Raw genomic sequence first — 115,343 nt, forward strand, 5'->3', positions numbered from 1 at the left:
GAAATTCGTAGGACCGGTCCGAGAATATGGCAAGAGCGATCTGAATAACTGGAGCGCTGTGTTGCATGTCACATACAACCAGAACAAGTTTTTGTTCACAGGGGATGCGGAAAAAGCTTCGGAGAGTGACATGGTAAAAGCCAAGCAGACACTTCTTGCAGATGTTATTAAAGTTGGACATCATGGGGCGAAAACCTCATCCAATGCAGATTTCCTCAAAATGGTGAAACCGAAATATGCGGTTATCAGTGTCGGCAAGAATGCCTATGGCCATCCGACTGCCGAAGTGTTGAACCGATATAAGCCCTACAAATCTCTTGTTTATCGGACCGATCAAAAGGGCAATATCATCTTCACTTCGACAGGAACCAAAATAACTGTCGCGACGGTAAAATGACGATGAAACCGATAAAAGGAATCATCGATCGGTTTGAAGAGGATATCGCAGTAGTGGAGATTGATGGGATTACCCAAGACTTCAAAAAGAGCATCTTCCCTGAATCAGCTGAACCGGGCGACTTTGTCGAGATCAACGGAGATCAGGTGATTATCCTTAAAGAAGAAACCGAGAAGAGAAGAAAAGAGATTGAAGAGTTGATGGAAGAACTTTGGGAAGACTAATCTAAACTTCGTTTATAAATAAAAAACTGGGCTCTCAAAAGAGAACTCAGTTTTTTTACTTTTATTGAATATAGACTAAAACTTTAAAACCTTGCTGTTTTGCTCTGAATTAAATTCTTTGCTTTTCTCTCAAAATAAGCATGTAGCCTATACTCTACTATTTCATCCGTCCAGTTATAGAGTAATTCCAATTCTTCATTCACAGGTGCTAAGCTAAAAGAAAAAGAATCTTTACCGTTAAAAACAACCAAATTTTCTTTTGCACTGTCGCTCCATTTAGTCATCGGCATATCGGCTATCAAGAATGCCATTTTCTTTTCATCGTAGTTGCGTAGCCCTTTGCCTTTGGTATCGCTGAAATCCGCTTTGAAGCGGTATTCTTTTTCCATTAAGAATGAATGGAAGAACGGGGCCGCTTCAATCGATGAAACTGGCTTAAACCAATCCCTCGGCCCCCGGGAAAGCATGTATTTTAACAGCACCATTTTGTAACTTTTGTTCATACCGGTTTTTTCAACTTCCAAAAACCAATTTTTGTATTTATACCAAATCCCCTCTTCATCGGGAGTTAACTCATCTGCATATGCCAGCATTCCGAAATAGCTGCCAAACTCCTGTTTGACGGTTTTAGACGTTGCATTGGCCTGCAAGTGAAATTCCAAATACGTTGGACGGCGGCCGAGTTCTTTCTTCAGCTCGTGATAAGTCATAACCAGCAATTCTTTGCGCGGCGCTCTCTTTTTGCGCATCTCTTCCAGCAGATTGACTACTTGCAGATCAAGGTTGAAGCCGCACATTGCCGGCACCAAGGGATGGATGGCTTTGTTTTCCTTGCCTTCTCCTCCTTGATCAAAAACTGCAAGCTTCAAGTCTGCGTTACGGTAGTTGCCTATAAAGTCGATGATAACGCAATGGGATTTCCCTTCCGAGATGCGCAGGCCGCGGCCGATCTGCTGGGTATAGACCGCCAGTGATTCGGTTGGCCGAATGAAAAGAAGCGTATCCACTTTCGGAATGTCCACGCCTTCATTGAACAGATCTACTGTAAAAATCACTTCAAGAGCTCCAGAATCCAGCCGCACTCTCGCCCCTCTTCTATCTTCAGAAGGCGATCCCCCATGCAAAGCCATTGAGCTAATTCCCTGCTCCCTGAAGAAAGCATCCATATACTGCGTTTGCTTTACAGAAGAACAGAAGACGATAGTGCGCGTCTGCTTGTGCTGTTGCCAGGCATCCAGAATTTTTTGCGCAAAATCTTTCCGCAGCTGCACCTGCATCAATTCTAGCTCGCTATAGCGCGTGCCCCGCCACGGAATCGAAGAATAATCTGTATCGTCATAAACGCCGAAATAATTGAAAGGCGACAGCCAATTGCGCTCAATAGCGTCTAGGAAATGAATGGAAATTGCGACGTTGCCATCGCATAGAGCATAGACGTCCTTATTGTCCATCCGGTCAGGCGTCGCCGTAATGCCCAATAAGAATTGCGGTTCGAAATGATCCAGCAGCCGCTCATACGTCGGCGCTGCCGCGTGATGGAATTCATCCACGACAATCAAATCGAATTCATCTTTGGCGAAGCGATCCAAGTGATACTGGCTGCCCAAGGTGTAAATAGAAGCGAAGATAAAATCTGCTTCGGTTTCTTTTCGGGAAGCATTATAAAAAGTACTCGTCCGGTCTGGATGAACGTGCTTAAAGGACTGTTCCGCCTGGTAAAGGATTTCTTCCCGGTGCGCCACGAACAGCACCCGCTTGAATTTCTCCGCAAAGAATGCGGCCAAATATGTTTTTCCAAGCCCAGTGGCCAATACAACCATTGCCCGGCTATAATCTTCGACCATCACGGTCTCCAATGCCGCCAGCGCTTCCTGCTGGGCTGGGCGCGGTGTGATATCGGTTATGTAAGGAGCCGGTGTTCCCAGCACTACCTCGGCGGGTATTGTATCAAACGTCATCTCTACTTCTTCTGCTTCCGACCAAACCGGACTGATCGGCCGCTTGAGATTCGCTTCTTTATGTAGGGCTTCATATTCTGCCAAAGTTTCCTGGTTCAGTGAGATGGTCTGCTCCGCATAGAAATGTTCATTAAAGCGGATCACCGCTTCCTCGAACACTTCAGCGTCCACTGACGCTGGCACAATCAAGTTCCATTCCACTCCTGTTGTCAGCGCGGAGGCAGAAAGGTTGGAGGATCCGACAATCAGATGGGAGTTCTGAGTCCCTCGGAACAAATAGGATTTCGGATGGAACGACGTCCCGCCGCTTTTCCAGATACGCACTTCAGCATCCGGAACCTGTTCCAACAACATTCGCAACGCTTCCGGCTGGGTGACGAACAAGTAGTCACCGATAAGCAATTTAACCGGCACTCCTCTTTCTATGGCTTGCTTGAGGATCGGGAGAATTATTCGGACCCCTGATTTCATGGCAAAAGCCGTAATCCAATGAATCTCGACTGCGTCTTTTGCAAGCCTCTCCAAATGAGTGCCCAATTGTCTTGTAACAAATTCCAGTTTAGTCATCTTCAACCTCAATCAAAAAGATACGCTGCTCGAAACCACCACGTTTTTCCACTTTTGATTTCCGCACTTCTTCAAGTTTTTCAACAGAAGAACCGTGAATCCTCACCGCAGCATGGAGCAGTTCCAAAATGTCCGCAAGTTCTTCTACCGATTCTTCGTTAGTTTTTGCTTCGTTGTATTCTTGAAGTTCTTCAGTTAGTTTCTTTTTCAACTCAACTATGTATTCATCTTCGGACAAAATACGTGTGGAAAACCCTGTTCCGGTTTTGGTAATTACGTTGGGTATTAAATCGCGTACTAGTTTATTGTAGATTGGCATTAGAATGCTCCCTTTTATTATAAATTTTATCCTCACTTATTGTTATTTCACTCTTTTTCTTTTTTATATAACGAAGACATATCACCATTCATTCCCGGATAAGCATATAAAGATTTGCAGTAATTTATCGTATCAAACTTTTTTAAGTACTTCTTTGCAAAGTTTGGAGAAAGAAATATTACTCCATCTATTTCTTCAAAATCTAGAATACTTTCATAATCTATCACTGCAATTTGATCTGCCTTGTTTTTTTTTAAATCATTAACCCACATACATGTATCAATGTTTCTTCCTAAAACAACGTCAATAATCATTAGTTTGCTCCTTAATAATATTTGTTTAATTAAGTCTGTACCTCAATACAGAATTATTTAAAAGTATTAAATCAATGATTAATATTCCTTTAAACCTTGATTTCAATATGCAATTCTTACAAAATAATAAACTTAATAACTTTTCGTTTTCAGTCAGGTCTCGAATTATTTCCCAAGTATTTTAGGTGTTCCTCTTTTTTGGGTATATATAAATTATTTGAAAGAAATATTTCTTTCAATTCTTTTTAGTTTAAATCCAGTTGTTGCTTCCCTTTACTTATTATGATTTATTCTTTATGAAAGCGAGGTTATTATTTGTGGAGTTTAAAAATGTTTCAACCACTCGTTCGAATAATATGAAGGCAATTAGATCAGTCTCCAAATTAGAGGATGAAGTTTCAAAAGCTTTATGGAAAAGCGGAATTCGCTATAGAAGGAACGTGAAAAGCCTGTTAGGTAATCCAGATTTTGCAATTAAAAAATATAAAATTGTTATTTTTATTGATTCTTGCTTTTGGCATGCATGTCCAATTCATGGAAATAAACCAAAAAACAATAAAGATTATTGGGAAAAAAAATTGGCTAAAAATGTTGAAAGAGATAATTTTGTAAATGGTTTTTATAATAATAAACAATGGAATATTTTAAGGATATGGGAACATGATTTAAAAAATGACTTTGGCACTACATTAGAATCTATCGTAGATTTCATAACACAAATTAAAATAAGCCAGGCGCTAAAGAATCACTAAAATATATTATAGACTTATTTTTTTGAAAATTGTACCATTAATAAAGGAAGTAAAAACTAATAGGGAGTGATATTTTGGAAAAAATTCACGGCGAATTACTTTTTAAGTTTGAACGTCTTAAAGGTGAAGTCTTAATTGGGAAAAAAAGAATTAAAGGAATGGCAAAAGGAGAAACCTTACCAGCTGATGAATTTGTCTCTGGTCCTCATATTTTGCATGATTTAATTCGTGGATTTTATAAACCAAAAGGAAAAGCATATCTTCTCTCGTATCAAGCAACTGAACTTAGTGAGAATTATGGGAGACAGATAGAATGGGATGTTCCTGAAGAAACTTTCTCTTATATAAATATGCTTCCCCCAAGCAAAGAAAAAGATAATAGAAAGAAAAGTGATATTGCAGCTGCCAGATATAATTTAGAACATAAAATCCCCATAGGAATTTTATTTCGGCAAGATAAAGGAATAAATAAGATCTTGGGACTAGGATTAATTATTGAAGAAAATGAAAATGGAGTATTTAAAGTGAAACCTTTTAAATATACAGATTTAATATAACTAAAATCCTACTGTGCATGAAATATATTTAAAATTGGGTAGAAGAATGTCAGATTTTCGATAAAATATAGGAAGAATATAAAAACGAGACAAATGGCAAATTCAAATACCATTTCGTCTCGTTTTCAAATTCCACTAATTCCAAAAACAGTATTAAGTCTAATAAATCTAGTCATTTTAGATTTTCCTATATTTTTATTTTCCTGATGTTGCTAAGGTAAGAGTTTCCCTTTTCAACTGATTTTTTACAGAAAAAAGAATCTCAATTCCCATTGAAGTTAATATACTTTCTGCTATATTTCTTGCTAACAAAGGAGGAACTGCATTCCCAACTTGTTGATATTGCTGGTCTTTACTGCCTTTGAATATGTAGGAATCTTGAAAAGATTGGAGTCGAGCAGCTTCTCTTATGCTCAATGCTCTATCTTCACAAGGATGTACCCACATTGATTTTCTTACATTAATTACAGTATCCGATGGATTAGTGTAAGTAAGTCTTCTATAAATTGTATTTTGAGTTCTGGAATGATCGCTATAAGATGTTTTAAGAGATTCATCTAGGTCATGAAAGTTCTGGCCTTCTTTTAAAACTTTAAAACGGTTTCTAGCAACTTCTGTACTTTCAGTCATTACATGGTTATAAATAATTGGTTCATCCAAATTATTAAGATAATAGTTTAGCTGATTATTAAGGTTTACTTTCTTATTTCTAATTATTTTGGAATTCTTTATGTCGGTTTCAGGTATTTCACTCTCTAAATCTGCAATTGCATCATAGATTGAATAGTATTCTTCTTTTTTTGAAAAAATTGGTTCTGGTATTTTCACTGCTGGCGTTCTAAGATTTTCTTTTTTTATTCCTATCAGTACCAGTCTTCGTCTAATTTGTGGTACCCCGTATTCTGCAGCATTAAATATATGCTGATCCTCGTTAATGGCATATCCTAAGCTCTTTAACTTAGAAACTAAGAATTCAAATACATTGTAAGTGAATAGCTCCAAACTTATTTCTTCTTCTTCTACATAAAGCTCTTTAAAAATAACTTTACTTTGAAAAATTTCCTGAAATTTTCTAAGCAACTTTTGATTTTCTATCACTTGTTTTAAAATTTGATGTATTTCCGCATAATTTATTTCCATATTAGATATTATTTGCTTTAACAAAATCCCTAATTTAGACCACTCTAATCTATAATTTTCATGCCAGTATATTTCATGATGCATATCCCAATCCAGTAAATATTTTTGAAATATAACATAATTTTTTGTTTTCCGGAAAAATTCATTTGCTTTTTTTAGGTTGGATACCTCCAGCAATCTATAAATCGTATTTAATTTTGAAAAGATATCTTCTTTAATAATATAAGGGCTGAGATTCGAATTGGCTTGAACACTGAAATCACTGACAAATATTTTTAAATCTGCGAACATATCAGTCTTTTCACCAACATTAACTTTTTCTTTAATGATATTAATGTTTAAAGATTTCAATTCATCTATACTATCAAGCTCAGATAAGTAAAACTTATGCGTTTTTGAGTTCATATTTTTTACATTTTCCATTACAAAAGCAGAAGGTTTGATTTCTTCTATAGCTCTTATATATTCTTTAATTAATTGATTGTTATTTGATATAAGACTATTCTTCTGTCTATTGGCATTTGAAAAACCTTGGCACGGAGGCCCTCCTATTACTACATCAATATCTTGATACTCTTTTTTTAATATCCCATTAGAATCTGTAAAATTTACCAATGTGATATCTTTTTCAACTTCAACATTTTTATGGTTGGCAGAATAGGTACGCCTTGCTGCCTCATTAAGTTCAATAGCTTTTTTTACTTTAAATTGTTTAGTTTGCTCGAACCCATTACTCAAACCACCGGCTCCAGCAAATAAGTCCAGTACATTTAGCTCCCTCATTTAGTATCACCTCTCTAAAGAGAAATCTCTTCATTATCTTTTCAGTAAGATAATTATATCATCAAATAAAAGGTTAATACTATAATTATTAAATTGAAACGAACATTTGTTTCTTTTTACGCTAAAAATTAAAGCAGCGATCACTTAAAAAATGATCGCTGAACAGTTTTTCTATTTAAAACTTTAAATCTTTTAAAACAAGAATTCCTTCTTCGGAAACTTGTTTAAGTAATTTATATAAAATCACACTTTGCTTTTCTGATGGATAATCCATTTTTCCTGTTGCCCATTTTTTTAAAATATCTAGTTGTGTAAAAGTAATATTTCCACCTTTTCGATCTCTAAAGTATTCATAAACCTGGGTCCAAATCTTCATCTCAGTCTTCATAATGTATATTTGCATTTCTGCTTCAGTCACTAATTTCTTTTCTTTTTTATCTTGTTTCTTAATATATTTTGCTTCTTCCTTATCTAAAAGCATGCTTGAAGAAAGTTTGATAGGAATTTGCAACTCTCTTACAGTGTTCCAACATGCATCTTTTTTACACCACTGTGTTATATTTGCTGATCCTTCTATTGGATTAGTTATAGAAGCGTTAATATTTTTACTTATAACTTCAATAGCTTTATAAAGATCTTTAGGTAATTCTTGAGCTTCCCATATTCTTTGGAAATTAAGATGTTTCTCTTGCTTTTCAACTATATAAGATAAATAAGCCATAGTATATGTAACAATTTGAGCTCGAAATGCATTTTCATACCAATCTGCATCAGATACAATCTTTTCAATATTTTTAAATAATATAACTCGAGATACTGCATCTTTAAAATAACTTTCTGTGATGACTCGATTATCTTTCTCGATTTGTGAAGTAATATAATCAGCAAAATAGGCAAAACTAAATTGCGCTCCCTTTGCTACTGCTTGAGGTTTTTGCATCCATGAATTTTCACTTTTAGCCAAAAAGGTTTTATCCAACATTTGAACTTTAGGGTTTTCAAGCTGAAACTTAGATTTTTCCGCTTTTGTTAAATATGCTTGCTCATTAAGGTATTCACCCCGGACTCGCTCATAAAACCAATGTGTTCTTCGTTGAGACCCATTTTTAGCAGCTACCCAGATTCTCTTTGAATAATCCTTCATTTCTATATGAAAAGGACTATTAGAGAAGAAATCCGATTTATTAACTTTGTTTTGTGTATTTGCATACTCTGATATTTTCGAAACAAAAGAACCTTGGTCTTTTTCATCCATAACTACTGTTAACTTTACTTGAACAGAAATATCCGAGACATTTTTTTTCAAATTCTTTTTGGAAGCATAAATAGCTGAGGTTGTTTGTCCACCATTAACTATTTGTAGATTTTTAATTTTAATAATGTTACCTTGACTATCTTGTTCTACTGCAGATGCAGTTGCAGTGATTCCATTGTTATAGGCAAAAAACATTTCTGGCTGATACTCTATAGTGTTTTTAATTCCTTTATTAACATTCCCTTTAAACTGTAAAAAAGTTCTTACATTTTGCTCAAAAAGTTTTTGTCCATATTTTTCATAAATTTCAACCAACTGATCCCCACTTATTACTGACAAATAAGATTTGTATAGTTGAGAGGAATCATTAATTTCCAGTGATGGTAATTTTGTTAACACTTCTATTTCTCCACTAGCACTTCTTGACTTATATGTTTGAAAAAAATATTCAATATCGATCACTCTAAACTCTACAGGCAAATCGGCAATTTTTTCTGATTCAATTATTGATAAATTTCTTGTGGCTTTACCATCAGTTATTAGTATTAATTTTATTTTTTCTACTTGTCCTTTTTCTAAATAGTGTTTTAAATAATAAGCCATTTCATATGCTGCAGAAGTCTCTTCTAAGTTATCTAGTAGTCCAGAAATAGACTTTTTAAAAAAGCTTTGCAAACGATTAAACTTAGTTTTCATTTGAGTTTTTGTAAGTGTCTGTATTTCATCTTCTTGGAAAAATTGGTGAACTATAAGAGAAAGAACGCCTCTTTCTTCATCAAAGTCATATCCATGCACTTCAATGCCGGTTTTAATATATTCAGCAATAGTATAATTATTTGTCAAATCACCAATATCTACTAGTTCCTCGCAACAAATTTCTAAAAAAGCTTGAGGTTTAAGTAAGCCACGACTTTCGGACTCTGAAAGTATCGTCTGCAAGAAATTCTGATGGAACTCACTAATATCAATCATTGTGAATCTTCCTTTAACACTCCGGCATATTCAGTTTCATATTCAGATAATCTCGATAAATCAAGATTATATTTTACTGATACAATTCTTGGATCTACTTGTGATGGAATAAGACGTGGAAAGGTTTCTTTTACAGCAAAAGCCTTTCTTTTGTCTACTTGAAAATTTTCAAGGAAGGGATTGAGTTCTGAAATATATCCATATTCAATCAACTTGCTTTCAAACATTTCTTGCAGTGAAGGACTGTGACTAAAAAATTCATTTTTAATTTCAATTGCTAATTCTTCAATTGAAACGCCCTTTTCAGAAGGAGAGATGTTATAAAAAACTAAGAAAAATTCCTCTTTATTACTGCTTAATTGTCCTAAAGAAGATATAGTAGCAACTTCTCCTCTTGAAGTTTTAGAGCACTTTACTTCTATAACAGCATTTTCTAAAAGAAAATCCTGCTTATCCTTCTCAGGACCTGTCCAAGAATTCAGAGCTTCTAAAGGACCAATGAGAGGAATAATAACCTCCACTAAACATTTTAGTTCTCCGAAAAGACCCATCTGTTCTTCCGTTGTTAAACTCTTTGAACCTGCTGATTTTAACATCTGTTGCCATTTTTTTAACCTTAAGTCAATAACACTCATCATTTTTTCTTCGTCTTTATATTTCACAGTGACGCTTATTAAGTCTTCGCATAAAGACTTAAAAACTTCCCAATCCTCACTGCTTTCTAAAACAAGAAAAAGATCTCCGCCATCAGGTTTTAAAGTTTTCGATATAGTTATTCCTTTCAACTTTATGGCTTCTTCCTTAAAATTTACTACACTGGCTGCACTAATCCAGAATCCATACTTCCCATCAGTTTCTCTTATCCAATAAATATTATGGGCAGTATCAGGAGCAGCTCTTCTCTGAGTTAAGCGGTTCATGGTTATCCATGGATTATCTGTCGTCGTCATCATACTCCGCCTCCTCATTCATTAATTGTTGCAGTTTTACAGTGTTTACTTTATATTTTACTGTTTTTTTATAACCACTTACTCCGCCTGGAAAGCTAACTCCAAATGCTGCAACTTCAGAAGTATTCATTTTTTCTCGTCCTTCTCGCGGTTCTATTACATGCAGCATAAGCAATGGTTTTTTTAAGTGAGCTCTAATATTTTTTCTTTTATCTCCCACTTTTTTCTTTATGGGCTCATCTAAAGCAATTTTTTCAGCAGTTCCCGAAGATACTTGTCGGTGATCAATTTCATAATAATCATCTTTAATATTGAAAACTCGCATTTGAGGTTTAATGGATATCCCGTTGTGGATAAATTGATTTTCACTTTCTCCACTATAAAGTGCGATGTCCCATTTTTTGTCAACTTCTTTAACATATTCTCGTATAAAGTTTATGGGCATTCTCGCATTTATTCCTGTTAAGTCATAAATATATGTCTGAAAATTTTGTAAAAATTCTTTGACAATTGAGCGATCCACATCTTTCCAAACATAAGAAGTGCCTTTATCAGGATTTTCAAACTTTACATTTTGCTCCTGCAATGTATCTATAATCTTTTTGATTGCTTGCAAATTTTTAGTCATTTTTTCGGGATCTTTATCGAGCCAACTTGTTTCTTTCAAATGTCCATCTAACTTCATTTCAAAATAAACGTCGTGACTATTTCTTTGTTTATTTCTTGCTGTGACTTGCAAACCACTTTCAGGATGTTGTCTTACAGCTAGCCCAAAATCACGTGGAGTCATTTTTAGTCTGCGCATTTCCTTCAAATCTGCTATCAGATCCTCAGTTGCCTCAATAATAGACATAAATTTATTAATGGTTTCTGGTGACATATATACATAACATAAGTCTTCATAATTTGGACGATATCCAAACCACCGGCCCATTTGCATTAAAGTATCATAGAAAGCTGTATTTCTTATAAAGTAACTTACACTCAATCCTTCTAACGTAAAGCCACGGGATAAACTAGTTCCGCCAATTACTATTGCATTAGTTGCTACGTCTTTTCGATATTTCAAATAAATCTTCGTATTAGAATGTACTTCACGAATAATTACTGTATCAACTGTATCAACAATACTATGCAACACTTCGATCCATTCAAAACTATCGTCCTTGTGTTTATCATTCCACGTTTCTTTTATTTCATATATACGTGAACTTTGTATTTCAGCATTGGGAAGTTTCCCGTAAGTTACTATGTCTTTTTTGATCTCTTCTACGTAGTCTTCTACATATCCCCTTATGTTCATGTGCATATTTGTAAATCGCGAAGCATGAATTAGCATGCTATTATGTTTATCGCCTTGTCCTCTTAAATTTCTTATAGCTATATTTATAATAAAAACTCTTAAAGCCTCATACATACTGTCTGGTAAACCAATTAAACTCCAATCTTTCTTATGATTAGTTGGAAGGTAATTCGTATAATCATCAATTTCCACTACATGCTTTAAGTTCGTTTTCATAAATATTTTTTTGGCTCCAAAGTAATTATCAGGAGCTTCAAGGGCATATATAAAATCACTAGGGAAAAGATCTTTTCCTGTTTCTTCAGTTTCTACTTCATGATCAATTAATATATTTGCATACGGAGTTGCGGTGTAAGCAACATACGATCTTTTACTGAATAAGTTTAAGAGTTGGCGTATATTGCTGTTTACAATAGTAGGATTTTCTTCTGGCTTTGTATTTATAGAAGCATAGTCTGCTTCATCATCTATTAATAACATGGCATGATTTGCAATTTGATTTTTATATTGGGACTTCAACCACTTGATAACATGCTTTAATGTGAAAGCATTTTTCTTTATTACTAACATAATTGGGGTATTTATATTATCGAAGTTTAATCCTTGAGATAACCTATCTGCATCTCTACTATTAAAATCTTGATCTTCAGTAGTAAGACTTATAGGCTGCAACTCTCTGCGCAAACCACTTAACTTTCCAACTCCTATCAAATTCCCAGCTTTATCACTCCCTACGAAAGATTCATTTATTCTTTCTTGGGTTTGATCACGCAAGTTGTCCATTCCGCCTGCTATAACCACAATGAATTTGTAACCAGCATCCGCTGCTTTACATAATAAAGCTGCATAGTTTCCAGTTTTACCTGATTGGACATGCCCTACAACCATTCCATACCTTGAAAACTTATCAAATTCTGCTGGATTCTCAATATTATCCATAACAATATCTGTGTCTTCATCGATTGTCCTAACTACGTTTGGAGGCATTGAGTTTTCAAGCAAATCTTTATACCTGTTCCAATAGTAGTTTTCATTGGTTTGTTTCTCTTTGCTTGACCACCATGTTGTATCTCGGCGCTGTTGATCTGTTCCTTGAACTAAAATGCCTGCTTTCATTTCAACGTTGTAATGAGTTTCTAATTCTCTTTCCATTCTTAACCATTCTTGTTCTTCTAAAGACATTAACTCCTCTACTGAAAGTAATTTCGCCAGTATATCCCATCCTATTTGATTTGCTGTTGTTTTTAAACTTTGAATTTCTTCGTCAATTTTTCCTGCTGGAATCGTCCCATCAATCTTATTTAGTTTCACCATTATAAAATCTTTAATTATTTGATAACTATTTTTTTTCATTTCTTCACACTCCTATATTCTTTAAATATTTCAGTATTAAATAGTTGTTCCATTAAACTATCATCAAGGTTAGATGATTTTAATTTATTTATTATGCTTTCTATTTCTTCTTCTGTTAATATTGACTTTTGATTTACTTCATGTGGACTTTGTTGTAACTTAGACTGAATTGCATCCAAAGGCAGAAACGCTTGTATTCCTTTAAGATAGGTATTGAGTAATTCAACTTCCTCAGCATTAATAGATGCTTTTAAGTGGTTTAACATTGGATGTTCAGTGTTTAATACGAACCTAATTTCGCCATTTAATGGAGACAATCCCCAGAATCGATTAACGGTTTTGTCTTCAATTTTTCTTCCTCTACCGGTATAAGGCCGTGATCCCTTTTCTGTTACCTGTGAAATAATTCGTTTTAAGTCTTTTTTTATTTCTTCACTTGGACTAGCAGTAGATTTCTTTATATCAATTCCCCAATACTGGTCCTGACTGTTTGGTATATCAATTTTAATTCTAACTAATTTATGGGCGTCAATAGATTTGTGTAGCTTCCACCATGTTCCATAAATTAATAGCCTATTCGCTCTATACAAATAAAAACCTTGAGATCTAATATAACCTTCATCCGTAGCGTATTTCTCATATTCTGATTGAGATACTTTGGAATGGTGAGGTAGTATAAATGGTTGCACTAAAATGGTTTCACCTTTAATTTTTATTTTTTCTGCAGGTAATTGTTGAGAAGCAGCATGTTCAGGATTAAATGGATTGAATGGCTTTATAGAGTTATTGTTGATACTAATTTTAAGCACTTTAATGCCTGGCATGCCTTCTAAAAATTTATGGAAAACTAAAGCTAAGTGATCTCTTAATTTTGTAATTTCATTTGAAAAAGCCTGATTTTCAATACCGTCAATATCTTCCCAAACGACAAGAGTTCCAGATGTCTGTTTAATTAGTTCTTTATATAATGGGATTTTTTTTAATAAGTTCTTTTCCGGGGTTATAAGTAGCCACTGATTTTCATGCGAAATATAATCGAGATCCCATTGTTTCGAACTAATTTTCGATCCTTTTTTTGATACTACTGTTAGCTTTTTGCATTGTGAGAAAGAAGCTGTCTTTAATCCTAATCCATATTTTCCTAAATCAGATTTTTCTCGCTTTGAATTTGGACTTTTCGTTGCAAGCCGCATTGCTTCTATAAGTTCTTCTTCATCCATACCAATTCCATCATCTAAGAGTGCAAGCTGCATACTAGGTTTTGCCGTGGCTAAAATATTAATGTTCTTTGCATTTGCAGTTATGCTATTATCAACAATATCAGCAATAGCTATTGGAAATGTGTAACCCATATCTCTTAAAGAATTAACAAAGTTACTAACATTGGGTTCTATTACTTCTGATTGCATAGTTATCCCTCTTTTATATTTTTTTTAATAATTTAAAAAAATATCTTTATACTTATTTTACAATATTTTCATGTGAAATTATATAATTAGTTAAACTTATTACCTATTCACTTTTTAATATACTTTCCTCATTTTATCTATTAAGAAAGAAATTCTTTAACTGGATTAAGGTTTAAGTAAAATAAAAAAAAACAAGGCTTCTAAGAAATTAGAAAGCCTTGTTTTTTTATTTAAAGGTATTTGCGATAATTCCCTCTCAAAAACACACTATCAATCTGGCTCGTATACACTTCCGTATTCAAAATCCGCTTGCTAATCAAGCGGTTTGCGATGATCTCCGATTCCCGAAAATCCAAATTGACTGCATCGGCGATTTTCTGTGTTTCGATAATCGCCAGCTCATCGGGATTGGCGTTCGCTTCTTTGGCTTTGCGGGTTTCTGCCATTACGAACCTTAAAATCTCCGCTTCGGGTTCCGTTATCTTGCCTGCAGACACGAAATTCTCGATAAAGTCGCGCTGGTTGACGATGTCTTTCAGCACTTTCGCCGCTTTGAATTGAGGCGCTTTGGACGAAGCAATAGTGATTTCTTCACCGGTTTGCGGATTGCGGCCTTTGCGCTCGCTTTTTGATGTGACTTGGAACGCGCCAAAATCGTTAATCTTCACTTCCAGGCCTTTTGCGAGCGCTGCCGTGAGTGCTGACAGAATTTCGTTTAACGCTTTCGCGGATTGGTCTTTGGACAATTGGGTTTTATGTGAAATAGCTAGAACCAGTTCTTTTTTGTTCATGCGGTAATTCCTCCAGTGCAAATGGCTGTGCCATTTGTAGTCTTATCCTTTAGTATACAGTTTTTGCGGCTTGAATATTCCAAGAAAAGCAAAAGCCATCCCCGTAATCGATTGATTTCCATGAGGATGGCCATTTAAGTATGCGGTTAAAGAAGAATTTATTCTTTTACTAATCGATTTTCTCTTTACTTAACAATCGTTTCTTTCCCACTTTCCAGAACAAGCGCTTCGCCGTTGTGGAGAATTTCAAGCCGGTCGCCTTGCAGGATGGTGTAGCTGGCTGTTTCCCGGTCTTTGTGGATTTTCAGCAAGCGTCCCTGGTATTGCAGCCGGAACTCGTAGGAATTCCATTCGGCTGGCAGCGCAGGCGTGAACGACAAGCCGCTTTCTTTCAGCCGCAATCCGGCAAAGCCGTAGACGATGCCGAGCCACGTGCCGCCCATGTTCGCCATGTGTAGGCCGTCTTTTGTGTTGCCGTGCGTATTTTCCAAGTCCAGGCGCGCTGTTTCATTGAAATACGCATAGGCTTTGTCGTGATAGCCCAGTTTGGACGCCATGATGCTGTGGACGCAGGAAGACAGCGACGAATCGTGTGTGGTGATCGCTTCGTAATAATCATAGGAATTTTTCATTGTTTCGACATCCTGCTCGTCTTCCAACAGGAAATGCGCAAGCACGGTGTCGGCTTGTTTCAGCACCTGGTAGCGGTACAAGGTCAACGGATGGTAGTTCAACAGCAACGGGAATTTTTCAGCCGGCGTGTTTTTCAGATCCCAGCGGTCCTTTTTCAGGAAGCTGTCGTCCTGTGCATTGATTTGGAGCGTCTCGTCGTACGGCAGGTACATGGTGTCGCCTGCTCTCTGCCAGCCGGCCACTTCCGTTTCCGACAGCTCCAGCGCTCCGGTGAGCTGCTGCAGCCGCTCGCTGTCCTCTTCTTTCAAGAGGTTGAAGACTTTGGCTGCCCACAGCAGATTGTGTTTCGCCATGACGTTCGTGTAATAATTATTGTTGACGATGCACGTGTATTCATCGGGGCCGGTGACGCTGTCAATACGGAACTCGCCGTTTTGCATATGCCCCGTGTCCGCCCACAGACGCGCCGTTTCGAACAGCACTTCCGCCATATAATCTTTCAGGAACGCTTCGTCTTTTGTCGCCAAATAATACTGGATATAGCTGTAGGCGATGTCCGCGCTGATGTGGTACTGCGCCGTGCCGGCAGGGAAAAATGCCGAGCTTTCCGGACCGGTGATCGTGCGCCACGGGAACAATGCGCCTTTTTCATGGCCCATTTCTTTTGCCCGCTGACGCGCGCTGTCCAAGATCGAGTAGCGGTGCAGCAGCAAATTTTTGGCGATGGCCGGATTGGTCATCAGGAACACCGGAAAAATGTAGATTTCCGTATCCCAGAAATAATGCCCTTCGTAGCCTTCGCCGGACAGGCCTTTCGCGGCGATGTTGCTCGCCGGATCTTTGCCCACCGATTGCAGGAGCTGGTACAGGTTGAAGCGGATGCCTTCCTGAACGTTTTCATCGCCATCGATCGCAATGTCCGAGATCGCCCAATAATTGTCCAGATACGCTTTCTGCTCAGTCAGCAACTCATCAAACGGCTTGCTCTGCACAAGGTCCAAGGTCTCCAGCGCTTTGCCGGTGACGTCGTCGCCGTGGCGCAGCGTATCCGTATAAACGGTGTATTTGGTGAACCCTATAGGCGCGTTGCCGGCACAGACAAACGTTTCTTCGACACTTACGTCCGTCACTTGGCTGGTGTATTCATAGCCTTCTGACTGGACCACCGTTGCGGAGACACACGCCACTTCCAACTTCGTCTGGTAGGTCGTGTCTTTGACGATGCTGACACGCCCTTCCTGGCGCACGTCTGTGACGTGAAGGCGTTTTGTGTGGCCCGACGCGAGGCGCGGATCTTCTTTATCAACGTAGTTGGAGACGTCGCCGTTGAGCGTGGAAACGATCTTCACTTCACCGATCGGCGTAATCGGCTCCACTTTCACATCGATCGCAAACAATTCTCTTGTTACGAACGACACCAGGCGCCTGAAATGGATTTTCACTTCTTTGCCCTGCGGTGAGATCCAGTGGACGATCCGTTCAGCAAAGCCAGCATCCATGTGCAGCTTGCGTTCGCAAAAAACCACTTCTCCTTCGAATACAGAAAACCGTTCCCCATCCAAGTAGATTTCGACGGTTTGCGCATCGATGACGTTCAGCACTTTTTGCTGCGTCGCCGGGAAGCCGTACAATTTCTCGCCGTAGGTGATTTCTGTTTCATCATGGAACGCATTGATATACGCTCCGCGGATCGATTTGAATCCTTCGGTATAGCCTTCTTCAAAATTCCCTCTGACGCCCAAATAGCCATTGCCCAAAGACAGCAGGCTTTCGTTCACCAAAAGATTCGGATTATCGAGTTCAAACTTCGTTAATGTCCAGGTCATGCTTCCACTCCTTTACAAGCCGGCTTTTTTCTTTTCAAACTGCCGAATCACTTCTTCAAACATCAAGTCAGAAGTGTCCGCCACCAAATAATCTGCGTGCGACAAATGATTTTCATCGCCGACGCCTACTGAAAACATGCCGGCCCGGTTGACTGCTTCGACGCCCGCACTGGCGTCTTCGATGCCGATGCAGTCCCGGTAGTCGATCCCGAGTGCATCTGCCGCGGCAGTGAATGTCTCCGGGTCCGGTTTTCCTTTTTCCACTTTTCCTGCGTCTACTATGTAATCGAAATAACCGGCAAGGCCCAGTTTCTCCAAAATGGCCGGCGCATTTTTGCTGGCCGAGCCCAGTGCAATCTTGGCATCGGTTTTTTTATTGGCATCCAAGAAAGCCACCATGCCCGGGAGGATATGGGCAGGTGTAATTTCTTCGATCAGCGTCAGGTAATACTCGTTTTTTTGCGTCGCCAGTTTCAGCTTTTCCGTGTTTGACAGCGCGCCGACCGAAGGATCCAGCGCCAAAATGCGGTCCAACGAATCCATGCGGTTGATGCCTTTCAACTGCTCGTTGAATGCGCGGTCAAATGAAATGCCGAGTCCTTCGGCCAGTTTTTGCCACGCCAAAAAATGAAATTCGGCGGTATCGGTCAGGATGCCGTCCAGGTCGTAGATAAAAAGCTTCGGTGTATGTGTCATGTAATCTCCCTCTTTTCTTTTTCCGCTGCGGGTTCCGCCGGCAAAAGCTGCACGCTTTCCCGCTCCATCAATTCGTGCGGAACCCAGATATGCTGCCGTTCCAATTTGCCGTCGATGATGTCTTGCAGCAAACGGGCGGATAATTTTCCGATTTCCACGAAATTCTGCCGGATTGTCGTAAGCGGCGGTTGTGTATAGCGGCTCAGCACAAGGTCGTCAAACCCCGTGACCGAGATGTCTTCCGGAATCCTCAGGCCTGCTTCTTTCACGGCCTTCATGACCCCGAACGCCATTAAATCGCTGAAACACAGAAAAGCAGTCGGCTGGTTTTCCTGCAAATACGCTTTCGCCAGCTCATACGCCTTTTCTTCCGAAAAAGAAGCTTCCAACACATCGACATGGCTAAGGTTCATGCCATATTGTTCGAGTGCTTCTGCCAAGCCTTTCATGCGTTCTGAATTGACGTAGGTTTGCCGCGTCCCCGCCATGACCGCCAGCTTGCGGTGATGGCGTTCCAGCAAATAGACAGCCATTTCATTTGTTGCTTGGGCGTTGTCGATGGACACACTGCCAATCAGCCCATTTTCCGTTTCGGCCATGATATCGAGCACGACGCACGGCAGGCTGGAGCCGATCAGCTCTTTGTAATATTGGTCGTCTGTCCGGATGCCCTGTAAAATCGCGCCGCCGATGTTTCGTTCGCGGCAATAGCTGATGTAGCTTTGGTGTTTTTGCTGCTGGGAATCGGTCAGGTAAATCGACAACTCAAAACGGCTGGTTGAAATTTCCTGGTAGACGCCTTTGAATATATTGAACGCATTGCTGTCATTTTCATTGTCATTGAGCACGCCGGAAGAAATCAGCCCAATTGTTGTGTGTTTTTTGGACGATAAATTTTTGGCATTGAGATTCGGTGAATAATGCAATTCCTGCGCGATTGCAAAAACGCGCTGCCGTGTCTCTTCTTTGACATCGGCATAATTATTGAACGCTTTGGAAACGACGCTGACGGATACCCCCGCTTTTTTGGCAACATCTTTTATTGTGGACATTCGCTGTTTCACTTCCTACATGAATTTATGGAGGCACAACGCCGTTTCAGCTAGCCGTTTTGGCTGCCTGTTTGTTTTTGACACGCAGCGTAAAGCTGTAGAATGCCGAGAACGACAGGAACGCGCTCAAGGAACCGGTCAATAGCGGCAAAAGCAATAAGAGCTTCGTAACGCTGACCCAAATGAGCACGCCATTGCTGAGCAGGATGAACAAACCCAGCAGCGGGCTGCCGGTTGACACGAAAAATGCATTCATCACGCGTTCCATGCCGCTCATGCGGTAATGGACGCTGATGGACAAGAAGTTAACGGTGTAGACGAACAAAGCCAGTCCCGTAATCAGAAACAACAAATCGAGGGCACCGCTTCCCGATCGGAGATAAAAAAATCCGAAATACCAAATCAGCCAAACGGCCGCAAACGGCACACCCATTTTCACGCTTTCTTTGTAATTCGCCTTTAAATGGGAAACGAACATCTTCACTGAAGACGTATCGTTATCAAGCAGCCAATCCCGCGCGGACGCAAAGACAGCGGCCGTCGCCGGAAAAAACAAAAGAGGCGTAAACAACAGGACAGCAGCGCCAAACAGCACGATTCCAGCTGCGTTGCTGATGTCGATGACCATAAAAGCAGTGAATAATGGGATGCCCATTAAAAACCACAAGAAATTGACGACCGCCATCTTCAAAAACCATTCGCTTGCTGTATAAAGTACGCCCAAAAGCCCGTTCGTATCCTGCATGTTTCCGCCTCCTAATGAAAAAGGGCTTATTTAACAGCCCCTTCTCCAATTCCTTTGATGATGTATTTCTGAGCAAGCATATAGAAAATGACAACCGGAATAATCGTTAAGGTCAAGCCGGCCATGGCCAAGTTCCATTCAATTGTAAATTCTCCGAAAAAGTAGAAGACAGACAACGGAATCGTCCGCAGCCCTTTGTCGACCAGTGTCAATGACGGCAATAAGAAGTCATTCCAGATCAGGATGACATTCAAAATCATGACGGTCGCTGTAATTGGTGTCAGAATCGGGAAAATGATCCGCCAGAACACGCCGAATTTTGAAGCCCCGTCAATCGTTGCCGCTTCTTCAAGCGAAATCGGGATTGATTTGATAAAGCCGTGGTAAAGAAAAACGGAAAGAGCTGCGTTGAAGCCGATGTTCATGAAAACCAGGCCGCCGAGCGTATTGTACAGCGGAATGCCGAAATCTCTTGTAATCCCTGTAACCAGCTGCATAAGCGGCATCATCAGTGTCTGAAACGGAATCAGCATCGTGGCAATAAGGGTCATGAAAATGAGGGTGCTGATGCGGTTGCCGGATCTGGCAAGCATCCATGCCGTCATCGATGACAAGATGACAATGAACACCACGGAAACAATCGTGACAAACATCGAATTGATAAACGCGTTGACGAAATCCATCTGTTCCATCGCTTCTGTGTAATACTGGAAACTGAATTGTTCAGGAAGGGCTAACGCACTTTCGTACAATTCCTGCCGTGTCTTGAACGAGTTGACGATAATGATGTAGATGGGAGACAAAAAGATCAAAGCAACCAGCGTCAGTAAGATCTCTTTCGACCATTTGCTTAGTATGCGCATTACATTTCAACCTCCCGCTTCTTCGTTAGGTAAACTTGGGTCAATGTAACGGCTGAGATAATTACGAAGAACAGGATGGCTTTTGCTTGTCCGTATCCGTAATTTCCGTAGCCAAAGATTTCATTGTAAATATTCATTGCAAAAAGCTCTGTAGCATTCGCCGGCCCTCCGCCCGTCAATGATAAATTGACGTCATAGATCTTGAAGCCATACGATAGGGTAAGAAACAAAGAGATTGTAAATGCAGGCATCAGCAACGGGAAGGTGATCCGTGTCAAGCGCTGCCAAGGGCTGGCACCGTCAACTTTTGACGCTTCGATCAGTTCACCAGGCACCCCTTGGATTCCTGCGATATAGACGATCATAACGTAGCCTGCCATCTGCCATGTAAAGACGAATACCAGGGCAAACAAGGCGAAATTCTCATTGACCAGCCAATTGAAAAAGATGTGCTCGAGCCCGGTCACTTCGCCGATAAAGGTAAAAACGTCCAAAAATACAAACTGCCAGATATAGCCTAAAATCAGGCCGCCAATCAGGTATGGCATGAAAAACATGGTCCGTGCCAGATTTGCCAATTTAAGCTTCGAGGTGACAAGCAGCGCAAACGCGAGCCCCACTATATTCACCGTAAGAACGGACAACACGGTAAACAGCACCGTCAGCCAGGTCGATTTCATGAACCGCCCATCCGTGAACAAGGCCAGGAAATTATCCATGCCGACGAACACTTTCGGGTTGGCATTAATCCCATCCCACTCAAAAAATGCATAATAGATTCCGATTAGAAACGGAATGACGACAATGATTGTAAAAATAATGAGCAGCGGTAACGTAAATAACAGATACCAGCCGATATTCTTCTTGTTTGCCACGTCCATCCCCTCTTTCCGTTGGTTAAAGGTCTTTTCGTTGAGAAAAAGCAGAACACGCCTGCAAAGGCGTGCTCTCTTTATTTATAGGTCATCGTTCGTACACTTATTTTACAGCGTTCTGCCAAGCTGCATCCAAATTGCCGATAAATTCTTCGCCTGTCATGTCTGGATTCGCAAAGAATTCTTCAGCAGCTGGTGCAAAGTCATTTGGCACCAGGTTCGCCGGGTAGTAGTTATGCGACCATGGAATGGTATTGCCGCTGTTTGAAGCTTCAAATACTGCCTGAGACAATGGATCTAAATCATTGGCTTCGATATTCGTCATCGCCGGGATGAATCCGAACTCTTCTACGATGATTTTCTTGCCAGTTTCGCTTGTGTGCAACCAGTCAAGGAAATCAACAGCTGCTTCGATTTCTTCCGGTTCTTTTTCAGAGTTGACTGCCCAGTTGCTGCCGACGCCTACTGCCTGCTTCGTGTTTCCTTCAAGCGGGAATGGAGCCATGCCGACTTCAAAATCCACTTCGAAATCTGAAAGCAAGCTAGATGCCCAGTTGCCTTGGTGGATCATTGCTGTTTTACCAGCTGCAAAATCACCGACTTGCTGGTCATAAGCAACACCCAATGGGCTTGCTGTGTTTTCTCTGATCGATTCCATGAATTCGCCGAAACGCAGGAATTCTTCTGTTTCTGCCATTGTTACATCTCCGCTAGTCAAGCCGTCCATGAATGCTTCTGGATCTTCTTGAAGCGAGAACGGATAGTTGCTGATATGGCCGATCAGGAAATAATCTTCTGATGATAAGCCTAAGCCATTGATGTCTTCTGCTTTGAATTTCTCTAATGTGCTGGTGAATGATTCAAAGTCTTTGATGTCTTCCGGTTTAACCAAATCTTTGTTGTAGACAAGTCCGAATCCTTCTACGCCGTACGGAATGCCAACTACTTTGCCATCAAGCTCCAACGCCATGTTCGGTGCGATATTGCTGACGAATTCTTCGTCACTTAAGTCATGTACATACGATTTCAAGCTTTCAGCTACAGTAGAGTTCTGCAAACTCATGATTGAAGGTCCCGTTCCGTTATTCAAACGGATTTGCAATTGCTGAAGATAGTCATCTCCGGTCGTTCCGATAACTTCCACTTCTACGCCAGTTTCTTCCGTATAAGTTTCTGCCGCTGCTTCAAGCTGATCGGAAATTTCCACCTTTGTCTGGAAAATCGTGATCTTCTCGCCGCCGCCTTCTCCTCCGCCTTCAGTTGCTTCTTCGCCGCCGCTGCATGCAGCCAGGCCTGTCATCATCGCAGCAAAAGCTACGCCAGTCATGAACTTCTTGTTAAACACCATGTGTAATGCCCCCTTTGAATTGGTTGTTATATAGTAAATAAAATGATTAGATCATTTTATTACTGCCTTGATTATCGTGAATCGATCGCTATCCCGTTGCCGATCGGCAGTTCGATCACGCCGTGCACATTGTAGATCTGCCCGCCTGCCTCAAATGTCGCCTTTCCACCGTGTGCGGTGACTTTGAGTGAGTTTCGGGTGATTTCGAGTGTTAATGCCGTACCCTGCCAGCAAATTGCAAACTGCATCCGGCGCCAGTGCTTCGGCAGCCTTGGATTGATCTGCAGCATCTCTTCCGAGAAACGGACACCGCCAAAGCCGAACACCGCCGATGTCCAAATCCCGCCGATTGCCGCTGCATGGATTCCGTCATCCGAAGTGTCCATTTTTTCACCGAGGTCGATGTCACACGCTTGCCGGAACAAGGAGTATGCCGTATCGGATTCTCCGAGATCGTTCGCGACAACAGCATGCACTGCCAGGCTCAGCGAAGAATCGTGCAAGGTCCGTGGCTCATAATACCGGTAGTTTGCCAGCTTCGATGCATTCGACAAGCGGGCATCTTCGCGAAGGAATGTCTGCTCCAGCAAGTAAAACATCAATACCGTATCCGCTTGCTTGGTCACTTGGATGCCGTTGATCCCTTGTGAATTGAAGTCCCGGTAAATCGTTCTCACTTTTGCTTGGTTTTTGTATTTCGAGAGGTCGATTTCCGGAAGCTGCAAATACGTATCGTCTTGCGGAATGACCAAGTCCGTTTCGCGCGGCTCGGGCAAATACAGACTTTCTGCTTTGTTTTTCCAGTCCTGACGGGCATCTCCCAAACCGAATGTTTGGAGGAGCTGCGGATTCTGGACTGAAAGCTCTTCAGCGTAGCGTTCCGCAAGCTTCAAATTGAAATACGCCATGTAATTGGTGAAAGCATTATTGCTCACATGCTCTTTGTACTCGTCTGGGCCAATGATGTTGCGGATTTCATAGCGGTTCCCCTCCGCGTTCCATTCCAGCCGGCTAGACCAGAAGTTCGCGGTTTCGAACACCATTTCGTAGCCGCAGCGTTCCATGAATTCGAGGTCGCCTGTCACGTTCTCGTATTGATACACTGCAAAAGCGATGTCCGCCGAAATATGCTGTTCGATAAAACCCGACCAGATTTTCGACTGCGCTCCTGTCACGATGTCAATATCTCCCCACACCGGCGTCGTCTCGCCATCTTCCGGCCACGCCATTTCCCAGGGATACATCGCTCCGGCATAGCCATTGTCGATCGCTTTCCTGCGGGCTCCTGCAAGGCCGTGATACCGGTAGGTGAGCAAGGACCTTGCCGCTGCAGGATTGGAATAAATGAAGAACGGCAAGACGAAAATCTCCAAATCCCAGAACGTATGGCCTTTATAGCCTTCTCCGCTCATCGCTTTCGCTCCGACGCCCAAATGCTCTTGGGCGGGAGGCGGCTGCATCGCCGTCAAATGATACAGTGAAAACCGGAGCGCCAAAAGATCATACGCATGATCGCTTTCCACTTCCAAGTTGTACTTGTCCCAGACCTTTTCCTGCCATGCCTCGCAATGCTGACGGAACAAGTCGTCGTAGCCTTTTTCTGCATGCTGCTGCAATTCAAGAAGTGACCCTTCGCGCAAGGACTGGAAATTTTCCGGCTCCTTTGAGTCAATGCTGTCCCGACTCGTATGCACTGTGGCCAATTTTTCCATTGTCAGTTTGTCATTCGGCTCAAGTTGGAAATCATACGCCATCCACACTTTCCGGCGCCCCATGTCCTTGTCTGCAGCCGGCGTAATCGCCACGCCATTTAAGCTGAAATTATGTACGGCATTGAACACCATCTCCACACCCGATTCGCTGGTCTTCTGATCCAGTTGAATAAAGCGGTCTTCCAGTATTCTCCGTTCGCCTTCAAGAAAATGTTGGGCCCCTGAATTGGTCATCCGTCCATTGATGCCACTGGTAAAAGAAATGGCCACTGAATCGTTCAGGCTTTCCACTTCAACCTTCATCGCAATCACATGCAAGTCGGCGAGCGATACGAAACGGCTGAATTGAAACCGCAGCTTTTTGCCTTTCGGCGATTCCCATACAAACGATCGCGTCAGTTCGGCTGTTTTTAAATTGAGCTCCTTGATGTATTCAGTTGTTTTCCCCAGTTCCAGGCTGAAGCATTCGCCGTCGACCCGGATGTCCAACTGGGTGACGTCCGCTGCATTTGGCAGCTCGGTCACTTCATTTTCCTGTGATTTATTGAACGTTCCATTGATGAACAAATTTCTCTTTTCTCGTATGTACGGTTCTTCTGCTGCGGAACGCAAGCCCATATAGCCATTCCCGAGCATCATAACGGCTTCGCTTTTGCCCAGCGAATCGACTGAGAAGGCTGTATCTGCCACAATCCAGTCTTTCAAATCACCGGTTCCAGTCGAGTAATCCATCATTGCAGCTGCCTCCTTTCGCTTTTACGAAAACGTTTTAGTTTTTTCGGAAAAAAATATTCAAGCTGCTTTTTGAGAAACATTTCCAGCTTCTCTTCAAACACGCTTGCCTTTTAAAATAAATGAATTTCTGGCATATTTATGGAAAGCGCTTTCATTCTTTCATTATAGAGTCTCAAATTTGAATAGTCAAGAAAATCAAATAGGTAAAACAAAAAGCAGAATTCCACAACGGCTAGCGTCGAAAGAATTCTGCTTATTCATTTTCCGGATTTACTTCACGGCTTATAGACATTGCCATCACGGATTTCTTTTTCCCACTCTTCTGCCTCTTGCCCTTCGACAGGGCCTGACAGCAAGGGATCTTCCGTTTCTATCATCCATTGCTCGACTTCCCCCCGCAGCTCTTGCAAAATCCGTTGGTGTTCGCTGCTTTTCGTGAGATTGGTTTGCTCTTGTGGATCCGCATCCAAGTCATACAATTCTTCTTTTGCATTGGGAACATAATATCCTTTTCTGACCGCTTGCCCGGATAAGCTTTCATGAATATCGAATGGCAGATACACTTTCGGGCCATCTTCAAAGTTTCTGATGTATTTGTATTTGGCAGTCCGCACGCCTCGCATCGGATGATATCGATCATGCCACGTCAGCTCGCAGAAAAAATGCGACCGTTCGCTGTAGCTTTCCTCGTTGATCAACGGCAGAAAGCTCTTCCCGTCAATGCCAGCCGGAATCTCTCCACCCGCAAATTCCAGCAGAGTCGGCATCAAATCGATGTTGCACAAGAGCGCGTTTTGCCTGATTCCTTTTCGCTCCATCCCCTTCGGCAACTTCATGATCAAAGCCGTTTCCAGCCCCGCATCCGTCAGCGTCCCTTTGGCTCGTGGAAAAGCAATGCCGTGATCCGTCGTATAAATCAAAAGGGTGTTGTCATCCAGTTGGGTTTTTTCCAGCACTTTTCTGATCCTGCCGAGCGCACGGTCCAGTTCTTTTACAGATCCTTGAAAGCGTGCGATATCTTCCCGTACTTTTTTTGTGTCAGGCAAGTAAGGCGGAACTTCCACTTCATCAATAGGATCTGGCTCAAAATTATCAAAAGGGCGATGGGTTTCTTCAAATCCGACTGACGCATAAAAAGGAGACCCATCGCCGGCTGTCACTCGTTCGAGTAAAAATTTCTCCACTCGATCCGTTACTTTTTCTGCCGCATTTCCTGGGACTTTCACGACATGGTCATAGCCCAGTTTTTCCCCTTCGTAAATACCGTCTATCGATTCATGGAAAAAACCGAAGAGCCACGTGCCGTATCCCGCTCTTTTCATCTCGGAAGGAAGGGTTTTGACTCCGCTTTTCATGGTATGGCCTAAATGCGTCAAGCCGATGAGCCCATGGTTATGCCCGTATTGTCCGGTTAAGATACTGGCACGGCTTGGGCTGCATTGCGGCTGTGTGCAAAAGTAATTGTCAAACTGGATTCCTTCTTCCGCCATTCTGTTGAGTTCCGGCGTCTCTACTTTGCGCCCGTAGCTTCCTAAATGTCTGCCTGTATCATGCGAGATGACCAATAAGATATTCGGTTTTTCCATTCGAGAAATGCCTCCTTCTTTTTGCTATACACTCACTGCACACCTGAAGCCAATGTTGCCAGCTGAACTATCACTGGTATTTGAAGAACGCGCTGCTACACGGTGCCTGTTGCAATAAGATTCGTGGCACAAATAAGAGCCGCCACGCATCGCCTTGGCTTCGTACTGCCCTGAGGCATCTTGCATTCGGCTGCCTGCTGAATTTTGAACTTCTGAAAAGGCATTCGAACACCATTCCCAAACATTTCCCGACATGTTAAAGAAACCGAATCCATTGGGCGGAAAGGAACTAGCAGGGGCTGTCCCGCTATAGCCGTCTGCAGCCGTATTCAAAGAAGGAAACTCCCCTTGCCAAATATTGCAGAGGGATTCGTTATCCGAGTTCAGCTCATCTCCCCATGGATACCTTTTTTGTTCCAGCCCGCCGCGTGCCGCATATTCCCATTCCGCTTCGTTCGGCAGCCGCTTCCCTGCCCAGTTGCAATAAGCAATGGCATCCGTCCATGAAACATGGACGACAGGATGATCCATACGGTTTTCAATACTGGTTCCTGGACCTTCCGGTTGAAACCAGTAAGCTCTTTCCACTGCGCACCACCACGGTGTACCGGCCACTCGCCGGGCAGCCGCTCTTATTTCCGAGGAAATGAACTGATCAAAGACAAACGACCAGCCAAAATTTTGGGCTTCTGTTTGATAATCGGTTTCTTTTATAAACTGCATGAATTCTTGATTTGTCACAGCATAGCGGTCCAGATAAAACGGCTCCACCCGTTGTTTCCGTGCAGGGCCTTCAAGGTCTGCCGGATGCCCTTCTCCGCTATCCGTGCCCATCAAAAAATCTCCGCCGTTGACGAAAATCATTTTTTCTTTGAAACGGATTTTTTCGCTGTTCTTTTCAGGAAATCCATTTTTCAGGCCGCCTTTATTTTCTTGTGCTTGGCGCGGTCTGCTTGCTGAACAACAAGGTTTTCCCGTCATGTCCATGTGTTCTCCCCCCTTTCAATTCCGTTGTCAGTGAAGTTGAATTGTATGATGCAGGAATCCCAATTGAAAGTCAATTTTCGATAGATACAGTAATACGTTTGGAGCTGGAAAGTCTAAGATCCCTCTCCCACGCAATCCACTTAAAAAGGCTGCCACTCCGTTTTCATGCGGAAGTGGCAGCCTTTTACAGCTGTTCATTAAAATTTACAGATTAAAGTGCCTTAACAAGCCCGCCATCAACCAATAACGTCTGTCCCGTTACGTAAGTGTTGGCGCCGGAACACAGGAAGACCGCTTGTTTGGCGAATTCATCAGGGCGTCCATACCGGCCCATCGGAATGCTTTTTTCGGTTGCGCTTTTCAGCTCTTCGTAGTTCTGTCCCAGTTTGTCAGCCCGCATGTGGTCCAGCTCGGCTAAGCGGTCCGTGGCAATTCTTCCCGGGCCTAGCGTATTGATGAGGATATTGTCTTTGCTGAATTCCTGGGACAAGCCTTTCGCCAAACCGACGATGCCTGCGCGAAATGTGTTCGACAATAACAGGTTATCCAGACTTTGTTTGATGGAAGAAGACGCGAAGTTGAGGATGTGGCCGCCCCCTTGCTTACGCATAAACGGCAATACTTCCCGGATTGCACGAATAAAGCTGAGCAGGTTAAGTTCGTAAGCTTTTTGCCATTGCTCATCGGTGAACTGGTCGAATCCGCCGGCTGGCGGGCCGCCGGCATTATTGATCAACACATCGACGCCTCCGTTTGTTTCAGCCGCAAACGCCACGAGGTTTTTGATGTCTTCCACTTTTGTTACGTCGCATACTTGATAGGAAACATTCGCATGGCCGGTTTTTTCTTTGATTTCGGCAACGGTTTTCTTTAATTCTTCTTCGTTTCGGCTGCCGATTACGACGTTGGCACCTTCCCTTGCAAACTCCAAAGCGGTTGCTTTGCCAAGCCCTTTGCTTCCTGCCATGACGATTACCGACTTATCCTTTAATCCTAAATCCACTAGAATTCCTCCTCTTTCCTGATTAGCTTTTTTTTGAAAAACTTCCTGATTGATCTCTCACTCAATTCTCATTTTCTGATTTTGTTTGCAGTCTGGGATCAAAATATAGCAACACGTTGCCTAAGGCCTGCATTCCTTTGGCAACGTGCTCATACGCTGACCATTCCTCGGCACAATGGCTCTTGCCATCTTTGCTCGGTATGAAAATCATTCCCACAGGAGCCACTTTGGCAATGTGGGTGCCATCGTGCCCTGCACCGCTTGGGAGTTTCATTGTGCTCCCGATTTGCTGGCAGCTTTCTTCAATGCCAATCATTACTTCTTGATCCATATAAATAGCTTCAGCATTGGATAACTGCTCAAACGTAATACCGATCTTCCTCTTTTCTGTCACACGGTCTACTTCTGCCTTAAACTTTTCCATCATTTCATTCAAAACGTTTAAATCAAGCGAACGGATTTCGAAATCAAAAGTTACTCGGCCAGGTACGATATTGGCTCCATTTGGTTCATTGAATAAGCGGCCGACCGTTCCGACTACTTGTTCGCTGTATTTGATTTGAGCAATTTCTTCGATAGCTAAAACTAATTCTGCTGCAGCAGCTAAGGCATCTTTTCGCATTGACATAGGCGTGGTACCTGCATGATTAGCCATACCTTCCACTTTTACTCGGAAGCGCTGAATTCCGACAATTCCCGTAACCACCCCGAGCTCTTTGTCACATTGCTCCAAGACTGGGCCTTGTTCAATATGCAATTCCAAGTACAAAGCTATTTCTCCAGCTTGGCGTGCATCTGGCAATATGTCATCAGGACGGCCTCCTATTGATTCAATAGCTTCTTTTAATGTTTTTCCTTCGTCATTTACTCGATTTAAATCAGTTTCTGTTAAATTTCCAACCATTCCTCGGCTTCCGATGGTCGAGATGCCAAATTCACTTGCTTCTTCAGCCGTAAAATCTACGACAAGCAATGTATGCTCTAAATGCAGGTTTTTTTCTTTCAGTTGACGAGCAATTTCAATTCCAGCAACAACACCAATAATGCCATCAAAACGACCTCCGCCAATGACTGAATCCGTATGCGAACCAAGCATGATAGGAGGCAAAAGATTATTTTCCCCTTCAAGCTTCCCAATTAAATTGGACGCCGCATCAATATACACCTCAAGACCGGCCGCCTCCATTTCACGAGTCAGCCATTCCCGACTTTCTTGCTGCCATTTCGTAAAAGGCCTTCTCGTATATCCAGGAGCTTGTTTATCAACTATCTGCGCAAGATCTTCAATATTTTGTTTTATTCGTCCAATAGTAGGTTCAAAAAATTTTTTTCTCATTTTACACCTCACTGATGTTAGCTGTTTTTTCAGCTTTCAGATCCACACACGGGTTGGCCAGCGGCGCCAAGCCTTCAATGCGGCATTCTACTTTATCACCGTCCTGGATTTGGACCGCTCCTGGAGTTCCAGTGGAGATGATGTCGCCCGGCAGCAACGTCATCACTTTGGAATGGAACGACACCAGAAATTCCGGACTGAACGTCATATGGTCGATTGTGTTTTTTCGGTGGACCGTTCCGTTAATGACCGTTGCGACTTCCAACGCATGCAGATCGCCGATTTCGTCTTTTGTCACGAATTGCGGACCGAAGCTGAAAAACGTATCAAAGCTTTTGGCACGCGTCAGGTAGCGCGGATTTTTCTGCAGGATATCTTCTGCCGTCATGTCGATGATTGTCGTGTACCCTGCTATGTACTCCGCTACGTCTTCTTCTTCAACATCGCGGCACGCTTTGCCGATGATGACGCCGAGTTCCGCTTCCGCCGTTGTCCGCTCTGACTGAAACGGAATTTTGATAGTGTCTCCTGGACCGATGATCGACGTATCCGGTTTCATGAAGCTCGCCGGTTCAGTGTTCGGCGCTTTTTCACCCAAGTCTGACGCATGGTCAACGTAGTTGAGGCCGATGCCCCAAATCTTGCGCGGGCGCCTGTACAGCGGGCCATACGCCAGGCTTTCCGCATCGACTGCGGGAAGTTCTCCGCTTCCGATTGCGGCTTTGCCGGTTTCGTTGAACCAGCGTGTCAGCCCATCGAGCCCTCCAGATTCAATCAGCCCGAAAATATCCGTTTCCCAATTTTCATTATAGGTATTATTGACAGCGGCAACCGTGGCGGCTCTGCTACCGCTGATGATTGCGGCCTGTTCTTCTTGTCCGTTTTGAATCATTGCCAATCGCATCTTCAATCTCCTCCTTCTTGATTACAAGGTGGTGCCCATATGGCTTGTGGATTGCATTGCGCAGTCTAAGGTTTTCTTCTGTCCCATTATACAGTTTTTAGGCGCTACATCTTCCGAATTGGCGACATTCGTTTAAATAATGCAAAAACTCCAATCTGTCCACCATGATTTCGCTTCAAAAACAGCAACCGAAAAGCCAGAGCTCATGTAAAACTGGACTCTGGCTGAAGATGAAACTACATGAACTTGCTAAAAAAGGTTTCGTGCCTCTCCATGTGGCTACATGGTTTCAGCCAGTCGCCAAATGCTGAATTCCTGATTTTTATGCCTTTCCGACGCTGTAGCTGCCCCATCGGCAACTTCCAAGACTTTTGCATAAATTTCTTCCCCGATCTCGTCAATCGAGTAATTGGCATCGATGATTTTTCCGGCATTGACATCGATGTGTTCCGGCATATTTTCATAGAGTTTCGTATTGGTACCGATTTTAATGACAGGAACGATCGGGGAGCCCGTCGGCGAACCTTTACCGGTGGAAAACAGGACGATTTGCGAGCCGCCTGCAGCCAGCCCGGCAACCGATTCCACGTCGTATCCCGGCGTATCCATGAATACAAACCCTTTTTCCGAAGGCCGATGCGCATAATCGATGACTTCCATCAAAGTCGAGTTGCCGCCTTTTTTTATGCAGCCCAGGGATTTTTCCTCTAATGTCGTCAACCCGCCTGTTTTGTTTCCTGGGGAAGGGTTCGCAACCCGGATATCTTCGCCCGCGGCACGCGCTCGTTCTTCGTACCTTTTCACGATATCCAAAAAGCGCTGGCCGACTTCTTTATTTACAGCTCTCCGTGCCAGGATGTGTTCGGTGCCGACAGCTTCTGTCGTTTCAGCCAGTATGCTCGTTCCACCGTCTCTGACGATGGCGTCTGAAAATGATCCGATTGCCGGATTTGCCGTTATTCCCGACCAGGCATCAGATCCGCCGCATTCCAAGCCGATGATCAGTTCCGAGACATCCGCAGTTTCAACCGGTTCCTGCTTGCTCTTTTCTACTGCTTCTTCAAGCCACGCTTTCGCTTCTTTAAGCCCTTCAACGATGGTCTGGTTTTTGCCAAAACGTATGAAATGGATGTGTCGGCCGTCATCTTTTAAGGTTTGTACCATTTCTTCCGCAGCCAGATCCGAGTCCATGCCAAGCAATAAAGCTGCGCTGACGTTCGGATGGCCGGCCGTGCCCACTAATGTCTTCTTCGTCTGTTCCAAGTCCTCCAGAGACTGGGACTGCCCGGCTTGGTGGACAATCGGAATGACCCCCGGCACCAGTCCGGCGATTTTTTTCGTCAGGCTCGATAATTCTCCGGCGATATTCAGTACGATGACATGATTCCGTACACCGATGCTGCCATTGGACCTGCGGTATCCGTTAAACGTTTTCAAAACTGTCGCCTCCTGTCAGCACTACTTCCGTTTTGTCTTCGTCATTCAAGCCCCTGACATTCGATACGTGGACGTGGGTGCCCGGCTCGATGTCCGTGGTGGCAATTCCCATGCATTCTCCGTATTTCAGGATTTTTTGGTTTGCCGGTATTGGCAGCAAAGCCACTTTATGGCCGTAAGGGACGTGTTCGGCTAGCACGATGTCTTTCGCTATTCCCGCTATTGACAGCCTATCGCCCGGTTTTAAATTTTCCAGTGCCACAGCCACATTGTCCATGTTGTTTAATAAAAGCGCATTCGATTTTCTTTCCACTTCTATCACATCCTGCCTCTATTAATATGTCGTGCCTAAATGCGGAATGGAGAATTCGCCTAAGTCGAGTTCTTCAAGCTTCGTCAGCTTTCCGGAACTGACTTCCTGAACAAGCCCGATTATATTTCCGGCGTGGTCAGCTGCATCGGGTGCCACGCTGTAGTCGACCAATTCATTGAATGCCGATTCTTCATTTTCAGCAGTAATCGTGATGCATGGCAACGCGACAGAACCTGTCAGCACTCCTCTAGAGCTGACGATCAACACCGCACTGCAGCCGCTAGACGCCATTTTCGATAACGATTCCACAAGATTGCTCGACGTATTCATCAAATGAAGACCGGTTTTTTCCGGTTCTTCGCCATAGCTGAGAAGGCTGCTGATGGCGCGGCTCCCTGTCAATTCCACTTCACGCGCAGCATGGCGGATGTGCTCTTCCGTGAATTCGTTGAATGTGGCGCTGCCGTTTCTTCTATCATCCCACCGCAACCGCTGCAGCCCTTCGCTTGATTTTTGGAGCTTTTCCCTTTCAATCGGGTCTTCCATCCGTTCCGCCAAGAGACTACCCGCGGGCTCTAATGTTTTGGACATGCCGATGATGACATTGACTCCTTCATCGATTAATTTATCCGTTACTTGACCGATAACAGGCGCCAGTACAGACAAAGAACTTTCATCTAAATCTACGTAAAGAATGCCGATCGTCAGTGACGACAGCGGCAAGCGCTGTCTTGCCTGCTGTGCCGCAGCGGCTGCCCACTCACTCGTAATGGCTGTCCCTTTTTCAATGGCATTCCCGCCTCCTGCAAGCTGCTGGATGCCAATGCCTTTTACCTTTTTCGTTGTGGGTGCGCTTTTCAGCAAGCCGCTGACTTGGTTCGTTTCACACCCGAGCCCGACGATCAGGGCCGAGTGGATATTGGGGTTGGACGCGACACCGATCAGCATGTTTTTTGTCAGTTTCAGGTCATCTCCCAGCTGGGCGCATCCGTTTGCATGGACAAAAGGAACCGTTCCAGGCACCTTTTCCGCAATTTCACGGACCACTGCACTTGAACAAATAACCGAAGAAATAATGCCGATATAATTCCGAGTCCCTGCAGCGCCGCTTTCTCTTAAATAACCGTCAAAATAATAAGTCATCCTTTTCACTCCTTCAATTATGCCCTGTAAAAAGCAGACAGCCTCTTATGTCAACGCGTAGGGAGATGATTTACCGCTCAGCACCTGGACAATATTCATTGCCGCTTTTTGGCGCAATTCCACCATCGCCTCTTCGGAGTACCAGGCGCTATGGGGCGTAAGAATAACATTGTCCATTTTCAGCAGCGGGTTATCCCTGCCGATCGGCTCTTCTTCCGCTACGTCGAGTGCCGCACCCGCTATTTCCCCTTGCTCAAGCGCTGCAATCAATGCTTTTTCGTCAATGATAGGTCCGCGGGCGGTATTGATCACCACTGCATTGTTTTTCATCTGGCTGAAGCGTTTCGCGTCCAGCAAATGGAACGTATCTTTAATAAGCGGTACATGGACAGATAAAAAGTCGGATTCCCGGATGATTTCATCGAGTTCCATTTTTACGACGCCGCAAGCGGCCATTTCTTCCGCTGTCACAAACGGATCGTACGCTGCGGTTTTGATGTGGAGCGGCTTCGCTTTTTCAATGAGCCTTCGGGGTATGCGGCCAAAACCGAGGACACCCAGCGTCTGTTCGTTAAAGCGATGGATCGGCACGCCCGATTTAAAATCCCAGACCCCTTGCTTCACTTCATTGTTCAAAAGCGGTATTTTCCGCGCCCATGAAAGCATCAGCGCCAGGGCATGGTTGGATACCTCTTCCATCCCATAATCCGGTACGTTTGCAACGATGATGCCCTTTTCGGCTGCAGCTTCCAAGTCGATCGTGTTTACGCCAACGCCGTAGCGGGAGATGATTTTCGTCTCCTGCAGCGACTCCACAACACGCCGTGACAGTGGTGCGTATTGGTTTAGAATGGCGTCAGCGAATTGCGCTTTTTCAATGACATCGTCTTCTGTTTTGCATTGAGCTTTGATAAATTCGATTTCCAATCCGCTTTCCGCAAACACTTTTTCTTCATATCTCAGATCTTCAAATTCGTAGTCGGTGATCAATACTTTAAACGTCATTAGGCTCTACTCCTTCCCTTCACTTGTTACTAAAAGTAGAATGAATTTCTGTAATTTTAGAACGCGCTGCCGGATTGCCCGAAACTTGGCGTTCTTTTTCCTGTTCTATTTTATTCAACAGCTTGGCAACATTGCCCTGCAAATTGACGGGGATGATATCGCATGGCGCACGATGGCCAGCAGGCTTATCAAACCATCTCAAGTGAACCGCCTCTTTCATTGCACTAAAAAACGTGGGGCTGAATGTGTAAATTTCCATCAGCTTGGACAGCAGCCGATGATTTTTTTCTGCTTCTTGCAAATCGCCGTTTTTATAAGCCTGATACAAATCGGCTGAAATCTCAGGAAGAAAAACAGCACTGCCGTTAATGCTTCCGGCTGCCCCGATCATTTGGGCCGGGAGAAGATGTTCGTCGTAGGCGGAAAAAACCTTGAAATCCGGCCGTACTTCCGACAGCTCTTCAATGACTTGGCGAAGATGGCCGAAATCACTGACTGTTTCTTTTACCCCCGCAATATTGGGATGCGCTTCCGCCAGTTTCTTGATTAGAGAGACGGATAAATTTTGGCCGGTCAGCAGCGGAATATTGTAAATGAATACTTGCATAGCCGTTTGGCTGGCAACAGTTGAAAAGAACTTGAAAAGCTGTTCTTCCGACAGCTTCCAATAATACGGATTGACCGCCAAAATGCCGTCAGCTCCGTGCGTTTCAGCATGCTCAGCCAGTCCGAGGACTTCTTTCAACGACGTATGCCCAACGCCCACCATGACGGGAACACGGCCCGCGATATGCCCAAGCATTTCCTCTACATACCGTCTTCGCTCATCCAAGGTCAATGCCGAAAACTCTCCTGAGCTTCCCATCAGCAACAGGCCATCGATGTCATGGGAAATCAGTTCATCCAGATACCGTTTGTTTAAGTCTATATCCAGTTCACCCGCTTGATCGAAAAGTGTCACAACCGGCGGAATAATACCATGAAAATCCATCTTCTTTTCCTCCCTTTTTGCATGCAGCATGAATTCTCTATTTCGCTTTTATTGAAAAACCAATTCTTCGGGTTCCGAGACGATTTCCAGATCCGGATGATTTTTCGCTTCTAACAGCATGCTTTCTGAAATCCAGATTTCTCCGATCTCAAGTGTATTGCGGATGCGCACCGCCCGAACCTTTTCCAAGTCGAAGGCGTTGCAGGTTTTAATGGCCGCTTTTACTGCCAGCTCTTGGGTTTCGAGCACCATTGGCAGCTTGATGACGTCGATTACCGTACTCGTCAACGCGTTTGCATAGCCTTTTTCCCACACAATTTCATCCATGACCGCTTTTGTGGTCATGTCAGCCAGCCCGATGCCATTGGCATTTCCTTTGGTTTTTTCCGTGAGGCTTAGGACGACGATTCGGGTGATGTCAGGGCCTCCCGTTGCGTAAGGGGTTGCAAAATTGCCAGTGATGTTCGGATCCATGCCGTCGCCGGAAATGTCTTTTCCCAGCTCATCGACAATGAGCACATCAAACTTGTCGAAATAAATCTTCGGCATCAGCGATTTCGCTTCCTCCAGCAGCTCCGGTTCCTCTGCTTCCAGGTTTTCGGCCGCCACCGCAATGATTTTCGCCGGCCGGTCATAGGCATTTTCCAATGAGGCAAGGCCGAAGATGATCGGTGCTTGCGCCAGAGAAATCTTGGCCATTTCCGGGACATGTTCCGCCATGTATTTGAAGCTGAACGAATGCGCCGCCTCTGCTCCTTTTTGTTTGCCCAATCCGATCGTGATCATTTTCATCAAGCCGCTTTCCACTTTTCCACGGAAGGCGGTATGGGGCTTTATCCGATTGATGACAATAATTTTATCGGCTGCGTAAGCGTTTTTGTCGATATATACCGGCAAGCCGTTCGGCAATTCACCGATTTTCACGACTTCCATTGTCGAGCGGATTGGCGCGCCGCATGCTTCTTCTGTCACACCGAGCTGCCGCAGCACATCGATCTGCCCTTCAGCCGTTGCACCGCCGTGGCTCCCCATCGCTGGCACGATAAAAGGCCGGCCACCCACTTGTTTGACTGCTGCCACCGTTTCGCGGACCATGACCGCCAAGTCCGCTACGCCTCTGCTGCCAACAGCGATCGCGACTGAATCATCCGAAGCAATCTTCTCCAGCACTTTCGTTTCAGCAAACGTTTGCCACACCGCTGCTGCGGTATCCGCCAATGCCGGGGCATTGAATTTCTGTTTCACTTGCACCATTTTCGGCAGCGGGATATCCTTCAATATCTCATTGATAATCGTCACTTGTTTCACCTCTTCTGCCAATCTCTGAGCCGCGCTTTCACAAGCATCGCTCTTCAAATTCCTTAGTCCATTAACAGTCCGCCGTTCACTTCAATGATTTCGCCGGTCACGTAGCTGGCATAGTCTGAAGCCAGGTACAAAGCGGCGCCTGCCACTTCATCTGCCGTGCCCTCGCGTCCCACTGGAATTTGGGCAGCCATTTTCACCCGGTGTGCTGGAGCAGAATAGCGGTCATGAAAAGGCGTCGCGATTATGCCTGGCGCGATTCCATTGACCCGAATGTTATTTCCGATCAATTCTTTTGCGAGCCCTCTCGTCAGCGTACTGACGGCGCCTTTAGCTGCGGCATATCCAACGGCCCCATTGCTGCCGCCGTTTCTGGCTGCAACGGAAGTCATATTGAGGATGACGCCTTTTTCCTGCTGCTTCATGAGCGGCAGAGATGCTTGGATGACGTGGATGATGGATTTAAAGTTAACGTTCAGGATTCGGTCGAGCGTCTCGATATCTATGTCCTCTATCTTGGCGCGTTTGATCATCGTTCCGGCGTTGTTGATCAATACATCAAGCTGGCCAAAACGTTCTTTTACTTCGGCGGCCATCTTGTCCACTTGCTCTCTGTCCGATACATCACCCATCACCAAAAGGCCTTCCGCCCCTGTGCTTCGCACTTCAGTGAGCGTCTTTTCCGCTTCTTCCTTGTTTGTGTTGCCATGGACGACGACAGCGGCTCCGTTTTCAGCAAATTTCACGGCAATCGCCCGGCCAATCCCGGTGCTGCTCCCGGTCACCCACACTACTTTTCCGTTAAACGTGAACATATCCCGACCCCTTCCAATTCTTTAGAAGTTTTGCCCCTGTGCTTATTGGGCTGCACTGCTATATATGTTGAACTAATAAATATTCACCATCGATAATCCGCAAAACAGCTGCGAAGGTATGGACCCAAGTGATTGGGACAATGCCTTTGCGACGAAGTGCGCAGCACTGCAGGAGCACATCTTTTTTCCGCGGGCGAGCGCCAAGTCTCCGCTGTGTTGCTCCATATCAAGAAATTTCTTGGCGACGGCACGTCAAAGGGCTAGGCAAGGAGATGGCCAAATGGAATTTGGACCATTTCCTTTGCTTCGAAGCTAGTGCAGCGATGCAGCGGTTTTTCATGTCCCGAAGCTAGCGAAGCGTTGCAGGGACAGAAGCAGATTTTTTTAGCAATGAGACGAGTGTTCTTCTCGGCTCAATGCGAGAGCCAAGGGGGTGCCAGGAACTTTTGGCAACTCCTTTGCGACGAGCTTGCGCAGGAGCAATCGTCTTTGCTTCACCCAAAGCGACCGGAGCGATTTTCAATATGTTACTTCTTTAGTTCAACTTACATAGTTACGTGATTCGACAAAGTACCGATTTTATCGATTTTTATTTCCAGCGTATCGCCATCTTTAAGCCATACTTTTGGATTCCGTCCGGCCCCGACGCCTGGCGGGGTTCCTGTCGCGATAATATCGCCTGGCTTTAATGTCATGGATTGGGACAAAAACGAAATGATTTGCGGTACTGAAAAAATCAGGTTTTTCGTGTTGGAGTTCTGCATAATTTGGCCGTTCAGCTCCAGCGATATGGACAATCCGTGCGGATCCCCTACTTCGTCTCGGGTAACGATCACCGGCCCAAGCGGTGCAAAGGTATCGGCTGTTTTTCCGCGTGTCCATTGGCCATCGGCGAATTGCACGTCCCGTGCGCTGATATCATTCATGATCGTATAGCCGAAGATATATTGTTCCGCAGTTTCTTCGGAAACTTTTTTTGCTTCTTTTCCGATAACAACTACCAGCTCCGCTTCAAAGTCGACCTCTTTTGAATTGCCGGGAAGCTCTACTGCATCTCCATCCCCGATTATGGCGTTGGCGAACTTCGCAAAAATCACAGGTGACCTAGGCGGTTCTATTCCAAGCTCTTCGCAATGATCGATGTAATTCAAGCCGACACAGATTATTTTTTCCGGTTGAGCGAGCGGCGCCTCAAATTTCACAAGGGAAATTTTGTGCATAAACCGCTCATTGCCAGTTCCGTTCGCCAACTCCTCTGCTTCTTCGTGCAGCTCTTGTCCGCCAGCGATGAACGTTTTCAGGCATGGACGATACTTTTCTGGATCGAACGCAGTCAAGCTCATGACTTTATCTTCCACAACGACGCCGATGTGGTGTTCGGCGTCCACAGAAAAAGATGCAATTTTCATTTTCGGTTTCTCCTTTTCTTCCCATTCTTCAAAGGCGCTCCAATTCGAGCCAAGCGTAAAACAGCAGTCAGAAAAGGAGATTTCCAATTGCAGAAATCTCCTTTTCTTTTAGCTCAAGTGCCTTTGATAAAGACAGTTTTAATTGCTGTATAAAATTCTTTTGCCGCTTCCCCTTGCTCGCGTGAACCTGAACTTGAACCTTTCATGCCGCCGAAAGGCGCTTGAAGTTCCACTCCTGCACTTTCAGCATTGATGCGGACAAGGCCAACCTCGATTTCGTCAATGAATTCAAGAATCGAATTGATGTCCGAAGTAAAGATGGAAGCAGACAAGCCGTATTTTGTATTGTTTGCCAGTTTAATCGCTTCTTCAAAATCCGCTGCCTTAATTAAAACAATAAAAGGCCCGAAGATTTCCTCTTGGGAAATCGCCATATCAGCAGTTGCTTCATCGAAAATGGCCGGTGTAACGAAGAAACCATTATCATAGCTGCCGCCTGTCAGCACTTCGCCGCCATGAATAAGTTTAGCTCCTTCTTGCTTGCCTTTTTCAACATACTCATTAAATGTGTTAAATTGGCCTTCACTCGCAGATGGCCCCATCCAGACGTCTTCTTCGAGGCTGTTTCCTACCGTGATTTTTTTGGTAGCTTCAACAAGTTTTTGTTTAAATTCTTCATATACCGCTTCTTCTACAACCACTCGGCTCGTTGCCGTACATTTTTGGCCTGACGATTTAAAAGCTCCGCTGATGACTGCTTCAACCGCTTGGGCGATATTGGCATTTTTAGTGACAATCACAGGGTTTTTACCGCCCATTTCAAGCTGGAATTTAATGCCGCGGGCTGCAGCTGATTTTGCCACGTTTTGCCCTACTTGTTCAGAGCCGGTGAACGTAATCGCATTCAATTTCGGGTGGTCGATCAAGTTTTGGCCGATTGTTGAACCTGAACCGGTTACAAAGTTAAAGACGCCTTCAGGGAATCCTGCTTTTGCAAAACATTCCACAACTTTAGCGGCAGTAACAGCAGCTTCACTTGCCGGTTTAAAGACAATCGTGTTTCCATAAACTAAAGCTGGAGCAATTTTCCAGATCGGAATAGCTACCGGGAAATTCCAAGGGGTAATGACGCCCACGACTCCAAGCGGTGTGCGTTTAGTGAACATCAGTGCTTCACTGTCTGAAGACGGAATCACATCGCCTTCTTTGCGCATGCCTTCAGCTGCGTAATAACGAAGAATCGCGATTCCTCGTGCTGTTTCACCTTTCGCCTCCGGAAGTGTTTTGCCCATTTCTTTCGTCATCGATTCAGCGATGTCGTTAAGGTTTTCTTCCAGAAGATTTGCCGTTTTGAACAAGAGCTGCCCGCGTGCTGCTTGGCCGAGCTTGCGCCATACTTTCTTCGCATTATGCGCAGCATCCACCGCCAGGTTCAACTCTCGTTCAGTTGAGCTTTGGACATAGCCCATAGCCTCTTTTGTTGCGGGGTTGATGCTCGTTATCAGTTTTTCGGACTCCGTTTCAACCCATTCGTTATTAATATAGTTGTTGTAAGTTTCTGTATTTGTCGTTGTGGTCATTTATCAGCAACTCCTTTTTCAGCAATTTTGGTGCTAATTTTAATAAATCGGCCGTGATCGAAAAGTAAGATTTCAGTTGAATCGGTTCAGTTTACTTTAGCCGTTTTTTTACTTTGCAGGACTGGATTTTTCAAAATGCCAATACCTGGGATTTCAATTTCGATAACATCATTTTCCTGCAGCGTAAATTCGTTCGGGGGCACGACACACGTCCCAGTCAGCAAGATGGTGCCGTCAAAAATTTCGTTATCCAGCGTCAAGTAATGAACGAGTTCTTCAAGTTTTCGCTTTAATTGGTTTACTTGCGCTTCGCCATTAAAGACCATCTCATTATCCCGGTAGATGCGGCAGATGATACTGAACTCGTATGGATCGGAAACGGTCTCTTTCAACACGATGGACGGGCCGATCGAACAGGAGTTTCTCCACACTTTCGCTTGCGGCAGATACAAAGGATTTTCCCCTTCAATGTCCCGGCAGCTCATGTCATTGCCGGCTGTGTAGCCCAGCACTGTGCCATCCTTATCAATAACCAGCCCTAGCTCGGGTTCGGGAATCTGCCAATTGGAGTCTGAGCGCAAATAAACCGGATCATTCGGGCCGACTGTTCTGTCAGCTGTCGATTTGAAAAAGATTTCAGGGCGCACGGCTTCATAAACTTTGTCATAAAACGTTTCTACATCCAATTTTCCTTGCGTGGCTTCGTAATTGCGCGCTTCTCTGCTCTTTTTATACGTCACGCCCGCTGCCCATACTTCCGGAGCATCGATCGGCGTTGTCAATTGCAGCCCTTCAAGCAATTTCTTCTCTTCGCTCTCGGCCATTTGTCCTATAATGTCAAACGGAGTTTTGTTATTAGCACGTGCAAAAGCAATCAATGCCATAAAATCTGTAAAGGGCAAATCGATAACTTCATGTTCATTGACAATAGCGGCGAGTTGTTTCACGTCTTCTTTTAAATAACGGATAATCCTCATTGTGTCACTTCCTCTTATTAGAATAATTAAATCCTCATAATCTTAAAAGCAAACGGCCGCTTAGCGGCAATCAATCTACTATTGATGATTGATAGCCGTATCCAAGCTTCTCGGAAATTTTTGCGGCAGTTACTTTAAGGTTTTCAACCATTTTTCGCTGCTCAGAATTTGTCACTTGGTTTACAGTAGTCGAACTGCTGATAGCCGCAACAACTTGGCCTGTATGATTTCGGATAGGCAGCGCTACACAGTATACGCCTGGCTCGTTTTCCTCATTATCCACTGCATATCCTTGTTTACGGATCGTCTCTAATTCTTGCAGATATGTGGCTTCGTCAGTGATTGTTTTTTTTGTTTGCTTCGTAAATTCATATCCATCGAGCACTTTGCTCACTTCAGCAGGATCTTTGAATGCCATAAGGGCTTTCCCTACGCCGCTGCTGTGGATCGGCACTCTTCTGCCTATCCGTGAATAAAGGATGGTGGCTTTTGGACTTTCCACTTTATCGATGTAGATGCCTTCTTTGCCGTCCTGGACTACTAAATGGACCGTTCTTCCAGTCTTTTTCGAAAGTTCCACTAATTCATTTCTGGCAGCCGTCCGAAGATCAAGGCTTTGGATAACATAATTGCCTCTTTCAAAAAGTTTAAGCCCAAGAAAATACTTTCCGTTTTCTGGATTTTGCTCAATATAATGATGTTTCTGTAACGTTTTCAGCAAGGAATGGACGGTGCTTTTGTGGAGGCCCATCCGTTCGGTAATTTCAATCAACTTCAATTCTTTGTCGTATTCATCAAACAAATCCAAAATACTAAGCGCCCGGTCAACGGATTGTATAATCGGCATATTGTTCACCCTTTTCTTATTTCTTAAGGGCAATTATATCCTCACCTTAAGATATACACAAATCGCAGGAGGTATAACTTACTATTTGGAAATAACTGCTTCTTTCGAAACCGGCACCCCTAACCCTTTGCCCCCTTTGTCAGATGTGGTCAAATCCGGTGCATACCGCTTCAAAAGATCCAGCCCGATTTTCGCTCTGCGCACCCGTTCTTTGCACAGTGCAATTGAAACGCTTTCAAGGTGCGTGCCCGACGGATAGATATTCGGTGAATTTCTTAAACCGAATTTAATATATACCGGAGCCGAAACCCGAATGATTTCCGCAATTTCGTAATGGCGGATAAACCCGCCTACGTCATCCGGCGCTTCAATATAAATATCAATCGGGATATCAATCGCCTGGCGGATTTCCGAGAGTTTCGCCAAAGTCAGATCCGTTGGAACATTATAAGTGTCTGCTCCAGCGTCCTGAATCAATTTGATGGATACCGGATTGGACTGCGCCATTTGCACAGAGATTTTAACAACAAGGTCTGCGGGCAGCTCTCCTGCTTTTTTGAATTCATTTACAAGAGCCAGTAAACCTTCATCTGATACGAGGATGCTGCGAATTCCAAAATGGCACGCTCTTTTGATATCTTCAATAGCGTAGACCAGCTGATCCATCCCTTGCGAACGAAGCCCCGCAATTTTCCCGTTGCTGGCTAATTGCATCGGCGTAATATCATATGTTCCCCGCGGACCTACAAACAGGCTGACCTCTAAATTTTCTGTTCGGCCGATTTCGGCCATTTGTTCAATTTCGTCATCCGTCAAAAGCATAATGCCGCTTCCCTGTGAAATCCGGTGAATATCCACGTTATAGGTTTCGCAAGCTTCGATGACCGCTCTAAAAGACGCGGGGCCTTCAACACTTGGAATCTCGACGCGGTACTGGGCGCCATCAGGGAATCTTTTAGTAGAAGTGGGCAAATCCTGGGTTCCGCCCGCCGGGTAACCTAGTTTCTTTATGAAATCACGTGTTTTTTCCATACTTTCCACTCCTTCATTAACTTCTGCTTATCTTATTCAGTTGGTTTACGATTGAAAATTCCTCTTCTTTTTGAATCGGAAATTCAATATCCGTCCGGTAATCGAACTCCGCTTCTTCAACAACGGCGATCGGCACCACCCCATTCGCTGCATCGGTGTGGCCAATCATTCGGTTAGCAGCGGCTACTAGCTTCTGGCGTTTTCTGATAGAAGCCAGCCTCACCGCTGCAAGTTCAGTTCTGGCTGCGCGGACTTTATCGAATTCAAACTGCAATGTGCCACTGAGGAGAGCCTCTTCATCAATAAACTGGATCTTGCGGTCGCGTAAATCCAAGTACAGCAAGTCGCCTGTTTGAAGGTATAAGATTCCGCCATCTTCCATCGCTTCCGGCGTCATATGGCCAATAGCTGCTCCGTAAGTGACCCCGGAATATCGGCCGTCGCTGATCAGCGTTGCCAATCGTTTCAGTTTCCGGTTCGCGTTAATGTGCTGCATGGAAGTGAACATTTCAGGCATTCCGAATGCCACAGGGCCTTGGCCGGAAATAATAATCGCGATTTTCAATACACCTTCATCAACCATTTTGTCGAAAAGGGTATCGTAATCATCGCTTTGCCACTCTTCGTAATGGCTTGGCGCATTTTCTCTTAACAACGCAATCATATTTTCATGGCTGAAACTTCTATTTTCTTTGAGTTTTGGAACGAGATTCGGGTCAAGCAAATTTCGGATAGCCAAATCTTCATTTTCGAAATAAAGTACGAAAGCCACTTTTTTATCGAATTGATCTAATTGAGGTGTCGTCATTCCGCTGATTTTCACGACAGCTGTTTCAAAGAAGTTGCCCGTTAATACATCAACGCCGCTGTATGGGCGTTTAGGAGTCGACAAAATCACCTGGTTCTCTTTTACGTTGTCAGCTGGCAGGCTTTCCGTTTTTGTTAAACGGTTCCGCCAAGGGCTGCCTGTAACAGTCGGTGCATCTATGTCCATAGGGACGCCATTTTCCATCAATTCGTAGAACAGGCTCTCCATCCCTCTGCTTTCGCTGTCGCAGCATTGCATTGCCAGAGAAAATATATCTCTTCCTTCAGTCAAGCTGTAATTGAACAAATCCGGAATCGGATGGGAATGATGAATTTCATCCAGGTCTTGCAGGCTGAATTTAAAGCCGCCGTACAACATGCCGGCCACAATGTGCATCATTAAATTAGTGGATCCGCCTGACGCGCTGTGGATGCGGATTGCGTTGCGGATATTCGTTGCCATGATGTTGGCAGCTCCATAAACCGGATCGTTGATCATCGTCGCTAGGCTATCCAGCGCTTCATTCACTTGAGATTGGTTAGGGGAAGAAGTCAGCAATTCGAGCGCTGGATGGACCAGCCCCATTCCTGCCACTAAGTGGCGGGAGCTGTTTCCTGTTCCATTAAAGGCGCAAACACCTCCGCTGCCGTCGCATGTCGCTACCGCCAGCCTTTTTTCATAATCTTTATGGACTTCTTTTGTAATGATGCCTCTGTCTGTCGCTCTTTCAAGGACTCCTTGGAAAGCGGTATTTGAAGAACATTGGAGGATATAAGCCATAGCGTCCCTTAAATCATCTGCCACGTCCGGAACTCCGTTTTGCTCCGCTTTTTTCGCCACTTCTTCCAATTCTGCAAATAATGCCGTTGGGATGGTGCCGCCTTGCAGCACATGTGCCGGAGCGAATGTCGCGAAGAAAGGAGCTTCTCCGCGGTAGCGCCGAATCCGGTCAAGATGGACCAACGCACTCACCACGCCCAAAGGCTGTTTATCACATCCCTGAATGACGAACGCACCGTGATAGCTATGCGCTTCCATTTGGTTGATGACCATTTGAGCCACTGCATTCCGGCTTTGAAGCGAATAACTCATGCCCTGGTTACTTTGTGCGGTGCCGTCGCACATTACCGGTGTAGAAAAGTAGAATGGCACTCCGCCATTTTGCCAAATTCGGATTGCGGCATGCGATGAAGTTTTGAAATCCATAATATGAGCTGGATGATCAGAAGATCCGCCGATGATAGCTATCCTTGGCGCATTTTCCTCTAAACGATTGTAGATTTCTTCCAATGTCCAGTCGGGCGCCGGCCCTTCGTATTCAGAACCCAAAGTTTGCTTCGACCGGTCAAGCAGCCCTGCAACTGTGATGGGTTCATTCGCTTTTCCCTGCACATTGTCTCTATATGGGTTCACATGGTTGCTGATATTCGGGTAAAGAGCCAAAACAAAAACCTCCATTCTTTTTACTCAGTGCTGATTTTGCGCTGAGCCCATTATTCTCCGCCGATTTCCACCAAAAACATTGATAATTGAGGCAAGAACGTGATCAGCAATAACGTGATCACCATCGCGTAGAAGAAAGGGAGCACCGCTTTCGTTAATTCTTCCATTGACAGCCCGGAAATGCCGGAAGCGACAAACAAGTTGACTCCCAAAGGCGGTGTAATGAAGCCGATGGCCAAATTCACCACCATGATAATGCCGAAATGAATTGGATCGTATCCGAGACTTACAGCAATAGGAAGAAGGATAGGAGTCAAAATGATAATTGCGGCTAATGTATCCATGAAGCAGCCTACAATCAGCAACAAGACCGTGATCAATAAAATAATGACGATTGAATTGCTCGAGATTGACAACATCCATTGCGCAATTTGATTGGGAATCTGTTCAATCGTCAACAGCTTTCCGAACGCAGTAGCGGTACCCACGATAATTAAAATGGTGGCTGTTGTTATGGCTGAGTCCGTTATTACTTTTGGCAGATCGGTAATTTTCAATTCACGGTAAAATACCAATCCTGCAAGCAGGCCGTACACTACTGCTACAACGGCTGCTTCTGTCGGAGTGAAAACACCTCCGTAAATACCGCCTAAAATAATGACAGGAATCAATAAAGCCCATTTGGCATTCCAGAAAGCTTTCCCAATGGCCGCGGCAGTGGTTTTTTCGTCAGTTCCTGTATAGCCTTGTTTACGCGAATAATAATATGCGTAGAGCATCAATCCAATACCGACTAATATGCCGGGGATGATGCCGGCGATAAACAAGTCGCCGATAGAAGTGCTTCCCACCACACCGTAGATGACCATCGGAATACTCGGTGGAATAATTACGCCGAGCGAACCCGCAGCGGCAACAAGCGCAGTCGCAAATTTTTTATCGTAACCTTGGCGCACCATCGCCGGAATCATAATGCCTCCGATTGCAGCTACTGTAGCAGGGCCCGAACCGGAAATGGCTGCAAAAAACATGCAGGTGATAACAGTCGCGATGGCGAATCCGCCCGTTTTGTTGCCCACAAGCGAGTTGGCAACGTTAAAGAGGCGATCTGTAATCCCGCCTTTCCCCATGATCTCCCCCGCTAAAATAAAGAAGGGAACCGCCATTAATGGAAATGTATCTACGGAAGTTACCAGCTCTTTCATCAAAAAGTCTATTGGCATTCCTGAATACGTAATAGTAACAAGCGTTGCTAAACCTAGAGAAATACCAATTGGAACACTTAAAAACAAGAATAATGCAAATGTGCCGAATAGAATTGCTGTTATCATATTCCTCCCCCCTTACTCTTCTGTTATTCTATCGAATTCCGTTTTCACGTGAAAATCACCTTTGCCCATCAAGGTTTTAAATTCCTTAATTAATTGCTGGATTAAGCGGATGGCTGTTAGTCCCATCCCTACCGGAGTGGCAAGGTAGACAAGCCCCATCGGAATTTGGTTGGCGGGTGATTTTTGGCCAAAAGCCAGTAATTGTTGAGAGATATTGTACCCATAAATTACAACAGCTATAGCAAATGCTAAGAACAAAAGGTTGGCGATGATGCCAAAGATCAATTTGCCTCTCTCTTTGAAAAGCAGCAAAACAACGTCTATTTTGATGTGCCTTTGCTCTTTTACGGCAAAGCTAATGCCAATATAAATCAGCCAAATAAAACTGTATCTGGCGAGTTCTTCAGTCCAAGATAAAGAATTTTGCATTACATATCGCATAAAGACTTGTAAAAATATCAGAAAAACCATTAATGCGGATAAAATAACGAGAAATACTTTTTCGAAGTTTTCATCAATCCAGCGCACTATTTTCATTTCTCAACCACCTCGTCGATCTCAGGAATCTTGCCATTCAAGCTATTAAAAGAATAGACAAGGAGGAATGTCAGATCATTCACTCCCTGCCTGTTTTAAACTCATTAACTTTTCCCCTTAAAGGAGGAGCAGTTTATTTAGCTACGATTTCATCGATGGTGCTCAAGTATTCATCAACTATTTCTTTTCCGATTGCTTCTGAGTGCTTTTCAATGACCGGTTTAACAGTTTCAGCAAAGCGTTCTTGCTCTTCTGCCGTAACTTCCGTATACGTCATGTTTTCTTTCAATTTCGCTAAACTTTCTTCTGCCACTTCGCGGTTGCGGTCACGGTTGAATTTACCTGCTTCAACTGCAGCCTCTTGAAGGATTTTTTGTTGGTCAGCTGAGAACTCATCCCAAATTTGTTTACTGAACAAGAAGATGAATGGCGTGTAAACATGGGCTGTGTTTGAAACATGTTTTTGTACCTCTGCGTACTGGCTTAACTCAATTGTCGGATACGGATTTTCCTGGCCGTCAACTGTTCCTTGCTGCATCGCTGTGAACAACTCCGTAAATGCCATTGGTGTCGGGTTAGCTCCAAGCGCTTTCCAAGCATCCAAGTGGATTTCGTTTTCCATCGTACGGATTTTCAATCCTTTAAGATCGTCAACCTTTGCAACTGGCTGAACATCGTTTGTCAGGTTGCGGAAACCATTTTCCCACCAAGCTACGCCTACTAGGCTTTGCTCTTCAACCATCGCCAACATCTTGTCTCCGAATTCGCCATCAAGCAACTCATCCGCTACTTCTTCGTTCGGAATTGTGAATGGAAGATCGAATACGCCAAATTCAGGTACAAAGTTAACTAGCGGTGATGTTGAAGGAATCGTAATATCCAACGATCCAAGCTGCAGCATTTCAATAGCCGAACGGTCATCAGCGATCTGCCCTGAGTGGTAAACTTCAATTTCAAAGTCTTCTGTTTGTTCTTCCACTAATTCCTTAAATTTCATGGCACCTTCATATTCAGGATGCGAATCGTTTACCCCGATGCTTATACGCAGTGTTTGTTTTTCGCCCGAGCCTTCAGAAGAACCACCGTCACCAGAACCTGAACCCGCCTCATTGCCACAAGCCCCCAAAAATAATGCAGAAACCATTACTAAACTGAAAAACTTCTTTTTCATTTAAAATCCCCCTCTTATGATTATTTTCCACGTTATTAGTTCGACCCGATCCGAGCTGGAAGCGAGCTCACCACCCCTCATTTGTTTTACATTATAAAACTAAGTTTTTACTAATAAATACTTTTTCCGCTAAAGATAGCGCTTACATGGTTGCGAAATTTTTTTAGTAATAAACAAATTTCACAAACCACTTTGTTTTACATTATAAAACCGCGTTTCTGTTTATTAGAACTAAATTGATTATAAGGTTTAAATTTCAGAATTGTCAATTGTTTTTAGAATTAATTATTCAGAATTAAATAAATACTTTTTTATTACCATTCCGCAATGGTGCCATCCTTATGGCGCCACACCGGATTTTTCCACTCGTGGCCGATTTCTGCTTGCGCACGGACGAATTCTTCGTTTATGGAAATCCCCAGGCCAGGCTTTTGCAGCATCTCCACATAGCCTTCTTTGTATTCAAAAACAGTCGGATCATTCAAGTAATCCAGCAAGTCGCTGCCTTGGTTGTAGTGAATGCCTAAACTCTGTTCCTGGATAAACACATTATGGGAAGTCGCATCCACTTGCAGGCATGAAGCCAACGCAATCGGGCCTAACGGACAATGAGGCGCCACTGCGACGTCATAAGCTTCTGCCATGGCAAAGATTTTTTTGCATTCTGTAATGCCTCCCGCGTGGGACAAGTCCGGCTGGATGATATCCACATATCCATCGTGCAGCAGCTTTTTAAAATCCCATTTTGAATACATTCTCTCACCTGTGGCGATTGGAATGTTGGTGATGCGCGCAATATCACGGAGGGCTTCGTTATTTTCAGGCAATACAGGTTCTTCGATAAACATCGGACGGAATTGCTCCAGCTCTTTGACCAAAATTTTGGCCATCGGCTTATGTACGCGGCCATGAAAATCAATGCCGATGCCAATATTTTTACCGACAGCTTCCCGGACTGCAGCAATCCTTGCTACTGCCTGGTCTACTTTCTCGTATGAATCGATATACTGAAGCTCTTCCGTTCCGTTCATTTTCACAGCGGTGAATCCTGCAGCTACTTTTTCCAATGCTGCTTTGCCAACATCACTCGGACGATCGCCGCCAATCCAGGAATACACACGGACAGAATCTCGGCATGCTCCACCCATCAGCTCAGAAATAGGGGCATTGTGATATTTCCCTTTGATATCCCACAACGCTTGGTCAATGCCTGAAATCGCACTCATCAAAATTGGGCCTCCCCGGTAAAAACCTGAGCGGTACATCATTTGCCACAGGTCTTCAATCCGCCTTGGATCTTGGCCGATCAAATAAGAACTTAGTTCTTCAACAGCAGCTTTAACAGTCGCAGCTCTTCCTTCGACAATCGGTTCGCCCCAGCCTGATATGCCTTCATCAGTCTCGATTTTCAAGAACAGCCATCTTGGCGGGACGATAAACGTTTCCAGCTTCGTAATTTTCATTAAAAAATCCCCCTTTTTTAATTCATCTTTTTAGCGTTTTGTATTTTCTCAACAAATTGCTTGGCAATGCTTGCCAGATCGTCGTAGCGTCCCTCTGCAATAGCTTTGCTGTCCACCAAAGAACCTCCCACACCTACAGCTACAGCACCATTTTTTATAAATGCTTCAACATTCTCCAGGTTGACGCCGCCAGTCGGCATCATGGGAATGTGGCTAAGCGGCCCCCGTAAATCTTTTATGTAATTTTCGTTGAACGCCCCTCCAGGAAAAATTTTCAGCAGATCCGCTCCTGCTGCGTAGGCATTCAGCACTTCAGTCGGCGTCATGACCCCTGGAATTGAAATTTTTCCGTACCGATTGGTCATTTGGATTGTTTCAACATCAAATGTCGGGCTAAAGATAAAATCTGCCCCCGCATCAATGGCAAGTTTTGCAGATACCGCATCCAAAACCGTCCCGGCCCCCACTAAAACCCGATCATCGTACTTTTTTTTCAAGTCATTGATCATTCCAAGAGCTCCTTGTGTATCAAGCGTGATTTCCAACGCTCCGGTACCGCCTTCAACAAGCGCTTCCGCTATATGATGGATTTGGCTCCTTTCAGGCTTGCGGATTACTGCCACAATTCCAGATTCTTTTAACCGAATTAAATCTTCCCACTTTTTCACTTTTATAGCCTCCCTGGTTCAGCGATTTACATCTTGTTTGTTTTCAGCATTTGCCATGAAGTTTTCTAAATCCCGAAGGGTCGGCAAACCTTCGATATCCCCTTTCACTCTCACAACCATCGACCCGATTGCGTTAGCCTGCCGGACCGTTTCAGGCAGGGGCTTGCTGCGCAGCAGACCGCTGATGATGCCCGCAGCAAAGCCGTCTCCAGCACCTACAGGATCGACTATTTGATTGACTGGAAAACCGTCAACGAAGATTTTTTCATCTTTGGTATGCAAATAAGCGCCTTTGCTGCCTAGTTTTAGAATGATTATTTTGTTCTTATCCTTTAGCAGAGCCGTTGCTACAGCTTCAACATCCCTTTCTCCTGTCATTAATTGCCCTTCATCAAGGCCCGGCAGAATAACGTCTGCGCTGTCAGCTATTTCATTTAATACTTTCTTTGCCACCTCTTTTGGCCACAGCTTCAAACGGAGATTCGGATCAAAAACCACCAGTGTATTATTTTTTTTAGCAATTTCAATCGCCTTTTTAATCGTTTGATAACTCGTTTCGCTCAGCGCTGGAGTAATTCCGGTGATATGAAGAATTTTTGAATTGGCAATAGCTTGTTCATCCAAATCTTCAGGCATCATCAAGCTCGCAGCAGAATTTTTTCGGTAATAATAAACATTCATATTTTCTGGAGACAATTGTTCTTTGAAGAATATTCCCGTTGGTGCCTCACCAGTAAAAATGCATGAAGCTGTATCCACTCCTTCACCGCGTATACTTTTCAAGATAAATTGCCCAAATGGATCGTCGCCAAGTTTGCTGAACCAGCTGACAGTATGGCCCAGCCGCGTCAATCCAATTGCAACATTCGACTCTGCACCGCCAATCCTCATTGGAAACTGATGGATATATTCTAACGGCATCATCATCTCCGGTTGAAAAAGAACCATTGTTTCCCCGAAAGTAAATACTTCTGATTGACTCATCCTACACATCCTTATCATGTTAGAAAATGAAGTCTTTTCTAATTAGTTTTATATTATAGCACTCGGTTTTGTAATTATTCTACACTTTTAATTGTTGTAGTTCAACAATTATTTAAATTATCCAACAACTTTAGATGGGATTCTTACATGCTTTTTTTTTTGAATTTCTATTTAATTCACTGCAACTAAAAAGGGCTTTCCACGTTATGTGGAAAGCCCTTTCGATTTAATTCAATTTTAGATCCACAGCTTGAACAGCCCTTCATTGATCCCGAGATTGTACATATAATAAAGGCCGAACGCGGCGCTGAGGAGGCCGGCGAACTGGATGAGCGGTTTGTTGATGCTGCGCTTGTTCTTGCTCATGACAAACGGAATGCCGATTATGGTGTTGAAAAACAGCATTGAGACGATGGTGCCGAGCCCGAATACCAAAATATAGGCCGCTCCCTGCCAAACGCTGTCGACAGTGCCGAGCGTCAGCAAAATGATTGCTGCGCTGCCGGCAAGGCCATGGATAAAGCCCATGATTAATGGCTTTCGGTATGAAAATTTGCCGTCCGTGCCCGCCGTTTGTGCATCGTGGTGACCGTTTTTCCGGTGAGAAGCCATGGCCGTTACGCCGAAATAGACGAGCATGATGCCAACGAGAAATTCGAGGCTCATTGCCCATTTGTCAGAGATGCTGATTTTCAAGACGATCAGCAGCATGCCGACGACGAAAAGCGTGCTGGTGTGGCCGATGCCCCAGAACACGCCCACGAGCGACGACTTCCATAGTTTCTTGCTTTGGCTCGCAATCGTCGACACGCCGATGATGTGGTCCGGCTCGAGCGCATGCTTGATGCCGAGAAGGAATCCGATGGTTAAGATGGACAATAAGCTGATTTGCTCCAAAATAATGACCTCATATCTTCTTTAGACTTTTGCTAGTATGCCTGCTGCTTGCTGGACTTCCTGGAAGACGTCGCGCAAAGGCACGTTGTGGGCGGCAGCCGCGGTTTTCACTTCTTCGAACTCCGGCGCCACTTTGATGATTTCGCCATCTAAGCTTCCCACTTTGACGGTGATGCTGCCGTAAGGGGTATCGACGGTTTTGAATTCACGGTCGAGGATGTGCCTAGTCCACTGGGCTTTGCGGACACCGAATGTGCTCGTTTCGCGCAGCAGGATGTCTTCCAGCAAAAAAGCGTTCTGTGGCTTCGCGAGAACGGTGATGAGCGTGCCCGGGCGGCTTTTCTTCATGGTAACCGGCGTGTAATAGACGTCAAGTGCGCCTTCAGTGAGCAGTTTCTCCATGACATAGCCGAGCGTTTCGCCCGTCGAGTCGTCGAGCTGGCATTCGAGCACAGTGATGGTTTCACGCGCAGCGGCTGTTTCTTCATTGAACAGCAACGCCCGGATGACGTTCGGGTGTTCGAAATTCTTCTTGCCCGCGCCGTAGCCGATGTTCTCGATGGCGAGTGCCGGCAAATGGCCATAGTCGTCCGCGAGGGCTTTCAGGAACGCCGCTCCAGTCGGTGTGGTCAGTTCGCCGCGCACGTGGAAATCCGCGAGCGGGACACCTTTCAGGATTTCTGCCGTGGCCGGTGCTGGAATCGGATACAGGCCGTGGGCAATCATAATTTTGCCGTGGCCGGTTGGCACAGGCGACGACACGATGCGGTCGACGCTGAGGCTTTCGAGCGCCAGACACACGCCGATGATGTCGATGATGGAATCCATTGCGCCGACTTCGTGGAAATGCACCTCTGCCGGGTCCATACCGTGGATTTTGCCTTCGGCTTGTGCGATGACTTCGAATACCGCCAGACTGCGCTGTTTGACACGCGCCGGCAAATCACTGTCCGCAATCATACCGAGAATCGTCGACGCTTTGCGATGGGAATGCGAATGGTGGCCGTCGTCATGGGCATGTTCATGGCTATGTTCGTGATCATGGGAATGGCTGTGTGAATGTGAGTCGCTATGGGTTTCGCCGTGGGAATGCGTATGCCCATCGTCGTGCGTATGCGAGTGGCTATGCGCTTCACTGTGTGAATGGCTATGTTCATGCGGATTGTCATGGGAATGGCTGTGCGCCGCTTCTCCTGCGTCCTGAAACTGCAGATCCAAGAGTTTTGCCGAAATGCCGCGCTTGTCGACTTGTTTGACATTCAGTGTGAATGGATCGATCGGCATTTTTTTCAGGTGTTCGCTGATGTAATCGATGTCGGCGCCCAGATCGATCAGCGCAGACAGCGTCATATCGCCGGAAATGCCGGACTGGCAATCAAGATATAGAAGTTTCATGGTGGACCCCCTCAGACGCTAGTTTCATGATCATGGCGGCTTGGTAAGCTGCACCGAAGCCGTTATCAATATTGACGACGCTTAGGCCGGATGCGCAGGAGCTCATCATGGCGAGCAACGGCGTGATGCCTTCGAGATGTGCGCCATACCCGACCGATGTCGGGACAGCGATGACCGGCCGCTGCACGAGCCCGCCGACAACGCTTGGCAATGCGCCCTCCATGCCAGCGACGACGATGAGGACGCTCGCTTTGGTGATGTCGTCGCGGTAAGCGAGCAGGCGGTCGATGCCTGCGACGCCGACGTCATACAAGCGCCTCACTTTGCATCCCATCCACTCGGCGGTGATTGCCGCTTCTTCCGCTACGAACAAATCGGACGTGCCGGCTGCCAGCACCATCACTTCGCCGCCGAAGTTCAGGACGGGCTTGCCGTAAAGCAGGATGCGCGATGTGCTGTCATACACCGCTTCCGGAAAGCGCTCCAACAGGATCTCCGCTTTTTCTTTGGCGACCCGCGTCACCATGACTTTACCGTGGCGTTCGATCAGCTTGCCCATAATCGGTTCAATGTGTTCAACCGCTTTCCCTTCGCCGTAAATGACTTCCGGAAAGCCTTGCCGCTGCTCCCGGTCGTAATCCACTTTGCTGAATCCCAAGTCTTCAAAGTTCTCCATATGCTCACCTGCTGTCTTAGTCTTGGCAATAAAAGCGCTCCGCTTTTAATCCAGAATACTGTTGTCTTGCAAAGAAACGAACCCGTCTGAAAAGACCGGGTCCGCCTGTTATGTGTTTATCAATTTACTTTATCGGCCATTTCTTCTTCGGTCAACACTTCATTCATGCTGCCGGTGCGGTAGCCGCGAAGGTCGATGGAGATGTACTGGAAGCCGAGCGTTGTCAGTTTCAACAGGATTTGGTCGCGGAATCCGGCTAATTTCGCTATATCAGCAGGCGCAACTTCGATGCGCGCCGTGTTGCCGTGATGGCGAACGCGCACCATATTAATGCCGAGTTTCGCAATGAATTTCTCCGCTTCGTCGACTTGGCGGATTTTCTCTTTGTCGAGGCGTTCGCCGTACGGAATGCGGGAAGACAGGCTGCACGATGCCGGCTTGTCCCAAACCGGGAGTCCGAGCTCTTTCGACAATTCACGCACTTCGCGCTTGTAAAGGTCCGCTTCCTGCAGCACGCTGCGTGCGCCGGCTTCTGTGCGGGCGCGCAGGCCTGGGCGGAAGTCGTCCAGGTCGTCCATGATCATGCCATCGAGGACATGGCCGTAGCCAAGTTCTTGCGCTAAATCATTCAAGTGGCCGTACAATAATTTCTTGCTGAAATACCAGCTTTCTGGCGTGTTTGCCGCAACGCCTTCGTCTTCAAGTTCCTTGATTTCGGTTTTCAGCACTTTCGCGCCCATGTCTTCTGCCAATTTGACAGCTCCTGCGAATTCTTCTTTGCGGAACAGTTCAGAACCGACGACAACGGCGAGGACGTTGTCCCCTCCAAGTACCTGCTGCGCGCGCTTTAGCACCAATGTGCTGTCGACGCCGCCTGAGAATGCTACGATAACGCGGTTCATGCTGGATAAGATGTCACCGAGTTTGTTGTTTTTTTCAGTAGTTAAGCTCATAGGGAATTGCTCCTTTGTGGTTTTATTTTTGTATCAATGCTTGTTCTTCTACATACGGAATCGTCAATGGGCCGAGCGGAAGCACTGCAATCGTCATGCTTTCACCGTATTTCTGTTTCAATTCTTCGATTGTCGCTTCAATATTATGAGTCGGCTTCAGCATGGCGCTTTCCACTTGTTCGTCGGTCAGTTTCGAGTAGACGAAGACGTCCGCCCACACCTGGATGACGGCCTGCTTTTGCACCTGCCACTGGTCAAACACTTTGAATTCCGGATTGTTAATCATATCGAGCAGCTCTTGCGGCGATTTTGCCATGCCGAAGATTCCTTTATAATTGCCATGGTCCGGCAGCCCATCCGAACATTCGGACGCGATGATGATCGAACCGCCTTCTTTAACGATTTTATGCGCCGCGCTCATCCCTTTGACCGCCTGGTAGAGATTCTGGTCGAGCGGGTAGCCTGAATTCGAAGTAATGACCACGTCAAAGCGCTCATCGCAGCGGAGCATGGCATGCTCTTTAGCAAATGCACAGCCCTGGTCGTGCGCTTCATAAAGCTCGCCGGCAAAGATTGCCGTGATGTCCTTGTCCCGGTTGAGTGTCACGTTGAGCATGAAATCCGGCTTGCACATGCCGTTGATCTCGCGTGTCATGTCCTGTACCGGGTTGTCGACCATATTGCCCCAAGTCGCGAGTGGGTCGCCGATCATTCGAGCGTTATGGAACGTCATGATGGTTTCGATCCCGGCGATGCCCGGCATCATGCCTTTCGGCCCGCCGGAAAAGCCGGCGAAGAAATGGGGTTCGATAAAACCGGTGACAATTTTGAAATCTGATTCGACATAATCCTTGTTGAGGTAAACATCGCAGCCGAAGCGGCTGTGGCCGACGTTGACAAGCGTTTCTTTGTCGTGGCAATGATTGTTGACGATGCGGATATTGTCGACCACCCATTCGCCGAGCATACCGACGAATTCTTCGCGCGTCTGGTCGCGGTGCGTGCCCGTGCCGTTGATGACGACGAAATTCTCAAGCGGTACGTGATTTAATTCCTCGATCAATGCCGGCACCAGGATGTGGTTCGGCGTCGGGCGCGTGATGTCTGAAATAACAATTGACACGGTATCGGTCGCCTTCACCGAATCGCGCAGCGGCGCGGAATTGATGGGATTGCGCAATGCCTGGCGAATCGCTTCTTTATGGTCTTCCAGCTCTGGCAGGTTTTTCGGTTCGATGATGAATGCATGGTCGGGCAGATCCAGGACCAGCCCGTCTTGTCCGTAAAGCAGCTCTGTTTTCATGGGAAACCCTCACTTTTCGTCAGATTTGTTGCAGGTGCAGATAACACGTTATCCCCCTATCGGAAAATAGGGGGATAATTCTATGCTTAAAGTTCTGTGGCTTCTTTAGTTTTGGTTTTCTTGCGGTCAGTATCAACTTCGTCAAGCGTACCGTCGATGCCCCGTTTGCGCTGGTATCTGTCCATCAGGATAACCCCGAGCGGGCACAGCAATGCAGTGGTGATTGTTGAAATAGAGATTTGAGCAGTCGCAATCGGTACGATGCTTTCAAGCTGAGCGTATTCCGCCACTGACATAGCCCCTGAACTTACAGCTACTGCAGCAGCTGCCAATATTGCCGCAGGAGTGGCCGCAGCGTTTCCTGCCGTCGACGATTCCGCGATTGGTGCGATAAAGCTTTTCTCTTTGAAAATCTTGAATGCCAGGATGCCAAGTGCTGCGGTGACGAAAAACGTTAAGAACGCAAGTGCGAGTCCGCCGGCAAGTACTTCTGGATTAAAGAAGTTGGCTAGGTTCATGCCCGCTCCCAGAGCGAATGCGAAGAACGGAATCGGCAGGATTTCACCCGGTTTCAGGAACTCGCGGATTTTCGGATCCAGATTCCCTAAAATCATGCCGATTGCAAGCGGCAAAAGGACCGCGATAAAGGAGATGACCGGGAACGCAGTCCCCATCAGGCCAAGTGCCACCAAGGTGAAGAACGGGCCATCATTAAGCGACAGGATTGACAAACCACCGACGTCCGAACGGTTGCCGTATTGGCCAGTCAATGCCGCATAGAGTCCGCCGTTGCTATTTGTCATACCGGCAATGATGGCAAGTGTCGAGAGGCCGAGAAGGCCGTGCCATGGATCAAAGAAGAATCCGAATGCCACCCCGACGACAACGCCGCCAAGGTATTTAGATCCCGTTAAAATTGCTCCTTTTTTCAGTGCTTTGGCACCGACTTTCATGTTCATCTGGCTGCCGATAGAGAAAAGGAACAAAGCGATCAGCACCAGCGCGCCGTCTTTGAATAATTCCTGGGAGAATCCGCCGATGCGCAGAAACTCGTAAAAGCCTTCATCCGTTGGTGCGGCACCAAGCCACTTCAAGATATTTTGAACAAAAGGCAAATGAAGCTGGTCAATCGTGTTCAGTGTAGCGCCAAGCAATAACGGCACAATCATCAAGCCGCCTGGTACTTTCTCCATCGTATCTTTTATTCTCATACTAATAGCCTCCCTTTTTGTGTAACACTTTGGTGAAAATAAGCCCGCACGACTTGCTCTGTGGCGGTTTCAATCAATTCTGCGGCCCCTTCGATCGCCTGTTTCAGCGACATCGGGCCATTGACAATGCTGTGGATGCTAACGACACCGAAATCGTGCAGCGCTTCTGCGCCTTTTCCGACCGAACCAGCGAGGATAATCGTTGGCACCCCTTGGTCTTTTGCACGTTCCGCAACCCCCATCGGCGTTTTGCCGAAGGTCGTCTGGCTGTCCACTTGCCCTTCGCCCGTAATGACGAGGTCCGTATTTTTCAATTGTTCGTTCAAGCCGATGTAATCCAATACGACGTCAACCCCGCGCTTCATCTTGCTCGGGAAGAAGGCCTGGAACGCGCCGCCGATACCGCCCGCCGCGCCTGCTCCCGCCTGTCCGTGAAGCGACGTGCCGGTCGTTTTATAAATTTGGTCCGCCCAATGGGCCATGTGGCAGTCGAGCATTTCCACTTCTTCTGGAGATGCGCCTTTTTGTGGCCCAAAAACATGTGAAGCGCCTTCGGGTCCGATCAGCGGATTCTGAACATCTGAAGCGATGATGAATTGGCTTTGAGAGATGCGTTTATCAAAAGTCGCAACATCAATAGCCGCTACCTCATTCAACGAACCGCCTCCGAAGCCAATATTATGGCCTTCGCCGTCAAGCAGACGCATGCCAAGCGCCTGCAGCATCCCGGCACCGCCGTCATTGGTCGCCGATCCTCCGAGTCCGATGATGAACGACCTGAAGCCGTCATCAAGTGCGCTGCGAATCAATTCGCCAGTGCCGTAAGTTGTCGCTGTCAATGGCGCCAATTGCCCTTCCGGCACGAGGTGCAGGCCCGACGCCGACGCCATTTCGACAACGCAGGTCTTGCCATCGCCCAATATGCCATAAGCCGCCTCGACTTGATCTTGCAGCGGTCCGGTTACCGTGACTTTCTGTATCCGGCCGCCGGTTGCCGCGACTAGTGTTTCCATGGTCCCTTCACCGCCGTCTCCTATCGGCAGCAGCACGGTTACGGCTCCCGCAAAGGCTTTTTTGATGCCTTTATCGATTGCCTGTGCCGCTTCGACCGCTGTCAAACTTCCTTTGAATGAGTCTGGAGCAATTATGATCCTCATCAAATCCCCCTTCCGAAAGCGCTTTCACTAACTTAGTCTAAATTATATGAATATTGACTCCATTCGTCTATGGCTATAAGCTATAAAAATAAAACGTTTTCATTCGAATAAATTGTACAGATCAACCAAAGAGGTGGATAAATTATGCAAATGCTCAACCAAAAAATGGCAAACGACATTGTCAGAGAGACTTCCGTGCGCTTGCACCGCAACGTTAATATCATGAATACGGAAGGCCGCATCATCGCTGCGCTGGACAAATCCCGCATCGGCGCGGTCCATGAAGGCGCTCGCCAAGTGCTTGCTACGGGACAGTCGCTGGCGATTGCCGAAGGCCAGGAATGGGAAGGCGCGCAGCCCGGCGTTAACTTGCCCATCGTCTTTATGGGAGAACTGATCGGCGTCATCGGAATTACGGGAGCCCCTGAGGAACTCGAAGACATCGGCGAACTGGTGAAGATGACGACCGAATTGATGATCCGCCAAGCTTTCCTCGACTCCCAAATGGAATGGCAGCAGCGCACAAAAGAAATGATCATCGACCAATTGCTGAAGAAAGATCCGTCGATTGCAACTGTCGAAGAAAACCTGGCGTTATTGGGGCTGCGCCTCGACCCGCCGTTCACTTCCATCATCGTCCAGTTTACAGAACGCGCGACAGCCAATCGCATCCTCATCCAGCAAGTGGAAAAAGCCATCGGCAAAGGCATCGCCAGCTTTATCAACGTCAATCGCCTCGTGATCATTCTCAGCGGTTTCGAGGAAGAAGATGTCGACGGCCAAGTCCAAACGCTGCACGCGCTGCTGAAAAAACTCGATATCCAGTTCCGGATGTCGTACAGCCTGCCCTATAACCATCTGCGCAAATTCAGCCAGTCATACGAAGACTGCGAGATTACGCTGGAAATCAGCGGCTCGGGCAAAGAACTGACGTCGTTCGCTTACATCGAACTGAAATCGCTGTTCTACCAAGTGGATGAAACCGTCGCTGAACGTTTTGCTCACCGCGTCCTGAAAAACTTGGACAAGACCAAAGCCGAAACGCTGGAATCGTTCTTCGCCAATAACCTCAACATCCAAAAGACGGCGGATGATTTGTTTCTGCACCGCAATACGCTCATTTACCGCCTGAAAAAAATTGTTGACGACACCGGCTACGACCCAAAGAATTTCAAAGACGCACTGATTTTGCAGGCAGCGCTGTGGATTTTCCAGAAATGGGAACGCAAATCCATGTCCTAAAACGCACAAAAAAGGCTTTCCGTTTTTGGAAAGCCTTTTTTGTCTTTACTTTTGCAGGCGCGCCACGAAATTCGTGAGGCGCTCAAGCGTATTGATGTTGCGGTTGCATACTGCGTTGTCCGTGCAAATGTAATTTCCCCGTTTGACGAATTGGTCCTGTCCGGAACTTTTCGTGCGGGCGGTGAACAAGCCGACTTCGCTGTGGCGGTTGCAGACGGCGCAGACGCCTTTTTTCTGGCTGCTCGACAGCGTCCCGGAGACGCCTTCAAGCCTACCGTCTTTCTGGGTCGCGAGGTACATCAAATTCGAACTTTCGGTCCACGCTAAATATGACATCTTGCTGAAGTCGACGGTATCGGGCTTTGGCCCTTTGAACTTTTTCGCTTTCGGGAACAGCTTGGCAAGCGCTTCGCTGGTGACTGCAGGGAACGGAATGATGTACTGCTCGAGCCCTTTGAGGAACACTTCGGCGTCCGCCGCTTCTTTTACTGCGGACAGCGGATTCAACACTTTTTTCTGTTCTTCGGTCAGCGCAGGGAACGTTCTGAAAACTTTCTCGTGCGCCAGATGCCGCAGCACGCTGAGCACTTCGGCGTCGTTGCCTGTTGCCTGTCCTGTGACAAGGATCGCGGCCTGGTCTTTGATGAAATTGAATTGATCGTTTTGGATGAACGCTTCAAGACGGTCCGATGCGCCGCCGGTTTTATTGGTCGTTTCTCTGACATGTATCATTATAAGCCACTCCTTATCACTTTGAATGGTGTCTATAAAGGAAGCCAAGGATCAGAACGGAAGCTCTTCCTTTTCATTCATCATACTTGAATTGACTGTCAATTTCCATTTGCGCAAACCTCACCCTTTTAATGGAAGATTGTTGCCATCCAGTAATTTACAGGTGATAATTGAGAAAATGGAATTTCATGTGAAGGAGCGATTTAATGAAACAAATAGCATTCGCGGCATTTATTAGTCTCGGCGTCTTGGCATTGCTCGGTGTTGGCGGATTTCTGCTAATCCAGAACGGCTCTACTAGTAAAGAGCAAACGCCCGCAACGATCATCGTGAGCGAGAAGCCAGCCGCGCAGCCGGCAAATGTCCAAGCTCCGCAGGAGGAATTCACCGGCAGTTCGAGCAGCCACATCAATCTGTCTGACGGCATGAGCAATTACGATGTGCAATTATACCTTCATGAAATGACGCATCACAAAGTTTACGCCGACATTAAATTCGGCTCCCGGCCTTTAACGAGCGAAAGCATTGCCAGGCTGATTGAAATCGTGGAGAAAAACAGCTATCCCGATGAAAAATTCTATCTGGAAACACTGGACGCATGGCAGGAAGGCAATTTCTCCAATGCGGTTGAAGTCCACAACACCATCTGGGGCTGGCATAGCGGAACAATCGGCAAGGCCACCCGGCTCATGACGCCACAGGAAGAACAAGATTATATTGATATGAATTCTTAGGCATTTGTGAAGCATTTCCCGATTGATGGGAGATGCTTTTTATTTGAAAAAGCGATATTTTTGTCTATAAACAACATTTATTTATTGATAAACGATATATTGTAAGATATAATCAAATCAATAACCTGAAAGGGAAGGATCTGGCCATTCGTGCAGATGATGTGGAACCACCTGTTAAATCACCATCCACCCTTCTTAAAATTATTGGAAATGAGGTGCTTTAAATGAAACGGGAAACACTTTTTTTGAAGGCAGTAATCGTCTTAATGGCGCTGCCAGTACTGGCGGTGTGCATTTTCGTCGTGCCTCCGATGTCGGAGTTCGCCGGCGAATTGATCGTCCGCGTGCCTTTTGTTCAATACTTCTTTATGGCGGCGCTTTACGCAACGGCCGCAGCCTATTTTGTGGCGTTATACCAGACTTTGAAGCTGCTCGGCTATATTGATCGCAACATTGCTTTCTCAGAGCTTTCGATCAAAGCCCTAAAGAACATCAAGCGCTGCGCACTGGCCATTACTGTCTTGTATCTATTGTGCCTGCCGATTATTCTTTATGTGGCGCAAGTCGATGACGCTCCGGGCCTTGGCGGACTTGGCCTCGTCATCACATTCGGTGCATTGGTCATCGCGGTTTTCGCAGCGGTGCTCCAGAAGCTGCTGCAAAATGCCATCGATATAAAATCTGAAAATGATTTGACGGTCTGAGGTGAATGATATGGCGATAATAATAAACATTGACGTGATGCTGGCCAAGAGAAAAATGAGTGTGACCGAGCTGTCGGAGCGGGTCGGAATCACAATGGCCAACCTGTCCATTCTAAAAAACGGCAAAGCGAAAGCGATTCGCTTCTCCACTTTGGAAGCCATTTGCGAGGCTTTGGATTGCCAGCCCGGTGATATTTTGGAATACAAAAAAGGTTGAATGAACACAGGAAAAGGCCCGATCGGCACAGATCGGGCCTTTTCCTGTGTTCATTCGTTAAAGCGTTTCGCCGCACGATTGGCGGACGACCAGCGATGGCTCAAGCTGAACCGTTTCAGGCTGCCGCTTGATGCCTTGCCTTTTCGCAACAATCGCTAGGATGAGCCGATCCGCCGCTTCACGGCCCATTTCATAGGCCGGCTGCCGGATAGTGGTGAGCGGAGGATTCAAGTGCTTCGACCATTCGGTTTCATCGTAGCCGAGCAGCGCGATGTCCTGCGGCACAGCCATGTTCAGTATGCCGAGGGCGTCAAGGATTTCCAGCGTCAGCCGGTTATTGGTTGACAGAATGGCATCCGGCTTGCCGCTCCCATCAAGCAATTGCTCCAGCGCCGCCAGGCAATCCTCTTTGGTTTCGACAACCTTGATCAAGTCCGCTTCAATTTCAAGTCCATGGGCCGCTAACGCCTGCTTATAGCCTTGGAGCCGCTCCTGCCTTGGGCTGATGCCGTTTACCGGATACAGGAAAATGGCGATGCGTTTTTTAGAGAGCGCGGTGAGGTGGGAAACGGCGAGCATCGTTCCTTTAATGTTGTCGGCAACGACTGTGTCGACCTCCACGCCCTTTACCCTTCTGTTCAAAAAGACGAACGGGAACTCTTCTGCAACGAGCGCTGGGAACAACGGATTGTGCTCGGACGCCGGATTGATGATAATGCCATCGAGCTGCCGCATCAAAAATTCCTTGATGTTCTTGCCTTCTTTCTCCGGATCGTCCCGTGAATTCAAGATCAGCAGGCTATAGCCCGCTTCCTGGCAAACATCCTCGATCCCTTCGAGCACCATCAGCCAAAACGGATTTTGCAGATCGGACAAAATCAGCCCGATCGAGTCGGTCTTCATTTGTTTCAAGCCGCGCGCGAGCGCATTCGGCCGGTAATCGAGCGCGTTGATGGCCTCCTGCACTTTCAGCCTCGTGGCGTCAGCAATGTAATCGGTATTGTTCATCACGCGGGAGACAGTTGAAATCGATACGCCCGCCTGCCTGGCAACGTCTTCGATCGTCAGCTTGCGTTTTGCCGGTGGGTCCGTCATCCGCCGACCACCAGCCCGTAACGCTCGGCGGCTGAGTAAATCTGCTTGGCTTTCTCGATTACCGGACGGTCAACCATTTTGCCATCGAGCATGAATACGCCCGCGCCTTTCGCTTCGTTATCGGCATGCCACAACACTTTCACTGCCCACTCGATTTGTTCACGCGAAGGGCTGTAGACTTCATGGATCGTTTCCAACTGCTTCGGATGAATCGCCATTTGGCCGTTAAAGCCGAGCGCGCGTGTGGAAGTTGCCCGTTTCTGCAGGCTTTCGTCGTTATGGACATCCGGAAAGACGGTATCGTAGACGCCTGGGATGCCTGCCGCTTTCGCGTAAGTGACGATTCGTGAGCGTGCATACAGCACCTCTAACCCCGGTTCGGTCAGTGTCAAATCCAGGTCCACCGCATAATCGATGGCGCCGAACGCGACGCCGCTGATATATGGGCTGCTGAAAATGTCTTCGAGGCGGATGACGCCCACCGCGGTTTCAATCAGTACGATCAGCTCGCCTTCGCTGCCCATGCGCTGCCACGTTTCAGCGACTTGTTCTGGACTTTCCGTTTTCGGCAGCATAATGCCCGTTACGTATTTGTGCTGCGCAAGCGCGGCGTCGTCGCGATACCATTCCGTGCCGAATTGATTGATCCGCAAGAAAATCGGCGTCGCAGGCTTTTCGCCTATTTCGTCGAGCGCCTCAGCGATGATGTTCCGCGCGTCGACTTTTTCGTCCGGATGAACGGCATCCTCCAAATCCCATAGCAGCGCGTCCGCCCCACTGTCGATTGATTTCAATAAACGCTCTTTCTTCGTTCCCGGTGTAAACAGCAAACTTCTATAAACCATCTTCCATCCCCCTCATCAAATGATCCCGCCATTGCGCAGCTCTTCGACTTCCGCCGGCGTTAATCCCAATTCTTCGTAGACCGCATCGTTGGACGAACCCAATTCCAATCCCGCATGGCGGATTTCGCCTGGCGTCCGGGAAAGCTTCGGCGCCGCGTTGAGCATCTTCACTTTACCGAAATGCTCATCGGGCACTTCCACAATATTTTTGCGGTGGATGAAATGCGGATCCTCCATAATTTCCTGAACGTTGTAGACAGGTGCAATTGTCGCTTCAAAACGGATAAAGCGCTCCAGGATTTCTTCCTGCGGATATTTTTTCATCCATTCCGCGATAATTGCTTCCAGTTCATCGGCATGCTGCAGCCGCGCCTGGTTCGTGGCGAATTTCGGGTCGGCGAGCAGCTCTTCACGCCCGATCGCTTTGAAGATCCGTTCGACAATCGCCGGTGATGTGCCTGAGATGGCCAGCCATTTGCCGTCCTGTGTCTCGTACAAATTCCGCGGCGCCGTCCAGCCAGTGCGATTGCCTTTCCTTCCGGGAATCACGCCCAATTGGTCATATTCCATCACTTGGTTGCCGAGCATGCCCATCAACGCTTCGTATATCGGCAGGTCGATCGATTGCCCTTTGCCGTCTTCCGAATGGTCGCGTTCGTAGACGGCCACCATCGTGGCATATGCCCCCATCATCGCCGTGGCGTAATCGGCAAGTGCAAAGCTTGGCAGCACCGGTCCGCGGTCCGGAAATCCGTTGACCTGCGCAAAACCCGACATCGCCTCAGCGAGCGTGCCGAATCCCGGGCGTTCTTTATAAGGGCCGTCTTCGCCAAAACCGGACACTTTCACTAAAATGAGGCCTGGGTTCTTTTGCGCCAGCGATTCGTAAGTGATGTTCCATTTTTCAAGCGTCTGCGGCCTGAAATTGGTAATCACGACGTCTGCCGTCCCTGCCAATCTATGGAACAGCTCCTGTCCTCTCGGAGTGCTGAAGTTCAGCGTAATCGGCTTTTTGTTTCGCGACACGAGCTTCCATTCAAGTGATTCACCGTCCTTGTGGCTGCCGGCATTGCGCAACGGGTCGCCTGCAGGATGTTCAACCTTGATCACTTCAGCACCAAAATCGCCTAGGTATGTAGCTAGCATCGGGCCGGCCAGCACAGTTGATGCATCAATGACGCGCAACCCTTCGAGCGGCAGCTTTTTCTTATCCTCCATTTTTTCAGCTCCTTATGCGTTCTGTCATATCTCTGAAAACGTTTTCAGAAAGTTTAGTCCATCATATATTCTATTCAGAAAAATGTAAATACTTTCATCGTCAATTAAAAATAGCGCAGCCGGTTCACTTTCAACCGGCTGCGCTATTAAAATTTCTTCCCTATAGGATTCAGCGTGCTTGTTCTTTCACTTTTGCCAAATTCTGAATGATCGCGTCTGTCACTGCTGCCGTATCGTACGTCCCGCCGAGGTCGCGGGTCAGGATGCCCTGCCCCGTTGTTTCTGCAATCGCTTTGTTCAACTGGGCCGCTTCGTCCTTTAATCCAAGATGATTCAGCATCAGTGCTGCGCTTCCGATGGTGCCGATCGGATTCGCGATCCCTTTTCCAGCGATATCCGGAGCCGATCCGTGGACCGATTCAAACATGCTTGGCGTCCGCCGTTCCGGGTTTAGGTTGGCGCTGGCAGCGACGCCAAGGCTTCCGGCAAGCGCGCTTCCGAGATCCGACAAAATGTCAGCAAACAGATTAGACGCTACCACAACTTCCAACTCTTCAGGATGCAAGACAAATTCTGCAGCCATCGCGTCAACGAGCCGCTGATCTGTTTCAACATCCGGGTAGTCTTTGCTGACACGCGCAAAAACTTCGTCCCATAACACCATGCCGTATTGTTGCGCGTTGCTCTTCGTTACGCTCGTCACTTTTTTCCGGTCGCGGGTCCGCGCCAAATCGAATGCAAAACGGATAATCCGTTCGCAGCCTTTTTCCGTGAACAACGCCGATTGGACTGCGACTTCATTGCCCGTTCCGCGGCCGGCGAAATTGCGTCCGCCGATTCCGGAATATTCTCCTTCTGAATTCTCGCGCACCAGCACCCAATTCAAATTATCTACATCCGGATGGTTCAGCCTTCTCGGCACTCCCGGCAAAAATTCAACCGGCCGGATATTCGCCCATTGATCAAATCCTTGGCAGATCGCCAAGCGCAAGCCCCATAAACTGATGTGGTCCGGCACCCCTGGGAAACCGACAGCACCAAAGTAAATCGCATCATGATTGCGGATCTGTTCCAAGCCGTCTTCATCCATCATTTTGCCGTTTTCGAGATAGTATTCGCAGCCCCACGGAAAGTAATCGCTATCAAAAGAAAACTTGCCTTCCGATTCTTCAGCCATATGCTCCAGTACGCGCATGCCTTCCCGAACCACTTCTTTTCCAATGCCATCGCCTGGAATAACCGCTAACCGAAATGTTTTCGTTTCGCCCATTTTCAATTCCCCCTGTAGTCGCCATCGCTGGCGCTTTGGTATGTGTTACAGAGTATATTAGTTTAATGCATACGTTAATGTCAATAATAATTTAAATTTTATGAAAATAAAGTCTATAAATCAATTTTACAGATTAAAATTATCTTTTAAATAGCTGATTTTAAAATAACGTATACATAATTCCGTAAGAAACCAAAAATAACGGCCTGCTCCTGTAAAGGGCAGGCCGTTATTTATTCACGATTTCAGTATTATTGATTTCATCAAGCACTTCAAGAATTTCCTTCTGTGCGCGTCTTCGGTGGGATTCGATCAGCATGCTTGCAGCTTTGCCATCTTTTGCACGCATGCAGAAAACGATCGCTTTATGCTCAGTAATCGAGCGCAGCAGAATCGGCCGCTTGTCGATTGTAAACAGCCTCGCCCGGTACGATTGATCCGCAAAGCTGTCAATGACGGCTTTCAGGCGCTTATTATGGGCATAGTCAATAATCGCCGTGTGAAACAAATCATCCAGCAATGACCATTTTTTCAAATCTTCTTTCAACAAAGCCGCTTGCTGTTCCTCGATGATTGCATCCAAATGGTCCAACTCCGCGTCAGTAGCGTTTGAGGTTGCGGTTTCGATAGCCAAACTGTCCAGCGTCGTAATGATTTCATACACTTCTTTCAAATCTTTCTGCTCGATCGGCTCCACGATAAAACCTCTCCGCGGAACCAGCCGGACGACGCCTTCGATTTCCAATCGCACCAGTGCTTCCCTGACAGGCGTGCGGCTCATCTGCAGTGCTTCGCTGATTTCGCGTTCCAGGAGGGCTGTGCCCGGCGGCAGGATTAAATCCCGAATGGCAAGCCGTATCGTGTGATAGGCCCGTTGAGGAAGACGGTATTTCTCCATTCCGCTTAAATTCCGAATAAATAGCTGAAGTTCTTCTTCCATATTCATGCGTTGCTTCACTCCAAACTATCCCAGATTCACCTTTAAGCCGTCTTGGCATTAAGCAATGTTCATCTATTATAACGACAATGAAATTTTGTGACAACGACATTTGTGAATACTGCGGGAGATGGGATGCGGAAAAAAACACTCCCCGCCTAACCGCACCCGTTCAGTTGAGTGGCACAAGACCTCAAATAATACTTCAAATACTAAATCAAATAACACTAAACTTCATTGCATATTAGGATGCTTATATATTCACGAAAGAATTCCACCAATAAAAGGAAATTATTCTTTAATGTGGTATCCTTAAATATTACATAAGAACTATATTTTATAAGAGGAGATGTTATCATGGGTTTCTTTGATCGAAAAGCTATTTGTGGTGTGTGCAATGAAGAAGTTGGGCTAAATCGTTTTAAAATAAAAAAATCAGACGCTTGGTTATGTCCTAGCTGTTTAAAACAAGCTGGAGGCGCTACGGCTATTAATGTGAATAAAATAACTGTTAAAGAAATCATAGCGATTATTCAAGAGAAAGAAGATAAACTTGGTGATGACCCCATGTCACGCGCCGAAAATATGTACATGTATTGTAAAGAGAATAAATTCGGTTCTGGTTTTAACGAAAAATGGGGAGTTAAACACTTCAAAGTCTTACAAGATAATTTAATCCGAGGTGAAAAGGTATTAATGACTTTCATTGGATTGCACAATTATCAATCTACTACTAAACACGATAGTAACTATGCTTATGCTATTACTAATAAACGAATTTTGTTTGGTCAAAAGTCTTTAACTGGCGAAAAGTTTAAAGCGGTTAATCATGAAAAAATTAACGATATCTCTTTCAAAAAAGGAATAATATTTGGCGTTTTAACCATCGATACTCCCCAAGAGAAGTTTAATATTGCCTTAGATTCAGCTTCCGCTTCATCAATAAACAATGCGATTCACGAAGTTTTAGATAATTTAAAGTCTTCTAATGCTCCAGAAAGTATTATACAGTCATCTGCAAACACCTCTACTGCCGATGAGATTTTAAAATTTAAAGGACTTTTAGATTCTGAAGTTATTACCGAAGAAGAATTCAAAGCGAAAAAAAAGCAACTTCTTGGACTATAAGTTTTTCAATTTCCGTAATTTCCGGATTTTTCTCTTACAAATATGGAGTTTCCTATAATGCTTTTTTAACTTGAAATAAACCTGTAAAGAATGTATGTATTCGTTGAGGTATAGACATTTTAAGACCACCAATTCATAGGTGAATTGGTGGTCTTATTTGTGTTTCGCTCTTTATTAAGAACTCCTCAACTGAAAGGGTTAGGTATAATTTCTGGAATGTATTTTTGCGGAATCCAAAAAGCTTATACCTCTTCCAACCGATCCGTTGCCGGCGGCGGGGTGATGGAGAGATCGGTAATTTCCTTTCGCCATTCCGGTGTCATGTCGATGTCGAGCGCCGCGAGCGACGGCTCAAGCTGTTCCAAATTGCGTGCTCCGATAATCGGGGCGGTGACCGCTGGATTCGCCATCGTCCATGCCACGGCCAGTGATGCCGGATGGTGGCCCAATTCGTCCGCATGTTGCGTAAAACGGTCAGCGATACGGTAATAAGCCTCTTCGGCATAGCGCTTTTCATAGTTTTTCTGGTCAACCAGCCTGCCCTGCTCCGGCTTTTTACCGTTGCCGTATTTGCCGGTAAGCAAGCCTCCGCCGAGCGGACTGTAAGTGATTACGCCCATGTTTTCAGCAGCGGCGAGCGGCAGGATTTCCACTTCTGCCTGGCGCTTCACAAGATTGTACATCGGCTGGACGCATTCGAAGCGTGCCAGGCTTTCTTTATAGGAAATGCCAAGTGCTGTAGCGATTTGCCAGGCAGCCCAGTTGCTGACCGCCGGATACAAAATTTTCCCTTGGCGCTGGAGATCATCCATTGCCCGCAGCGTTTCCTCAATCGGTGTCTCCGGATCGAACGCATGCACAAAGTAAAATTCAATGCGGTCGGTATTCAGCCGCTTCAGGCTTTTCTCGACTTCCTTTATGATGTGGCGGCGTGACAAGCCACGGTCATTGACGCCTTTTCCGGTCGGTCCATTCACTTTGGTCGTCAATACCAAGTCATCCCGGCTGTCCGCGATGCACCTTCCCAAGATTTCTTCCGCTGCCCCTTTGTTATAGACATTCGCGCAGTCGAAAAAATTGATGCCTGACTCCCGGCAGCGATTGAACATCGCCCGCGAAGTTTCTTCATCCGCGTTGCCGCCAAATGACATCGTCCCAAAACAAAGGCTCGATACTTTGATGCCCGTTTTCCCAAGCGTTTGGTATTCCATAGGCTTTCCTCCATTTTAAATTAATGAAATCGAATTCCACTTTTCAATGCCGGCTTACCCTTTCGTATATTCCTTCCCTTCTCTTTTCACAATTGCCATCGCCCATAGCAGCAGGACAATGACTACTGCGAGGACAGCAGCAAGAAACAGCCAGCCGAACATGAACGAACCAGTCACATCCACAATAAAGCCGAACAGCGGAGGCCCCAGGATGACGCCCCAAGAGCCCAGCATCAGGCTGAAGCCGCTGGCGATTCCAGCCTGCTTCACTGGAACCAGTTCAGTGGCGGCGTTCATCCAGACCCCATTGAAACCGGAAATGCAGAAACCGAAAACGACGGTGATGGGCACCATCACCCAAAACAGCGTCCCCGGCGGAAGCTGGCTGATCCCTAGCGAAATGACAATCGACAAGGCCGCGATGATGGCCATGACGATGATTCGCTTCCCTTGAAAGACATGATCGCTGATCATTCCCCACGCGACGCGTCCAAAAGAGCCGCTCACTTCGGAAATCACCAGCAGCATTCCCGCTGACACGAGGCCGAGGCCGATGTATTCATAAGCGAACAGCACCAAGTATGTATTCAAGATCAGTTGGCTTCCGCTCAGTCCCATAGCGGCAATGCTGACCAGCACCAGCGGCTTTTCTTTGAACATTTGGAGAATCGAAGCCAGCAAACGCGCCGGCTCCTCTGCGGATTCCACTTTCACATCATCTTCCGGCGGATCGGAATAGAACCGCCAGGCGAGGATGCCTGTGAGGATTAATAGCAGGCATGCGCCAAAAAGCACCGGCCGCCACCCCCAGACAGTCGCAGCGGGAAGAAGCAGCAGCGCCGCTAGTGCCGACCCCAGCGTGACGCCCATCTGCTTGATGCCCATAGCGGTTCCCCGCTTTTCAGAAAACCAGTGGATGATGCCTTTATTCGAAGTCGGGTGCATGGCTCCATATCCGACGCCGCCCAGCACCACCATGAACAGGACCACAGCATAGTGGGAAGTCAGCGTCATTAGGATAAAGGACGCGCCCAGGCATAACGACAACAGAAACAGCAGCTTTTTCGAGCCGATGCGGTCTACGAGGAACCCGGCGGGAATCGCAATTGCCGATTGCCCCAAGAAGAGCGCGGCCGGAAGCATGCCGATCTGCGCTTTAGTCAGTGACAAATCCTCCCCAATCAGTACACCCAGAGGGGCTAGGCTCCTCCCGATAAAAGCCACCATGATCTGCGCAATCAGCAGCCACGTCAGCATGCGCCAAGGATTGATAGCGAATAATGCATCGTCGCGAATGGTTTTGTTCATATTAGGCTCATCTCTTTTTGCCGGCTCTGGCGGGAATCCCCTCCTATCTTGTCGGCGGTTATTTTGGACTGGCTCCACTGGACGGCCATGTTTTGGCGTGGACATTCGGGCTTCAACAACGCCCCATGTTTTCGATGCCAACTTATCGTCAGTGTACGTCCATTATTGCGGACATCCCAATTGGAGTCAATTCCGTTGTTTAATTATTCTGATTAATTATTATTTTTCTTTTTATTTCTGATTTTTAGGACAGAAAAAAGCAGCCGTATTGGCTGCTTAAACAGAAAATAATAGAATTTTTTTCAATCTTCATTTTGGCTAATGCCTTAGATTAAGATATGAATTGCAATACGTATACTTCTATTGGTCTCTTCCATAATAGAAGAGAACAACGTTTCCGGCTCAATCCTAGTTCAGCTTCACTGGGAAAACATCGGATTTCCTTTTTGACCAACCCACAAATCTGTCCCTTCCATCTGCAGTGCCAAACCAAGCAACCGGTGCTCCTGCCCTTTCGCAGCCATGAACTGGACACCAATCGGCAAGCCGTTGTCAGAAACATGCACTGGAACTGACATCGCCGGCTGGCCCGTCAGATTAGCGAGTTGTGTATAAGGCGTGTAGGTCAGGCTTGGCAAAAACATCTCATAGATTAAGTCCTGCTGCGCATTCATCGTCTGTGCCGTCGAAAAGCGCTCCAAGAAATCCGTGCGCGATGCAGCAGAATGCGTCAGCTCGCCAATTCTCGGCGCGGTAAAAGCCGTAGCCGGCGTCAAGTAAAAATCATAGCGCTGATGGAGCTCGGCCATATTAGCAGCTGCCGCATCCCAGGAAGCAAGGCTTGCCGAATAATCGGCAGCAGAGACTCCTTTGCCAGCTTCACTCAAGAGCCACGATTCTATTTCCATATCTTTCGCGTTCAGTGTGCGCCCAGACATGCGGCCAAGATTGCGTGCAAGCAACGCCATCTCGCCGCTGTTCATCAAATAATAATCCTGCATCAAGCGGAGGCCGTCGATGCCATTGGATGTTTCTTCCACTTCGTGGCCTTCCTGCAGCAGCCATTGGACCGTTTTTTGAAGCGCGTCTTTCGCATCCTGTGACACTTCTGTTCCGACTGGCGAATCGGCGGCAACTGCAATGCGCAGTTTGCCCTCTGTATTATAGTTGAAGGCGTCTCTATATTTCCCGGGAAATAAAGGCGTCTGAAATGCGGCTTCTGGCTGAATCGTCTGCAGTACATCGAGCAGCGCACAACTATCACGTACCGTCCGAGTTAATGCGAAATCGATGGAAGCACCTTGCCATTGCCGGCCTGCGCCAGGTCCGACCGGTGTCCGGCCGCGCGTCGGCTTCAAACCAAAAAGCCCGGTGAAAGAAGCAGGGATACGGATTGATCCGCCGCCGTCACTTGCGCCCGCCATCGGGACAATCCCCGCCGCCACAGCTGCAGCGGCGCCGCCGCTTGAACCGCCTGGCGAAAAGTCCTGGTTCCACGGATTGCGCGAAGGACCGTAAAGTTCCGGTTCGCTGATATTCTTCAATCCGAATTCCGGCGTATTCGTATGCCCGATGAATGAGATCCCCGCTGCTCCCAGACTGGAGACGAAATGGGAGTCACGCTGTGCAACAGATCCTTCCAATAATTTCGAGCCGGCCGTCAGCGGTTCTCCTGCCAGCGACTGCGAAATGTTCTTCAGCGCCATTGGCACGCCGCCAAAAAGGCCGCTCGGACTTTTTTCTAATGCTGCAAAAGCTTGTTCTTTGCGCACCGAAGTGAAAGCATTCAATTCCGGTCCAAGCTGCTCAAGGCGTTCAAAGGAAAGCACCAGCAATTCCGCCGGTGTTACTTCTTTGCTGCGCACCAATTGCGCCATTGCTGTGCCATCCAATGTTAAATATGTTTGTAAATCCATCGTTTCCCCCGATCCGGCGCTTCAGGCCGCATTTTTATCAATCCCTGTAAAAAATCATACCATTATTTAAAAAAGCGTTCCGCATAAACGGAAAGCTTTCGCGGCAGCGGCCAGCAGCAGCGCGTGGCCATTGCCCGGGCACTCGCCCCGAATCCCCACCTCCTGCTGATCGATGAACCATTCAGCAACCCGGCAGACCGCATCGTCAAAATCAAGGACGGCTGCACCGATTTCATGGGCCGTCCATGCGATCTGCTGGACGTTTACCGCCAGGACGCGAAAGCTGCTCCGAAGACAAGCGAAGAAAAGGAATTATTGCATATGTGAAATCCTTAAAGGGGCTGTCGAGAAATTCTCGACAGCCCCTTTTTAATTACTTGCACATCGGTTTTTTTCAAGAACCTTATACTGTTTCAACCACTTGCTTGCATAAGCTCTTCATCAGACTTTCGAGCATATGTGGCGTTTGGACAAACGCACTTTCGATATGAAGCCGCTCCGTATACTGATGGGCGTCTTTCCCGAACGGTCCGACATTCAGTACAGGCGCCTGCAGCTCCAGCATGCCGGAAAACGGGATACTGTAGGTGCTACCCCATACCGGCGTATTGCGTTCATAAGAGCTCCACCCGTTTCCACTGTCGCTGTAATTCACATAGCTCAAATCGCAGAGCCCGTTAAAGTAATGGATCTGGTCAACTTCAACGCCAAACTCCGCAGCAGCTTCTTGGACAGTCGCAACGCATTCCATAATCAATGGATCCTCTGACGAATTGACTGCCGGATAATATGGAGGTGCAAACAGCAGAACGATTGCCGGTGACAGTTCGTGGCATTGAATCATCAGTTTATCAGCAATGCGCAGCGATTTTTCGCGTTCATCCCATTCTGTATGTTCCAGCACCTCTGCTTTTAATGCAGCGACAAAGCCGTTGCCGCGTTTGGCTTCTGCATAGGTCAATAGCTGTTCGTAGCGCAGGATCCGCACTTCGCCGATCCCGTCAATGCCTTCGCGCTTGCAAAGTTCCCCGTACGCCGTGTTGCACATTGTGGCCGCCTGTTTCGCTGTCTGTTCGAACAGTTCCATAACTTCTGCGGCATTCCGTTTCATTAGGAAAATATTGTACAAGGCGGTGGCCCGGTATGGTGTTTGGGTCGAATACTGCATTTTCAAGTCTTTTTGCTGAAGCGACACTGGCAGCGGCGTGCTCTCTCCCAGATCGTTTTCATGGAATAATGCATTCCATTCCATCGCCTGTGTCAAAAACGAAGCGATGAAATTGGCGGTCATGCCTTTCAGCGGTTCACCGACGTGTGTCTCTTTGCCGTAAAACAATGCAGCCGGCATAATTTTCCCGAGCGTCCCCGAATAGATGTAATGCTTTTCATCGCCCGGCTTCTGCGAAAATGCTGGTTCGCTGTTGAAGAACATTTTATAGGACAAGCCGCGAGCATCTCGCAGTTTCACCAGTTCATCAACTGCTGCCCGCATGCCAGTTGAATTGACTTCTTCATCCGGCACTGTCAGCAGCACCAAATTGAGCGGCCACTCTTCTGTGCTCGCTTTTTCAAGGAGCGCCATGTGGAGAACCAGTCCCATTTTCATGTCCATCGTGCCGCGGCCGAACAGGTAGTTGCCTGACTCAAGATCAAGCCGCGCTTCATCGGGCAGCTCATGCTTTCGTTCGGAAAGCTTTTGCGTAAGTTCTTCCGGGCGGCACGCCAGCACTTCCAGATCGCCGTATTCTTCCGTCTGGACAGTGTCGAAATGGCTGATAAGCACAATGGTGTCCACGGCTTCAAGGTGTTCGTAGAGCGCCATCAGAAGATTCCGTCCCGGGTCGGCTTCATGGAGGGACAAAAAATCAGGATGCCGCTGGAAATAATCCAGCTTCCGCAGCTTCTCTTTCACTTTAAAAGGAAATTCCTTCTCTCCTTCCGTCAATGTCCGGCTTTCCCAGCTCACCACTTCGCACAGGAGCGACCGAAGACTGGCTGGTGATCCCCACAGCAATTTTTCCACTCAATATTCCTCCTTATTTGACCGGTTCCAATTCCACTTCTGCCTGAGCAGTGTTTCTTTTTTCAAGTTTCACTTTATAGAAGATCATGCAGGCGACGAAAAAGCCGACGCCGTATAGCAGTCCGATTCTCTGCGTTGGATCAAAAGCCAGAAACCCGAGAATGAGCAGGCAAAAAGCGATGCAGAAGATCGGTACGAATGGATAGAACGGCACTTTGTATTTCAGATCCGCTGTATTCCCTCCCGCTTTTACATAGCGGTAGCGGAACATCAATTGGGAAGCCGCAATTCCCATCCAAGAAATCGTTACTGAAATGCCGGCGATCGACATCAGCAGGATGAACACCGTATCCGCCTCCATGACGCTGGTCAAAAGCGACAGCAGTGAAAACAGCATAGTGAAAATCAATGCCGCAAGCGGGACTTTCCGCTTGGTCAGCGTACTGAAAATCCGCGGCGCCATGCCTTCATTGGCCATCGCCCATAGCAGACGGGTCGAAGCGTACAGGCAGGAGTTGCCGACAGAAAGGATAGCTGTCAGGATGACAAAGTTCATGATGCCTCCTGCATACGGAATCCCCACCACTTCCATCAACGTAACGAACGGACTGGCCAATAGCCCAAGCTCTGAAGCAGGGAAAATAGCCGATAGGATAATGATGGAAGCGATATAGAAGACAATGATGCGGAACAGGATATTGCGGATAGCTTTCGGGATGTTCTTTTCCGGATTTTCCGTTTCCCCTGCAGCAATTCCTACCAGCTCTGATCCTTGATAGGAGAAAATGACGTTCATCATCGTGACAAAAATAATGGCAATGCCAGCGGGGAACAAACCTGTCGGAGCCAGGTTTTCCATGAACGGCGCCGGTCGGTCCGCAAGCGGAATGAGCCCGAAAATAGCGGCTGCGCCAATCACGATAAACAGCAGAAGCGCTACTACTTTAATGCCGGCAAACCAGAATTCCGCTTCTGCGAACCCTCTTGTCGTCAAAGCATTCAGCATGAATAGGAGAACCACGAAGATGGCACACCAGATCCAGACCGGTGTTTCCGGGAACCAGTATTTCATCAAAATGCCGGCAGCGGTGAATTCAACCCCCGCCGTGGCAGCCGATCCGACAAAGTACATCCAGCCTAATGAAAAGCCGGCAGACGGACTGATATATTTCGACGCATATGTCTGAAAAGAACCGGTGACTGGCATGTGGACGGCCAATTCCCCTAAGCAGACCATGACCATGTACAAAATCAGGCCGCCGATCAGATAGCCGATCAACGCCCCTCCTGCTCCGGACTGGTTGATCGTATACCCTACATTTAAAAACAATCCTGTGCCGATGACGCCTCCAAGCGAAAGCATGAACAGATGGCGGCTTTTCATGGAACGGTTCAACTGGTTTGCAGCCGGCACTTCCGGTGTTTTAATCATTTACATTCCCCTTCCCCCAATGTTTTCTTGCACCCCTTATTGATTCTTAAAACCGCAGCGACAAGCAGCTCAGACCGCCGTCATGCTTCTGGAATTCCGACATTTCAAGTTCGATGGTCTCCAGCCCGCGTTCTTCAAGTTTCCGCTTCGTGTCTTCAAAGCCTTTTGGAATGATGACGTACTCATTGACTTTGATGCAGTTCGCAGAATATTCGTCTGCATCAGGAATTTCCACTTTTTCATACTTTGCAAAATCCGGATTGCCTAAAAATTCCCCAGCCGCGGCAATCGTATTGTTGCCAAGGTAAGCGATACCTGTTTTCAAGTGGAAAAATTCCTGCAACTCTACCACTGTGGCCGTGTACCCTTCCGTTTCGACAAGGTTTTTGAATTGCTCTACCCCCTCGCGGTTGGTGCGTTCTGAAATGCCGACATAAAAATGCTTGTCCACCTGCAAAACATCGCCTCCATCAAGCGTTCCGGGTGATGTGATGTAGTGGAATTTCGAGTAAAAATTTCTCAGCACTGTTTCGATTTCCTCTTTTTCGCCGTTGCGGCTCTCCGCCCCCGGATTTGTGATAATCGCGAATTCCGGCGTCACGACCGCTGCGTCTTCGACGAACGTCGAATCGGGATATTCTTCGCTTTCAGCCAAGTGCGTAACTTCGACGCCGCAGGCTTTCAGCGCTTCGACGTAAGCGGCATGCTGTTCAAGCAGGCGGCCATAGTCCGGTTTGCCAAGATCTGAAGTGGTTAATCCGTTGACATAGCTTTTTCCTGGTGTTTTTACGATGACATTTTTAAACATGCGTCAATCCCCTTTTCTCTTTTATCGGCACTCTTACTGCTGGGCTTGTCAAGCAGGTCGGCCCGCCGGTTCCTTTGATGCTGATTTCTTCGCCTTTGTATTCGTATACCGTTGCGCCTGCTCTTTGCAGCTGTTGTTTGGTGGATTCATTGCCTGCCACCATGATGCAGACGCGCGGCGCCACCGCCAGCACATTGCAGCCTAGAAGGTCGTATTCCATTTTCGGCACTTCAATGAGTTCTATGCCCCGCGACAGCAGCAGCTTTCGAAATGCGACTGGCATGAGCGGCGAGTAGACGACGGCCAGGTCTTTATCGACCATGCTGATGAATGACATCAAATGGAGGCATTCCTCCTCCCCGTCTGCATGCGGCAGCTGGACTTCAATAAACTCATCGACGAGATGCGCCGTCATTTCTTTGATCTGGCGGATCGCTTCCGCATTGGTTCTGTAACCGTTTCCAATTGCCAGCACCCGGTCATCGAGCCAGACAATGTCGCCGCCGTCCGATGTCGCTTCCCCGGTCAGTTCCCCAATGATCGGAATTTCTTTTTCTGCGAGGAACTTCTTATAGACCTCCGCTTCCGGCTGCCGCAAGGCTTTACCGGATTTCAGGAGGATCGCCCCATCCGGCGTGAATTTCACCGGGTCGTGTGCGTAGATGGAATCCATGCTGACGTCCTCTGACTTCGGCAAGTACTCGATGGACGCCACATGCTGCTCCAGCAGCGCTATAAACTCGGCATACTCTTTCCTGGCTTCTTCAAAATCAGGTTCGGAGAGATAATTGAGTTTTTGCCATTCTTCTTGAATATGCTTCTGGCTGATGAACGCATCTTCAGGATGTTTGACAATAACTTTTTCGAGCGGCTGGTACATAGATGAACTGTATTTCATGATTGCCTCCTTTTCCGCATAGTGGAAAAGCATTCCACATTACGAAAAGATATTTTTAGTAATATAAGATAACCATGGTATAATGTCAATAAGTTTTAAATGTTCCAACAACTTTATTTTCTAAAGGATTGGTGTGAATTATGCAGTCAATTGACCGGGCTATGGGTATTGTAAAATTATTGGTAGCAAGCTCCTCCGAAGATGGCTTATCCATCACGGAACTTGCCAATGAATGCGGGCTTCCGGTAAGCTCGATGCACCGTATCTTAAAAGCGATGGCGGTTCATGGAATGATCCAACAGGATGACAGGACAAAGCGCTATAACCTCGGCAATATCTGGCTGGAATACGGCTTACATATGTACGATACAATCGATTACGTCAGCACCATCCGGCCGGAATTGGTGCACCTGGCGGAATTGACCGGTGAAAGTGTTTACTTGAGCCAGCCAATGGGGAATGAATCGCTCATCACTGAACGGATCGACAATGAGAACCATGCCATCCGGGTCTACGACAAGCTCGGCTCCCGCATTCCCATGCACATCGGAGCGGCCAATAAATCCATGCTCGCGTATATGCCAAATGGCGATACGAAGAAAATTCTCAACGCATGTATTCCGAAGGAAGAGCAGTCCGCATTCCGGCACCTGTTGGAACAAATCCTGGAACAAGGTTATGCTATCAGCCATAGCGAGCGGACGGAAGGAACTTCTTCTGTCGGGGTGCCGATTCTGAATCGTTTTGGCAAAGTCCAGGGAGCACTCAGCATCGGGGTTGTCAGTTACACGCTTACTGAGGAACGGCTAGATTACCTGATTACCCAGGCGAAAGAAACCGGCCAGCGGATTTCCATTAAACTTGGCTATAGAGGATAAGTTTCACTAAATCATAGAAAAAGGGCTCTCCGGTTTTCCGGAAAGCCCTTTTTTGATTTTATTCTTCTTCTGAAACTTCCAGGATCTTAATCGTCTTGAAGCCGAGGATCACTTTAAAGCGCAGCCCCCAGTTTGCGGAAACCACTTCCAGCTCGGAATCGGTGACATTGAAATGGAGCACTGTGTCGTGCTCAAAATCAACTAGGATATAGGCATTGGCGTTGGAGAACAGTTTGAATGATTTGTCCGCGATCAATGTCCATCCGTGTTTCAGGCCGTGGCTTTTTGTCCCCATAACTGCACCCCCTGACAGATTCTAAACGGCGAATGGTTTTTCGTCTCGTTTCCTCCATTATAGCGGCTGGCCAATGAAAAGAGCAGGCACAATCGCGCCTGTTCCAAAATTTCATGCTCTTTTATTGATCCAGCCACTTTATTTGATAGGATTCGTGAGAAATCCGCCGTTATATCGGTTTGGCTCGTAGGAAATGATAAAGGCTTTTGGCGATTGTCCGGTCACAAAATCGCGCAGTTTCTGCTCGTTTTTCCGTTTGGCCAATACTTTCATGCACATCCGCAGCCCGTCTTTCCCTTCAGCCGGCCATGCAGTGACGCCGTAGCCTTTCTCTCTTATCAGCACGGGCAGATTGGATTCATGGGCATCCACAATGATGTCGAAGACGATATAGCCGAGCACCATACGATTTTCAATGATTCCTCCAAGGTAGACCCCGAGGCCCCAGCCGGCACAATAGGCGGCAATGTTCACAGGGTCATCCAGGTTATCAAGGACGATCGTCAGCCTCAGCAAAACCGAATCTGCCCAGCAAGCGTAAGGGCGCTGATTTCTTGTTTTATCCGGCTGGATTTCGGTAAAAGCTTTTCTTTCTCCTTCTATTTCTTTTATAATGGGGAGAGTCTGAAAAAAGTAGGTTTTAATGAATGGAACAAATTTTTTGGTTTATCTATGCAGCTTTTCTCGGCACTGCGACTGTCGGCTTCATCATACACAGCGGACCGTTGAATTTTCCGGTCAAGTTTGACCTAGTTGTTTCCGTAATCACGTGGATCGGCTTGTTCGGCTTTGTCACCCAAAACCAGATTTTCGAACCGATCGTCTGGAAGTTCGTCTTTTTCGGCGGCCTCGCCTGGGATATCATTTTTGCATTCAAACTGAAAAAGCAGTTTGAGCATGAGCGCGAAGAAGTCGCGGGTCCGACCGGCACGTTTTTCGTCGCAGTGTCGACCGCCCTTTTCTTAGGGCCTCTGTATTACGGCTTGTTCCAATACGCATTTTAATCAAAAAGGGCTCCCTTTATCGGGAAGCCCTTTTCCTTTTTCCCAAAGAACTTAATTCATGTTTGTAAGTGAATTCCAATTGGAATATTATGGAAATATCAAATGGGAAGGGGCGATTGCGTGAAAAAGATTATTTTATATACATTGTTACTATTGGTTCTGCTGCCGCTGCTTTCCGGCTGCAATGGACCTCCTTTGCTTGAGGGCGAATATAGCCGCATGGAAATCACCCAAGGCGGCGAGCTTGTCCATGAAGCAAGTGAAGCCCGTGAAATTGAGGCGTTCGTTGATTTGATTAACAATGCCAACCGTGAAGAAACCCATACGTGGGAGCTCCCGGAGCCTATCGGAACATTGTCGTTCCACGGGGACAACGAAGGGATTACTTTGCCCCTTTATGAAGGAGGCGTCGGGGTAAATGAATATTTCGTCGAAGTGGACTTCGATTTTTAAGGGTTCATAAACAAAGCCGGTTCTCCATCCTGGGAACCGGCTTTGTTTATCAATTCAATATTCTCTCCGCTTTCCCTTTCGTCAATGCGATCAAGCCGTCCAGATTTTCCAGTTCGTCCAGACTGTACATCGCTTCCCGCAAAGCTTTCGCCGCTTCTTCGCCAATGATGGCGTGGACCAATCGATTGAATTTACGCTCCAATGCAGTATCGTCCATCGGATTTTCAATGCTGCCTGTGGCGTTTTTCACCGTATGGGCGATTGTTCTCCCATCCTTCAGGTAAGCTACCACATGCACTTCCTCTTCTTTCACAGCGGCATCAACCTGCGGCTGGATTTTGCTGCGGAACGCCACGACTTCCGGATTGTGGACACTGGCGTCCGAATATTGCGCTTCCCCTGCATCGCCTTCCAAGAACGCGACAGCAGCAGTGTGGTAAATACTGAATTTGCCGGCGAGCCCTGTCGGCGGCGTCGGTTTCCCTGTCAGCTCCAAAACGTACGGATTGACGGTCAGCTCGATGCGCTCGACTTCTTCCGCTTTCACTTGTTTGCCGAGTGCGATACAAGCATCAATCGAAGGATGGAGCACGATACCGCACGCATACGGCTTGAATGCGTTTTTCAGCAATTCCCATTCAGTGCCCCATGCCACATTCACTTTCGATAAATCATGCTTTGGCGCCAAGACGTTGGCAAACCCGCGTTTCGCTTCAAGCACTTCTGTAGAGCTGGTGAAATTCTTCTTGGCGAGCAATGCCGCCATCAGCCCATTCTGCGCAGCCTTTCCGGGATGGAACGGCTTTGTCATCGTGCCGAACATCTCGCGCAAGCCGAACGATTGGGTGCCGGCGATTCCAAGCGCCCATGCCATCTGTTCGGCATCCAGCTCCAGCAAGATTCCCGCCGCCGCTGCAGCACCAAAGACACCTGTCGAACTGGTGATGTGGTAGCCCAAATGATAATGGCTTGGGTACACGGCGTTAGCGATGCGCAGTTCCGCTTCGCATCCTAAGATGAACGCGTGCAGCACCTCTTCGCCGGACAGTTTCATTTTTTCAGCAAGCGCCAAAACGACAGGCGCCACCGGTCCGCTCGGATGGTGGATTGTATCGAGATGCGTGTCGTCGTAATCGAAAATATGGGAAGACATGCCATTGATTAAAGAGGCCAGCAGCAAATCGGTTTTTTCCGTACGGCCGAAAATCGAGACTTGTTCCGCCGATTGGATGTCTTCTTTCAAGCCAAGCACCATATCGACCGATGGATGGTGAGCAGCGCCGATTGCCACGCCCATCCAATTGTACAAACTTTTTTTGCCATGAATTTTGACTTCTTCCGGGATATCCTCCATTTTCGCCTTCAGGATATTTTCCACCAATTGTTTTGTCACCATTTCTATTCCCCGCCCTCTGTCAATTTTTGCATTGCGTGTTCGCGCGCATTCCGTACGTGGTGTTTGGCGATGCTTTCGGCAAACTCTCCGTCCCCTGAACGAATCGCGTCAATCAGCATCTTATGCTCGCTGATATTCTGCAGCGGCCGGCCGGATGTCGACAGCGAAGCCGACATCATCAAACCGATCTGCGTCTGCAGCATGTTCATAATGGCTTCGAGATAGACATTGCCCGACAACCGCGCCAGAGACAGGTGAAACTCCGAATTGATGCGCGCCAGTTCATGCACATGGTTCGCCACTGCTCTCATTTCCGCTTCATCGATAAGCCCACTCAGTTCGCTGATCCCTACCGGCGTATGGCGTTCCGCCAGTTTCCGTGCCGCGAGCCCTTCCAGCAATTCGCGCACATCATACAGCTGCGCCACTTTGTCGACCGACAGCGTGATGACCTTGACGCCTTTATGCGGCTCATGCGTAACGATGCCCTGCTCTTCAAGCTTACGAATCGCTTCCCGCACCGGTGTGCGGCTGACGCCGATTTTTTCGGCCAAGCCCCGTTCCGTCAGCGTCTGTCCGGGCAGGATGTCGCCGGTCCGAATGGCATTATAGAGATATTCATAAACGGAATTCTTTTTCACATCAGTCATTTCAATCATTACGCGGTCCTACCTCCTTTTCAAATGGTATACCATATTTACAAAATTATAGACTTATTATTATTAATTAGCAATAAATCAATCAAATTGTATACCAAATTAAAAACCACCGTTCAAGGGAACGGTGGTTAAGTGGTTCAGTTAAATGCCTTTTTCTTCGAAGCGCTTCAGATCATCCCGATGCCCCATGACAATAAGAACGTCGTTTTCTTGCACCTCATCATTCGGCACAGGAGCAATATTGACATCTTCTTGGCGTTTAATCGCAAGTACAATGATCTTGTAGCGCTCCCGCAAATTAAGCTTCGCCAAGGTACGGTTCGCAATTTTGCTTGATGCAGTCAATTCCTGGATGCTATAATCCTTCGACAAATCAATATAGTCGATGATTTTTTCCGAATCCATATGATGCGCGACGCGGACACCCATTTCATATTCCGGCTGGATGACCCGGTCAGCACCGACTTTTTCAAGGATTTTCTGATGCTGCAGGTCGCGGGCCTTCACCCATACCTTCGAAACGCCAATCTCTTTCAACATCAATGTGCAAAGCACGCTCGCCTGGAGATCATCCCCGATGGCGACAATGGCGTTGTCGAAATTCCGCACGCCAAGCGCTTTCAATTCGCTTTCATCCGTCGCGTTGGCAATGACGGCATGGGAAGAATGATCACGGTTCGCATCCACTCTCTCCATTTTCGAATCGATTGCCAGCACTTCATGGCCCATTTTATAAAGCTCTTGGCACACACTGCTGCCAAAACGGCCAAGGCCAATTACCACGACTTGTTTTTTCACTTTAATTCCCTCTTTCTGCGCTATCCTTCAATCATGCCTAATAGCTAAAATCTACCCCTGCAAGCCCCTATTGTCAAATGGCATCTATTCTTTGCACACCAAGGGTGAAGCACAGTTAATTTTGCCAATACACAGTTAAAGAGAGGATGTTCGCGCCTATGCGCAGACATCCTCCCTTTGTGCCCATTATTCCAACAGCGATTCGGCAATCCGCATCGCTTTTAAAAGAGCGAATTCGACTTTATTGAGCCGCCTTTTCAACAAAGTCTGCCATTCAAGTGCTTCCGGGCTCCCCGGATCGGTTTCCGACAGCAGCCGGATATCTTTTAACAACGGCACGGTTGGCAGATTCACCGCCAGATCCTGCTCGAAAAGATCGCCGCTGACGTAACTCAGCGGAATCAGTTCATGGGAAATCGTGAGCATTGCTTGATTGAATTTCTTTGCTTCGCCGTCCTCCCATTCTTTCCGGTCAGCCAGTTTGTTGAGCTGTGCCCCCAGTGCTTGGAGCTTTTTAGCACGTTCCAAGGCCATCGACAAATCCAGCTGCCCTTCCGCCATCCTTGCATAGCCCTCCAATGCCGCTGCGATTTCAGCGGCGCCTGCGGCATGGTTGAGCGCCATCACTTTGCGCGAACAGGAATCGTAGATCAGTGACACGTAAACTTGGCAATCTCGGCGCAGGTTTTCAGGGTCGAGCTTGTCGAGCGTATCTTCCACAGTATGCCACCACCAGCCGAAGCCTCCGGATTTGATTCCGCCGAAAAGCTTCACTAAGGTCCGCGACGCTGCATCGTCAGTTTGAGGCTGTTCGGAAAGACCCATGAACAACGCAGGAACTCCCGGCCCCCAGAAAGATTGATCGCCCCCCCTTCCAAAGCGCTTGCCGATAAAAGCTTCGCCTGTCAGTGCTTCTACGAACGAGCCGCCGTAATCGCGTGTTTCGGCCATGCAGTTGCTTTCGCCAAGGATTTGCGCCCCCTTTCCCCCCAAAGAATCTGCATAGACATGCAGCAGGCAATGTTCATGCAGCTCTTCCCAGTGGCTGTCGCAATAATAGGCTGATCCTGAATAGCGGCCGTGGGAATGCCCGGACCAAAACGCCAAGCGCAGAGTCCGGCGCAGCGGCAATGGCTGGCTCATTAGAACCCTTGCCGTTTCAAGCAATGCTGCATTGGCGCTGGCGTTGTCCATTGCGCCATAATGCCAGGAATCGATATGGCTGCTGAACAACACGAATTTTTCCGGTTCTATTTCACCTTTGATGTCTGCTATTAACGTAGGAATTTTACGCCAGCCGGTATCGACTTCCGTTTTTAGCCAGACTTTCACCGGTTCACCGGATCGGGCCAGTTGCCCGAGCAATTGGGCTCCTTCTTTTTCCGTGATGGAAAGCACCGGAATTTTCGGAAACTCTTTTTTCGTCTCCGGTGTCGGATTGCCCCAGACCCGGGATACCGTCATTTCGTGGGTGATGGACCCGTTGATGAAAACTCCGGCAATCGCTCCTGCTTGCTCCAGCATTTCCACCCCACCCGGCGTTGCAATTCCTTCCGTGAGAACCACTTTTCCGGCTGTCTCCATGCCAGAGGCGAGCTCTTTCACATAAAGCAGCTCTCCGCTGAGCCCCTCGTTTCCGGTCGATGTGGACATCGAATGGGTGATGCATGGAAACTCCATGCCGCCTGCCTGCAATTCTGCCGACAACGGCAAACTGATAAAGCCGTCATGAAAGCTCAAAGCGGTTTCAATCCCCAGAGCATCCAGCTCGCCCTTTACGTATTGGAACGCGCGCAGCTCTGCTGGCGAACCCGAGAGCCGAACTTCTTTGGCAATTTCTGCCGTAAACGCCATCAATTTTGCGGCCGATACCGCACTACTCAAATTCAGGTGTGTTTTATTCAACTCGACAACCATAGAAAACCTCCTTTTCCGGCGGTGAAATGCCTCATTTTGCTATAGGACAAAATCCTTTGCAGCAGTCTTAACTTGTTCAAACGGCTGAAAGCGGCTGCCGCTCAAATCACTGACGGCATCGATAAACGTATTGGTTGTATGCGGCGTATCATAAAGAATCTTGAAAAACTCCGCCCTTTGTTCTTTCGCAACCGAATCATAGCCTTTGCCGACCATCCAACGGCCGTAATAATAGGAAGGATAATAGGTTTTCTGAATGGGATGCGAGAAAAACCGGTAGCAATTATTCGCTTCGATAGGGCCCAACATCCCTTTTTCCATCATATATGCGATGGCTTCTTCTTTGTTCATATTCCCTTCATTGAACAGATAACAGGCATTGGTCATGGCCATTCGCTGCATGTCGATCCAATCGCGCCCCAGCTTGTAATGGCGCTTCGTTTGGAGGCTAATGCCCTCGGTTTCTTCTTCGTCCCGATCCCATCCAAGAAAATGGAGTGCGCTTTCAGGACCCCCTTCGAATAACGCATTCGTCGGGCTGTTGATCAGGTAATAAGAAGCTTCGATCGGCAGCTTGCCTTGCTGAAAGAGATAATCCCAGCGGCAGTAAAATGCCTGATGGCCTGGGTAGCCTTCATGTGCCATGATCTGCGCCAGCACCGGTTCTGTCCATGGCCGGTCAATATTGAATGTCAGATTGCCGCGGTAATTCCCGGTATACTTGGAGTATCCGCTCCAAAACACCCCTTGAATCGACTTGATGTAATCCAATCCGTCTCCCTCAGGCAATTCGATGACCCGCTTTATTGTTCCTTCTTTGCTTTTGTCTTTCATCGACTCTGCCACTTCGATTACTTTATCAGGCGCAATCAATGTCTCTGCAAGCCAGCTTTGCGCTTTTTCTTGCAGGCTGCCTTTATAACCGAGTTCCCCGAGCCCTTTTTCCACAAGCTCGCGGTGCCCAGCCATCGTCTCTTCCGGGATAAGTGTGGCCGGCAATTCCTGGATGTTGGCAATGTATTCCGCATAGGGCAAATCATCGCCTTGAAGGCTGCGGCCAAAATAGCGGTACGCATTGACCATCGAGCGCAAATACCTTCCTGGATGGCCAGCAAGCCCCTGGATCTCTTTCTCCACCTCATCGATTTTGCGGCCAATGTCATCAAAGTTCCGGAGTGAAGGCTTGACGCTGCTGTAGCTGGCTGACGCCGTTTCCGTATCGTGCATTTTCAAGGTTTGTTCGTTGAGGCTTAAAACGATATCCACTATCGCTTCTCCTACCGGTTCCGAAGTCCAACGTAAGGTCATCTTTCTATTCCCCTTTCATACTGCATTTCAATATCCCATAATGTGCTTATGTCTTCGAGTACCAATTTCACCATCATCGCGTAGAGTTTTTCCCCTTTGTCAGCCGTTGCTGCCCCAGCGTTGCCAGAAAAGGCTTGCGGATACAGCGTCGCGCCGCCATCTTTAAAACGGAAGCGTTTTGCCAAGGGAATTTCGTGGCTGCCGACGCCTTCCGTATACGCATACCGCTCATCGATCGCCAGGACCATCGATGTCTCGTCTTCGCCTGCATGGCCCGGGTCCGGAGCAATCCCTTTGATGTCTTCCCGGTAATCGATATACCAATTGATGGTCAGTGTCCGTACCCCGATGTCCGCCAATTTTTCGGTGACAAGATCGAGGCTCGCAATGTTGCCGCCGTGGCCATTGAACAAGATGATGTTGCTGAATCCGTTCTGGTAAAAGCCTTTGCATATTTCAAGAACATAATTCCCGAAAACTTCCCCAGGAACATCAATCGTCCCGGCAAACGGCGCAAGCCCCCAGGAATGGCCATACGCCACTTCAGGCGCCATCAAAATCCTGTCGCCAGCCTCTTTTTCGAGCCGCCTGACGAATTCCCTTGGAATCAGTACATCCGTGCCAAGCGCACAATGGGGTCCATGGGCTTCGATCATGCCGATCGGCAGCAGCACCGTATTGATGCTTTTCTGTAGTTCTTTAAAATCATTTAAATTCATCGTCATCATATCCATAAGCCGCTTCCTTTCTTTTCTTCCTGCGCCATTCGGGCTGTTTCTCAATCAAAGCTGGGCATCCGAGCGCTCCGCATGGTTTCAAGCTGATGCGCGGCGCGGAGCAATTCAATGTCCTGAAAATGCGGAGCGGCAAGCTGCATGCCTACTGGCAAGCCATCGGCTGTAAAACCCATATTCACTGACACTGCCGGATGGCCGCTGATATTAAAAGGTCCCGTGAACAGCATCTCGTCTTCTTCGCTGCCGATAACCGGGTCTTCCGCAAGGGCTGCAAACGACACCGTCGGCATCAATAACAGGTCAAATGTGTTGAAAAGGGTTGAGACGGCTGATGTGAAACCTTTCAGATCCCGTTGGCCGTTCAAGTAATCAACAGCTTTCGAAGCCATGCCCTGCTCGATCTGACGATACGTCATACTTGCGTATTCCTCTTTTCGGCCAAGCCATTGCTGATGAATCTGCGCCGCTTCCGGCAGCAGCACCGCCATGATGATTTCCTCCATCCGCGCCCATCCTTCAATTTCCACCTCATCGATATGCCAGCCAAGCGACCGGACATGCTGCAGCGTTTCCTGATAAACGCGAGCCACTTCAGGCGCAAGTCCGCGTAGAAACCGCTCCGGCAGAACGCCGACGTGCTTAGCGTCCAACGCACTGAAATTGCTGATGTCCACTTCACCGGAGCCACCCGTTAATGAATGGGGATCTTGCGGGTCAAAGCCCGCAATCACTTCCAGCACCAGCGCCGCATCGAGCGCATTGCGGGCGAGTGGCCCGGCGTGGTCGAGCGACCCGCTTAATGGAAAGACCCCGTGCACGCTCACCAGCCCTCGCGTCGGTTTGAGTCCGGCAACCCCGCAATAGGAAGCAGGGATGCGGATAGATCCGCCCGTATCCGAGCCAAGTGAAAAATAACCGATGCCGCTTGCAACGGCAGCCGCCGATCCACCAGATGAACCACCGGACGTTTTCGCCAGGTCCCACGGATTGTTCGTCTTGCCGAAATCCGGATGGACGATTCCATAAGCGAATTCAAGCATATTGGTTTTTCCAAGCATGACAGCACCGGCTGCGTCCAGCTTGCTGATGGCTGTCGCACTGTAATCCGGCACAAAATCTTTCAGGATATGGGAAGCACAAGTAGTACGGATTCCCTCCGTATAAAATAAATCTTTTGCGGAATACGGAATCCCTGCAAGCAGATGGCTTGGCTTGTTCGCCAAAAATGCCTCTTCCGCTTTTTTTGCCTGCCGCAGCGCAGGTTCTTCAGTCACCGTTATAAACGCATTCAATGCCTTCCCGATTTTTTCCTGGCGTTCAAAGGACAGTTTCACCACTTCCACCGGAGACACTTGTTTCTGGCGATACAAAGCGGCAAGCTCGGTAATTGAAAGGTTCAGCACATTCTCCATATTTCACGCTCCTATTGCCAGCAAAGGATCGCCGTCATTAATGGCAAGGGAACTGACCAAAAATAACACGATGCCATCCGTATGCGAGCGGATTTCCTGAAGGGTGTCGCCGAATTCGTCTGCCAGCTTTCCCAATAGCTGTCCTTTGGCGACTTCTTCACCTACTCTGATGTGCGGATACCAAAGCCCGCGTCTATCGGAGCGGTACCAGTCAAAAACAGAGATATAAACAGAGTCAGCTTTCCGAACTTCATCATTTAGGATGCCTAAAGACGCCAAAACATTGCGGACGCCGCGTTGCAGCATCTGGGAGTCCTGTTCACTCATAATCCCTTGCTGCCCGGCCTCAGCAATTATTGCGGGGATGCCCTGTTCAGCGGCGCAGCCATAAGTAGATCCCGGCACTTGGCCGCTGCTGCCGATCACATAGCTGATTTCAAATAACGATGCCATGTCTTTTGAAGTTTCAAGCACTATCTGATTTTCAGCGGCATGGTAAATAGTGAACGGCACCAGCGCTTCGATCATATCGCCGCCGTGGAGATCAATGATGTAATCGACCTTCTTCAGCACTGCTTCATTGAGCCAATAAGCGAGCCTTTCCGCGTCACTTCCATGTTGATTTCCAGGAAACATGCGGTTCAGGTTTTTATGGTCTTTTGGATGGACGTAAATGCTGCGGGCATAAAATGAGGCAGGATTTGCAATCGGCAAAACGATTACCTTTCCCTTCATCTCTTCAGGGTCAAGCGCCGCGCCTATCTTTAGAGCCGCGTCGATTGAGGTATATTCACAGCCATGAATGCCGCCCATGACCAGGACTGTTGGGCCTTCTTGCAAACCGTTGACCAGAAAGACCGGCAGTTTTTCTTCTATAGATGGCAATTCAAGGTAAGATTTCACTTTTTCTCCTTTAGCAGCGGATACATTTGAGACCTTCCATTCTTTCTCCATGTCCGTATTCCCACCTTATGTGATTTCTGAATCCTCCGGACCTGCCATTTTTCTAAAAAAGAGGGAGGCAACTGTTGTGCAACAGCCGCTCCCACCCTCGTATCCTATTCTTCTTTCGTGATCTTATGGAACGGTACATACCAGGAATTCATCGGATTCAATTCATAGCCTTTGACCCAGCTTCTTAAAGGAGCCTGCAGCTTAGGTTGGGCGACAAAGATGTATGGAACTTCCTCCGCCATGATATTCTGGATTTCCATGTAATTTTTTTCACGCAGCGCTTCATCTGTAGAAGTTCTTCCTTCTTCAAGCAGCGCATCGATTTCGTTGTTTTCATAGAACGCCAAGTTGAATCCCGGTCCTTTGCTGGATGAATGTGCGAAGTACCATAGGTTATAGTCAGGATCCGGATAATCCGGTGTCCAGGAAACTAGCCCGAAATCATGTTTGCCCGTTGTTACGAGATCCAGGAATGTCGGCCACGCGTAGGTTTTGATGTTCAACGTAACACCAACTTTCTCTAAATCGGACTGCAGCAGCAATGCCGTGTTGCTGCGAACTTCGTTGTCTTCTGAAATGGCGATTTCAAGTTCTAGGCCACTTTCATGGCCTGCCTCTTTCAACAACTCTTTCGCTTTGTCCAAATCGTAGTCGTAAAGCTTCGCATCGGGATTAAAGCCGAACATGCCTTTCGGAACTGCTCCTACGATGCGCTCCGCTTTGTTCAGATAAACGCTTTCCAGCAATGCATCGTAATTGATGCTGTGGGCAATCGCCTGGCGTACACGAACATCGGCAAGCGCGCCTTTTTCCGTATTCATCGGCATATAATCAATTTGATAGCCATCCGCTTCCAGGATTTCCACACCTTCAGTGCCTTCCATCTGCCCTAAAACTTCAGGAGAGATGACGACATTGTCGATCATATCGATTTCCCCTTTTTCAAGCATTAGGCGGGCAGTGGATGCTTCCGTGATGAAACGGATATTCACCGTTTCCATCGTCGGGGCTTCTCCCCAATAATCCGGGTTCGCTTTCATGACCAGCGTTTCACCGCGGTCCCAGCTGTCCAGCATGTAAGGGCCTGAACCCATCACTTCTTCAGACAGGAAGCTTTCGCCCAAATCATCACCGTGGTTTTTTTCCAGCGCCGGGTTGACGATATTGCCGAACGCCGTTCCCAACGTACTGACAAATGGAGCAAAAGGCTGCTTCAGCGTAATCTTGATCGTATGGTCATCGATAATTTCGAAGCTGTCTTTATCAATCACCTTGCTGAAGATTCCGGCTGCGGATTTTCCGACATCGATCGCCCGGGTGAACGAATATTTGACTGCTTCCGCGGTCACCGGCGAACCGTCATGGAATTTCGCATTTTCCACTAATTTGAAGGTATATTCCTTGCCGTCATCTGAAACTTCCCAGCTTTCCGCAAGCTGCGGCTGTGGCTCTGTCGATGTCCCGTCATACGTCACCAAGCGGTCGTACGTCATGTAAATTACACGAAACGTTGTATTTGCCGCTGCACCATGCGGATCCAAGCCCGGTATGTCCTGGTTGGTCGCAAAATTAAAGACCTCGGCATCGAAGTTTTCATTCGATTCAGCGGCTGTGCCTTCAGGTGACGCCGCCCCTTCTCCTTCTGTTTCTTCATTGTAATTTTGGCAGCCTGCAAGCACTAACACAGCAATAATAAGGAATAAGAAAAATTTTGCCCAACGAGTTTTGAACTCCACTGTATTTCCCCCTTTATTTGGTGTGGTTGATTTCCGGACACAAAATGAGCAGACAACCTCTATCCCCCTTTCAATGAATTCACGTACGGCTTAACGTTGCTTTGGATCCATGACGTCATTCAGCCCGTCACCGAGCAGGTTGAATCCGAGTACGGTAAACAAGATTGCCAAGCCTGGGAATGTCGCCGCCCACCAAGCTTCCCGCAATATCTCGCGGCTATTCGCCAACATTGCGCCCCATTCAGGCGAAGGCGGCTGTGCGCCTAGCCCGATGAAACTGAGTCCAGCTGCAGACAAGATGACAAATCCCAGATCGAGGGAAGCCTGGATGGTTGCCGGAGCAATCGAGTTCGGAATCACTTCCTTGAACAAAATCCGGAAAGGGTTCGCGCCGAGCGCCCGCGAAGCTTCGATGAATTCTGAATGCTTGATTGACATCACCGATGACCTGACAATCCGCGTATACCATGGCCACCAGGTGGCGGCGAGTGCCAGCATGACGTTTTCAATTGACGGCCCGAGCGCAGCCGCAATGGACATTGCCAAAATAATGCCGGGAAATGATAGAAAGACATCGGTAATTCGCATGATGACTTGGTCGATGCGTCCGCCTGCATAGCCGGCAATCGCGCCGAGAATCGTGCCGATGGGAAATGCGATCAGCACCACCAATAAGCCGATGCGAAGAGAAATTCGTGTGCCGTAGATGATGCGGCTGAAAATATCCCTCCCTACTTCATCGGTGCCGAAATAATGCTCCGCACTCGGCGCCTCCAATTTGCTTACGAGATCTACTTCGGTCGGGCTGTGCGTCGCAATGGCCGGAGCAAATAATGCCGCTATCAGGATGATCACTACTATGAAGAGCCCGAGCATTGTCAACGGGCTGCTTGTTACTCTTCGCACCAACTCGATCACTCTCCTTAGTTATGCTTCAAACGCGGATCGATGAAAAAATACAAGGTATCAACAATCAAATTGACGATGATAAACATGACCGCTATAAGCAAAGTGACGCCCATGACAGCGGGAAAATCCAAGTAATTGATGGCGTTGACCGCGTATTGGCCAAGTCCTGGCCACGAAAACACCGCTTCTACGAGGACACTGCCGCCCAGCGCATGGCCAAATGCCATTCCGAGGAGCGTAATGACCGGCATAATGCCATTCCGTAAAGCATGGCCATAAAGCACCCGGTTCTCTGGAGCCCCTTTTGCAAAAGCCGTTCGGATATAATCGCTTTGGAGCACCGTCAACATGCTTGAACGGGTCATCCGAGTAATCATTCCGACTGTCACCGCCGCAAGCGTAATGCCTGGCAGGATCATGTGCATGACCGCTGCATAAAGTACTGGCCAATTCCCAGTCAACAACGCATCGATCGTATACATGCCGGTTATATATTCTGGAGGTGACATGCCGCCGTCCAGCCTTCCAGAACCCGGCAGCACGCCTAGTTTCAGATAGAAGAAAAGCAGCAGCAATAACCCAAGCCAGAACGCCGGCATCGCGACGCCGATCAATGCGAAGATCCTGGTGAACTGATCGGCGATCCTGTCTTTCCTGCTGGCACTGATGACGCCGAACGGAATTCCGACTACCAGCGTGATGAACATCGCGAACATAGTCAGTTCAAATGTGGCAGGTGAATATCTGAGCAGATCATCTACAACCGGGCGCTGGGAATAAGTGCTTTCCCCAAGGTCTCCTTGAAAAATTCCTGCCATGTAATTTCCGTACTGCACATAAAGCGGATCGTTAAGCCCCATGTCTTCCCGCAGCGCCTCGAGTCCTTCCGGCGTAGCTTTCGGGCCTAGGATCAGGCGCGCCGGATCTCCCGGGATGGTATTTGAGATAGCGAAAGTCAAGATGCTGATACCGATCAGAATCGGAATCATCAGCACCAAGCGTTTACCGATAAACCGCAAGGCGTCCATTAAGCTGTCCCCCTCCATTCGCATTCAAGCTATTTACGTTTCCTCAAGCAAATTGATGAAACTGTTATTTCTTATCGAGCAGAGAATTGAAGATTTAAACATGGATGCATGCCGCAAAATGTCCGGGTGCTTTTTCTTCCAGCGGCGGCACAATCTCTGCGCATTCCTTTGTCGCCATGGGGCATCTCGTATGGAATGTGCAGCCAGTCGGCGGATTCGACGGACTCGGCAAATCGCCTTGCAGGATGATGCGGCTCCTTACACGTGTCGGATCCGGAACCGGCAATGCAGACAGCAGCGCCTGCGTATAAGGATGCATCGGCGTGTCGTAAACCTTTCCGACATCGGCGATTTCAACAACTTTGCCCAAATACATCACCGCCACTTTATCCGAGATATGCTGCACAACGGACAAGTCATGGGAAATGAACATATAGCTGAGATTCATCTCCTGCTGTAATTCGAGCATGAGGTTGAGCACTTGTGATTGAACGGAGACATCCAGCGCTGAAACCGGCTCATCGGCGATGATTAATTTCGGATTGAGCGCCAATGCCCGGGCAATCCCGATGCGCTGGCGCTGGCCGCCTGAAAATTCATGGGGATAATTGCTGAGCTGCTCTTTCCGCAAACCGATTTTGCCCGACAAGTTCTCAATCAGCTCTTTTCGTTCCCTTTTATCTCCGATGCCATGGATGATCAGCGGCGCCTCGAGGATTTGGCGCACCGTCCGACGTGGATTGAGCGAAGCGTAAGGGTCCTGGAAGACAATCTGCATTTCTTTTCGCAATTCCTTCAGCCGCTTAGCGGACATGCCCACGATTTCTTCCCCTTCGAATTTAATACTGCCTTCCGTCGGTTCCACCAAACGCAGAATCGAACGGCCAAGGCTGGATTTACCGCAGCCTGATTCTCCGACAACACCCAATGTTTTGCCTTCCTCTATAGTGATCGATACGCCGTCTACTGCCTTAACGATCGTCTTTTCACCCAAAAAACCTTTTTTAGTGGTGAAATGCTGTTTCAAGTTCGTTACTTCCAGCAGTGCCATTCGCCATCCCCTCCTTTTCCTCGTAGAGCCAGCAGGCAGTTTGATGATCTTCTTTGATGCGGATCATCGCAGGTGTCACATTTCGGCAGATGTCCATTACATGCGGACAGCGATCGGCAAAACGGCAACCCACCGGCATGCTTCCTGGCGTTGGGACAGTGCCTGGAATCGATCCCAGCTTTTTCTTGCGCTCTCCGAGCTTTGGTATCGATGCTAAGAGCCCTTGCGTGTAAGGATGCTTCGGGTTTTGGAATAATTCAATGACCGGCGCCTCTTCGACGATTTTGCCGGCATACATGACCAGCACCCGGTTGCACACTTCGGCCACGACGCCCATATCGTGGGTGATCATAATAATGCCCATGTCCGTCTGTTGTTTAATTTCGTTCATCAATTCCAGAATCTGGGCCTGAATGGTTACATCGAGCGCCGTTGTCGGCTCATCACAGATTAACAGCTGGGGTTCACACGCCATTGCAATTGCGATCATCACCCGCTGGCGCATGCCGCCGGACAACTGATGCGGATATTCATCGATCAGTTCTTCCGCACGCGGCAAGCCAACGGACTTCAGCAATCCCAGTACCCTGCCCCGCCGTTCCTCTTTGCTTTTTCTCGTATGGAGGATGAGCGATTCCTCGATTTGTGTGCCGATTGTTTGAAGCGGATTCAGCGAGGTCAGCGGATCTTGGAAAATCATCGACATTTGGTTGCCTCTGATTTTTTCAAGCCGCCTTTTGGAATAAACGGAAATCAATTCTCCTTGCAAATCCACTTCGCCCGTGAGGCGTGCTTTATCCGGCAGCAACTGCATCAATGACAATGCTGTCATACTTTTCCCACAGCCCGATTCCCCGACAATCCCCAAGGTTTCGCCTTGCTTCACCTGAAAAGAGACTCCTTCAAGAATCGGCGAATATTTTCCCGCCCGTTTCAGCGACAGCGACATATTTTTCACATCCAACAGCATACTTCCACCGCCTTTTCAGTCTTAGGTTGATGGTATTTTCGACAAATCCTTCAGCGCAGCCGTGTAATGATCCGAAAATGCTTTTTGGATTTTCTTTTTGTTGCGGGTGCGGAGCGCTTCCAGCAGAATCCGATGATTTTGAACCACTTGCTCGACTCTCATCGGCACCTGATTTGCTACGGTCAAATACATGACGCCGACCTGCGTATCGAGATGCTTATGGATACTAATAAGCCGATTATGCTTCGATGCCGATACGATTTTGCCATGGAACAAGATGTCGCATTGGACTTGCCGTTCAATGTCATGGTCTTGCATAGCTTCCGTAAACTGTTCAATATAGCCTTCCAGATCGGCCATATCCTGCTCCGTCAAATGCGGCAATGCCAATTGCGCCGCTTCCCCTTCCAGCAAGGCGCGCAAGGTATAGATTTCAAAGGCATCCTGCTTCGACAAAGTCGCTACGAAAGTCCCTTTATTGGTCTCGTGTTTGATTAATCCCTCATTTTGCAGAAGCTTTAACGCTTCTCGAATCGGCCCTCTTGAAATACTGAATTTTTCTGCGAGCTGCGCTTGGTTGATCCAGCTTCCCGCCTGCATTTCACCGTTCAAGATCATTTTCCTGATAATTTTTGCTACATCGTCCGATAAGGTTCTTTGGTCTGGGATAATCATCTCTTTCACTCCTATAGCCGGCTCGCTCTTGCCGGCAATGTCTCGTATATCTCCTGCATTTCGTATAGATTCGCCCATCCCATCGGCCTAATGCCGAATTCAATTTCTTTTATGGCTTCAATCAATGCTGCCAGCAGCGGCATTTCGATGCCGTGGTTTTGTCCGATTTCCAGAATCGGCACCAACTGGGCATCTACCTCTGTTTTGCGTTTGCGGACAGCCAAATCCCGCCATATCCCGCTTTTCTGCTTTTTATTTGCATCCATCCGTCCGGCCAGTTTCTCCAGCTGAGCGTTCAGCTTTTCCGGGTCTCTTTTTTCGCGGGGATAAACCAAAGACGGTTCCCAGTCATCAAAACCGAGCGGCTTCACGCTTTCTTGGTCGGCTGTTTCTAAGATTTCAGCACATAATTCCATGAGCATGCCACGAAACTCACGCCGTCGCACTACTGTAGCCATTGTTTCGTCGACAAGAGCTGTTGCATATAACAACCCAGCATACGACATCTTGCCCCATAAAAATCCCCAAATATTGCCAGTCACTTCCGCAGGACCCCATACTTGAAGTTTGTCTTTTAATGCCAAGATGCGCGGTGAAATCCGCCCGTTCAATTCACCCAAGTAAAGGGAAGCAACGCCACCGTAAAGGATTTTTCCTGGCTCGATATAATCCGCCGAAAAGTTAACAAAGCAGCCGATTGTGCGTTCGGCTCCGATCATCTTCGAAATCCGGCGTTCGCAAAGTCCGTTCTGCAATGACACCACTTCGGACGAAGAGGTCAAAAGATTCAGTAAAGGCGCCAGCGCTTTTTCAGTGTGATGAGCTTTGACGCACAGGAAAACCGTGCTCAGCGGCTGGCGTTTTTCGACGAGCTGTTCTGGAGTGAAAGCCAAAGCTTTCACTGTAAAGGTTTCTTCCAGGCCTTCGATCGTTAGCCCGTCTGAATTGATCTTGTTGACGTGTGCTTCAGCGACGTCACAGAATATGACCTCTTCCCCCGCACGCAAAAGGTATGCGCCAAGGACTCCCCCAATTGCTCCGGCTCCGATAATCGTAATTGCCATTATGTGCCCTCCTAGAAAAGTTGTAGTCCACCATCGGCCGAAATCACTTGGCCGCTTACATAACGGGAAAAGTCTGATGCGAAAAAGAGAACCGGATGGGCAATATCTTCCGGTGTGCCCAACCTTTTGAGTGAAATGGATTCGATCAGATTCTCCTGCTGGGTGCCATTCATTGCACCCCATTGCCTTTCAGTGGAAGGGTTAGATAAGACAAATCCCGGGGCCACATTGTTGACGGTTATGCCATAGTGGCCCAGTTCCCTGGCCATTTGGCGGGAAAAGCCGATCTGCCCTGCTTTTGCGCTGGTGTAAGCCTGTATGCCGGTCAAACTGCTGCTGCGGCCTGCACCGCTCGAAATATTGACAATCCGGCCGTAGCCTTCTTTTTTCATATGCGGCGCCACTGCCCGCACCATATAAAAAGCCGATTTGAGGTTAATATCGATAACCTTGTCCCATTGCTCATCTGAAACCTCATCAATAGCTTGGTGGACTTGTCCAGCTACGCCTCCGGCAACATTGATGAGGATATCAATTTTGCCAAAGCTGGCTGCAGCTTTTTCGACAAAGCCGTTGACTGCGTCGGAGTCTGTAACGTCGCATATATATGTATTGATTGATCCAGCGGAAGCGGACGCAGCGATCGCTCTTTCCACTTCTTCTTTCGTTTCCAAGAGGGAATGCCCAAGAATATCAGCTGCCGCCACGGCTGCCCCCCGAATAGCGAGCTCCCGGCAAATGGCCCGCCCGATTCCGTGTGCCGCTCCTGTGACGATTGCGACTCGATTTTCAAAAGTTAACTGTAAACTGTTAACACTTTGATTCATTGCAATCCCTCCCTTGCTGATTTTTTTATAGTATATTCTTATTACTTTTTATTTGCAATACTATTTAGAATATTTAGATTTAATATTTTATCCTTATAATATTAACTTATTGTCGGATATAAAAACCAAAAAAAGAGAGCCTCGATTCAGGCTCTCTCTCTTCTGTTATTATTGTGCTGTATATCCGCCGTCGACCAAAATGGTCGTGCCTGTCATGAATTCATTTTCGCAGAGGAAAACGATGGCATGCGCGATTTCGTCCGGCTGGCCGAGACGGCCGATCGGGTGTTTTGCCACCAGGGCATCATAGAATTCCGGCCCGAGCGCATCGCGGCTAACCATGCCTGACTCGACATATCCGGGAGCGACTGCGTTGACGCGGATATTCTTGCTGGCGTATTGAAGGGCGAGTGATTTCGTCATCAAATTGACTGCCCCTTTGGAAGCGTTATACGCAAAAGCAGCCCCTTCCCCAACGCTTCCGAGGATAGAAGAAGTGTTGATGACGACTCCGCCGCCGGTTTTCATCATTTCCCGCACTGCATGCTTGGAACCGAAAAAGACGCTGTCCTGATTAACCGCGATGATTTTATGGTAATCTTCGTAAGTCAACTCATGGGTTTCACTTAAGGAGCCGACACCCGCGTTATTGACCATAATATCGAGCTGGCCGAATTGGCTGACAGCCTCCGCCACTAAATTTTGAACGGCTTCTTCCTGTGCCACATCCACTTTTAAAAAAGATACGCTTCCGCTGTGTTCAGTTAGCTGCTCAACTGCGGCTTGGCCGCCTTCCTCGTTGAAATCAGCTACTATTACTTTCGCTCCTTTGGCAAGGAACGCTCTTGTAGTTGCAAGCCCGATGCCCGATGCACCGCCTGTCACCACTGCCACTTTGCCTTGTAAATCCATTCGATTTGCCCCCTCGTGTTTTAACATTTCTCACCACCCCATTATAGCAGTTGTTTTCAGAATATTTAATATTCTATAGAGTTTTACATTAAAAACATTTCCCGGTCTACTTGATTCAACAATGTTAACGCAGAAGCCAGCCGTTCCGCAAAATGTTCCGGCGGCTCTTTCGATTCCATATATACGCATATCAAGTTCGGATCTTCATCAAGCCACTGGGAATAATCCGTCGGCAATGGGATCGGATGGCTCCGCAGGATTTTCAGAAAATGTGTGAATTCTTCTGGCAGCAAATACACTTCCGCTTTATTGACCGCCGTCCCATCTTCCTTTAGTTGCCCGAACGATATCTCCATATCCAATTTACACACAAAGCAATTCTGGCTAGACTGTATCTCAAGCGTCCGGACCTTCCTGATCAAACAGCGATCCATTTCAATTTCAGCGTCCGCTTCCAGCAAATGTCCCACTTTTTCTGCAAGTTCTTCGATGTGTTGCATAAGTGACCCATCCTTTCGCTTGTCATGCATCTGAAATGCCGGCGGCAGTTTTAAAAAATAAAAAACGCCAAAAAGAATTATTACATTCTTCTTGGCGCTTTTTCCGGCACTTATTGTCCGGAACATTCATCCACTTTACATGCAAAACTTCGTAGGCCGCCTTATGGCATCCGCAAGTGCAGATGTTTTTCTTCTACCCGAAGAATACACAACACTGGATAGAAAGTAAAGCTAATATACCTAATTAGTTATACAATAAATATCAACAATTTGATTTTCAGTTGATTTACATACTAATTTATTGCGCTTTTCATGAAATTCCATTGTCTATTTCCACCCAGCCACGGACGCCATTGATAAACCAGATGGCGTCCCATTCTGCGAGGCTGTCTTTGTGGACAATGCGTTCTTCAATGTTGCCGTTGTCGAGCAGCTGCTGCCGGAATGTACCGGCAAGCAGCCCGCTTTCAACCGGCGGCGTGAAAAAACGGCCGTCCTTTTCGACAACCAGATTGCCGATTGTGAATTCCGTGAGCTCGCCGTTTTCATTCCATAGCAGCGCGGTGAACGCCGTGCCCGCATCTTGCTGGGCCTCATCGTAAACTTTGCGATGCGTCGTCTTATGGAAGAGGAACGGGTTGGACGAATCGACCGGCTCTTTGGCAAGTCTCGCTTTTAGAGGGCCAATAGTTGGCTGCACCGGCTGGGCTTCGACAACTGCTCCACCCGCTTGGTCCACAAGCAGCCGGACTTTATAAAGGCCTCGGGGATGAGCCTCGGCGCATGCCATCAGCCTTCGCTCTACTTTCCCCAGATCTGCCGGGAAATTAAAGTATTTGGCGGATGCCTCCAACCGGTTGAGATGGTAGGGCAAGAGCGGGAAGACGCCATTTTCAAGTTTCAGCGACTCCAGCAGACTGAACTCCGGCCGCTGTGCTGTCAGCACTTTTGCTTTGGCGTACAATTCTTCGAATTCCCCTTCGGAAGTCGAATCCCACGTGATGCCGCCCCCAACGCCGTATTGCGCATTTCCTTTTTCAGCATCAACGACGACCGTGCGGATCGGAACACTGAACACCGCATTTTTTTCAGGGGTAATAAAACCGATTGCGCCGCAATACACTTCGCGTGGCGATTGTTCAAGCGCCGCGATAAACTGCATCGTACTGATTTTTGGCGCTCCGGTGATCGAACCGCACGGAAACAGAGCTCGGAACCAGTCAGCCACCGTAAGTCCGGGAGCGAGGTCCGCTTCAATGGTCGACGTCAGCTGAAGCACTGTTGGATAAGCCTCCACTTCAAACAGCTTGGAAGCCAGAACCGTGCCCTTTTCGGCCAGCCGGCTCATGTCATTGCGCAGCAGATCGACAATCATCAGATTCTCCGCGCGCTCTTTTTCTGAAGCGAGCAGCACGTGCGCTTTTTCGCGGTCTTCAGCCAAATTGCGCCCTCTTGCCGCTGTCCCTTTCATCGGCTTTGTCGTCAACCGGCCATCCTGCACGCGGAAGAACAGCTCCGGGGAAGCCGACAAGATCCGATATCGGCCCAGGTTCAAATAAGCGCCATAGCCCGCCTGCTGATTGCGGGCAAGCTGACGGTAAAACGAACGGTCGCTGCCGCTGAACGACGCATGGAGCCGCTCCGTGTAGTTTACTTGGTACGTATGCCCTTCTTCGATGGCGTTTTTAATGTGCGCAATGCCCTTTTTGTACTGTTCTTCTGAACTCGCCATCCGCCAATGGGACACTGCGTAAGGCTCAGCTGCAGGCTCCGGCCCCAACGCTTTCGGCTGTCGGAAAATGCCAAACCAGATGAGCGGCATTTCTGCGTCTGTCCTTACTTCCATTTCCGCTTGAAATGCCGGCGCCGCTTCGTAGGATACATAACCCGCCGCGTAAAAACCTTCCGCCAGCGCTTTTTCAATTTCTTCCATTATGCCCGGGATTTCCTGTAGATGGTGAGTTTCCAGCACCTTTACAGGTTCCGTAAAGACGAGTGGCTCTATGTTTCCTTCTGCATTCTGAAACTCATACACTAGGTAAGGGTTGTTCATTTCCCGCACCTCCCTGCTTTGCAAATTTCCAGGCAATCGCCTCGTCATAGCAGTTTTTCAGCATCGCAAACCCGTCAGCTGTCAAAATCGATTCAGGGTGGAATTGGATGCCTGCGACCGGCAATTCCCGGTGCTGCACCGCCATCACAACACCGTCTTCACTGAGCGCCGTCACCTTCAGGCAAGCTGGCATCGTTTCATTGTCAGCAATCAGCGAATGATAGCGCGTCACTTTCGCTGGAGAAGAGATGCCTGCAAACAAGCCGCTTCCGTTATGCGTGATGAGCGAAACTTTGCCGTGCATCGGTTGCTGCCCTTTGATGATCCTTCCCCCGAAATGTTCAATTAGCGTTTGGTGTCCCAGGCATACGCCAAGAATGGGAATCATGCCACTCAGCGACTCTAATGCTTCACGCGTAGCACCTTGCTGGACAGGGCGTCCCGGCCCCGGCGACAGCACCAGCAGATCCGGTGCCATCTCTTTCAGTTGCGCCGCGCCCGTTTGGCCATTTTGAAAAACCCGCACATCCGGATCGAACTGGTGGAAATAATGGACAAGATTATATGTGAATGAATCGTGGTTATCGATAACGACAATCATGGCGCACCTCATTTTTCTATAGTTCAAGTGCTTTTATTATACCTGCTTCGAAAAGTTAAGAGAATTATTATTGTCGGACTGCTAGGAATACGAGATATCGCGTGGTGCAAGTAAAGCTGGGTTTGCTGCAAATATGCTTCATTTTGCCGCAAGTATCGCCGTGATTCCGCAAGTAAAGCCGCCCGCCAATCAAAAAAACCAGCCGCAGCGGCTGGTTTTCGCTTTTATTCATTGTTCAATTCTGCGTTCAGTTTTTTCGCCTGGTTTTTAAAGTATAGATAAAAAGCGGTCCAGAACAATACATAAAAAATCAGGAATACTGCGAGCATCAGCAAAAAGCTTGGCACAGTGAAAGGGAACCAGCCGATGCCGAACGCCAAAACGAAGTACAACACGGTGACGGTCGCAAAATGCATTGCCGTTTGGCGCCGAAGCGTCCATTTATGGCTTTCAAAATACAGCGTGCTGGCTGTGAAAAACCAGCCGCAAAGAATGGTGCCCAGCGAGTTCTTCAAAAACAAACCGCTGTCCAAGGTTTCCTGCCCGCTCAAAACAACTGTGTAGGTCATGATGATGCTGAGAAAAGAACCAAAAAATATGCCCATCATGCTCCGGATCAAAAATTTTTTCATTGCCCTTTCCTCCTGTTCATCTTCAAAGATTCCTTAATGGCATGAACGTAATTCCGGGAAACGTATTCCTTCGCTCCTGATTTAAAATAGACACATAGCGTCCCGTTGAAAGAAGCTTCAAAACGGCTCAATTCCTCCAGATTGGCAATGACCGATTTCGAGAGCCGGATAAACTGGGTGGGCGGCAGAACCTCTTCCAATTCATACAGTTTTTCCTTCAGGCGAAACTCGCCTTTAGCCGTCACCGCCGCTACGGTATCGTTATTCGTATGGAAATAATGGATTTCAGCAGGCTTCAGGATATGCTGCATATCGCCGTCCCGTCCAAGCAAAAAACGGGTATCCTGCCCTTTTATAAAATCGACGATACTTTTAATGGAGTCATCCATTTCCTTACACTCAATGATCACTTTCGTTTCCTCAAACCGGCTATCGATGTCCAATGATACTTTCATTTGGCGCACCTCCTTCTCTGTAGTTTAATCGGTCCACCTCCGGCTGTCTTCAAGCCATCCGCTATACATTAAGAATAAAACCAAATGCCTTCAGCGTCCTGCCTTTTCGGCCTACACGCTGATTTTACGTTGTAAGCTGCAGAAAACGGCAACTCACCTGCAGGAGAATCGAGCGCAGGTGAAATAAAGGGTGTACTCGCTTTCCACATAAAAAACAGGCAAGCTGGAAATACAGCTGGCCTGTCTGTTCGTGGAAAATTTTCATGAAGTGTATGTTCTTCAGCTCGCCCAGTCATTTTTTCGCTTTTGCTTTTTCAAGATTTTCAGCCACTCGGAATCGGACAATGCTGCGAATCAAGTCATATGGCATCGGTTGGTCAAGCGGAAACTGGACTGACCCTTTTCCTTGCTTGTATGAAGCCAGCTCTTGCTCAAAAGCCGTGATACCGCTTGGCACAGGGTAAAATCCGATGTGGTTCTTAAATGCTGCAAAATGTACCAAATTGCCGTTCAGCACAAATGTCGGCATTTGATAACTGATGGCCTCCTGAGCGGATGGCGCCTCTTCCTGGATGACGCGCCGCAGCGTCCGTAAAATTTCCTGTACGTCTTCTGGTGCTTGCCGGATGTAATCGTCGATCGTCTGGATACCCATAAGCTCTCCTTTCCTCCTGCTGGATTTTCGGATACTTCTTATCTGCATTTTACCTCTTTTTCCCCGATTCTCCTCTACTCTTGCTTGTTGGAGATAAATGAGCATGAATTTTTAAGTTAATTTCCAATTTTCTGACTAAATACGATATACTTTAAGAAATTACAAACAGCTTATAACTATTCAGTATTGTAAGCGTTTTAAAGAGGAGAGATTTGATTGGATTATTCTTTAGACGATGTGCTGCTAAAAATTACTGACGATATGTATGATATTAAAACAACAGCACTAGGCGCTCAGGGCAGTCTGCCATTGACCGATAAAATGCTGCGCAATTCCCCAAGCGGCGATTTGTTCGGCTTGTCACAAAACGTCGGGATGGGATGGGAGCCGAGTAAAGTGCTTGGCAAAGAAGTGCTGCTGCTAAGTACACAAGGCGGCATGAAAGAAAGCAACGGGGAGCCAATTGCTTTAGGCTATCATACCGGCCATTGGGAAGTGGATTTGTTAATGAAAGAAGCTGCCCGCGAAGTGACAAAAGCACAGGGCATGCCATTCGCGGCTTATGTCAGTGATCCTTGTGACGGCCGTACCCAAGGAACAGACGGCATGTTTGATTCTTTTCCATACCGCAATGACGCGGCAATTGTCTTTCGCCGGCTGATCCGTTCGCTGCCGACTCGAAAAGCAGTTATCGGCATAGCTACTTGCGATAAAGGGCTCCCGGCGATGATGCTTGCACTTTCTTCGATGCATGACCTTCCGACTGTCATCATTCCAGGCGGTGTTACTTTGCCACCGCTTTTCGGCGAAGATGCCGGGAAAATCCAAACCATCGGTGCCCGCTATTCAAATAACGAATTAACGCTTAAAGAAGCATCCGAGCTTGGATGCCGAGCATGCGCCACTTCCGGAGGCGGATGCCAGTTTCTTGGTACTGCTGCAACAGCGCAGGTAGTCAGCGAAGCAATGGGATTATCCGTTCCTCACGCAGCATTAGCTCCTTCCGGCCAGGAAATTTGGAAAGAAATGGCGAGACAATCAGCGAGAGCTGTCATGTACATGGAAAACAACGGAATTACCACTAAGGACATAATTACCGATGCGTCCATCCGCAACGCTATGGTCGTCCATGCAGCATTCGGCGGATCGACGAACCTGCTATTGCATATTCCAGCAATTGCGCATGCGGCGAAATGCACCACTCCGACAATTCAAGACTGGATTCAAGTGAACCGGGATACTCCGCGGCTTGTCAGTGTCCTTCCAAACGGACCCGACTACCACCCAACGATCCGCGCATTTCTTGCAGGTGGAGTTCCGGAAGTTATGCTTCACTTGAGAGATTTAGGCTTGCTTGATTTGACCGTGCTGACGGTTACTGGCAAAACGCTCGGTGAAAATCTGGAATGGTGGGAAAAATCAGAACGCCGAGTGAAAATGAAACAGCGTTTAATCGAAGCGGACGGCATTCAACCGGAAGAAGTCATCATGAACCCTCAGCAGGCAAAAGCCCGCGGCATGAGTTCAACGATCACTTTCCCGGTCGGCAATATTGCACCAGAAGGCGCCATCATTAAATCCACTTCCATCGATCCGGAAGTGATTGATGAAAACGGCATTTATTATCACAAAAATATCGCTAAAGTCTTTTCAAGTGAACGAAAAGCAATTGCCGCGATTAAAAGCGGGGAAATCCATAAAGGCGATATCATGGTTGTTTCCGGCTGTGGACCGCTTGGCACTGGCATGGAAGAGACCTATCAGTTAACTTCTGCCCTCAAGCATTTGTCTTATGGCAAATATGTTACTTTGTTAACCGATGCCCGGTTCTCAGGCGTTTCAACAGGCGCTTGTATCGGCCATATCGGACCTGAAGGCTTGGCAGGCGGACCCATCGGCAAATTGCGGGACGGTGATGTCATCGAAGTCCGGATTGACGCCCTTAAACTGGAAGGCCATTTGCATTTTCTCGGAACCGGTGAATCAGAGCTGACGCCAGAACAAGGCGCGGAAGTTCTCCAACAACGCGAACAAAATCCCGATATTAAGCCAGCAGCAAACTTGCCGGACGACACACGCCTCTGGGCTGCCCTGCAAAACGCCAGCGGCGGAACATGGAAAGGCAGCGTCTATGACGTCGACCGGATTATCGAAGTTCTAAAAGCTGGGGAAGAAGCCTTAGCTCGTAAAAGCTTGGTGAACAATTAATTTCATTAAATACAAGGACTGCATTTTCAAAAGTTAAATACTGCACATTAAAAGCCCATTTCTATAATAGAAATGGGCTTTGTCTTGATTGGCAGCCTATTTATCAAGTATCGTTTCTTCAATGTAATAACGAGCGTGTTCTTTCACTTTCTCCAATACTTGAATACTGTTCAAGGAATTAAATTTCATGTATTGGGATTTTCTAAGCTTTGATGCAAAAAAACTTCTGTTTGCTGCAAGTAAAGTCGCCTCACCCTACAAAAAAGCAGGACGCCATTAATCAGCTTCCTGCTTTTCACCTTGAAACTTCAATCGTCGTCATCATCTTCCTCTTCGCCGTCTTCGTTGTCATTCATTTGTTCGGAGTCGTTATTGTTATTGTTTTCTGAATCGCCACCGTTGCCACAAGCTGCTAGCATGCTAACCGACAGCAGTGCCGCTGCACCGACTTTCCACCATTTATTGACTGCCATAAACTCGTCCTCCCATTAGAAGAATAGTTGCTACTAGTTCTTTACCCCATTACTGTGCTGTGTATCCACCATCAACCATTATTGTCGCCCCTGTCACAAAATCATTTTCACAAAGGAAGATAATGGCGTGAGCCACTTCTTCGGGCCGCCCTAAGCGTCCGATCGGATGTTTGGCAACGGCTCTTTCATAAGCTTCAGGACTTAATGTATTGCGATTTGACATAGCTGTCTCAATATAGCCAGGGCTTACGGCATTTACTCGAATGTTTTTGTCTGCATATTGAAGAGCCAAAGATTTCGTCATTAAGTTTACCGCCCCTTTAGAAGCAGTGACCGCAAAAGCACTTGCTTCGCCTACCGTGCCCAAGATAGATGCTGTGTTGACAATGACCCCGCCTCCGGTTTTCAACATTTCGCGGATGGCGTGTTTCGAACCAAAGAAGACTCCGTCTTGGTTAACCGCAATTACTTTCCGGTAATCTTCATATGAAAGCATATGCGTTTCACTGAGTGCACGAACTCCAGCATTATTAACCATAATATCAACCCGTCCAAACGCTTCGATCGTCTTTGCTATAAGATTTGCTACGGAATCTTCTTGGGAAGCATCGAATTCGATAAATATCACTTCTGCTCCAGTGTCTTGAAGTTCCTTTGCAACAGCCTTTCCACCTTCCGCATTAATATCAGCGACAACCACTTTAGAGCCTTTTGCAAGGAACGCTTTTGCGGTGGCTAAGCCAATCCCAGACGCCGAGCCAGTAACAACTGCCACTTTTCCTGCTAAATCCATTTCAATCCCTCCTTAGTTTAAGTTCGCTTATATTAGTCATCTTAACAGTATTAATCTGAATTTTCGGACTTTAAAGGAAGATTTTTTATTTAAATTAATTCTCCCATTACGTGCTAAACAATTTTATCAGTTTCGCGCTTTCATCAATATGCTTTTGAGGAGAAATCTCCATAAAAAAAGGGCTTTTCAAATGAAAGACCCTTTTTGCAATGCATGCTTCTGTTTTTATAATTCGTTAAAGCTCTTTGAACATCGTCATATTTGGGATACCAGCAGGCACTTTTAAGCATTTCTTTAGAGAGGCGGGTTCTCTGTTTATTCCCCTTATGCTGTGCTGAGAAAATGTCAAAGCACTCTGGCTGCAATGTTTGTTATCAATTTCTCACACCGCACATAGTCTTTGTCTTGCGGCATCAACTCCACTTTTAGCGTAGCTGCCAAATCGGTATGTACAAAAAGCATATCCCGAAATCGGTCCACCGCGCCGCAGAATTCGGCGTAACAGCTGTCGCCTGTGCCGAACACCGCCGTCACCAGCCTTTTGTTGCCGAGTTCTTCAAAAGCGGTGAACAGGCAGCGCAGCTCTTTCGGGATCTCGCCGCTGCCCCATGTGTAAGTGCCGACGATAACTGCATCGTAACGTGAGAGTTGTGAGAGCGCAAAGTCGTTTATTGCGTAAATGCTTACGGACAAGCGCTTTGCACGACAAATCTGCTGCAAGATTTCCGCCACAGCTTTTGTGTTTCCAGTGGCCGAAGCATAGACGATGGCAATCCTCGGTTTATAATTCGTCAAAGCCATTCGACTGCGACACTTTCGAGTAGGTCCGGGATTTTTGTTCGAAGAAGTCGGATTTCGTGTCGTTCATCATGCCGTCCCCGAACACTTGAATCCATGGCATCGGATTGTCGCGCTCGGCGTAGAGGTTATCGAGCCCGAGTTGACGCAGGCGTTTATTGGCCAAGTATTCGACGTAGCCCTCGAATTCGACAAGGTCGAGCCCTTCGATATCGGCCAGGATGTAGCGCGCCCATTCCTTTTCAAGTTCAACCGCCTCCCCAACCGCTTCGTAAACGTAGGCAATGTTGTCGTCCGAATTCAGTTCCGGGTTTTCCGTCAATAAAATCCGGATAAACTGTGCGATGAAATAAGCGTGCTGCATCTCGTCGCGCTGAATATAGCTGATCATCGTGCTGGTCTTGAGCATTTTCTGCTGGCGCGCCAAATGGTAAAAGAACGCAAAGCCGGCGTAGAAATAAATGCCTTCCAAGTTGATGGAATTGACACTGAGGCGAAACAGCTTCTGCGGCGTCGGGTCTTCGCGGAACGCTTCGTAGGCATCCAAAATCAATTCGTTGCGTTTGCGGACAATCGGATCGGTTTTCGCCTGGTCGAAGCGGGCATTTTGTTCGCTGATCGATACGAGCGAACTCAATATATACGAATACGATTCGTTATGGACAGCTTCCTGCTGGGAAATCACCGCAAAAATCGCTTTGAAGCTGGAATCCGTGACATAGTCGAGGACCTGGCTCATCGTCGGCGTCTGCAGGCTGTCGAGCGATGCCAGCTGCGTATTGATGCGCATGAAGACATCCTGTTCAGTCGCACTGAGCAGATCCCATTGCTTGATGTCGTCCTGCATATTGATTTCCTGCGCTTTCCAGAAGTTCGACAATAGCGTCTGGTACATATCGTACATTTGCGGATACGCGATGTCGTTCCAGTTGAGCAAGCCGGACGATTGACCGTTCAGGATGCCGGTGGATTTATTGGGCTGCTCGGGATTGAGCAATTTGATTTTTTTCAGCGGTGCGTGGATCGTCATGGCGGTTCCTCCTTAACTTTGGCAAGCTTCACATTCTTCAATTTCTGCCTGGGATGTGCTGCGCACGTAATACGTCGTCTTCAAGTTTTGTTCCCACGCTTCGAGATGCAGGCCGAGCAGCTCTTTTGCTTTGATCGTATGCGGCACATAGAAATTGAAGCTGATCGACTGGTCGATGTGGCGTTGGCGGGCGGCGTTCTGGCGAATGCTCCACTTCTGGTCGAGCACGTGGCGCGAGCGGCGGTAATACTCGTAGGTGCGGTGGTCGAGATCCGGCGCCGTCACTTTGAATTTGAAATTTTTCTTTTCTTCGGCGTATTCCACAGCATAAAGCGGATCGATGCCATCGGTCGAGCCGCCGATTTTCGCGGTCGACGAATTCGGCGCAACCGCCATCATCCAGCCGTTGCGGACGCCATTTTGGGTAATGTCGCTTTGCAGTCGATTCCAACGGTCGCTGCTGTAATTTTTGCGTTCGAAATACTCTCCCGTCTGCCATTCCGACCCCTCAAACTCGCGATACGCGCCTTTTTCCTTGGCGAGCTCCATGGAAGAGCGGATGGTGTGGTAAGCAATTTCTTCGTATAGTTTATCGGCAAACGCGACGGCTTCTTCTGTTTCCCAGTGGATGCCTTCGAGCGCCAGCAAGTGAGCCCATCCGAAAGTTCCGCTTCCTACCGCGCGATATTTCTTGTTCGTCGCCTCGGCCTGTCCGACGGAAATTGTGTTCAAGTCGATAACGTTGTCGAGCATGCGCATCTGGATCGGAATCAGCCTCTTCAGCACGTCCGCCTTCACCGCGCGCGGCAAATTGATCGACGACAAATTGCAGACGACGAAGTCGCCCGGCTTCCGGATCATCACAAGATTGCCGTCTTCATCGGTGTATTCTTTCGTAATCGTCGTCGCCGACATGTTTTGCGTGATTTCGCTGCACAAATTACTGCAGTAAATCGATGTGAGCCCCTTGCCGCGCAAGTGCTTATTGGGATTCTGGCGGTTGACTTCGTCGCGGTAAAACATATACGGCGTGCCGGTTTCAAGCTGAGACACCATGATGCGCGCCATGATGTCCATTGCCCGGTACGTTTTCCGCGGCAATAACGGATGCGCTGCCGCTTTTTCGTATTTCGCGGAGAAATGCTTTACATCCGTCTCGTCGTAAAAGTCTTCCAGCCCGAGCGCATTCCCGGCTTCGTCTTGCCAGCCCATCGTTTGTTTCACTTGATGCGGGCAGAACGTATGCCATTCGCCGGTGCTGCGGCCCTGATCATCGGTTTCCTTCAGTTTTTCCATGAACAAATCCGGAATCGCGACACCGGTGAAAATATCATGCGCTTTCCGGCGTTCGTCGCCGTTATTCGTCTTCAGGTCCAAAAAGCCGTTCATGATGTCTTTGTGGAACACATCCAGGTAAATCGCCACTGCCCCTTGGCGCTGGCCCAGTTGGTCGACGCTCACTGCTGTGTCGTTGACCAGACGGATCCACGGAATGACGCCGGACGAACTGCCTTTGAATTTTTTTATATCAGATCCCATTGCCCGCACCTTGCCGTAATAAACGCCGATGCCGCCTCCGTCCTTACTGAGGCGGGCGATGTCCCAGTTGTTCAAGTAAATGCCATCGAGCGAATCATCGACCGTATCGATAAAGCACGACGACAGCTGGCCAAAGCTCTTGCCGGCATTCGACAGCGTCGGCGTCGCTACCGTCATATACAGGTTGCTCATCGCCCAATACGCTTCTTTCACCAAGGCCAGACGCTTTTCTTGCGGTTCGTTCTGCATCAGTGCCATGGCGATGACCATAAAGCGCTCCTGCGGCAGCTCAAATACCGCACCTTCATAATCCTTCGCCAAATAACGGTCCGCCAGCAGGAACAAGCCGATATATGTGAACAGCAAGTCCCGCTCCGCATCGATTTCGTTGCCGAGCACGCTGATTTCCTCTTGCGCATAGCTTTCCAGCAAATCGCCGGAATAAATGCCGATTTCCGTCAGATAGCGAATCAAGCCATAAAAATCGCCGTATTTCGAAGACGCGTCGTAGGTTCGGCTGGCAGCGGCCGCTTCGTATAAGTCATTCAGGTATAAGTGCGCCGCGACGAAGGTCCAATCCGGTTCCTCCATTGAGATACGGTCCAATGCATAGCCGATTGCCTGCTCTTTTCTCGCCTTCGCAGTGCCCAATGCAGGGAGTTTGCCGGCAAGCTCACCGGTCTGCAGCCCGAACTTCTCCTGTGCACGTTCCAGCGCCGCTAAAACGCCTTCCAATCCTGTATCTTCTACAATTTTCATATCAGCACAACTCCTTTGCAAATTCGTTGATTTTCATGCGCCGCTCTTTGCGTTCCTGAGCGCTTTGGAACAATTGCTTTTCGCTGTCGGTTTCCGGCACCACGCCTTCGACCGGCGACGGCTTGCCGTTTTCGTCGACGGCGACCATTGTCAGGATCGCGGTTGTCGTCAAGGTTTTCGTCCGGTTTTCCACGCTCTGGCATTCGGCTTTGACGTAGACTTCCATCGATGTCCGGCCCGTTGATACGACGACGCCTTCTAGCAGCAAGATGTCGCCGACACGGGCAGACGACAGGAAGTTGACGGTATCGATGGATGCGGTCACGACGGCTTTGCCGCTGTGTCTCATCGCTGTAATCGCCGCGATTTCGTCGATATAGCTGAGCACCGCGCCGCCGAAAATCGTGCCCATGTGGTTTGTGTCGGGCGGCAGCACCAGTCTGGTCTGAATCGTCCTCGATATGTTTGCTGCAATGTGTTTCGCCATGTGGCATGCCTCCAAAATTCAATTTACTAAATAAAAAAACCCATCCTCTCAGAGAGAGGATGGGTTTGTAAACGCAGAATAATCTTCGGAACAGCAGAAAAAGCCGGCTGCACCGCGCAGAGTCTCTTCGTTATCCTTCCCAGCTCCCGGAGAAGATCTTAACTGATAAAAATGGCAGGTCTCCTGGCTCGTGCGTCATCCTCCGCTATGTCCTTCCCGTCCGTTGGACAGTGGATTGCCATAGCTTTCGTCAGCACTTACAGTTGCGGGTACAGCTCCGGTTTTTCATCGGATTCCCTATTAAGCCTTTTCAGGCACCATTATTATTGGTATTACTATATATGGTGTTTAAATGTATACAATACACTAAATATCGTATTTTCACACTATAAACCACTTTCCTCTCTTTTACAAGCTCTGTTTCAAAAGCTGAATTCTAAGCTTCTCAACCTTCACGTTACATTATGGTTGATAAGAAAAAGCTGTCACAAGCTTGTTTAGATTGGCGGGTTCATTTTTCCAATCGGCACCTAAACCGTTCGACTCCTGGATATTTTTCTCCGAGGCTTGTCACGTTAAAGCCGGTGCTGCGGTAAAAGCCGACAGCTTCCTAATCGGTTTCGGCAACAATGGAGGTGGGATCCAGTTTTTCCTGAATTGCTTCGATCATCGCTTTGCCATAGCCTCTGCCTCTGGCGGACGGCAAAACAGCGATATGCCTGATTTCTAATTCTCCTGGTTGGATAAATGCGATGCCGACGCAGCCGACAACCCTGTCGCCGTCTGCAAATCCATAAAGCTGCATCGTTTGGGAAGCGATGTATTGATTGTATTCATCCGCAGCCCGTTCTGCGCTCGCCGCGTAAGTCAGCAAGCGCACCGCCTTTTCGCGGATCATATACGCCGTCACGTCTTCCATCTGGTCACCCCTGCTGTTCCATTATGATGAAGACAGCGGAATCCGTACTGAACTTCCGAGCTTCCGTGAAGCCAAATTTCTTGTACAGATGAATCGCCCGCGCATTGAACTCCGCTACGGTCAACCGCAGGCGAAGCCCCGGATGCTCGCTTTGGATAGCGGATGCCGCGTAGCCGAAGAAACGATGCCCATTGCCTTGCCCCGTCAGTTCGGGATCCAAGCCGAGGCCGATATCGATGAACCCTTCCGGATAAGCGCTTTCCGCGATGCCTTTCGGAACTTGAGCGGGTCCTCCTGCACACAGAAAGCCGACTAATGTTCCGTCCGCGAAGACAGCTTCATATGAACCGTCCAAAAGTTCGCTGAGCGATTCTTCTGTCGTTTCGTTATTGTAGAAATCATACGGCTCTTCGTAATTCCACCGCAATATCATCATCGCGCTTGCTTTATCCATTTTCTGTTTTGTAAATTCCATCTAACTTCCCCGCCTCTAGCAGAATTCAGCCAGCCAGTTGGCTACGTCCTTTTCCATCTCTCGAGTAAA

At 47.2% G+C, this 115,343-nt stretch carries 108 protein-coding genes, 1 pseudogene and 1 riboswitch (2 of these 110 cut by a window edge); of the genes and pseudogenes, 14 read left to right on the forward strand and 95 right to left on the reverse strand.

Annotated elements, in window-relative coordinates:
• Together AC4EHJ_RS09550 and AC4EHJ_RS09555 are read left to right on the forward strand one after the other, a co-directional pair.
• Positions 1-397: the end of a ComEC/Rec2 family competence protein gene (locus AC4EHJ_RS09550; protein ID WP_490975649.1), read on the forward strand. Its footprint begins 422 nt before the window's first position; only the last 397 of its 819 coding nucleotides appear in the window; its start codon lies off the left edge, out of view; it ends in the stop codon at positions 395-397.
• Positions 398-399: 2 nt separating this feature from the next.
• The gene (locus tag AC4EHJ_RS09555; protein ID WP_490975326.1) at positions 400-621 is read left to right on the forward strand and encodes a DUF3006 domain-containing protein; all 222 of its coding nucleotides are present in this window, start codon (positions 400-402) and stop codon (positions 619-621) included.
• Between the two features lie 83 nt (positions 622-704).
• On the opposite strand, the gene AC4EHJ_RS09560 is transcribed toward AC4EHJ_RS09555, so the two are convergent.
• From AC4EHJ_RS09560 to AC4EHJ_RS09570, 3 genes are read right to left on the reverse strand one after another with little or no spacing between them, the layout of a single operon-like run.
• On the reverse strand, positions 705-3,146 hold the full coding sequence (locus AC4EHJ_RS09560; protein ID WP_490975327.1) for a DEAD/DEAH box helicase family protein: 2,442 nt from the start codon (positions 3,144-3,146) through the stop codon (positions 705-707).
• A complete protein-coding gene (locus AC4EHJ_RS09565) occupies positions 3,139-3,465 on the reverse strand; it encodes a nucleoside triphosphate pyrophosphohydrolase (protein WP_490975328.1) in 327 nt (108 codons plus the stop codon). The genes AC4EHJ_RS09560 and AC4EHJ_RS09565 overlap by 8 nt, the downstream gene beginning before the upstream one ends.
• 47 nt (positions 3,466-3,512) lie before the next feature.
• Positions 3,513-3,779, reverse strand: coding sequence for a hypothetical protein (locus AC4EHJ_RS09570; protein WP_490975329.1), 267 nt, complete (start codon positions 3,777-3,779; stop codon positions 3,513-3,515).
• Positions 3,780-4,096: 317 nt separating this feature from the next.
• Between AC4EHJ_RS09570 and AC4EHJ_RS09575 the strand changes: the two genes are divergently transcribed.
• Together AC4EHJ_RS09575 and AC4EHJ_RS09580 are read left to right on the forward strand one after the other, a co-directional pair.
• Positions 4,097-4,531, forward strand: coding sequence for a very short patch repair endonuclease (locus AC4EHJ_RS09575; RefSeq protein WP_490975330.1), 435 nt, complete (start codon positions 4,097-4,099; stop codon positions 4,529-4,531).
• A 74-nt stretch (positions 4,532-4,605) separates the two neighbouring features.
• On the forward strand, positions 4,606-5,088 hold the full coding sequence (locus AC4EHJ_RS09580) for a hypothetical protein (protein WP_490975331.1): 483 nt from the start codon (positions 4,606-4,608) through the stop codon (positions 5,086-5,088).
• Between the two features lie 195 nt (positions 5,089-5,283).
• On the opposite strand, the gene AC4EHJ_RS09585 is transcribed toward AC4EHJ_RS09580, so the two are convergent.
• From AC4EHJ_RS09585 to AC4EHJ_RS09805, 45 genes are all read right to left on the reverse strand, one after another.
• Complete coding sequence (locus AC4EHJ_RS09585) at positions 5,284-7,011, reverse strand: DNA cytosine methyltransferase (RefSeq protein ID WP_490975332.1); 1,728 nt, start codon at positions 7,009-7,011, stop codon at positions 5,284-5,286.
• Between the two features lie 175 nt (positions 7,012-7,186).
• Entirely contained in the window at positions 7,187-9,238 is a 2,052-nt protein-coding gene (locus AC4EHJ_RS09590) for an AIPR family protein (RefSeq protein WP_490975333.1), read from the reverse strand.
• Positions 9,235-10,191 (reverse strand): PD-(D/E)XK motif protein, encoded by a 957-nt coding sequence (locus AC4EHJ_RS09595; RefSeq protein WP_490975334.1) that lies wholly within the window; start codon positions 10,189-10,191, stop codon positions 9,235-9,237. Before AC4EHJ_RS09595 ends, AC4EHJ_RS09590 begins: the two co-directional genes overlap by 4 nt.
• Positions 10,172-12,844 (reverse strand): Z1 domain-containing protein, encoded by a 2,673-nt coding sequence (locus tag AC4EHJ_RS09600; RefSeq protein WP_490975335.1) that lies wholly within the window; start codon positions 12,842-12,844, stop codon positions 10,172-10,174. The genes AC4EHJ_RS09595 and AC4EHJ_RS09600 overlap by 20 nt, the downstream gene beginning before the upstream one ends.
• A complete protein-coding gene (locus AC4EHJ_RS09605; protein ID WP_490975336.1) occupies positions 12,841-14,253 on the reverse strand; it encodes an ATP-binding protein in 1,413 nt (470 codons plus the stop codon). Before AC4EHJ_RS09605 ends, AC4EHJ_RS09600 begins: the two co-directional genes overlap by 4 nt.
• 230 nt (positions 14,254-14,483) lie before the next feature.
• Positions 14,484-15,044 (reverse strand): HU family DNA-binding protein, encoded by a 561-nt coding sequence (locus AC4EHJ_RS09610; protein ID WP_490975337.1) that lies wholly within the window; start codon positions 15,042-15,044, stop codon positions 14,484-14,486.
• A gap of 185 nt (positions 15,045-15,229) precedes the next feature.
• Complete coding sequence (locus tag AC4EHJ_RS09615; RefSeq protein WP_490975338.1) at positions 15,230-17,503, reverse strand: glycoside hydrolase family 65 protein; 2,274 nt, start codon at positions 17,501-17,503, stop codon at positions 15,230-15,232.
• A 12-nt stretch (positions 17,504-17,515) separates the two neighbouring features.
• Positions 17,516-18,199, reverse strand: a complete 684-nt coding sequence (gene pgmB, locus AC4EHJ_RS09620) for a beta-phosphoglucomutase (RefSeq protein ID WP_490975339.1) — start codon at positions 18,197-18,199, stop codon at positions 17,516-17,518.
• Positions 18,196-19,251 carry a LacI family DNA-binding transcriptional regulator gene (locus AC4EHJ_RS09625; protein WP_490975340.1) on the reverse strand — a complete coding sequence of 352 codons (1,056 nt, stop codon included), beginning with the start codon at positions 19,249-19,251 and terminating at the stop codon, positions 18,196-18,198. The genes pgmB and AC4EHJ_RS09625 overlap by 4 nt, the downstream gene beginning before the upstream one ends.
• Positions 19,252-19,297: 46 nt before the next feature.
• Complete coding sequence (locus tag AC4EHJ_RS09630) at positions 19,298-19,996, reverse strand: YesL family protein (RefSeq protein ID WP_490975341.1); 699 nt, start codon at positions 19,994-19,996, stop codon at positions 19,298-19,300.
• Positions 19,997-20,022: 26 nt separating this feature from the next.
• Positions 20,023-20,859, reverse strand: a complete 837-nt coding sequence (locus tag AC4EHJ_RS09635; protein WP_490975342.1) for a carbohydrate ABC transporter permease — start codon at positions 20,857-20,859, stop codon at positions 20,023-20,025.
• Positions 20,859-21,740: a carbohydrate ABC transporter permease gene (locus AC4EHJ_RS09640; RefSeq protein WP_490975343.1), complete on the reverse strand. Its 882-nt coding sequence runs from the start codon at positions 21,738-21,740 to the stop codon at positions 20,859-20,861. Before AC4EHJ_RS09640 ends, AC4EHJ_RS09635 begins: the two co-directional genes overlap by 1 nt.
• Before the next feature lie 97 nt (positions 21,741-21,837).
• Complete coding sequence (locus tag AC4EHJ_RS09645) at positions 21,838-23,082, reverse strand: sugar ABC transporter substrate-binding protein (RefSeq protein ID WP_490975344.1); 1,245 nt, start codon at positions 23,080-23,082, stop codon at positions 21,838-21,840.
• Positions 23,083-23,153: 71 nt separating this feature from the next.
• Positions 23,154-25,529: a glycoside hydrolase family 65 protein gene (locus tag AC4EHJ_RS09650; protein ID WP_490975345.1), complete on the reverse strand. Its 2,376-nt coding sequence runs from the start codon at positions 25,527-25,529 to the stop codon at positions 23,154-23,156.
• Positions 25,530-25,804: 275 nt separating this feature from the next.
• On the reverse strand, positions 25,805-27,115 hold the full coding sequence (locus AC4EHJ_RS09655; RefSeq protein WP_490975346.1) for a sulfatase family protein: 1,311 nt from the start codon (positions 27,113-27,115) through the stop codon (positions 25,805-25,807).
• Positions 27,116-27,139: 24 nt separating this feature from the next.
• Positions 27,140-28,102 (reverse strand): formylglycine-generating enzyme family protein, encoded by a 963-nt coding sequence (locus AC4EHJ_RS09660; protein WP_490975347.1) that lies wholly within the window; start codon positions 28,100-28,102, stop codon positions 27,140-27,142.
• A gap of 211 nt (positions 28,103-28,313) precedes the next feature.
• On the reverse strand, positions 28,314-29,105 hold the full coding sequence (locus AC4EHJ_RS09665; protein ID WP_490975348.1) for an SDR family oxidoreductase: 792 nt from the start codon (positions 29,103-29,105) through the stop codon (positions 28,314-28,316).
• Positions 29,106-29,166: 61 nt separating this feature from the next.
• Complete coding sequence (ertE, locus tag AC4EHJ_RS09670; RefSeq protein WP_490975349.1) at positions 29,167-30,441, reverse strand: N-carbamyl-l-glutamate amidohydrolase ErtE; 1,275 nt, start codon at positions 30,439-30,441, stop codon at positions 29,167-29,169.
• A gap of 1 nt (position 30,442) precedes the next feature.
• On the reverse strand, positions 30,443-31,345 hold the full coding sequence (locus AC4EHJ_RS09675) for a fumarylacetoacetate hydrolase family protein (protein ID WP_490975350.1): 903 nt from the start codon (positions 31,343-31,345) through the stop codon (positions 30,443-30,445).
• 279 nt (positions 31,346-31,624) lie between these two features.
• The gene (locus tag AC4EHJ_RS09680) at positions 31,625-32,782 is read right to left on the reverse strand and encodes a UxaA family hydrolase (RefSeq protein ID WP_490975351.1); all 1,158 of its coding nucleotides are present in this window, start codon (positions 32,780-32,782) and stop codon (positions 31,625-31,627) included.
• Positions 32,769-33,095, reverse strand: coding sequence for a UxaA family hydrolase (locus AC4EHJ_RS09685; RefSeq protein WP_490975352.1), 327 nt, complete (start codon positions 33,093-33,095; stop codon positions 32,769-32,771). Before AC4EHJ_RS09685 ends, AC4EHJ_RS09680 begins: the two co-directional genes overlap by 14 nt.
• Before the next feature lie 21 nt (positions 33,096-33,116).
• A complete protein-coding gene (locus tag AC4EHJ_RS09690; protein ID WP_490975353.1) occupies positions 33,117-34,238 on the reverse strand; it encodes a UxaA family hydrolase in 1,122 nt (373 codons plus the stop codon).
• A gap of 45 nt (positions 34,239-34,283) precedes the next feature.
• Entirely contained in the window at positions 34,284-35,243 is a 960-nt protein-coding gene (locus tag AC4EHJ_RS09695) for a C-terminal binding protein (RefSeq protein ID WP_490975354.1), read from the reverse strand.
• Positions 35,244-35,262: 19 nt separating this feature from the next.
• The gene (locus AC4EHJ_RS09700; protein ID WP_490975355.1) at positions 35,263-36,234 is read right to left on the reverse strand and encodes a dihydrodipicolinate synthase family protein; all 972 of its coding nucleotides are present in this window, start codon (positions 36,232-36,234) and stop codon (positions 35,263-35,265) included.
• 48 nt (positions 36,235-36,282) lie between these two features.
• The gene (locus AC4EHJ_RS09705) at positions 36,283-37,533 is read right to left on the reverse strand and encodes a nickel pincer cofactor-dependent isomerase, group 22 (protein WP_490975356.1); all 1,251 of its coding nucleotides are present in this window, start codon (positions 37,531-37,533) and stop codon (positions 36,283-36,285) included.
• Between the two features lie 62 nt (positions 37,534-37,595).
• Positions 37,596-38,354, reverse strand: coding sequence for an SDR family NAD(P)-dependent oxidoreductase (locus tag AC4EHJ_RS09710; RefSeq protein ID WP_490975357.1), 759 nt, complete (start codon positions 38,352-38,354; stop codon positions 37,596-37,598).
• 545 nt (positions 38,355-38,899) lie between these two features.
• The gene (locus tag AC4EHJ_RS09715) at positions 38,900-39,763 is read right to left on the reverse strand and encodes a fumarylacetoacetate hydrolase family protein (protein WP_490975358.1); all 864 of its coding nucleotides are present in this window, start codon (positions 39,761-39,763) and stop codon (positions 38,900-38,902) included.
• A gap of 113 nt (positions 39,764-39,876) precedes the next feature.
• Complete coding sequence (gucD, locus tag AC4EHJ_RS09720) at positions 39,877-41,343, reverse strand: alpha-ketoglutaric semialdehyde dehydrogenase GucD (RefSeq protein WP_490975359.1); 1,467 nt, start codon at positions 41,341-41,343, stop codon at positions 39,877-39,879.
• Between the two features lie 86 nt (positions 41,344-41,429).
• Entirely contained in the window at positions 41,430-42,320 is an 891-nt protein-coding gene (locus tag AC4EHJ_RS09725) for a fumarylacetoacetate hydrolase family protein (protein WP_490975360.1), read from the reverse strand.
• Between the two features lie 70 nt (positions 42,321-42,390).
• On the reverse strand, positions 42,391-43,167 hold the full coding sequence (locus tag AC4EHJ_RS09730) for an IclR family transcriptional regulator (protein ID WP_490975361.1): 777 nt from the start codon (positions 43,165-43,167) through the stop codon (positions 42,391-42,393).
• Positions 43,168-43,248: 81 nt separating this feature from the next.
• On the reverse strand, positions 43,249-44,199 hold the full coding sequence (locus AC4EHJ_RS09735) for a U32 family peptidase (RefSeq protein ID WP_490975362.1): 951 nt from the start codon (positions 44,197-44,199) through the stop codon (positions 43,249-43,251).
• A 16-nt stretch (positions 44,200-44,215) separates the two neighbouring features.
• Positions 44,216-46,450: a dihydroxy-acid dehydratase domain-containing protein gene (locus tag AC4EHJ_RS09740; RefSeq protein ID WP_490975363.1), complete on the reverse strand. Its 2,235-nt coding sequence runs from the start codon at positions 46,448-46,450 to the stop codon at positions 44,216-44,218.
• Positions 46,451-46,500: 50 nt separating this feature from the next.
• Positions 46,501-47,781, reverse strand: coding sequence for a TRAP transporter large permease (locus AC4EHJ_RS09745; protein ID WP_490975364.1), 1,281 nt, complete (start codon positions 47,779-47,781; stop codon positions 46,501-46,503).
• 12 nt (positions 47,782-47,793) lie between these two features.
• On the reverse strand, positions 47,794-48,318 hold the full coding sequence (locus AC4EHJ_RS09750; RefSeq protein WP_490975365.1) for a TRAP transporter small permease: 525 nt from the start codon (positions 48,316-48,318) through the stop codon (positions 47,794-47,796).
• A gap of 133 nt (positions 48,319-48,451) precedes the next feature.
• Positions 48,452-49,489 (reverse strand): TRAP transporter substrate-binding protein, encoded by a 1,038-nt coding sequence (locus tag AC4EHJ_RS09755; protein ID WP_490975366.1) that lies wholly within the window; start codon positions 49,487-49,489, stop codon positions 48,452-48,454.
• 314 nt (positions 49,490-49,803) lie between these two features.
• Positions 49,804-50,952, reverse strand: a complete 1,149-nt coding sequence (dgoD, locus tag AC4EHJ_RS09760; RefSeq protein WP_490975367.1) for a galactonate dehydratase — start codon at positions 50,950-50,952, stop codon at positions 49,804-49,806.
• Positions 50,953-50,969: 17 nt separating this feature from the next.
• Complete coding sequence (locus AC4EHJ_RS09765; RefSeq protein WP_490975368.1) at positions 50,970-51,620, reverse strand: bifunctional 4-hydroxy-2-oxoglutarate aldolase/2-dehydro-3-deoxy-phosphogluconate aldolase; 651 nt, start codon at positions 51,618-51,620, stop codon at positions 50,970-50,972.
• Between the two features lie 18 nt (positions 51,621-51,638).
• The gene (locus tag AC4EHJ_RS09770; protein ID WP_490975369.1) at positions 51,639-52,604 is read right to left on the reverse strand and encodes a sugar kinase; all 966 of its coding nucleotides are present in this window, start codon (positions 52,602-52,604) and stop codon (positions 51,639-51,641) included.
• 237 nt (positions 52,605-52,841) lie between these two features.
• Positions 52,842-53,501 (reverse strand): HoxN/HupN/NixA family nickel/cobalt transporter, encoded by a 660-nt coding sequence (locus AC4EHJ_RS09775; protein ID WP_490975370.1) that lies wholly within the window; start codon positions 53,499-53,501, stop codon positions 52,842-52,844.
• Positions 53,502-53,522: 21 nt separating this feature from the next.
• Positions 53,523-54,896: a nickel pincer cofactor biosynthesis protein LarC gene (larC, locus tag AC4EHJ_RS09780; protein WP_490975371.1), complete on the reverse strand. Its 1,374-nt coding sequence runs from the start codon at positions 54,894-54,896 to the stop codon at positions 53,523-53,525.
• Complete coding sequence (larB, locus tag AC4EHJ_RS09785) at positions 54,877-55,572, reverse strand: nickel pincer cofactor biosynthesis protein LarB (protein WP_490975372.1); 696 nt, start codon at positions 55,570-55,572, stop codon at positions 54,877-54,879. Before larB ends, larC begins: the two co-directional genes overlap by 20 nt.
• 119 nt (positions 55,573-55,691) lie before the next feature.
• Positions 55,692-56,525 carry an ATP-dependent sacrificial sulfur transferase LarE gene (larE, locus tag AC4EHJ_RS09790; RefSeq protein ID WP_490975373.1) on the reverse strand — a complete coding sequence of 278 codons (834 nt, stop codon included), beginning with the start codon at positions 56,523-56,525 and terminating at the stop codon, positions 55,692-55,694.
• A 22-nt stretch (positions 56,526-56,547) separates the two neighbouring features.
• The gene (gene larA, locus AC4EHJ_RS09795) at positions 56,548-57,828 is read right to left on the reverse strand and encodes a nickel-dependent lactate racemase (protein ID WP_490975374.1); all 1,281 of its coding nucleotides are present in this window, start codon (positions 57,826-57,828) and stop codon (positions 56,548-56,550) included.
• An 86-nt stretch (positions 57,829-57,914) separates the two neighbouring features.
• Entirely contained in the window at positions 57,915-59,039 is a 1,125-nt protein-coding gene (locus AC4EHJ_RS09800) for a 2-keto-3-deoxygluconate permease (RefSeq protein WP_490975375.1), read from the reverse strand.
• Complete coding sequence (locus tag AC4EHJ_RS09805) at positions 59,036-60,196, reverse strand: glycerate kinase (RefSeq protein ID WP_490975376.1); 1,161 nt, start codon at positions 60,194-60,196, stop codon at positions 59,036-59,038. The genes AC4EHJ_RS09800 and AC4EHJ_RS09805 overlap by 4 nt, the downstream gene beginning before the upstream one ends.
• A gap of 144 nt (positions 60,197-60,340) precedes the next feature.
• Between AC4EHJ_RS09805 and AC4EHJ_RS09810 the strand changes: the two genes are divergently transcribed.
• Positions 60,341-61,438: a CdaR family transcriptional regulator gene (locus tag AC4EHJ_RS09810; protein WP_490975377.1), complete on the forward strand. Its 1,098-nt coding sequence runs from the start codon at positions 60,341-60,343 to the stop codon at positions 61,436-61,438.
• Between the two features lie 45 nt (positions 61,439-61,483).
• Here AC4EHJ_RS09810 and AC4EHJ_RS09815 read toward each other — a convergent pair whose 3' ends face one another.
• The gene (locus AC4EHJ_RS09815) at positions 61,484-62,170 is read right to left on the reverse strand and encodes a FusB/FusC family EF-G-binding protein (RefSeq protein WP_490975378.1); all 687 of its coding nucleotides are present in this window, start codon (positions 62,168-62,170) and stop codon (positions 61,484-61,486) included.
• Between the two features lie 206 nt (positions 62,171-62,376).
• Between AC4EHJ_RS09815 and AC4EHJ_RS09820 the strand changes: the two genes are divergently transcribed.
• The 3 genes from AC4EHJ_RS09820 (at position 62,377) to AC4EHJ_RS09830 (ending at position 63,825) form a co-directional block, all read left to right on the forward strand.
• Positions 62,377-62,904 carry a DUF6241 domain-containing protein gene (locus AC4EHJ_RS09820; protein ID WP_490975379.1) on the forward strand — a complete coding sequence of 176 codons (528 nt, stop codon included), beginning with the start codon at positions 62,377-62,379 and terminating at the stop codon, positions 62,902-62,904.
• A 224-nt stretch (positions 62,905-63,128) separates the two neighbouring features.
• A complete protein-coding gene (locus AC4EHJ_RS09825) occupies positions 63,129-63,608 on the forward strand; it encodes a DUF2975 domain-containing protein (protein ID WP_490975380.1) in 480 nt (159 codons plus the stop codon).
• A 1-nt stretch (position 63,609) separates the two neighbouring features.
• Positions 63,610-63,825 (forward strand): helix-turn-helix domain-containing protein, encoded by a 216-nt coding sequence (locus AC4EHJ_RS09830; protein ID WP_490975381.1) that lies wholly within the window; start codon positions 63,610-63,612, stop codon positions 63,823-63,825.
• 57 nt (positions 63,826-63,882) lie between these two features.
• Here the strand turns inward: AC4EHJ_RS09830 and AC4EHJ_RS09835 are convergent, their stop codons facing one another.
• The 5 genes from AC4EHJ_RS09835 to AC4EHJ_RS09855 all read right to left on the reverse strand — a co-directional run bounded on the left by AC4EHJ_RS09835 (position 63,883) and on the right by AC4EHJ_RS09855 (position 69,211).
• The gene (locus AC4EHJ_RS09835; protein WP_490975382.1) at positions 63,883-64,920 is read right to left on the reverse strand and encodes a LacI family DNA-binding transcriptional regulator; all 1,038 of its coding nucleotides are present in this window, start codon (positions 64,918-64,920) and stop codon (positions 63,883-63,885) included.
• Positions 64,917-65,765, reverse strand: coding sequence for an HpcH/HpaI aldolase/citrate lyase family protein (locus AC4EHJ_RS09840; RefSeq protein ID WP_490975383.1), 849 nt, complete (start codon positions 65,763-65,765; stop codon positions 64,917-64,919). Before AC4EHJ_RS09840 ends, AC4EHJ_RS09835 begins: the two co-directional genes overlap by 4 nt.
• 15 nt (positions 65,766-65,780) lie before the next feature.
• Positions 65,781-66,983, reverse strand: a complete 1,203-nt coding sequence (locus tag AC4EHJ_RS09845) for a CaiB/BaiF CoA transferase family protein (protein ID WP_490975384.1) — start codon at positions 66,981-66,983, stop codon at positions 65,781-65,783.
• A 169-nt stretch (positions 66,984-67,152) separates the two neighbouring features.
• The gene (locus tag AC4EHJ_RS09850) at positions 67,153-68,253 is read right to left on the reverse strand and encodes a tartrate dehydrogenase (protein ID WP_490975385.1); all 1,101 of its coding nucleotides are present in this window, start codon (positions 68,251-68,253) and stop codon (positions 67,153-67,155) included.
• A gap of 229 nt (positions 68,254-68,482) precedes the next feature.
• Complete coding sequence (locus tag AC4EHJ_RS09855) at positions 68,483-69,211, reverse strand: GntR family transcriptional regulator (protein WP_490975386.1); 729 nt, start codon at positions 69,209-69,211, stop codon at positions 68,483-68,485.
• A 336-nt stretch (positions 69,212-69,547) separates the two neighbouring features.
• Here AC4EHJ_RS09855 and AC4EHJ_RS09860 point away from each other — a divergent pair, with 336 nt between their 5' ends.
• Positions 69,548-70,318 (forward strand): PH domain-containing protein, encoded by a 771-nt coding sequence (locus AC4EHJ_RS09860; protein ID WP_490975387.1) that lies wholly within the window; start codon positions 69,548-69,550, stop codon positions 70,316-70,318.
• A 242-nt stretch (positions 70,319-70,560) separates the two neighbouring features.
• Here the strand turns inward: AC4EHJ_RS09860 and AC4EHJ_RS09865 are convergent, their stop codons facing one another.
• From AC4EHJ_RS09865 to AC4EHJ_RS09875, 3 genes are all read right to left on the reverse strand, one after another.
• A complete protein-coding gene (locus AC4EHJ_RS09865) occupies positions 70,561-71,529 on the reverse strand; it encodes an aldo/keto reductase (RefSeq protein ID WP_490975388.1) in 969 nt (322 codons plus the stop codon).
• 54 nt (positions 71,530-71,583) lie between these two features.
• Positions 71,584-72,837 (reverse strand): MFS transporter, encoded by a 1,254-nt coding sequence (locus tag AC4EHJ_RS09870; protein ID WP_490975389.1) that lies wholly within the window; start codon positions 72,835-72,837, stop codon positions 71,584-71,586.
• A 419-nt stretch (positions 72,838-73,256) separates the two neighbouring features.
• A complete protein-coding gene (locus tag AC4EHJ_RS09875) occupies positions 73,257-74,753 on the reverse strand; it encodes an amidase family protein (protein ID WP_490975390.1) in 1,497 nt (498 codons plus the stop codon).
• A gap of 108 nt (positions 74,754-74,861) precedes the next feature.
• Between AC4EHJ_RS09875 and AC4EHJ_RS09880 the strand changes: the two are divergent.
• Positions 74,862-74,939 (forward strand): annotated as a pseudogene (locus tag AC4EHJ_RS09880) (ATP-binding cassette domain-containing protein); the annotation flags it as partial.
• A 217-nt stretch (positions 74,940-75,156) separates the two neighbouring features.
• Here AC4EHJ_RS09880 and AC4EHJ_RS09885 read toward each other — a convergent pair.
• Genes AC4EHJ_RS09885 through AC4EHJ_RS09900 form a run of 4 tightly spaced genes read right to left on the reverse strand, consistent with a single transcriptional unit; the run spans position 75,157 to position 79,914 of the window.
• Complete coding sequence (locus AC4EHJ_RS09885) at positions 75,157-76,776, reverse strand: M20/M25/M40 family metallo-hydrolase (protein WP_490975391.1); 1,620 nt, start codon at positions 76,774-76,776, stop codon at positions 75,157-75,159.
• A 13-nt stretch (positions 76,777-76,789) separates the two neighbouring features.
• On the reverse strand, positions 76,790-78,208 hold the full coding sequence (locus AC4EHJ_RS09890; protein ID WP_490975392.1) for an amino acid permease: 1,419 nt from the start codon (positions 78,206-78,208) through the stop codon (positions 76,790-76,792).
• 46 nt (positions 78,209-78,254) lie between these two features.
• On the reverse strand, positions 78,255-79,016 hold the full coding sequence (locus AC4EHJ_RS09895; protein WP_490975393.1) for a dimethylarginine dimethylaminohydrolase family protein: 762 nt from the start codon (positions 79,014-79,016) through the stop codon (positions 78,255-78,257).
• The gene (locus AC4EHJ_RS09900) at positions 79,009-79,914 is read right to left on the reverse strand and encodes a dimethylarginine dimethylaminohydrolase family protein (RefSeq protein WP_490975394.1); all 906 of its coding nucleotides are present in this window, start codon (positions 79,912-79,914) and stop codon (positions 79,009-79,011) included. Before AC4EHJ_RS09900 ends, AC4EHJ_RS09895 begins: the two co-directional genes overlap by 8 nt.
• A gap of 140 nt (positions 79,915-80,054) precedes the next feature.
• Between AC4EHJ_RS09900 and AC4EHJ_RS09905 the strand changes: the two genes are divergently transcribed.
• On the forward strand, positions 80,055-80,792 hold the full coding sequence (locus AC4EHJ_RS09905; RefSeq protein ID WP_490975395.1) for an IclR family transcriptional regulator: 738 nt from the start codon (positions 80,055-80,057) through the stop codon (positions 80,790-80,792).
• A gap of 58 nt (positions 80,793-80,850) precedes the next feature.
• Here the strand turns inward: AC4EHJ_RS09905 and AC4EHJ_RS09910 are convergent, their stop codons facing one another.
• The gene (locus AC4EHJ_RS09910; protein ID WP_490975396.1) at positions 80,851-81,087 is read right to left on the reverse strand and encodes a hypothetical protein; all 237 of its coding nucleotides are present in this window, start codon (positions 81,085-81,087) and stop codon (positions 80,851-80,853) included.
• Between the two features lie 138 nt (positions 81,088-81,225).
• Complete coding sequence (locus tag AC4EHJ_RS09915) at positions 81,226-81,603, reverse strand: DUF2179 domain-containing protein (protein WP_490975397.1); 378 nt, start codon at positions 81,601-81,603, stop codon at positions 81,226-81,228.
• Between the two features lie 131 nt (positions 81,604-81,734).
• Between AC4EHJ_RS09915 and AC4EHJ_RS09920 the strand changes: the two genes are divergently transcribed.
• Together AC4EHJ_RS09920 and AC4EHJ_RS09925 are read left to right on the forward strand one after the other, a co-directional pair.
• On the forward strand, positions 81,735-82,091 hold the full coding sequence (locus AC4EHJ_RS09920; RefSeq protein ID WP_490975398.1) for a hypothetical protein: 357 nt from the start codon (positions 81,735-81,737) through the stop codon (positions 82,089-82,091).
• Between the two features lie 120 nt (positions 82,092-82,211).
• On the forward strand, positions 82,212-82,544 hold the full coding sequence (locus tag AC4EHJ_RS09925) for a hypothetical protein (RefSeq protein ID WP_490975399.1): 333 nt from the start codon (positions 82,212-82,214) through the stop codon (positions 82,542-82,544).
• Between the two features lie 49 nt (positions 82,545-82,593).
• Here AC4EHJ_RS09925 and AC4EHJ_RS09930 read toward each other — a convergent pair whose 3' ends face one another.
• From AC4EHJ_RS09930 to AC4EHJ_RS10040, 23 genes are all read right to left on the reverse strand, one after another.
• A complete protein-coding gene (locus AC4EHJ_RS09930; protein ID WP_490975400.1) occupies positions 82,594-83,940 on the reverse strand; it encodes an MmgE/PrpD family protein in 1,347 nt (448 codons plus the stop codon).
• A gap of 2 nt (positions 83,941-83,942) precedes the next feature.
• Positions 83,943-84,599 (reverse strand): GntR family transcriptional regulator, encoded by a 657-nt coding sequence (locus AC4EHJ_RS09935; RefSeq protein ID WP_490975401.1) that lies wholly within the window; start codon positions 84,597-84,599, stop codon positions 83,943-83,945.
• Between the two features lie 141 nt (positions 84,600-84,740).
• On the reverse strand, positions 84,741-85,397 hold the full coding sequence (locus AC4EHJ_RS09940; protein WP_490975402.1) for a potassium channel family protein: 657 nt from the start codon (positions 85,395-85,397) through the stop codon (positions 84,741-84,743).
• A gap of 186 nt (positions 85,398-85,583) precedes the next feature.
• Positions 85,584-87,314: a M28 family peptidase gene (locus AC4EHJ_RS09945; RefSeq protein ID WP_490975403.1), complete on the reverse strand. Its 1,731-nt coding sequence runs from the start codon at positions 87,312-87,314 to the stop codon at positions 85,584-85,586.
• A 39-nt stretch (positions 87,315-87,353) separates the two neighbouring features.
• Complete coding sequence (locus AC4EHJ_RS09950) at positions 87,354-88,622, reverse strand: hypothetical protein (RefSeq protein WP_490975404.1); 1,269 nt, start codon at positions 88,620-88,622, stop codon at positions 87,354-87,356.
• Positions 88,619-89,356, reverse strand: coding sequence for a creatininase family protein (locus AC4EHJ_RS09955; RefSeq protein WP_490975405.1), 738 nt, complete (start codon positions 89,354-89,356; stop codon positions 88,619-88,621). The genes AC4EHJ_RS09950 and AC4EHJ_RS09955 overlap by 4 nt, the downstream gene beginning before the upstream one ends.
• A 44-nt stretch (positions 89,357-89,400) precedes the next feature.
• Positions 89,401-90,771 (reverse strand): amidase, encoded by a 1,371-nt coding sequence (locus AC4EHJ_RS09960; RefSeq protein ID WP_490975406.1) that lies wholly within the window; start codon positions 90,769-90,771, stop codon positions 89,401-89,403.
• 3 nt (positions 90,772-90,774) lie between these two features.
• Positions 90,775-91,725 carry a M14 family metallopeptidase gene (locus AC4EHJ_RS09965; RefSeq protein WP_490975407.1) on the reverse strand — a complete coding sequence of 317 codons (951 nt, stop codon included), beginning with the start codon at positions 91,723-91,725 and terminating at the stop codon, positions 90,775-90,777.
• 104 nt (positions 91,726-91,829) lie between these two features.
• Positions 91,830-93,461, reverse strand: a complete 1,632-nt coding sequence (locus AC4EHJ_RS09970; protein ID WP_490975408.1) for an ABC transporter substrate-binding protein — start codon at positions 93,459-93,461, stop codon at positions 91,830-91,832.
• Positions 93,462-93,551: 90 nt separating this feature from the next.
• Positions 93,552-94,367, reverse strand: a complete 816-nt coding sequence (gene nikC / locus AC4EHJ_RS09975) for a nickel transporter permease (protein WP_241666135.1) — start codon at positions 94,365-94,367, stop codon at positions 93,552-93,554.
• Between the two features lie 17 nt (positions 94,368-94,384).
• Positions 94,385-95,398, reverse strand: a complete 1,014-nt coding sequence (locus AC4EHJ_RS09980) for an ABC transporter permease (protein ID WP_490975409.1) — start codon at positions 95,396-95,398, stop codon at positions 94,385-94,387.
• A 94-nt stretch (positions 95,399-95,492) separates the two neighbouring features.
• Positions 95,493-96,449, reverse strand: coding sequence for an ABC transporter ATP-binding protein (locus AC4EHJ_RS09985; RefSeq protein WP_490975410.1), 957 nt, complete (start codon positions 96,447-96,449; stop codon positions 95,493-95,495).
• Positions 96,403-97,419, reverse strand: coding sequence for an ABC transporter ATP-binding protein (locus tag AC4EHJ_RS09990; protein ID WP_490975411.1), 1,017 nt, complete (start codon positions 97,417-97,419; stop codon positions 96,403-96,405). The genes AC4EHJ_RS09985 and AC4EHJ_RS09990 overlap by 47 nt, the downstream gene beginning before the upstream one ends.
• Before the next feature lie 21 nt (positions 97,420-97,440).
• Positions 97,441-98,094 (reverse strand): GntR family transcriptional regulator, encoded by a 654-nt coding sequence (locus AC4EHJ_RS09995; protein WP_490975412.1) that lies wholly within the window; start codon positions 98,092-98,094, stop codon positions 97,441-97,443.
• Between the two features lie 11 nt (positions 98,095-98,105).
• Positions 98,106-99,158: a ketopantoate reductase family protein gene (locus AC4EHJ_RS10000; RefSeq protein WP_490975413.1), complete on the reverse strand. Its 1,053-nt coding sequence runs from the start codon at positions 99,156-99,158 to the stop codon at positions 98,106-98,108.
• Between the two features lie 11 nt (positions 99,159-99,169).
• Positions 99,170-99,985: an SDR family NAD(P)-dependent oxidoreductase gene (locus AC4EHJ_RS10005; protein ID WP_490975414.1), complete on the reverse strand. Its 816-nt coding sequence runs from the start codon at positions 99,983-99,985 to the stop codon at positions 99,170-99,172.
• A gap of 168 nt (positions 99,986-100,153) precedes the next feature.
• Positions 100,154-100,897, reverse strand: a complete 744-nt coding sequence (locus AC4EHJ_RS10010; protein WP_490975415.1) for an SDR family NAD(P)-dependent oxidoreductase — start codon at positions 100,895-100,897, stop codon at positions 100,154-100,156.
• 83 nt (positions 100,898-100,980) lie between these two features.
• Positions 100,981-101,397, reverse strand: a complete 417-nt coding sequence (locus AC4EHJ_RS10015) for a DUF1259 domain-containing protein (RefSeq protein WP_490975416.1) — start codon at positions 101,395-101,397, stop codon at positions 100,981-100,983.
• A 310-nt stretch (positions 101,398-101,707) separates the two neighbouring features.
• Positions 101,708-103,450, reverse strand: a complete 1,743-nt coding sequence (pabB, locus tag AC4EHJ_RS10020) for an aminodeoxychorismate synthase component I (protein WP_490975417.1) — start codon at positions 103,448-103,450, stop codon at positions 101,708-101,710.
• Positions 103,425-104,051, reverse strand: a complete 627-nt coding sequence (locus AC4EHJ_RS10025) for an anthranilate synthase component II (protein WP_490975418.1) — start codon at positions 104,049-104,051, stop codon at positions 103,425-103,427. The genes pabB and AC4EHJ_RS10025 overlap by 26 nt, the downstream gene beginning before the upstream one ends.
• Before the next feature lie 224 nt (positions 104,052-104,275).
• Positions 104,276-104,683: a DUF3021 domain-containing protein gene (locus tag AC4EHJ_RS10030; protein ID WP_490975419.1), complete on the reverse strand. Its 408-nt coding sequence runs from the start codon at positions 104,681-104,683 to the stop codon at positions 104,276-104,278.
• On the reverse strand, positions 104,680-105,138 hold the full coding sequence (locus tag AC4EHJ_RS10035; RefSeq protein ID WP_490975420.1) for a LytTR family DNA-binding domain-containing protein: 459 nt from the start codon (positions 105,136-105,138) through the stop codon (positions 104,680-104,682). The genes AC4EHJ_RS10030 and AC4EHJ_RS10035 overlap by 4 nt, the downstream gene beginning before the upstream one ends.
• Positions 105,139-105,430: 292 nt before the next feature.
• Positions 105,431-105,793: an iron chaperone gene (locus tag AC4EHJ_RS10040; RefSeq protein ID WP_490975421.1), complete on the reverse strand. Its 363-nt coding sequence runs from the start codon at positions 105,791-105,793 to the stop codon at positions 105,431-105,433.
• 261 nt (positions 105,794-106,054) lie between these two features.
• Between AC4EHJ_RS10040 and AC4EHJ_RS10045 the strand changes: the two genes are divergently transcribed.
• Positions 106,055-108,001: a YjhG/YagF family D-xylonate dehydratase gene (locus tag AC4EHJ_RS10045; protein ID WP_490975650.1), complete on the forward strand. Its 1,947-nt coding sequence runs from the start codon at positions 106,055-106,057 to the stop codon at positions 107,999-108,001.
• Positions 108,002-108,309: 308 nt separating this feature from the next.
• Here the strand turns inward: AC4EHJ_RS10045 and AC4EHJ_RS10050 are convergent, their stop codons facing one another.
• The 9 genes from AC4EHJ_RS10050 to AC4EHJ_RS10090 form a co-directional block, all read right to left on the reverse strand.
• Positions 108,310-108,474, reverse strand: a complete 165-nt coding sequence (locus AC4EHJ_RS10050) for a hypothetical protein (protein WP_490975422.1) — start codon at positions 108,472-108,474, stop codon at positions 108,310-108,312.
• Positions 108,475-108,523: 49 nt separating this feature from the next.
• Positions 108,524-109,267: an SDR family NAD(P)-dependent oxidoreductase gene (locus tag AC4EHJ_RS10055; RefSeq protein ID WP_490975423.1), complete on the reverse strand. Its 744-nt coding sequence runs from the start codon at positions 109,265-109,267 to the stop codon at positions 108,524-108,526.
• Positions 109,268-109,612: 345 nt separating this feature from the next.
• Complete coding sequence (locus AC4EHJ_RS10060) at positions 109,613-110,068, reverse strand: flavodoxin domain-containing protein (RefSeq protein ID WP_490975424.1); 456 nt, start codon at positions 110,066-110,068, stop codon at positions 109,613-109,615.
• Positions 110,049-111,095, reverse strand: coding sequence for a ribonucleotide-diphosphate reductase subunit beta (locus AC4EHJ_RS10065; RefSeq protein WP_490975425.1), 1,047 nt, complete (start codon positions 111,093-111,095; stop codon positions 110,049-110,051). The genes AC4EHJ_RS10060 and AC4EHJ_RS10065 overlap by 20 nt, the downstream gene beginning before the upstream one ends.
• Before the next feature lie 12 nt (positions 111,096-111,107).
• Positions 111,108-113,393 (reverse strand): ribonucleoside-diphosphate reductase subunit alpha, encoded by a 2,286-nt coding sequence (locus tag AC4EHJ_RS10070; RefSeq protein WP_490975426.1) that lies wholly within the window; start codon positions 113,391-113,393, stop codon positions 111,108-111,110.
• Position 113,394: 1 nt separating this feature from the next.
• Positions 113,395-113,880, reverse strand: coding sequence for an acyl-CoA thioesterase (locus AC4EHJ_RS10075; RefSeq protein ID WP_490975427.1), 486 nt, complete (start codon positions 113,878-113,880; stop codon positions 113,395-113,397).
• A gap of 156 nt (positions 113,881-114,036) precedes the next feature.
• A riboswitch (cobalamin riboswitch) is annotated at positions 114,037-114,217 on the reverse strand.
• Between the two features lie 273 nt (positions 114,218-114,490).
• Positions 114,491-114,799, reverse strand: coding sequence for a GNAT family N-acetyltransferase (locus AC4EHJ_RS10080; RefSeq protein WP_490975428.1), 309 nt, complete (start codon positions 114,797-114,799; stop codon positions 114,491-114,493).
• 4 nt (positions 114,800-114,803) lie between these two features.
• Positions 114,804-115,274: a GNAT family N-acetyltransferase gene (locus AC4EHJ_RS10085; RefSeq protein ID WP_490975429.1), complete on the reverse strand. Its 471-nt coding sequence runs from the start codon at positions 115,272-115,274 to the stop codon at positions 114,804-114,806.
• Positions 115,275-115,289: 15 nt separating this feature from the next.
• Positions 115,290-115,343, reverse strand: the 3' portion of a protein-coding gene (locus AC4EHJ_RS10090; RefSeq protein WP_490975430.1) for an alpha/beta hydrolase. It continues 657 nt past the right edge of the window; the window shows 54 of its 711 coding nt (coding positions 658-711); its start codon lies off the right edge, out of view; the stop codon is at positions 115,290-115,292.

The sequence above is a fragment of the Planococcus sp. TJ-301 genome (genome assembly GCF_058268475.1).

Coding starts and splice junctions, on each gene's coding strand:
- AC4EHJ_RS09590 (WP_490975333.1), bottom strand. CDS start 9,238: ATGATTGATATTAGTGAGTTCCATCAGAATTTCTTGCAGACGATACTT.
- AC4EHJ_RS09660 (WP_490975347.1), bottom strand. CDS start 28,102: ATGGACATGACGGGAAAACCTTGTTGTTCAGCAAGCAGACCGCGCCAA.
- gucD (WP_490975359.1), bottom strand. CDS start 41,343: ATGACCACAACGACAAATACAGAAACTTACAACAACTATATTAATAAC.
- AC4EHJ_RS09875 (WP_490975390.1), bottom strand. CDS start 74,753: ATGGATTTACAAACATATTTAACATTGGATGGCACAGCAATGGCGCAA.
- AC4EHJ_RS10030 (WP_490975419.1), bottom strand. CDS start 104,683: ATGAAAAAATTTTTGATCCGGAGCATGATGGGCATATTTTTTGGTTCT.
- AC4EHJ_RS09835 (WP_490975382.1), bottom strand. CDS start 64,920: ATGACGGACCCACCGGCAAAACGCAAGCTGACGATCGAAGACGTTGCC.
- AC4EHJ_RS09560 (WP_490975327.1), bottom strand. CDS start 3,146: ATGACTAAACTGGAATTTGTTACAAGACAATTGGGCACTCATTTGGAG.
- AC4EHJ_RS09710 (WP_490975357.1), bottom strand. CDS start 38,354: ATGTTCACGTTTAACGGAAAAGTAGTGTGGGTGACCGGGAGCAGCACC.
- AC4EHJ_RS09695 (WP_490975354.1), bottom strand. CDS start 35,243: ATGACGTTTAAAGTATTGATCACCGACTACGAATTTGAAGATCTGAGA.
- AC4EHJ_RS09865 (WP_490975388.1), bottom strand. CDS start 71,529: ATGGAATACCAAACGCTTGGGAAAACGGGCATCAAAGTATCGAGCCTT.
- larB (WP_490975372.1), bottom strand. CDS start 55,572: ATGGAGAACTTTGAAGACTTGGGATTCAGCAAAGTGGATTACGACCGG.
- AC4EHJ_RS09605 (WP_490975336.1), bottom strand. CDS start 14,253: ATGCAATCAGAAGTAATAGAACCCAATGTTAGTAACTTTGTTAATTCT.
- AC4EHJ_RS09860 (WP_490975387.1), top strand. CDS start 69,548: ATGGGTTTCTTTGATCGAAAAGCTATTTGTGGTGTGTGCAATGAAGAA.
- AC4EHJ_RS09595 (WP_490975334.1), bottom strand. CDS start 10,191: ATGATGACGACGACAGATAATCCATGGATAACCATGAACCGCTTAACT.
- AC4EHJ_RS09995 (WP_490975412.1), bottom strand. CDS start 98,094: ATGATTATCCCAGACCAAAGAACCTTATCGGACGATGTAGCAAAAATT.
- AC4EHJ_RS10050 (WP_490975422.1), bottom strand. CDS start 108,474: ATGGCAGTCAATAAATGGTGGAAAGTCGGTGCAGCGGCACTGCTGTCG.
- AC4EHJ_RS09890 (WP_490975392.1), bottom strand. CDS start 78,208: ATGATTAAAACACCGGAAGTGCCGGCTGCAAACCAGTTGAACCGTTCC.
- AC4EHJ_RS09945 (WP_490975403.1), bottom strand. CDS start 87,314: ATGGTTGTCGAGTTGAATAAAACACACCTGAATTTGAGTAGTGCGGTA.
- AC4EHJ_RS09840 (WP_490975383.1), bottom strand. CDS start 65,765: ATGGTTTATAGAAGTTTGCTGTTTACACCGGGAACGAAGAAAGAGCGT.
- AC4EHJ_RS09570 (WP_490975329.1), bottom strand. CDS start 3,779: ATGATTATTGACGTTGTTTTAGGAAGAAACATTGATACATGTATGTGG.
- AC4EHJ_RS09610 (WP_490975337.1), bottom strand. CDS start 15,044: ATGAACAAAAAAGAACTGGTTCTAGCTATTTCACATAAAACCCAATTG.
- AC4EHJ_RS09815 (WP_490975378.1), bottom strand. CDS start 62,170: ATGATACATGTCAGAGAAACGACCAATAAAACCGGCGGCGCATCGGAC.
- ertE (WP_490975349.1), bottom strand. CDS start 30,441: ATGAGAAAAAAATTTTTTGAACCTACTATTGGACGAATAAAACAAAAT.
- AC4EHJ_RS09700 (WP_490975355.1), bottom strand. CDS start 36,234: ATGGATTTTCATGGTATTATTCCGCCGGTTGTGACACTTTTCGATCAA.
- AC4EHJ_RS10085 (WP_490975429.1), bottom strand. CDS start 115,274: ATGGAATTTACAAAACAGAAAATGGATAAAGCAAGCGCGATGATGATA.
- AC4EHJ_RS10080 (WP_490975428.1), bottom strand. CDS start 114,799: ATGGAAGACGTGACGGCGTATATGATCCGCGAAAAGGCGGTGCGCTTG.
- AC4EHJ_RS10065 (WP_490975425.1), bottom strand. CDS start 111,095: ATGACGATCCACGCACCGCTGAAAAAAATCAAATTGCTCAATCCCGAG.
- AC4EHJ_RS09730 (WP_490975361.1), bottom strand. CDS start 43,167: ATGCCGATTATACAATCCGTTGACCGGGCGCTTAGTATTTTGGATTTG.
- AC4EHJ_RS10075 (WP_490975427.1), bottom strand. CDS start 113,880: ATGGCGAAACACATTGCAGCAAACATATCGAGGACGATTCAGACCAGA.
- AC4EHJ_RS09980 (WP_490975409.1), bottom strand. CDS start 95,398: ATGGACGCCTTGCGGTTTATCGGTAAACGCTTGGTGCTGATGATTCCG.
- AC4EHJ_RS09645 (WP_490975344.1), bottom strand. CDS start 23,082: ATGGTGTTTAACAAGAAGTTCATGACTGGCGTAGCTTTTGCTGCGATG.
- AC4EHJ_RS10060 (WP_490975424.1), bottom strand. CDS start 110,068: ATGGCTTTGACGAATTATAAACCGAGGATTGCCATCGTCTATGCTTCG.
- AC4EHJ_RS09955 (WP_490975405.1), bottom strand. CDS start 89,356: ATGGATATGATGACGATGAATTTAAATGATTTTAAAGAACTACAGAAA.
- AC4EHJ_RS09920 (WP_490975398.1), top strand. CDS start 81,735: ATGGAACAAATTTTTTGGTTTATCTATGCAGCTTTTCTCGGCACTGCG.
- AC4EHJ_RS09735 (WP_490975362.1), bottom strand. CDS start 44,199: ATGGAAAAAACACGTGATTTCATAAAGAAACTAGGTTACCCGGCGGGC.
- AC4EHJ_RS09600 (WP_490975335.1), bottom strand. CDS start 12,844: ATGAAAAAAAATAGTTATCAAATAATTAAAGATTTTATAATGGTGAAA.
- AC4EHJ_RS09715 (WP_490975358.1), bottom strand. CDS start 39,763: ATGAAAATTGCATCTTTTTCTGTGGACGCCGAACACCACATCGGCGTC.
- AC4EHJ_RS09810 (WP_490975377.1), top strand. CDS start 60,341: ATGCAAATGCTCAACCAAAAAATGGCAAACGACATTGTCAGAGAGACT.
- AC4EHJ_RS10015 (WP_490975416.1), bottom strand. CDS start 101,397: ATGCAACACATCGAAGAACTTGCAGAAAAAGTGGGACATTTGCTGGAA.
- AC4EHJ_RS09960 (WP_490975406.1), bottom strand. CDS start 90,771: ATGGAGAATGTGCTGAACCTTTCAATTACCGAGCTTGCCGCTTTGTAT.
- AC4EHJ_RS09655 (WP_490975346.1), bottom strand. CDS start 27,115: ATGGAAAAACCGAATATCTTATTGGTCATCTCGCATGATACAGGCAGA.
- AC4EHJ_RS10005 (WP_490975414.1), bottom strand. CDS start 99,985: ATGAATCAAAGTGTTAACAGTTTACAGTTAACTTTTGAAAATCGAGTC.
- AC4EHJ_RS09565 (WP_490975328.1), bottom strand. CDS start 3,465: ATGCCAATCTACAATAAACTAGTACGCGATTTAATACCCAACGTAATT.
- AC4EHJ_RS09965 (WP_490975407.1), bottom strand. CDS start 91,725: ATGGAGAAAGAATGGAAGGTCTCAAATGTATCCGCTGCTAAAGGAGAA.
- AC4EHJ_RS10070 (WP_490975426.1), bottom strand. CDS start 113,393: ATGAAAATTGTAGAAGATACAGGATTGGAAGGCGTTTTAGCGGCGCTG.
- larA (WP_490975374.1), bottom strand. CDS start 57,828: ATGAAAACAGAGCTGCTTTACGGACAAGACGGGCTGGTCCTGGATCTG.
- AC4EHJ_RS10010 (WP_490975415.1), bottom strand. CDS start 100,897: ATGGATTTACAAGGCAAAGTGGCAGTGGTGACAGGCGGTGCATCGGGC.
- AC4EHJ_RS09845 (WP_490975384.1), bottom strand. CDS start 66,983: ATGGAGGATAAGAAAAAGCTGCCGCTCGAAGGGTTGCGCGTCATTGAT.
- AC4EHJ_RS09640 (WP_490975343.1), bottom strand. CDS start 21,740: ATGGACGTGGCAAACAAGAAGAATATCGGCTGGTATCTGTTATTTACG.
- AC4EHJ_RS09750 (WP_490975365.1), bottom strand. CDS start 48,318: ATGAAAATAGTGCGCTGGATTGATGAAAACTTCGAAAAAGTATTTCTC.
- AC4EHJ_RS09755 (WP_490975366.1), bottom strand. CDS start 49,489: ATGAAAAAGAAGTTTTTCAGTTTAGTAATGGTTTCTGCATTATTTTTG.
- AC4EHJ_RS09625 (WP_490975340.1), bottom strand. CDS start 19,251: ATGTCCACAATAAAAGATGTTGCCAAAAAAGCGGGGGTATCCGTCAGC.
- AC4EHJ_RS09630 (WP_490975341.1), bottom strand. CDS start 19,996: ATGCAGGATACGAACGGGCTTTTGGGCGTACTTTATACAGCAAGCGAA.
- AC4EHJ_RS09675 (WP_490975350.1), bottom strand. CDS start 31,345: ATGCGATTGGCAATGATTCAAAACGGACAAGAAGAACAGGCCGCAATC.
- AC4EHJ_RS09585 (WP_490975332.1), bottom strand. CDS start 7,011: ATGAGGGAGCTAAATGTACTGGACTTATTTGCTGGAGCCGGTGGTTTG.
- AC4EHJ_RS09950 (WP_490975404.1), bottom strand. CDS start 88,622: ATGACCTTACGTTGGACTTCGGAACCGGTAGGAGAAGCGATAGTGGAT.
- pgmB (WP_490975339.1), bottom strand. CDS start 18,199: ATGACACATACACCGAAGCTTTTTATCTACGACCTGGACGGCATCCTG.
- AC4EHJ_RS09990 (WP_490975411.1), bottom strand. CDS start 97,419: ATGCTGTTGGATGTGAAAAATATGTCGCTGTCGCTGAAACGGGCGGGA.
- AC4EHJ_RS10035 (WP_490975420.1), bottom strand. CDS start 105,138: ATGAAAGTATCATTGGACATCGATAGCCGGTTTGAGGAAACGAAAGTG.
- AC4EHJ_RS09905 (WP_490975395.1), top strand. CDS start 80,055: ATGCAGTCAATTGACCGGGCTATGGGTATTGTAAAATTATTGGTAGCA.
- AC4EHJ_RS09690 (WP_490975353.1), bottom strand. CDS start 34,238: ATGACTTATTATTTTGACGGTTATTTAAGAGAAAGCGGCGCTGCAGGG.
- AC4EHJ_RS09850 (WP_490975385.1), bottom strand. CDS start 68,253: ATGGGCGAAACGAAAACATTTCGGTTAGCGGTTATTCCAGGCGATGGC.
- AC4EHJ_RS09650 (WP_490975345.1), bottom strand. CDS start 25,529: ATGATGGATTACTCGACTGGAACCGGTGATTTGAAAGACTGGATTGTG.
- larE (WP_490975373.1), bottom strand. CDS start 56,525: ATGAGCTTAACTACTGAAAAAAACAACAAACTCGGTGACATCTTATCC.
- AC4EHJ_RS09770 (WP_490975369.1), bottom strand. CDS start 52,604: ATGAGTCAATCAGAAGTATTTACTTTCGGGGAAACAATGGTTCTTTTT.
- AC4EHJ_RS09635 (WP_490975342.1), bottom strand. CDS start 20,859: ATGCGCATACTAAGCAAATGGTCGAAAGAGATCTTACTGACGCTGGTT.
- AC4EHJ_RS09900 (WP_490975394.1), bottom strand. CDS start 79,914: ATGAAATACAGTTCATCTATGTACCAGCCGCTCGAAAAAGTTATTGTC.
- AC4EHJ_RS10055 (WP_490975423.1), bottom strand. CDS start 109,267: ATGGATTTAGCAGGAAAAGTGGCAGTTGTTACTGGCTCGGCGTCTGGG.
- AC4EHJ_RS10000 (WP_490975413.1), bottom strand. CDS start 99,158: ATGGCAATTACGATTATCGGAGCCGGAGCAATTGGGGGAGTCCTTGGC.
- larC (WP_490975371.1), bottom strand. CDS start 54,896: ATGAAACTTCTATATCTTGATTGCCAGTCCGGCATTTCCGGCGATATG.
- pabB (WP_490975417.1), bottom strand. CDS start 103,450: ATGAACAACCCTTACCTAGTGTATGAGTTTCAGAATGCAGAAGGAAAC.
- AC4EHJ_RS09910 (WP_490975396.1), bottom strand. CDS start 81,087: ATGGGGACAAAAAGCCACGGCCTGAAACACGGATGGACATTGATCGCG.
- AC4EHJ_RS09615 (WP_490975338.1), bottom strand. CDS start 17,503: ATGACCTGGACATTAACGAAGTTTGAACTCGATAATCCGAATCTTTTG.
- AC4EHJ_RS09825 (WP_490975380.1), top strand. CDS start 63,129: ATGAAACGGGAAACACTTTTTTTGAAGGCAGTAATCGTCTTAATGGCG.
- AC4EHJ_RS09745 (WP_490975364.1), bottom strand. CDS start 47,781: ATGATAACAGCAATTCTATTCGGCACATTTGCATTATTCTTGTTTTTA.
- AC4EHJ_RS09985 (WP_490975410.1), bottom strand. CDS start 96,449: ATGGCACTGCTGGAAGTAACGAACTTGAAACAGCATTTCACCACTAAA.
- AC4EHJ_RS10045 (WP_490975650.1), top strand. CDS start 106,055: ATGTATGATATTAAAACAACAGCACTAGGCGCTCAGGGCAGTCTGCCA.
- AC4EHJ_RS09555 (WP_490975326.1), top strand. CDS start 400: ATGAAACCGATAAAAGGAATCATCGATCGGTTTGAAGAGGATATCGCA.
- AC4EHJ_RS09895 (WP_490975393.1), bottom strand. CDS start 79,016: ATGTTTAAAAATGTCATCGTAAAAACACCAGGAAAAAGCTATGTCAAC.
- AC4EHJ_RS10040 (WP_490975421.1), bottom strand. CDS start 105,793: ATGGGTATCCAGACGATCGACGATTACATCCGGCAAGCACCAGAAGAC.
- AC4EHJ_RS09800 (WP_490975375.1), bottom strand. CDS start 59,039: ATGAGAATAAAAGATACGATGGAGAAAGTACCAGGCGGCTTGATGATT.
- AC4EHJ_RS09725 (WP_490975360.1), bottom strand. CDS start 42,320: ATGAGGATTATCCGTTATTTAAAAGAAGACGTGAAACAACTCGCCGCT.
- dgoD (WP_490975367.1), bottom strand. CDS start 50,952: ATGAAAATTACGAAGCTGGAAACGTTTATCGTCCCGCCAAGATGGCTG.
- AC4EHJ_RS09935 (WP_490975401.1), bottom strand. CDS start 84,599: ATGATTGAAATGACTGATGTGAAAAAGAATTCCGTTTATGAATATCTC.
- AC4EHJ_RS09930 (WP_490975400.1), bottom strand. CDS start 83,940: ATGGTGACAAAACAATTGGTGGAAAATATCCTGAAGGCGAAAATGGAG.
- AC4EHJ_RS09870 (WP_490975389.1), bottom strand. CDS start 72,837: ATGAACAAAACCATTCGCGACGATGCATTATTCGCTATCAATCCTTGG.
- AC4EHJ_RS10025 (WP_490975418.1), bottom strand. CDS start 104,051: ATGATTGTCGTTATCGATAACCACGATTCATTCACATATAATCTTGTC.
- AC4EHJ_RS09805 (WP_490975376.1), bottom strand. CDS start 60,196: ATGAGGATCATAATTGCTCCAGACTCATTCAAAGGAAGTTTGACAGCG.
- AC4EHJ_RS09820 (WP_490975379.1), top strand. CDS start 62,377: ATGAAACAAATAGCATTCGCGGCATTTATTAGTCTCGGCGTCTTGGCA.